At 65.4% G+C, this 111,043-nt stretch carries 102 protein-coding genes, 1 pseudogene and 1 riboswitch (2 of these 104 running past the window's edge); of the genes and pseudogenes, 44 read left to right on the top strand and 59 right to left on the bottom strand.

Annotated elements, in window-relative coordinates:
* The 5 genes from PCA10_RS09105 to PCA10_RS09085 all read left to right on the top strand — a co-directional run.
* On the top strand, positions 1–377 hold the 3' portion of the coding sequence (locus tag PCA10_RS09105; protein WP_016491772.1) for an Lrp/AsnC family transcriptional regulator. It extends 100 nt beyond the left edge of the window; only the last 377 of its 477 coding nucleotides appear in the window; the start codon falls outside the window, past its left edge; its stop codon occupies positions 375–377.
* 202 nt (positions 378–579) lie between these two features.
* Positions 580–1,755, top strand: coding sequence for a cystathionine beta-lyase (gene metC / locus PCA10_RS09100; protein WP_016491771.1), 1,176 nt, complete (start codon positions 580–582; stop codon positions 1,753–1,755).
* Between the two features lie 103 nt (positions 1,756–1,858).
* Complete coding sequence (locus PCA10_RS09095; RefSeq protein ID WP_016491770.1) at positions 1,859–2,713, top strand: sulfurtransferase; 855 nt, start codon at positions 1,859–1,861, stop codon at positions 2,711–2,713.
* A 243-nt stretch (positions 2,714–2,956) separates the two neighbouring features.
* On the top strand, positions 2,957–3,436 hold the full coding sequence (locus PCA10_RS09090) for a hypothetical protein (protein ID WP_016491769.1): 480 nt from the start codon (positions 2,957–2,959) through the stop codon (positions 3,434–3,436).
* Between the two features lie 180 nt (positions 3,437–3,616).
* Positions 3,617–4,885, top strand: coding sequence for an OmpP1/FadL family transporter (locus PCA10_RS09085; RefSeq protein WP_016491768.1), 1,269 nt, complete (start codon positions 3,617–3,619; stop codon positions 4,883–4,885).
* Positions 4,886–4,977: 92 nt separating this feature from the next.
* Here PCA10_RS09085 and PCA10_RS09080 read toward each other — a convergent pair whose 3' ends face one another.
* From PCA10_RS09080 to ttcA, 23 genes are all read right to left on the bottom strand, one after another.
* Complete coding sequence (locus PCA10_RS09080) at positions 4,978–6,180, bottom strand: ISL3 family transposase (protein WP_016491767.1); 1,203 nt, start codon at positions 6,178–6,180, stop codon at positions 4,978–4,980.
* Positions 6,181–6,330: 150 nt separating this feature from the next.
* A complete protein-coding gene (locus tag PCA10_RS09075; RefSeq protein ID WP_016491766.1) occupies positions 6,331–7,629 on the bottom strand; it encodes a Wzz/FepE/Etk N-terminal domain-containing protein in 1,299 nt (432 codons plus the stop codon).
* Positions 7,630–7,973: 344 nt separating this feature from the next.
* Positions 7,974–8,540 carry a glutathione peroxidase gene (locus PCA10_RS09070; RefSeq protein WP_016491765.1) on the bottom strand — a complete coding sequence of 189 codons (567 nt, stop codon included), beginning with the start codon at positions 8,538–8,540 and terminating at the stop codon, positions 7,974–7,976.
* A gap of 62 nt (positions 8,541–8,602) precedes the next feature.
* Positions 8,603–8,725, bottom strand: a complete 123-nt coding sequence (locus tag PCA10_RS31115) for a hypothetical protein (protein ID WP_269451136.1) — start codon at positions 8,723–8,725, stop codon at positions 8,603–8,605.
* The gene (locus tag PCA10_RS09065) at positions 8,722–9,927 is read right to left on the bottom strand and encodes an MFS transporter (protein WP_041770177.1); all 1,206 of its coding nucleotides are present in this window, start codon (positions 9,925–9,927) and stop codon (positions 8,722–8,724) included. Before PCA10_RS09065 ends, PCA10_RS31115 begins: the two co-directional genes overlap by 4 nt.
* A 43-nt stretch (positions 9,928–9,970) precedes the next feature.
* A complete protein-coding gene (locus PCA10_RS09060; RefSeq protein WP_016491763.1) occupies positions 9,971–10,384 on the bottom strand; it encodes a MarR family winged helix-turn-helix transcriptional regulator in 414 nt (137 codons plus the stop codon).
* 70 nt (positions 10,385–10,454) lie between these two features.
* Positions 10,455–11,183, bottom strand: a complete 729-nt coding sequence (locus PCA10_RS09055; RefSeq protein ID WP_016491762.1) for an adenosylcobinamide-GDP ribazoletransferase — start codon at positions 11,181–11,183, stop codon at positions 10,455–10,457.
* The gene (gene cobC / locus PCA10_RS09050) at positions 11,180–11,746 is read right to left on the bottom strand and encodes an alpha-ribazole phosphatase family protein (protein ID WP_016491761.1); all 567 of its coding nucleotides are present in this window, start codon (positions 11,744–11,746) and stop codon (positions 11,180–11,182) included. Before cobC ends, PCA10_RS09055 begins: the two co-directional genes overlap by 4 nt.
* Positions 11,743–12,798, bottom strand: coding sequence for a nicotinate-nucleotide--dimethylbenzimidazole phosphoribosyltransferase (gene cobT, locus PCA10_RS09045; RefSeq protein WP_016491760.1), 1,056 nt, complete (start codon positions 12,796–12,798; stop codon positions 11,743–11,745). The genes cobC and cobT overlap by 4 nt, the downstream gene beginning before the upstream one ends.
* Positions 12,795–13,316 carry a bifunctional adenosylcobinamide kinase/adenosylcobinamide-phosphate guanylyltransferase gene (cobU, locus tag PCA10_RS09040; RefSeq protein ID WP_016491759.1) on the bottom strand — a complete coding sequence of 174 codons (522 nt, stop codon included), beginning with the start codon at positions 13,314–13,316 and terminating at the stop codon, positions 12,795–12,797. The genes cobT and cobU overlap by 4 nt, the downstream gene beginning before the upstream one ends.
* Positions 13,309–14,778, bottom strand: a complete 1,470-nt coding sequence (locus PCA10_RS09035; protein WP_016491758.1) for a cobyric acid synthase — start codon at positions 14,776–14,778, stop codon at positions 13,309–13,311. The genes cobU and PCA10_RS09035 overlap by 8 nt, the downstream gene beginning before the upstream one ends.
* Entirely contained in the window at positions 14,775–15,767 is a 993-nt protein-coding gene (gene cobD / locus PCA10_RS09030) for a threonine-phosphate decarboxylase CobD (protein ID WP_016491757.1), read from the bottom strand. The genes PCA10_RS09035 and cobD overlap by 4 nt, the downstream gene beginning before the upstream one ends.
* Positions 15,760–16,668: an adenosylcobinamide-phosphate synthase CbiB gene (gene cbiB, locus PCA10_RS09025; protein ID WP_016491756.1), complete on the bottom strand. Its 909-nt coding sequence runs from the start codon at positions 16,666–16,668 to the stop codon at positions 15,760–15,762. The genes cobD and cbiB overlap by 8 nt, the downstream gene beginning before the upstream one ends.
* Positions 16,665–17,315: a 5,6-dimethylbenzimidazole synthase gene (gene bluB, locus PCA10_RS09020; protein ID WP_016491755.1), complete on the bottom strand. Its 651-nt coding sequence runs from the start codon at positions 17,313–17,315 to the stop codon at positions 16,665–16,667. The genes cbiB and bluB overlap by 4 nt, the downstream gene beginning before the upstream one ends.
* A complete protein-coding gene (locus PCA10_RS09015; protein WP_041770176.1) occupies positions 17,312–18,604 on the bottom strand; it encodes a cobyrinate a,c-diamide synthase in 1,293 nt (430 codons plus the stop codon). Before PCA10_RS09015 ends, bluB begins: the two co-directional genes overlap by 4 nt.
* Entirely contained in the window at positions 18,601–19,212 is a 612-nt protein-coding gene (gene cobO, locus PCA10_RS09010; RefSeq protein ID WP_016491753.1) for a cob(I)yrinic acid a,c-diamide adenosyltransferase, read from the bottom strand. The genes PCA10_RS09015 and cobO overlap by 4 nt, the downstream gene beginning before the upstream one ends.
* Before the next feature lie 13 nt (positions 19,213–19,225).
* The gene (gene btuB / locus PCA10_RS09005) at positions 19,226–21,094 is read right to left on the bottom strand and encodes a TonB-dependent vitamin B12 receptor (protein ID WP_016491752.1); all 1,869 of its coding nucleotides are present in this window, start codon (positions 21,092–21,094) and stop codon (positions 19,226–19,228) included.
* Between the two features lie 67 nt (positions 21,095–21,161).
* Positions 21,162–21,374, bottom strand: a riboswitch (cobalamin riboswitch).
* Positions 21,375–21,476: 102 nt separating this feature from the next.
* The gene (locus tag PCA10_RS09000) at positions 21,477–22,127 is read right to left on the bottom strand and encodes an O-methyltransferase (RefSeq protein WP_016491751.1); all 651 of its coding nucleotides are present in this window, start codon (positions 22,125–22,127) and stop codon (positions 21,477–21,479) included.
* 7 nt (positions 22,128–22,134) lie between these two features.
* The gene (locus PCA10_RS08995; protein WP_016491750.1) at positions 22,135–22,659 is read right to left on the bottom strand and encodes a C40 family peptidase; all 525 of its coding nucleotides are present in this window, start codon (positions 22,657–22,659) and stop codon (positions 22,135–22,137) included.
* 140 nt (positions 22,660–22,799) lie between these two features.
* Positions 22,800–23,417: a C40 family peptidase gene (locus PCA10_RS08990; protein WP_016491749.1), complete on the bottom strand. Its 618-nt coding sequence runs from the start codon at positions 23,415–23,417 to the stop codon at positions 22,800–22,802.
* 68 nt (positions 23,418–23,485) lie between these two features.
* Positions 23,486–24,250, bottom strand: a complete 765-nt coding sequence (locus PCA10_RS08985) for an NAD-dependent deacylase (protein WP_016491748.1) — start codon at positions 24,248–24,250, stop codon at positions 23,486–23,488.
* A gap of 33 nt (positions 24,251–24,283) precedes the next feature.
* Entirely contained in the window at positions 24,284–24,955 is a 672-nt protein-coding gene (locus PCA10_RS08980; RefSeq protein WP_016491747.1) for a DNA-3-methyladenine glycosylase I, read from the bottom strand.
* 48 nt (positions 24,956–25,003) lie between these two features.
* Positions 25,004–25,828 (bottom strand): tRNA 2-thiocytidine(32) synthetase TtcA, encoded by an 825-nt coding sequence (ttcA, locus tag PCA10_RS08975; RefSeq protein ID WP_016491746.1) that lies wholly within the window; start codon positions 25,826–25,828, stop codon positions 25,004–25,006.
* Positions 25,829–26,068: 240 nt separating this feature from the next.
* On the opposite strand from ttcA, the gene PCA10_RS08970 reads away from it, so the two are divergent.
* The 3 genes from PCA10_RS08970 (at position 26,069) to PCA10_RS08960 (ending at position 28,037) form a co-directional block, all read left to right on the top strand.
* Positions 26,069–26,665 carry a DNA-J related domain-containing protein gene (locus PCA10_RS08970; protein WP_016491745.1) on the top strand — a complete coding sequence of 199 codons (597 nt, stop codon included), beginning with the start codon at positions 26,069–26,071 and terminating at the stop codon, positions 26,663–26,665.
* 155 nt (positions 26,666–26,820) lie between these two features.
* Complete coding sequence (locus PCA10_RS08965) at positions 26,821–27,420, top strand: Yip1 family protein (protein WP_016491744.1); 600 nt, start codon at positions 26,821–26,823, stop codon at positions 27,418–27,420.
* Positions 27,421–27,545: 125 nt separating this feature from the next.
* On the top strand, positions 27,546–28,037 hold the full coding sequence (locus PCA10_RS08960) for a SprT family zinc-dependent metalloprotease (RefSeq protein WP_016491743.1): 492 nt from the start codon (positions 27,546–27,548) through the stop codon (positions 28,035–28,037).
* A 142-nt stretch (positions 28,038–28,179) separates the two neighbouring features.
* Here PCA10_RS08960 and PCA10_RS08955 read toward each other — a convergent pair whose 3' ends face one another.
* The 4 genes from PCA10_RS08955 to PCA10_RS08940 all read right to left on the bottom strand — a co-directional run bounded on the left by PCA10_RS08955 (position 28,180) and on the right by PCA10_RS08940 (position 33,712).
* A complete protein-coding gene (locus PCA10_RS08955) occupies positions 28,180–29,361 on the bottom strand; it encodes a CaiB/BaiF CoA transferase family protein (RefSeq protein WP_016491742.1) in 1,182 nt (393 codons plus the stop codon).
* Between the two features lie 15 nt (positions 29,362–29,376).
* Complete coding sequence (locus tag PCA10_RS08950; RefSeq protein WP_016491741.1) at positions 29,377–31,014, bottom strand: AMP-binding protein; 1,638 nt, start codon at positions 31,012–31,014, stop codon at positions 29,377–29,379.
* Positions 31,015–31,076: 62 nt separating this feature from the next.
* Positions 31,077–32,216 carry an acyl-CoA dehydrogenase family protein gene (locus tag PCA10_RS08945; protein ID WP_016491740.1) on the bottom strand — a complete coding sequence of 380 codons (1,140 nt, stop codon included), beginning with the start codon at positions 32,214–32,216 and terminating at the stop codon, positions 31,077–31,079.
* A 200-nt stretch (positions 32,217–32,416) separates the two neighbouring features.
* Positions 32,417–33,712 (bottom strand): dicarboxylate/amino acid:cation symporter, encoded by a 1,296-nt coding sequence (locus tag PCA10_RS08940; RefSeq protein WP_016491739.1) that lies wholly within the window; start codon positions 33,710–33,712, stop codon positions 32,417–32,419.
* 324 nt (positions 33,713–34,036) lie between these two features.
* Between PCA10_RS08940 and PCA10_RS08935 the strand changes: the two genes are divergently transcribed.
* Positions 34,037–35,035, top strand: a complete 999-nt coding sequence (locus tag PCA10_RS08935) for an AraC family transcriptional regulator (RefSeq protein ID WP_016491738.1) — start codon at positions 34,037–34,039, stop codon at positions 35,033–35,035.
* A gap of 189 nt (positions 35,036–35,224) precedes the next feature.
* On the opposite strand, the gene PCA10_RS08930 is transcribed toward PCA10_RS08935, so the two are convergent.
* The 3 genes from PCA10_RS08930 to PCA10_RS08920 all read right to left on the bottom strand — a co-directional run bounded on the left by PCA10_RS08930 (position 35,225) and on the right by PCA10_RS08920 (position 38,088).
* A complete protein-coding gene (locus tag PCA10_RS08930) occupies positions 35,225–36,604 on the bottom strand; it encodes an ATP-binding protein (protein ID WP_016491737.1) in 1,380 nt (459 codons plus the stop codon).
* A complete protein-coding gene (locus PCA10_RS08925) occupies positions 36,601–37,278 on the bottom strand; it encodes a response regulator (protein WP_016491736.1) in 678 nt (225 codons plus the stop codon). Before PCA10_RS08925 ends, PCA10_RS08930 begins: the two co-directional genes overlap by 4 nt.
* 204 nt (positions 37,279–37,482) lie before the next feature.
* Positions 37,483–38,088, bottom strand: a complete 606-nt coding sequence (locus PCA10_RS08920) for an outer membrane beta-barrel protein (RefSeq protein WP_016491735.1) — start codon at positions 38,086–38,088, stop codon at positions 37,483–37,485.
* Between the two features lie 352 nt (positions 38,089–38,440).
* Between PCA10_RS08920 and PCA10_RS08915 the strand changes: the two genes are divergently transcribed.
* The gene (locus tag PCA10_RS08915; protein WP_016491734.1) at positions 38,441–39,160 is read left to right on the top strand and encodes a 4'-phosphopantetheinyl transferase family protein; all 720 of its coding nucleotides are present in this window, start codon (positions 38,441–38,443) and stop codon (positions 39,158–39,160) included.
* Positions 39,161–39,393: 233 nt separating this feature from the next.
* Here the strand turns inward: PCA10_RS08915 and PCA10_RS08910 are convergent, their stop codons facing one another.
* Together PCA10_RS08910 and PCA10_RS08905 are read right to left on the bottom strand one after the other, a co-directional pair.
* Positions 39,394–41,010 carry an ATP-binding protein gene (locus PCA10_RS08910; RefSeq protein ID WP_016491733.1) on the bottom strand — a complete coding sequence of 539 codons (1,617 nt, stop codon included), beginning with the start codon at positions 41,008–41,010 and terminating at the stop codon, positions 39,394–39,396.
* Positions 41,011–41,048: 38 nt separating this feature from the next.
* A complete protein-coding gene (locus tag PCA10_RS08905; RefSeq protein ID WP_016491732.1) occupies positions 41,049–41,771 on the bottom strand; it encodes a response regulator in 723 nt (240 codons plus the stop codon).
* A 709-nt stretch (positions 41,772–42,480) separates the two neighbouring features.
* On the opposite strand from PCA10_RS08905, the gene PCA10_RS08900 reads away from it, so the two are divergent.
* The 3 genes from PCA10_RS08900 (at position 42,481) to PCA10_RS30255 (ending at position 47,394) form a co-directional block, all read left to right on the top strand.
* Complete coding sequence (locus PCA10_RS08900; protein ID WP_016491731.1) at positions 42,481–45,372, top strand: ribonucleoside-diphosphate reductase subunit alpha; 2,892 nt, start codon at positions 42,481–42,483, stop codon at positions 45,370–45,372.
* 323 nt (positions 45,373–45,695) lie between these two features.
* The gene (locus PCA10_RS08895) at positions 45,696–46,943 is read left to right on the top strand and encodes a ribonucleotide-diphosphate reductase subunit beta (RefSeq protein ID WP_016491730.1); all 1,248 of its coding nucleotides are present in this window, start codon (positions 45,696–45,698) and stop codon (positions 46,941–46,943) included.
* Positions 46,944–47,091: 148 nt separating this feature from the next.
* On the top strand, positions 47,092–47,394 hold the full coding sequence (locus PCA10_RS30255; protein WP_144276957.1) for a hypothetical protein: 303 nt from the start codon (positions 47,092–47,094) through the stop codon (positions 47,392–47,394).
* Here the strand turns inward: PCA10_RS30255 and PCA10_RS08890 are convergent.
* A protein-coding gene (locus PCA10_RS08890) for an IS3 family transposase (RefSeq protein ID WP_144276949.1) occupies positions 47,391–48,541 on the bottom strand; the annotation gives its coding sequence in 2 pieces (ribosomal slippage) (positions 47,391–48,304 and positions 48,304–48,541; 1,152 coding nt in all). The genes PCA10_RS30255 and PCA10_RS08890 overlap by 4 nt on opposite strands.
* Positions 48,542–48,552: 11 nt before the next feature.
* On the opposite strand from PCA10_RS08890, the gene PCA10_RS30250 reads away from it, so the two are divergent.
* Both PCA10_RS30250 and PCA10_RS08880 read left to right on the top strand, forming a co-directional pair.
* Positions 48,553–49,686 carry a hypothetical protein gene (locus tag PCA10_RS30250; RefSeq protein ID WP_016491728.1) on the top strand — a complete coding sequence of 378 codons (1,134 nt, stop codon included), beginning with the start codon at positions 48,553–48,555 and terminating at the stop codon, positions 49,684–49,686.
* A gap of 417 nt (positions 49,687–50,103) precedes the next feature.
* Positions 50,104–50,619, top strand: coding sequence for a BRO-N domain-containing protein (locus PCA10_RS08880; protein ID WP_016491727.1), 516 nt, complete (start codon positions 50,104–50,106; stop codon positions 50,617–50,619).
* An 87-nt stretch (positions 50,620–50,706) separates the two neighbouring features.
* Here the strand turns inward: PCA10_RS08880 and PCA10_RS08875 are convergent, their stop codons facing one another.
* Together PCA10_RS08875 and PCA10_RS08870 are read right to left on the bottom strand one after the other, a co-directional pair.
* The gene (locus PCA10_RS08875) at positions 50,707–51,366 is read right to left on the bottom strand and encodes a dioxygenase family protein (protein ID WP_016491726.1); all 660 of its coding nucleotides are present in this window, start codon (positions 51,364–51,366) and stop codon (positions 50,707–50,709) included.
* A 144-nt stretch (positions 51,367–51,510) separates the two neighbouring features.
* The gene (locus tag PCA10_RS08870) at positions 51,511–51,915 is read right to left on the bottom strand and encodes a hypothetical protein (protein WP_016491725.1); all 405 of its coding nucleotides are present in this window, start codon (positions 51,913–51,915) and stop codon (positions 51,511–51,513) included.
* A 539-nt stretch (positions 51,916–52,454) separates the two neighbouring features.
* Here PCA10_RS08870 and PCA10_RS08865 point away from each other — a divergent pair.
* Positions 52,455–53,036, top strand: a complete 582-nt coding sequence (locus tag PCA10_RS08865; RefSeq protein ID WP_051148029.1) for a hypothetical protein — start codon at positions 52,455–52,457, stop codon at positions 53,034–53,036.
* 162 nt (positions 53,037–53,198) lie between these two features.
* On the opposite strand, the gene tenA is transcribed toward PCA10_RS08865, so the two are convergent.
* Both tenA and PCA10_RS29215 read right to left on the bottom strand, forming a co-directional pair.
* Positions 53,199–53,864, bottom strand: a complete 666-nt coding sequence (gene tenA, locus PCA10_RS08860) for a thiaminase II (RefSeq protein WP_016491723.1) — start codon at positions 53,862–53,864, stop codon at positions 53,199–53,201.
* A 214-nt stretch (positions 53,865–54,078) separates the two neighbouring features.
* The gene (locus PCA10_RS29215; RefSeq protein WP_016491722.1) at positions 54,079–54,954 is read right to left on the bottom strand and encodes a LysR family transcriptional regulator; all 876 of its coding nucleotides are present in this window, start codon (positions 54,952–54,954) and stop codon (positions 54,079–54,081) included.
* A gap of 127 nt (positions 54,955–55,081) precedes the next feature.
* Between PCA10_RS29215 and PCA10_RS08850 the strand changes: the two genes are divergently transcribed.
* The 6 genes and pseudogenes from PCA10_RS08850 (at position 55,082) to PCA10_RS08825 (ending at position 61,561) form a co-directional block, all read left to right on the top strand.
* Positions 55,082–56,428: an NAD(P)/FAD-dependent oxidoreductase gene (locus tag PCA10_RS08850; RefSeq protein ID WP_016491721.1), complete on the top strand. Its 1,347-nt coding sequence runs from the start codon at positions 55,082–55,084 to the stop codon at positions 56,426–56,428.
* Positions 56,429–57,484, top strand: a pseudogene (locus PCA10_RS31240) (FAD-dependent oxidoreductase); the annotation flags it as partial.
* A gap of 523 nt (positions 57,485–58,007) precedes the next feature.
* A complete protein-coding gene (locus tag PCA10_RS08840; RefSeq protein WP_331711922.1) occupies positions 58,008–59,306 on the top strand; it encodes an NAD(P)/FAD-dependent oxidoreductase in 1,299 nt (432 codons plus the stop codon).
* A gap of 67 nt (positions 59,307–59,373) precedes the next feature.
* Positions 59,374–60,162, top strand: coding sequence for a transporter substrate-binding domain-containing protein (locus PCA10_RS08835; RefSeq protein WP_016491718.1), 789 nt, complete (start codon positions 59,374–59,376; stop codon positions 60,160–60,162).
* Between the two features lie 169 nt (positions 60,163–60,331).
* On the top strand, positions 60,332–60,562 hold the full coding sequence (locus PCA10_RS08830) for a hypothetical protein (RefSeq protein WP_016491717.1): 231 nt from the start codon (positions 60,332–60,334) through the stop codon (positions 60,560–60,562).
* A gap of 492 nt (positions 60,563–61,054) precedes the next feature.
* Positions 61,055–61,561 (top strand): YkgB family protein, encoded by a 507-nt coding sequence (locus PCA10_RS08825; RefSeq protein WP_016491716.1) that lies wholly within the window; start codon positions 61,055–61,057, stop codon positions 61,559–61,561.
* A 38-nt stretch (positions 61,562–61,599) separates the two neighbouring features.
* On the opposite strand, the gene PCA10_RS08820 is transcribed toward PCA10_RS08825, so the two are convergent.
* On the bottom strand, positions 61,600–62,451 hold the full coding sequence (locus tag PCA10_RS08820) for an AraC family transcriptional regulator (RefSeq protein ID WP_016491715.1): 852 nt from the start codon (positions 62,449–62,451) through the stop codon (positions 61,600–61,602).
* A 138-nt stretch (positions 62,452–62,589) separates the two neighbouring features.
* On the opposite strand from PCA10_RS08820, the gene PCA10_RS08815 reads away from it, so the two are divergent.
* Together PCA10_RS08815 and PCA10_RS08810 are read left to right on the top strand one after the other, a co-directional pair.
* Positions 62,590–63,474, top strand: coding sequence for a LysR family transcriptional regulator (locus PCA10_RS08815; RefSeq protein WP_016491714.1), 885 nt, complete (start codon positions 62,590–62,592; stop codon positions 63,472–63,474).
* Between the two features lie 193 nt (positions 63,475–63,667).
* Entirely contained in the window at positions 63,668–64,504 is an 837-nt protein-coding gene (locus PCA10_RS08810) for a bifunctional allantoicase/(S)-ureidoglycine aminohydrolase (RefSeq protein WP_016491713.1), read from the top strand.
* A 54-nt stretch (positions 64,505–64,558) separates the two neighbouring features.
* Here PCA10_RS08810 and PCA10_RS08805 read toward each other — a convergent pair whose 3' ends face one another.
* A complete protein-coding gene (locus tag PCA10_RS08805) occupies positions 64,559–65,056 on the bottom strand; it encodes a DUF2938 domain-containing protein (RefSeq protein ID WP_016491712.1) in 498 nt (165 codons plus the stop codon).
* A gap of 74 nt (positions 65,057–65,130) precedes the next feature.
* Between PCA10_RS08805 and PCA10_RS08800 the strand changes: the two genes are divergently transcribed.
* Complete coding sequence (locus tag PCA10_RS08800) at positions 65,131–65,559, top strand: helix-turn-helix domain-containing protein (RefSeq protein ID WP_016491711.1); 429 nt, start codon at positions 65,131–65,133, stop codon at positions 65,557–65,559.
* A gap of 250 nt (positions 65,560–65,809) precedes the next feature.
* Here PCA10_RS08800 and PCA10_RS08795 read toward each other — a convergent pair whose 3' ends face one another.
* Complete coding sequence (locus tag PCA10_RS08795) at positions 65,810–66,295, bottom strand: hypothetical protein (protein ID WP_016491710.1); 486 nt, start codon at positions 66,293–66,295, stop codon at positions 65,810–65,812.
* 207 nt (positions 66,296–66,502) lie between these two features.
* Positions 66,503–67,396: a LysR family transcriptional regulator gene (locus tag PCA10_RS08790; RefSeq protein WP_016491709.1), complete on the bottom strand. Its 894-nt coding sequence runs from the start codon at positions 67,394–67,396 to the stop codon at positions 66,503–66,505.
* 86 nt (positions 67,397–67,482) lie between these two features.
* Here PCA10_RS08790 and PCA10_RS08785 point away from each other — a divergent pair, with 86 nt between their 5' ends.
* The gene (locus PCA10_RS08785; RefSeq protein ID WP_016491708.1) at positions 67,483–68,265 is read left to right on the top strand and encodes an NAD(P)H-dependent oxidoreductase; all 783 of its coding nucleotides are present in this window, start codon (positions 67,483–67,485) and stop codon (positions 68,263–68,265) included.
* Positions 68,266–68,348: 83 nt separating this feature from the next.
* On the opposite strand, the gene PCA10_RS08780 is transcribed toward PCA10_RS08785, so the two are convergent.
* Both PCA10_RS08780 and PCA10_RS08775 read right to left on the bottom strand, forming a co-directional pair.
* Positions 68,349–69,200 (bottom strand): CAP domain-containing protein, encoded by an 852-nt coding sequence (locus tag PCA10_RS08780; protein ID WP_016491707.1) that lies wholly within the window; start codon positions 69,198–69,200, stop codon positions 68,349–68,351.
* 223 nt (positions 69,201–69,423) lie between these two features.
* Positions 69,424–71,184, bottom strand: a complete 1,761-nt coding sequence (locus tag PCA10_RS08775) for a sensor domain-containing diguanylate cyclase (protein WP_016491706.1) — start codon at positions 71,182–71,184, stop codon at positions 69,424–69,426.
* Between the two features lie 198 nt (positions 71,185–71,382).
* Here PCA10_RS08775 and PCA10_RS08770 point away from each other — a divergent pair, with 198 nt between their 5' ends.
* Together PCA10_RS08770 and PCA10_RS08765 are read left to right on the top strand one after the other, a co-directional pair.
* Positions 71,383–72,087, top strand: a complete 705-nt coding sequence (locus PCA10_RS08770; RefSeq protein WP_016491705.1) for a YebC/PmpR family DNA-binding transcriptional regulator — start codon at positions 71,383–71,385, stop codon at positions 72,085–72,087.
* Positions 72,065–72,316 carry a hypothetical protein gene (locus PCA10_RS08765; RefSeq protein ID WP_016491704.1) on the top strand — a complete coding sequence of 84 codons (252 nt, stop codon included), beginning with the start codon at positions 72,065–72,067 and terminating at the stop codon, positions 72,314–72,316. Before PCA10_RS08770 ends, PCA10_RS08765 begins: the two co-directional genes overlap by 23 nt.
* Positions 72,317–72,451: 135 nt before the next feature.
* On the opposite strand, the gene PCA10_RS08760 is transcribed toward PCA10_RS08765, so the two are convergent.
* A complete protein-coding gene (locus PCA10_RS08760) occupies positions 72,452–73,348 on the bottom strand; it encodes a DMT family transporter (RefSeq protein WP_016491703.1) in 897 nt (298 codons plus the stop codon).
* Between the two features lie 131 nt (positions 73,349–73,479).
* Between PCA10_RS08760 and PCA10_RS08755 the strand changes: the two genes are divergently transcribed.
* The 3 genes from PCA10_RS08755 to PCA10_RS08745 all read left to right on the top strand — a co-directional run bounded on the left by PCA10_RS08755 (position 73,480) and on the right by PCA10_RS08745 (position 76,943).
* A complete protein-coding gene (locus PCA10_RS08755) occupies positions 73,480–73,917 on the top strand; it encodes an Lrp/AsnC family transcriptional regulator (RefSeq protein WP_016491702.1) in 438 nt (145 codons plus the stop codon).
* A gap of 188 nt (positions 73,918–74,105) precedes the next feature.
* The gene (locus tag PCA10_RS08750; protein WP_016491701.1) at positions 74,106–75,068 is read left to right on the top strand and encodes an alpha/beta fold hydrolase; all 963 of its coding nucleotides are present in this window, start codon (positions 74,106–74,108) and stop codon (positions 75,066–75,068) included.
* A gap of 36 nt (positions 75,069–75,104) precedes the next feature.
* Positions 75,105–76,943: an ABCB family ABC transporter ATP-binding protein/permease gene (locus tag PCA10_RS08745; RefSeq protein WP_016491700.1), complete on the top strand. Its 1,839-nt coding sequence runs from the start codon at positions 75,105–75,107 to the stop codon at positions 76,941–76,943.
* Between the two features lie 308 nt (positions 76,944–77,251).
* On the opposite strand, the gene PCA10_RS08740 is transcribed toward PCA10_RS08745, so the two are convergent.
* On the bottom strand, positions 77,252–77,575 hold the full coding sequence (locus tag PCA10_RS08740) for a carboxymuconolactone decarboxylase family protein (protein ID WP_016491699.1): 324 nt from the start codon (positions 77,573–77,575) through the stop codon (positions 77,252–77,254).
* A 173-nt stretch (positions 77,576–77,748) separates the two neighbouring features.
* On the opposite strand from PCA10_RS08740, the gene PCA10_RS08735 reads away from it, so the two are divergent.
* Together PCA10_RS08735 and PCA10_RS08730 are read left to right on the top strand one after the other, a co-directional pair.
* Positions 77,749–78,537, top strand: a complete 789-nt coding sequence (locus PCA10_RS08735) for an SDR family NAD(P)-dependent oxidoreductase (protein WP_016491698.1) — start codon at positions 77,749–77,751, stop codon at positions 78,535–78,537.
* A 94-nt stretch (positions 78,538–78,631) separates the two neighbouring features.
* Entirely contained in the window at positions 78,632–79,417 is a 786-nt protein-coding gene (locus PCA10_RS08730) for an alpha/beta hydrolase (protein WP_016491697.1), read from the top strand.
* Positions 79,418–79,458: 41 nt separating this feature from the next.
* Here PCA10_RS08730 and PCA10_RS08725 read toward each other — a convergent pair whose 3' ends face one another.
* Complete coding sequence (locus PCA10_RS08725) at positions 79,459–79,770, bottom strand: putative quinol monooxygenase (protein WP_016491696.1); 312 nt, start codon at positions 79,768–79,770, stop codon at positions 79,459–79,461.
* Between the two features lie 160 nt (positions 79,771–79,930).
* On the opposite strand from PCA10_RS08725, the gene mdaB reads away from it, so the two are divergent.
* Positions 79,931–80,521: an NADPH:quinone oxidoreductase MdaB gene (gene mdaB / locus PCA10_RS08720; RefSeq protein ID WP_016491695.1), complete on the top strand. Its 591-nt coding sequence runs from the start codon at positions 79,931–79,933 to the stop codon at positions 80,519–80,521.
* A gap of 164 nt (positions 80,522–80,685) precedes the next feature.
* On the opposite strand, the gene PCA10_RS08715 is transcribed toward mdaB, so the two are convergent.
* From PCA10_RS08715 to PCA10_RS08705, 3 genes are all read right to left on the bottom strand, one after another.
* On the bottom strand, positions 80,686–81,528 hold the full coding sequence (locus tag PCA10_RS08715; RefSeq protein ID WP_016491694.1) for an FHA domain-containing protein: 843 nt from the start codon (positions 81,526–81,528) through the stop codon (positions 80,686–80,688).
* A gap of 75 nt (positions 81,529–81,603) precedes the next feature.
* On the bottom strand, positions 81,604–83,127 hold the full coding sequence (locus PCA10_RS08710) for a serine/threonine-protein kinase (RefSeq protein WP_016491693.1): 1,524 nt from the start codon (positions 83,125–83,127) through the stop codon (positions 81,604–81,606).
* A 6-nt stretch (positions 83,128–83,133) separates the two neighbouring features.
* Positions 83,134–83,901, bottom strand: coding sequence for a PP2C family protein-serine/threonine phosphatase (locus PCA10_RS08705; protein WP_016491692.1), 768 nt, complete (start codon positions 83,899–83,901; stop codon positions 83,134–83,136).
* A gap of 251 nt (positions 83,902–84,152) precedes the next feature.
* Here PCA10_RS08705 and PCA10_RS31110 point away from each other — a divergent pair, with 251 nt between their 5' ends.
* Together PCA10_RS31110 and PCA10_RS30785 are read left to right on the top strand one after the other, a co-directional pair.
* On the top strand, positions 84,153–84,284 hold the full coding sequence (locus PCA10_RS31110; protein WP_016491691.1) for a hypothetical protein: 132 nt from the start codon (positions 84,153–84,155) through the stop codon (positions 84,282–84,284).
* A gap of 627 nt (positions 84,285–84,911) precedes the next feature.
* Entirely contained in the window at positions 84,912–91,415 is a 6,504-nt protein-coding gene (locus tag PCA10_RS30785; protein ID WP_016491690.1) for a Calx-beta domain-containing protein, read from the top strand.
* Positions 91,416–91,598: 183 nt separating this feature from the next.
* On the opposite strand, the gene PCA10_RS08695 is transcribed toward PCA10_RS30785, so the two are convergent.
* Positions 91,599–92,357, bottom strand: coding sequence for an SDR family NAD(P)-dependent oxidoreductase (locus PCA10_RS08695; RefSeq protein WP_016491689.1), 759 nt, complete (start codon positions 92,355–92,357; stop codon positions 91,599–91,601).
* Positions 92,358–92,486: 129 nt separating this feature from the next.
* Here PCA10_RS08695 and PCA10_RS08690 point away from each other — a divergent pair, with 129 nt between their 5' ends.
* Complete coding sequence (locus tag PCA10_RS08690) at positions 92,487–93,386, top strand: LysR family transcriptional regulator (RefSeq protein WP_016491688.1); 900 nt, start codon at positions 92,487–92,489, stop codon at positions 93,384–93,386.
* Positions 93,387–93,395: 9 nt separating this feature from the next.
* On the opposite strand, the gene PCA10_RS08685 is transcribed toward PCA10_RS08690, so the two are convergent.
* The 5 genes from PCA10_RS08685 to wecB all read right to left on the bottom strand — a co-directional run bounded on the left by PCA10_RS08685 (position 93,396) and on the right by wecB (position 102,001).
* Positions 93,396–94,469, bottom strand: a complete 1,074-nt coding sequence (locus PCA10_RS08685) for a GGDEF domain-containing protein (protein WP_016491687.1) — start codon at positions 94,467–94,469, stop codon at positions 93,396–93,398.
* A gap of 212 nt (positions 94,470–94,681) precedes the next feature.
* Positions 94,682–95,515, bottom strand: a complete 834-nt coding sequence (locus PCA10_RS08680; RefSeq protein WP_041770173.1) for a DUF4434 family protein — start codon at positions 95,513–95,515, stop codon at positions 94,682–94,684.
* Positions 95,515–98,679, bottom strand: a complete 3,165-nt coding sequence (locus tag PCA10_RS08675) for a phage receptor (RefSeq protein WP_016491685.1) — start codon at positions 98,677–98,679, stop codon at positions 95,515–95,517. The genes PCA10_RS08680 and PCA10_RS08675 overlap by 1 nt, the downstream gene beginning before the upstream one ends.
* On the bottom strand, positions 98,676–100,850 hold the full coding sequence (nfrB, locus tag PCA10_RS08670) for a cyclic di-3',5'-guanylate-activated glycosyltransferase NfrB (protein ID WP_016491684.1): 2,175 nt from the start codon (positions 100,848–100,850) through the stop codon (positions 98,676–98,678). Before nfrB ends, PCA10_RS08675 begins: the two co-directional genes overlap by 4 nt.
* Complete coding sequence (wecB, locus tag PCA10_RS08665; RefSeq protein WP_016491683.1) at positions 100,847–102,001, bottom strand: non-hydrolyzing UDP-N-acetylglucosamine 2-epimerase; 1,155 nt, start codon at positions 101,999–102,001, stop codon at positions 100,847–100,849. Before wecB ends, nfrB begins: the two co-directional genes overlap by 4 nt.
* A 209-nt stretch (positions 102,002–102,210) precedes the next feature.
* On the opposite strand from wecB, the gene PCA10_RS08660 reads away from it, so the two are divergent.
* The 4 genes from PCA10_RS08660 (at position 102,211) to PCA10_RS08645 (ending at position 104,194) form a co-directional block, all read left to right on the top strand.
* Positions 102,211–102,717 carry a cytochrome C gene (locus PCA10_RS08660; RefSeq protein WP_144276955.1) on the top strand — a complete coding sequence of 169 codons (507 nt, stop codon included), beginning with the start codon at positions 102,211–102,213 and terminating at the stop codon, positions 102,715–102,717.
* A gap of 253 nt (positions 102,718–102,970) precedes the next feature.
* Positions 102,971–103,180, top strand: a complete 210-nt coding sequence (locus tag PCA10_RS08655) for a cold-shock protein (RefSeq protein WP_016491681.1) — start codon at positions 102,971–102,973, stop codon at positions 103,178–103,180.
* Between the two features lie 91 nt (positions 103,181–103,271).
* Positions 103,272–103,451 (top strand): hypothetical protein, encoded by a 180-nt coding sequence (locus PCA10_RS08650; protein WP_016491680.1) that lies wholly within the window; start codon positions 103,272–103,274, stop codon positions 103,449–103,451.
* Between the two features lie 188 nt (positions 103,452–103,639).
* Positions 103,640–104,194, top strand: coding sequence for a hypothetical protein (locus tag PCA10_RS08645; protein WP_016491679.1), 555 nt, complete (start codon positions 103,640–103,642; stop codon positions 104,192–104,194).
* A gap of 320 nt (positions 104,195–104,514) precedes the next feature.
* Here the strand turns inward: PCA10_RS08645 and PCA10_RS08640 are convergent, their stop codons facing one another.
* Positions 104,515–105,441: a LysR substrate-binding domain-containing protein gene (locus PCA10_RS08640; protein ID WP_016491678.1), complete on the bottom strand. Its 927-nt coding sequence runs from the start codon at positions 105,439–105,441 to the stop codon at positions 104,515–104,517.
* A gap of 124 nt (positions 105,442–105,565) precedes the next feature.
* Between PCA10_RS08640 and PCA10_RS08635 the strand changes: the two genes are divergently transcribed.
* Complete coding sequence (locus tag PCA10_RS08635; RefSeq protein WP_016491677.1) at positions 105,566–106,501, top strand: DMT family transporter; 936 nt, start codon at positions 105,566–105,568, stop codon at positions 106,499–106,501.
* Positions 106,502–106,505: 4 nt separating this feature from the next.
* Here the strand turns inward: PCA10_RS08635 and PCA10_RS08630 are convergent, their stop codons facing one another.
* Entirely contained in the window at positions 106,506–107,417 is a 912-nt protein-coding gene (locus tag PCA10_RS08630) for a c-type cytochrome domain-containing protein (protein WP_016491676.1), read from the bottom strand.
* Positions 107,418–107,702: 285 nt separating this feature from the next.
* Here PCA10_RS08630 and PCA10_RS08625 point away from each other — a divergent pair, with 285 nt between their 5' ends.
* Positions 107,703–108,026 (top strand): hypothetical protein, encoded by a 324-nt coding sequence (locus PCA10_RS08625; protein WP_016491675.1) that lies wholly within the window; start codon positions 107,703–107,705, stop codon positions 108,024–108,026.
* A 46-nt stretch (positions 108,027–108,072) separates the two neighbouring features.
* On the opposite strand, the gene PCA10_RS08620 is transcribed toward PCA10_RS08625, so the two are convergent.
* Both PCA10_RS08620 and PCA10_RS08615 read right to left on the bottom strand, forming a co-directional pair.
* Entirely contained in the window at positions 108,073–108,333 is a 261-nt protein-coding gene (locus PCA10_RS08620; RefSeq protein ID WP_016491674.1) for a DUF3509 domain-containing protein, read from the bottom strand.
* A gap of 466 nt (positions 108,334–108,799) precedes the next feature.
* Positions 108,800–109,636 carry a CvfB family protein gene (locus tag PCA10_RS08615; protein ID WP_016491673.1) on the bottom strand — a complete coding sequence of 279 codons (837 nt, stop codon included), beginning with the start codon at positions 109,634–109,636 and terminating at the stop codon, positions 108,800–108,802.
* Positions 109,637–109,939: 303 nt separating this feature from the next.
* Here PCA10_RS08615 and PCA10_RS08610 point away from each other — a divergent pair, with 303 nt between their 5' ends.
* Positions 109,940–111,043, top strand: the 5' portion of a protein-coding gene (locus PCA10_RS08610; RefSeq protein ID WP_016491672.1) for an LTA synthase family protein. The gene runs 1,224 nt beyond the window's last position; the window shows 1,104 of its 2,328 coding nt (coding positions 1–1,104); its start codon is at positions 109,940–109,942; its stop codon lies beyond the right edge, outside the window.

Raw genomic sequence — 111,043 nt, 5'->3', positions numbered from 1 at the left:
GCTGGCGGCGCCTGCAGAAATTGCGCGAGGACGGCGTGATCACCCGCCAGGTGGCGCTGTGCGACGCCGAGCGGCTGAAGCTCGGGGTCACGGTGTTCGTCACCATCCGCACCAGCCGCCACAGCGACGACTGGACCCGGCAGTTCGTCGAAGGCACCCGGGACATTCCGGAAATCGTCGAGATCTACCGCATGACCGGCGACGTCGACTACCTGCTGAAGATCGTGGTGCCGGACATCAAGGGCTACGACGCGGTGTACAAGCGCCTGATCCGTGTCGCCGACCTGTCCGATGTCAGTTCCGGCTTCGCCATGGAAGTGATCAAGCACACCACGGCGCTGCCGCTGGATCACCTGATACAGGCTGGAGAGTCATGATTTTCGCCTCATGATCACAACCAGGAAATTATTTCCACAAAATCAATTTTCAGTAGATTTAACTTCCAATAAATTCGATATCCCTGCCCATCAAAGCAAAGAAATTCCCCACCTCCGCCGGTAATCTTTTCGCCATTCCAGACGCCCGCCCTTTTGGCAGGCGTCGCCCCCTTTCGCCGTACTGATCCAGAGGAAGCCCCAGGTGGACGACCGCAAGCTGCACCCAGAAACCCTGCTGGCCCATGAAGGCCGTGAACGTGGCCGGATTGGCGGCACCGTGAACACCCCGGTGTACCGTGCCTCCACCCTGCTCTTCCCCAGCGTGGAATCCCTGCAGGCGCAGAACGGCACCCTCAACACCTATGGCCGCCACGGCAATCCCACCACCCGCTCGCTGGAGAGCGCCCTGGCCGAGCTGGAAGGCGCCTACGGCGCCATGCTCACCCCCAGTGGCCTGAGCGCGCTGACCACCGCCCTGCTGGCCACGCTCAAGCCCGGCGACCACCTGCTGATGACCGACTCGGTCTACGACCCGACCCGCGCCTTCTGCGATGAAACCCTGAAGCGTTTCGGCATCGAGACCAGCTATTACGACCCGCTGATCGGCGAAGGCATCGCCGCGCTGATCCGCCCCAACACCCGCGTGGTGTTCCTCGAGTCCCCCGGCTCGCTGACCTTCGAGGTGCAGGACGTGCCCGCCATCGCCGCGGTCGCCCATGCCCACGGCGCGCTGGTAATGCTCGACAACACCTGGGGCACGCCGGTGCACTTCCCCTCCTTCAAGCACGGCGTGGACATCTCCATCCATGCCGCCACCAAGTACATCGTCGGCCACTCCGACGTGCTGATGGGTGTGATCCTCACCACCGAGGCGCTCTTCCCTCAGGTCCGAGGTTTCTACAAGCAGCTCGGCCTGTCGGTCAGCGCCGACGACGCCTACTTGGCGCTGCGCGGCCTGCGCACACTCTCCACACGCCTGGAGCGGCACCAGCGCAACGCGGAGAAGATCGCCCAGTGGCTGGCCGAGCAACCGGAAGTGGAGCGGATCCTCTACCCCGCCCTGCCCGACGCCCCCGGCCACGCCCAGTGGAAACGCGACTTCAGCGGCGCCTGCGGCCTGTTCGGCGTGGTCTTCAAGGCACTGCCCGAGCAGGCCATGCGCGCCATGCTCGACGGCATGCAGCTGTTCGGCATGGGCTTCAGCTGGGGCGGCTTCGAAAGCCTGATCCTGCTGACCAACCCCAGCGCCCACCGCAGCGCCACCACCTGGAAAGCCGAGGGGCCGCTGGTGCGCCTGCACATCGGCCTGGAGCACCCGGACGACCTGATCGCCGACCTCGAGGACGGTTTCCGCCGCCTCCGCGCTGCCTGCCGCTGAACTCCGGACGGCGGGGCGCCGCGCCCCGCCGATAGCGCGCGACAGCCTGTGCGGGCGTCCTTATGATGCTTGCCACAACACAGGTCACGACAAGGACCCCGCCATGTCGCTCGCGCAACTCATCAGCCCTGCCCAACTCAGTGCCCGCCAGGATGAACCGGGCCTGGTCATCCTCGACTGCCGCTTCTCCCTCGACGACCCGGCCTACGGCCAGCGCAGCTATGCCGAGAGCCACATTCCCAAGGCCCGCTTCGCCGACCTGGAGCAGGACCTTTCCGGTCCGGTGACCCGTGGCGTGACCGGCCGCCACCCGCTGCCGGACCCGGCGACGCTGGCCGGACGGCTGCGCGACTGGGGCATCGACGCGGACAGCAGCATCGTCCTCTACGACGACGGTCCCGGCGCCTTCGCCGCCCGCGCCTGGTGGTTGCTGGCCTGGCTGGGCAAGCGTGAGGGGGTGTTCCTGCTCGATGGTGGCCTCAAGGCCTGGCGCGATGCCGGCCTGCCGCTGACCGCCGTGACCCCGGCGGTGCAGCCGGGGCGTTTCGCGGGCCAGCCCGATGACAGCCTGCTGGTGGACGCCGACAGCCTCCAGCAACGCCTGGGCAACGCCGGCCTGACCCTGCTGGACGCCCGTGCCCTGCCGCGCTTCAAGGGCGAAGTGGAGCCCATCGACCCGGTGGCCGGGCATATTCCCGGCGCCCAGTGCGCGGCCTTCACCGACAACCTGGGAAGCGATGGCCGCTTCCTGCCGGCCGACGCCCTGAGGCAGCGCTTCGCCGCCATGCTCGGCGAGCGCCCGCTGGATGAGCTGGTGGCCTACTGCGGTTCGGGCGTCACCGCCTGCCACAATCTCTTCGCCCTGAGCCTCGCTGGATACCCCCTGGCACGGCTCTACGCCGGCTCCTGGAGCGAATGGATCACCAACCCGGCAAGGCCCCTGGCCAAGGGCGAATAAGGCGAAAAGCCAGCAGCAAAATGGGTTTGGCGACCCGCCGCTGCTGGCTGTTTTTTAATCACAGGTGGCTATATGGACAATAGCCAGAAACACGAAACAGTTTAAAAACAGACCTTTACAGCACAAATTTCCCACTAGACTTCAAATCGAGCGGCTAACTCCGCTCCCGGTGGGGCCCTTCCCAAGAACGATGAGAAGCTGCCAAAACGCCCCGGCCCCGCCGGCACCCTTCTCGAGGGCCCCATGGGAATTGCCGCCTGCGATCTACGCCAGCATGTGATTCGCCCGACGCTGCTCTACCTGCAGCGCCCCTCCTCCATCGCCGAAAGCCTGCTGCTCGGCGCCGCCGCGAGCCAATCGGCCCTGGGCAGCGCCCTGGACTGCAGCCAGGGCCGTGGCCTCTACGGTATCAGTGACGAACGCCACCAACAGCTCTGGGACCAGCACCTGGCCCATGACCCGGAACTCGCCAGCCAGGTACGTGGCCTGGCCAGCCAGCACGCCTTCCTCGCCGCTCCGCACCTGGAACTCACCGTCAACCTGCGCTACGCCACCGCCATCGCCTGGATGCTGGTGGAATCGAGCATCCTGGTGATGCCCGCCGCCGACGACCTGCTCGGCATGGCTCAGGTCTGGCGCCAGGTGTTTCGCCCCGAAGGCAGCCCAAGGGATTTCCTCGACGCTTGGCAACGTCATGTTGGTGGGCTCAGCCAAGTCGCCTGAGCAATGACCGACCAGTCAGGAACGAGCGTGCAAGGCAATTTGCACGATCAGCGAAAATCCAGGATTTTGTCGGATTGTTCGACAATATTTCCTAACCTTTTACCGGAAGTATCCACGCTGGCCAGGCCATTGGAATCCTGTTAGCGTGCCGGCCTTTGCACCACCGTTCAGGAGTCAATCGTGATAAGCAGAGTCTTCAAGACCGCCCTCGCCCTCGCCGTCAGCGCCGCTTCCAGCTATAGCCTGGCCTCCGGCTTCGCGCTCAATGAGCAGAGCATCAGCGGCATGGGTACCGCCTTCGCCGGTCGTTCGTCCTCCGCCGACGACGCCACCACCGTATTCGGCAACCCCGCCGGCATGGCGCGCCTCAAGCGCGAGCAGGTCAGCGTCGGCGCTGCAGTGATCTTCGCCAAGACCGACATCGACGATGCCCGCAGCACCTTCGGCGGCACCAACGACGGCGACATGGTCCCCACCGTGGGCGTGCCCATGGGCTACTACGTCAAGCCGATCGATGACAAATGGGCGGTCGGCTTCGGCATGTACGTACCCTTCGGCCTGATGACCGACTACGAAGGCAGCTTCGCCGGCCGCTACTTCGGCAACAAGAGCGAGGTGCAGGTGATCACCCTGCAGCCCACCGTCAGCTACCGCATCAACGATCAGCTGTCGGTCGGCTTCGGCCCCACCATCAACCGCATCGAGGGCGAACTGACCTCCGCCGTGCTCAACCCGCTCTCCCCTGGCAGCAACGACGGCAAGGTCAAGGTCAAGGGCGACGACACCGCCCTGGGCTTCAACGCCGGCGTGCTCTTCGAGCTGGACGCCCGCACCCGCTTCGGCCTGACCTACCACTCCAAGGTGGACTACACCCTGCGCGGCGACACCACGGTGTCCGGCAGCGGCTTCGTGCTGGGCAGCTCTGCGGGCAAGTATGATGCCTCTCTTGACCTGGAAACCCCGGAATCCGTGGACTTCTCGGTCACCCACGACCTGAACGATGCCTGGACCCTCTACGCCGGCAGCACCTGGACCCGCTGGAGCCGCCTGGAAGAGATCCGGGTGGAAAACAAGGGCGTGGGCGGCCTGCTCGGCCCGGCCCTTGGCACCATCGTCGAAGAACAGGACTGGCACGACACCTGGTCCTACGCCGTGGGTGCCGCGTACAAGCTGAACCCGCAATGGACCCTGCGCGCCGGCCTGGCCTACGACCAGACGCCGACACGCAACGAATTCCGCTCGCCGCGCATCCCCAGCGACGACCGCAAGATCTTCAGCCTGGGCGCCGCCTGGAGCCCCAACGACGACATGACCATCGACGTCGCCTACTCCTACCTCAAGGAGGAAGACGCCAAGATCGATCAGGTCAGCGCTAGCAAGGGTGCCTATCAGGCGACCTTCCAGAACAGCGCCCATGGCCTTGGCGCCCAGTTGACCTATCGCTTCTGATCAGGCGGCAGGAAAAAGGAAAGCCCGGACATGTCCGGGCTTTTTGCTTTTCAGGGTCTTTAACCTGACGATGCCTGACCAATAAAAAAGGTTCATCGCGCTTTCCCGGGGAAGGCGGCCTTGATTTTCAGGAAGAAGTAGGCCGAGTCGCGGAAGCCATAGGCCATGCGCTTGATCACCTTGATGCGGTTGTTCACGCCCTCCAGGACACTGGTGTGCAGGGGGAAGCGGGCGCTGGCGAGGATGCCCCGGGCGTACTTGCGCAGGTTGCGGGCAAAGCGTTGCAGCGGCGCGAGGCCGCTGTCCCGGGCGTGCCGCAGCCAGGTACGCCAGCGCCGCCAGCCGTCCTGCACACTGGGGGCGTACCAGATTTCCTTTAATGCATCCTTGAGCACGTAGGCCGTGGCCAGTGGCTGGTTGGCCGCGAGCAATTCCTGCAACTGCACGGCCTGTCCGTCCTTGAGGTTTTCGCGATTGCGCAGCAGCAGCCAGCGGCTCTGCTTGACCACCTTGCGCGCCGGTTTGTCTTCGCGCAGGCGGTTGGCCTGGTCGACCCGGATCCGGTCGATCACGTCCCGGCCGTAGCGCGCCACCATGTGGAACAGGTCGTACACCACCTCGGCCTGCGGGCAATGCCGTTTCACCTCGAGGTCGAAGGCGGTGTTCATGTCCATGGCCACCGCCTCGATCTGCTGGCAGTGCTCCCCGAGCAATTCGAAGAACGGGCGGATCGCCTCACGGCTATTACCGTGGCCGACCCACAACACCCGCGTGCGCTCGGCATCCATGATCACCGTGGCGTAGCGATGGCCCTTGTGCAGGGCGAACTCGTCCATCACCAGCCGCCGCACCTCACCGGGCTCAAAGGTCCCCACGGCCGCCTCGAGGCGGCGCTTGTCGAGCGTCTTGAGGGTGTGCCAGTGCAGGCCGGTGAGGCGGCTGACGTGGCTGATCGGCAGCAGCTGCAGCAAGCCTTCGAGCCAGACCCGCAAGCGCTGGGTCAAGCGGGAGGTCGGCGCCAACCAGTCAATGTGCTCCGTGATGCGCCCGCAGGTGAGGCAGTCGACACGGCGCACGGGCAGCTGGAGCACCACCCGCTGGTCCAGCAAGTCGCGCTCGCGCACCTGACGGATGCGCCGCTCATGGACCAACGGGCAGGGCTGGCGGCAGCGACCACACTCCGGTAGACGCTCGGCTTGGGGCTCCAGGCTGATCAACAGGGTGTGGTGATCGGATTGGCAGCAGGCGACGACGTCGTAGCCTGGCCAGAAAGCGGCAAGATCAATAGGATTCACGGCGGCAGCAGGGAGTGGGGGTTGGTTCGTTTGGCGACTGCCAATCTACCCACTTCCCTGACTGTCAACTCGCTCTTCCCCCTGAATCCGCGAAGAACCATAAAAAAGCCAGTCAGGGAACTGACTGGCTTTTTGTAGCAAGGCCAAACCTCAGGAATAGACCGGCAGCTCGCGCACCGCGTCCACAGGATGCCGGGAACGTCGTACGATGCTACGAACCAGGGCGATGAAACCACCCAGCATCAGGCCCAGCACCAAGGCCACCACCACGATCAGAGACTTGCGCGGTGCAATCGGTCGCAGCGGCGTGGTCGCCACCTGGTCGATGTGCACCAACTGCAAGCGGGAGAAATCGACCTTCAGGTTTTCCAGGCGCGCCTGCTCGCCACGGAGTTTGACCAGGTCCTTGAAGAACAGGTCCTCGTTCTCGCGCTGCTTGAGTACCTCCACCTCACGGTTGTTCGCCAGCAGGCTGAGCTTGGCCTGGATATCCGCGATGCGCGGCTCGGTGAACTCATCGGAACGACGGGACTGCAGCGCGGCGCGCTCGGCCTTGAGGGTATCGGTACCCATGAAGTACAGCGGAATCTGCTGATTGTTGACCTCGGTACGCATCACGCTGCCCTGCCCTTCCCGGGCGCTTTCACCCAGCGCGGAGGGCGTAGTCGGCTTGACGATGCCCAGCTCAGCGGCGATCTGGATCGCCTCGTCCAGCTGCTTGATACGGTTCTGTCGGCGGACCTGCAGCTTCTGCCGCAACACTTTCAGCTCATCCTGAAGCAGGCGTTTCTCCAGGTCGTTGGCTTCCAGCAGATTGGCGATACGCGATTCCTTGCCGGCCACATAACGGGCGCGTTCCGCCGCGATCGCACTTTGCAGTTGAGACAGACGGTTACCCCGCAGGACCTCGAAATCATCCTGGATCCGCTGCTGTTCCTGGGTCATTGCCGCAGCGACCAGGCCATTGACCAAGGCCACGCCATCAACGCCTGCCGGATAGGTAAGACTGACACCTTCGAAGGGAGCGGACGGCTTTTTTGGATCCGGGCGCAGCGCGGTGAAGCCATCGCGGTTCAAGCGATCCAACAGCTGGTCCATGGACTCAGACTCCCCTCGCAACTGGACGACGAGATCCGGATGCTCCTGCAGGAACTGCAACTTCAGGCCATAGGACTCCAATGCCTCCCCCACCCTCTTCAACGCCGCTTTCGGCGTCAATGAGTAGAGACGAGACTCATTCAACTGGTCGAGGTCCTTGAGTGATGCTGGCCGCAGAACGCTCTGCACCTTGTACTGCGGCGTGGCGGTCAGGGCGTAGATCACCCCTAGCACGGCAGCCAGCAAGGCGAACCCCAATATCAGAACCTTCTGACGCCAGAGGTCCTTGACCAATTCCAGGATATCGATCTCGTCGGGGTTGCGCTGAGCGTAGGCAATAGGGGCGTTCATTCATGTCTTCCATGTAGGAAAAAGCGGCGATGCACCGTTCGTCATGCCCAGGGAACTTACTACTAATTGCGTGGTCGCGACGGCAGCTTGCCATCATAAGGACCCAGCCAATTAGAACAAGTCTTGGTTAGAGCAAGCCGCCGAACGGAATCACGCACGTAACCAACGGCCACAGGCGCGCGGTCGCGCTGTGCCTGATACGGATTCAGAAACTAAATAGGGGTAGGGGGGCGGCGCATCAATTCCTTGATAGCCATATGCAAATCCTTGCGAAAAATCGGAAGCGCGCAAACTTTAGCACAGTCAAGTCAACCAGCAAAAAACAGATTATTCCTACAAACCCACTAAGGCTTGCTGTCCAGAGCCTGCTCCACAGCCTTCAGCAGGTCTGGGTCATCCGGCTTGGTCAGGCTGGAGAAATGAGCAATCACCTTGCCCTGGCGATCCACCACGTACTTGTAGAAGTTCCAGCGCGGGGACTGACCGGACTGGGCGATCAGTTCCTTGTAGAGCGGCGTGGCCTTGTCACCGGTGACGTGTTGCGGCTGGGTCATGGCGAAGGTCACGCCGTAATTGACGTAGCAGACCGTGGCGGTTTCCTCGCTGGTGGCGGCTTCCTGCTTGAAGTCGTCGGAGGGCACGCCCAGTACTTCCAACCCCTGGTCCTGATAGCGCTTGTAGAGCGCTTCCAGCCCCTTGAACTGCGGGGTGAAACCGCAATGGCTGGCGGTATTGACGATCACCAGGGGTTTGCCGGCGAAGCGCTGGCAGAGGTCGATGGTTTCCTTGGAGCGCAGCTTGGGCAGCTCGTGCTGCAGCAGCGTCGGGCACTCGGCGGCCAGGACCTGGCCACCGAACAGGACGAGCAGCGACAGTGACAGTGACAGTGACAGGGCGGGCAAGGCGTTCATGAGCGGCTCCGGTGTAGATCGTCTGATCTACCTACGCTACTGCGTGCGCTCCCGCCTATCAATCAGCAGAGGCTCATGCCTAGCTGCATCAATGCCAGCCCGCCCTGCTGCCACCCCCACCAGACGAGGGCCAGCAACAGGGAGAGCAGCACAGCGCCCAAACCCCAGCCCAGGCGCTGGCTCATGCGGCTCCGGTGGCCTGCAGGCGCGCCACCGGCTGTTCGCGCACCGGCCAGTTCAGCACGGCGGCCAGCAGGCTGAGGAAGATGGAGATCTGCCATACCAGTTGATAACTACCCGTGTGGTCGTAGAGGTAGCCACCCAGCCAGCCGCCGAGGAAGGCGCCGAGCTGGTGGAACAGGAAGACGATACCACCGAGCATGGACAAGTTGCGCACACCGAACAGGGTCGCGACGGTGCCGTTGGTCAGCGGCACGGTGGACAGCCACAACAGCCCCATGGCCATGCCAAAGGCGTAGGCACTCCCGATGCTCAGCGGCGAGTAGACGAACGCCACGATCACCACGCCACGCAATAGATAGAGGCCGGTGAGCAGCTTCGGCTTGGCATGGCGCCCGCCCAGCCAGCCGGCGATGTAGGTGCCGAACACGTTGAACAACCCCACCAGCGCCAGCACCGTGGTGCCCACCGAGGCCGGCAGGTGCTGGTCCACCAGGTAGGCCGGCAGGTGCACGCCGATGAACACCACCTGGAAGCCGCAGACGAAGAAACCCAAAGCCAGCAGCCAGAAGCCCGAATGGCCGGTGGCCTCGCGCAGCGCCTCGCCCAGGCTCTGTTCATGGGCCTGGGACGGCGGCGGATTATCCTTGAGCAACCCCACCAGCGGCACGATCAGCGCTACCAGCAGGCCCAGCGCCAGCAAGGCGGCGGACCAGCCGAGCCAACTGATCAGGCCGAGGGTGCCGGGCAGCATGGCGAACTGGCCGAAGGACCCGGCAGCCGCGGCGACACCCATGGCCATGCTGCGCTGATCCACCGGCACGGCGCGACCCACCACGCCCAGGATCACCGAGAAGGACGTACCGGACAGGCCGATGCCGATCAGCAGGCCGGCGCTCAGGGACAGCGACAAGGCCGAATCGGAAAAGCCCATCAGCACCAGGCCCAGGGCATAGAGCACGCCGCCCACCATTACCGTCTTCGCCGCGCCGAAGCGGTCTGCCAGGGCGCCGGTGAAGGGCTGCGCCAGGCCCCAGATCAGGTTCTGCAGGGCGATGGCGAAGGCGAACACCTCCCTCCCCCAGCCGAACTCGCTGCTCATGGGAGCCAGGAACAACCCGAATCCATGGCGGATGCCCAGGGACAAAGCCAGGATCAACGATGCCCCGAGAAGAACCCAGCCGCTTGTACGCCATACCGATGTCATAAAAAAATCCTTTCCGGGTAGATACCCGCTTTCCAGCGAAAGATCAGGCGATATGTTCCAGATCGTCCAGCAGCGCCATCAGCGCCGCCCGATTCTCCGGTCCGATGCGCTGCCCCAAGTCCTGCTGTACCTGCTCCCAGGCCTGCAGCGCCTGCTCGAGCACAAGGCGACCGGCAGGCGTCAGCGACACCAGGCGGTTGCGCTGGTCCTCGCCGCCTTCCAGTTGCACCAGGCCCTTGGCCTCCAACACCTTGAGATTGCGCCCCAGGGTACTGCGGTCCAGCCCCATGGCCTCAGCCAGGCTGGTGATGCTCGGCTGATCGAGGCGCGCCAGGTGCTTGAGCAGCGAATACTGGGCGACGTTCAACCCGACGCCGGCAAGGGCGTCGTCGTAGAGCCGGGTCACGTTTCGCGTGGCGCGGCGCAGCTTGGTGCAGAGGCATTGGGTCGGCAACATGGATGCGTGTATATACCCGCAAAGTCCGGAGCGTCAATCGAAAGATGTGGATGAGAGATGGCCGGGCCACTCAGACCAGCGCCACCGCCACCAGCACCGCCATCTCCACCAGCTCCACCATGGCCCCCGCCGTATCCCCGGTGGTGCCGCCCAAGCGCTGCAGGAAGCGCCCTCGCAGCCAGGCGAACAGCACCATCGCCACGGTCAATGCCACCCAGGCCGGCCAACCGAGCAGCAGCATCGCCGCGCCCTGGATCGCCAGCCACAGGGGTAGCTCCCGGCGCGGCAGGTGGTCGGCCAGGGCCTGGCCCAAGCCGCCGGCACGCACATAGGGGGTGGTGAGGAACAACAGCGGCAGCATGCCCCGCGCCAACCAGGGCGCCAGCAGCAGGGGCAACAGCTGGCCGGCGTCCAGCAACGCCACCAGCGCCGCGAACTTCAGCAGCAGCACCAACACCAGCACCACCACCGCAATGGGGCCGCTGCGCGGGTCCTTCATGATCGCCAGGGTGCGCTCGAGGTCGCCGTAGCCACCGACCCAGGCGTCCGCCGTGTCGGCCAGGCCATCCAGATGCAGGCCACCGGACAACCCTACCCAGAGCACCAGCAGCAGCGCCGCCGACAGCAGCACCGGGTGCCCTTGCAGCAGCCAGGCGGCGCCCAGCAGCAACAGGCCGATCAGCAAGCCGACCATGGGATAGAACAGCAGCGAACGTCCGACCTGCTGGGGCTCGGGCATGCCTGCCAGGCGCACGGGCAGGCGGGTGAGGAACTGCAGGGCTATCAGCAGGGGGGTCATGGGCGTTCCCGCAGGCCGTGCTCGCCCACGTCCAGGCGGAACAGTTCGCCATGGGCGACCTCCACTTGCATCAGCTGGGCCCGCGGCAATTGCCGGGCGCGGGCCACCAGCACACGGATCACGCCGCCATGGGTAACCAGCAACACCCGCTGACCGACGAAGCGCTCCAGCAGACGCTCGCCGGCCGCCAGCACCCTGGCCTCGAAGTCCAGGAGGGTTTCGCCCTCGGGCGGGGTGAAGCTGTAGGGGTCGTTCCAGAACAGGCCCAGGCCTTCGGCCTGATCCTCCATCAGTTCAGCGGCGCTGCGGCCTTCCCACTGGCCGAAATGCAGTTCGCGCAGGTCGGCATCGAAGTGCAACGGCAGGCCGAGACGCTGTTCCAGCTCGCGAGCGAAGGCGGCGCAGCGCTGCAGCGGCGAGCTCACCAGCACATCCCAGGGGCCTGCCCCTTCGATGCCCGCGCGCATCTGTGCCCAGCCCTTTTCGGTCAGGGCGTCGTCCAGGCTGCCGCGAAAGCCGCCGCCCCGTTCGGTTTCGCCGTGGCGCAGGAGGTCGAGTTTCATACCGGCCGGTCCGATACCGCAGCTTCGGCGAAGGTCGCCATGCCATCGTGCAGCTCGCAGGCCAGGCGCAGCAGTGGCAGGGCGATGGCGGCACCGCTGCCCTCGCCCAGGCGCAGGCCCAGGTCCAGCAGCGGCCGCGCCTCCAGCGCCTCGAGCACGGCCACATGGCCAGGCTCGGCGGAACGGTGGGAGAACAGCAGCCACTCGCGGCAGGCCGGGTTGAGGCGCACCGCGCAGAGCGCCGCGACGCTGCAGATGAAGCCGTCCACCAGGGCCGGCAGGCCCAGCTGGGCACAGCCCAGATAGGCGCCGGTGAGGGCCGCCACTTCGAAACCGCCGAGGCGGCGCAGGGTTTCCTGGGGGCTGTCGCAACCGTCGCGGTGCAGCGCCAGGGCGTGCTCGATCACCTGGATCTTGTGGGTCACGCCCTGGTCATCCAACCCGGTTCCGGGGCCGGCCAGCGCGGTTGCCGGCAGGCCCAGCAGGGCACAGGCCAGGGCGCTGGCGGTAGTGGTGTTGCCGATGCCCATCTCACCGCCGACATAGAGATCGGCACCGCTGGCCAGGGCGCGCTCGACGCTGGCGCGGCCGGCTTGCAGGGCGATCAGGCACTGGGCGGCGGTCATCGCCGGCTCACGGGCGAAGTTGGCGGTGCCGGCACCCACATGCAAATGCAGCACGCCCGGCAGCGGCTCCAGGGGCAGCGCGGTGCCCAGGTCCACCAGCTCCAGGGTGGCGCCAAGGGTTTTCGCCAGCACGCTGATGGCGGCGCCGCCACGGACGAAGTTGCGCAGCATCTCGCCGGTCACCGCCTGCGGGTAGGCGGAAACCCCCTCCTCCACCACGCCATGGTCGCCCGCGAACACGGCGAACCAGGGCCGATCGATGCACGGCCGCTCGCGGCCCTGCTGGGAGGCCAGGGTGATGGCCAGTTCTTCCAACTGGCCGAGGGCACCACGGGGCTTGGTCAACTGGTCCTGGCGGGACTGGGCCTTGCCGCGAGCGATCGGGTCCAGGGGCTGGCAGGGGTTGCGCCACCAATCGAGGGTCATAGGGGGTCTCCCTTGAGGGTCATGGGCAGGCCGGCGACGGTGAAGATCACCCGCTCGCTGCGTTCGGCCAGGGCCTGGTGCAGCCAGCCGGCTTCGTCGACATAGCGACGGGTCAGCTCGCCCAGGGGCACGACGCCCAGGCCGGTTTCATTGCTCACCAGCAGCACGCGGCCGGGCAGCGTGGCGATGCAGTCGAGCAGCGCCTCGCGCTCCTCATCCAGGCGCGCCGGGTCGTCCAGCATCAGCAGGTTGGTCAGCCAGAGGGTCAGGCAGTCCACCAGCAGACAGGTGTCGGCAGCGGCATGCTCGCGCAGCACCCGGGCCAGTTCAACCGACTCCTCCACCAGACCCCAGTGGTCCGGCCGGCGGGCGCGGTGATGGGCCACCCGCGCACTCATTTCACCGTCCAGGGGCTGGCTGGTGGCGATGTAGACGACCTTCAATCCGCTTTCAGTGGCGAGCTTCTCCGCCAGCCGGCTCTTGCCGGAACGGGCGCCGCCGAGGATCAGCTCAGGCATGGGCGTTCTCCCGGATGCCACAGAGCTCCGCGAGCAGGCGCGTGTCCAGGTGCTGCTCGACCTGGTCGGCCAGGCGCTCGATATCACGCTCGCGCAGGGCCTGGTAGTCCACCGCCTGCACGTCCGCGAGCCCCGCCCAGCGCAGGATCGCCGAACAGGCCGCATTGGACTCGAACAGGCCGTGCAGGTAGGTGCCCATGACCTGGCCATCGGCGCTGCGGGCGCCATCGGTGCGGCCGTCGTCCAGGGCCACGGCCGGTGTGTCGAGGCCGGCCCCCCCAGTGACGCCGGCATGGATCTCGTACCCGCTCACTGGCGCGTCTTCCAGCAGCAACCGGCCGCGGACGTTGCGCAGCTGCTTCTCCGGCTCCAGCACGGTGTCGATATCCAGCAGGCCGAGACCGGCGCTCTCCCCTGCCGGGCCTTCCAGGCCATGGGGGTCGGCGATGCGCCGGCCGAGCATCTGGTAGCCGCCGCAAATGCCCAGCACCTTGCCGCCGTAGCGCAGGTGGCGCTGCAGGGCCTGGTCCCAGCCATGTTCGCGCAGCCGCGCGAGGTCGGCGCGCACGCTCTTGGAGCCGGGCAGGATGATCAGGTCGGCCGGCGGTATGGGCTGGCCGGGGGCGATGAAGTCGAGCTGCACCTGGGGATGCAGGCGCAGCGGGTCGAAGTCGGTGTGGTTGCTGATACGCGGCAGCACCGGCACCGCCACCCGCAGCGCATCCGCCGCCTTGCCCGCCTGGCGCAGGTCGATGGCGTCCTCGGCCTCCAGGTGGAAGTCGGTGAGGTAGGGCAGCACGCCGAGCACGGGTTTGCCGGTGCGCTGCTCCAACCAGTCCAGGCCCGGCTTCAGCAGGGCGATGTCGCCACGGAAGCGGTTGATGACGAAACCCTTCACCCGCGCCTGCTCGCTCGCCGACAGCAGCTCCAGGGTGCCCACCAGATGGGCGAAGACGCCGCCGCGGTCGATGTCGGCGACCAGTATCACCGGGCAGTCCACCGCTTCGGCGAAGCCCATGTTGGCGATGTCGTTGGCGCGCAGGTTGATCTCCGCCGGCGAGCCGGCGCCTTCCACCAGCACTACGGGGTATTGGGCCCGCAGGCGCTGGTGGGACTCCAGCACCGCCGCCATCGCGACCTTCTTGTAGTCGTGATAGGCGACGGCATTCATGCTGGTGACGGCGCGGCCGTGGATGATCACCTGGGCGCCGATGTCGGTATTGGGCTTGAGCAATACCGGGTTCATGTCGGTATGGGGCGCCAGCCCGCAGGCCTGAGCCTGCACCGCCTGGGCACGGCCAATCTCGCCGCCGTCGGCGGTCACCGCGCTGTTCAGTGCCATGTTCTGCGGCTTGAACGGCGCAACCGCCACGCCCTGGCGCTTGAGCCAGCGGCACAGGGCCGTCACCAGGGTGCTCTTGCCGGCATCGGAGGTGGTGCCCTGCACCATGAGGGTCGTCATGGACGCTCCTTGGAATAGTCGATCAATGCCCGGCCCAGTCGCGCCCAGCCGGCCTCGTCCGGCGGCAGGCCGAAACGCAGGCTGGCGGGTACGGCGAACAGCCGGGTGAGAATGCCGCGCGCGGCGAGGAATTCATGCAGGGCGGCGGCATCGTCGCGGACCAGCCGCTGGAACAACGCAGTGCCGCCGCTGGGCCCCAGGCCGCAGTCCCGCAGCAGGGTCTGCAGGCGCTGGCCGTCCCGCAGCAGTGCCTGGCGCTGGCGGGCCTGGCCTTCAGTGTCTTCCAGCAGGGCCTTGGCCAGGAATCGTGCCGGTCCGCTGACAGTCCAGGGACCGAGCAGCTCTTCCAGCCGTTCGAGTAGTGCCGCTTCGGCCAACACGAAGCCCAGACGGATTCCCGCCAGGCCGAAGAACTTGCCGAACGAGCGCAGCACCACCATCCCCGGCAGGGGGCAGTGTCCGGCCAGGCTGTATTCGGGCGTGCAATCCATGAAGGCTTCGTCCACCAGCAGCCAACCGCCCCGCCCGGCCAGGCGCGCGCGCCAGGCCAGCAAGGTGTCGCGCGGGATGCGCTGGCCGGTAGGGTTGTTCGGGTTGACCACCAGCAGCACGTCGAAGCGCTCCAGTTCGACCTCAGCCCGAACGCTGTCGAGCTCCTCCAGCGCGTGGCCCTCGCGGCGCCAGGCATGGGCATGCTCGGCATAGCAGGGCGAGATCACCCCTACCCTGCCCGGCTTGCGCAGCCGTGGCAGGGCCTGGATCGCCGCCTGGGAACCGGCCACCGGCAGCAGGGAATCGCACCCGTAGTAACGCCGGGCGGCCAGTTCCAGGCCGTCGTCCCGCTCCGGCAGGCGCGACCAGGCGTCCGCCGGCACCTCGGGCAGTTCCCAGCCATAGGGGGCGATGCCGGTGGACAGGTCGAGCCAGTCGGCCTCGGCAATGCCATGACGGCGCGCCGCCGCACGCAGCCGTCCGCCATGTTCAAGCAAGGAGCCAGCCCCCGATGATCAGCACCGCCAGCCAGAGCAGCACGCCCTGGCGCACCAGGTCCATGGCGCGCCCGATATCTTCAGCGCGGGCGGCCGGGCCTTCGCCGAGCACCGGGCGTTCATGCAGTTCGCCGTGGTAGATGGCCGGGCCACCCAGGGCCACGCCCAGGGCGCCAGCGCCGGCGGCCATCACCGGGCCGGCGTTGGGGCTGTCCCACTGCGGGGCCTGGCGGCGCCAGCAGCGCAGCGCCGTGGCGGTCTTGCCCAGCAACGCGTAGGTCAGAGCCACCAGCCGCGCGGGAATGTAGTTGAGGACGTCGTCGATGCGCGCGGCGGCCCAGCCGAAGCGCTCGAAGCGTTCGTTGCGGTAGCCCCACATGGCATCCAGGGTGTTGGACAGGCGATAGAGCACCACGCCCGGCGCCCCGGCCACGGCGAACCAGAACAGCGCGGCGAACACCGCATCGCTGCCGTTCTCCAGCACAGACTCGGTGGCGGCGCGGGCTACGGCGGGTTCGTCCAGTGCGCGGGTGTCGCGGCTGACCATATAACCCACGCGCTGGCGGGCGCGCTCCAGATCGCCCGCGCCCAGGGCCTCGGCCACCGGCTCGGCATGCTCGTTGAGGCTGCGCAGGCCGATGGCGGCATAGAGCGCCAACACACCCACCAGCCAGCCCACATAGGGCAGCTGCGAGAGCAGCCAGGCCGCCAGGGTCAGCGGCAGCACCGCCAGCACCCAGGCGCTCACGCCATGGCTGCGCCAGCCACCGCCGTCGGGGTTGAAGCGGCGCTCCAGCCGGTTGGCCAACTTGCCGAAGGCCACCAGCGGGTGCCAGCCCTTGGGCTCGCCGAACAGGGCATCCAGGGCCACGGCGCCGAGGCTGAGCAATCCGAGGCTCATGGGCGTGCCCCCCACTGGTTCTCGAACACCAGCTCGGCCAGCGGGCGGGGTTCCGCCCAGCCTTCCAGGGCCAGCATGGGCGCCGGGTAGAACTCGGTCACCGGCCCCAGGCAGAGCACCGCCAGGGGCTTGCTGCCCGCGGGCATGCCCAGCAGGTCGGCCAGGGCCTCAGGCTCGAACAGCGATACCCAGCCCATCCCCAGGCCTTCGGCGCGGGCCGCCAGCCAGAGGTTCTGGATGGCGCAGGACAGCGAGGCGAGGTCCATTTCCGGCAGGGTGCGACGGCCGAACACATGGGCCTCGCGGCCGTCCATCAATGCTGCCACCAGCAGTTCCGCGCAGTCGCGGATACCTTCCACCTTGAGCTTCATGAACTCGTCGGAGCGCTCGCCCAGGGCTTCGGCTGTACGGACTCGCTCGGCCTCCACCAGGCCATGGATGCGCTCGCGCAACTCGGGCCGGGTGATGCGGATGAACCGCCAGGGCTGCATCAGGCCGACGCTGGGCGCGTGATGGGCGGCCTCCAGCAGCCGGGCGAGCAGCTCAGGCGCCACCTCGCCGCCGCTGAAGTGGCGCATGTCGCGGCGTTCGGCGATGGCGCGGTAGACCGCTGCGCGCTCGTCCGCGCTGAAGGCGTGCTCGCTCATGGTCGGAACAGCTCCGCGGCCGCCCGTGGGTTGGACGGCAGGTAGAAGTGGATGTAGGAGGCGGTCAGCCGGCCAATGCGGAACACCGCCTCGGCCACCGGCTTGTCGTTGGGGCAGAGCCCGCGCACCAGGGGCTCGACGGGCGAGTCCAGCAGCGAATGGTGGAAGGTGTGGCCGCGCAGGCTGCCTTCCGGCAGCGGCGCCTCTTGCAGTGCCAGGGCCGCCAGGCGTTTCTGCAAGGTGGCGCGACCGGGGATCAGGCCAAGCAGTTCGGCGCTCTCGCCAGCGGCGTCGGTCAGGGCCTCCAGCAGGTAGAGCATGCCGCCGCACTCGGCGAGGATGGGCTTGCCCGCCCTGTGGTGGGCGCGGATCGCCTCGGCCATGGCGCGATTGGCGGCAAGCGCTTGCAGGTGCAGCTCAGGGTAGCCGCCCGGAAGATAGAGGCTGCCCACCTCGGGCAACGCGGCGTCGATCAGGGGCGAGAAGAACACCAGCTCGGCACCCAGGCGTTGCAGCAGGTCGAGGTTGGCCTGGTAAAGGAAGGCGAACGAGGTGTCCCGCGCCACGCCGATGCGCACCCCGGCCAGCCAGGGTTCGATGCCCTCTTCGTCCGGCGCGGCGAAGCTCACCGCCGGTGGCAGCTCCACGGAAGCCGAGGCGGCCAGGGCATCGGCGGCGGCGTCCAGGCGTGCATCCAGGTCGGCCAGTTCCTCGGCCTGCACCAGGCCCAGGTGGCGGCTGGGCAGCTCCACCTCCGCGCTGCGCGGCAGGGAGCCGTACCAGCGGATCCAGTCCGGCAGGCTGGCGCGGATCAGGTCGCTGTGGCGCTGGCTGCCGACGCGGTTGCCGAGAACCCCGGCAAAGGGCAGGCCCGGTTGGTAGGTGGCCAGGCCCACGGCCAGGGCGCCAAAGGTCTGGGCCATGGCCGCGCCGTTGATCACGGCGAGTACCGGTACACCGAAATGACGCGCCAGGTCGGCGGCCGAGGGCGAGCCGTCGAACAGGCCCATCACACCCTCGATCAGGATCAGGTCGGCCTCCCCCGCCGCTTCCCAGAGCAGGCGGCGGCTTCGGGCCTCGCCCACCATCCACAGGTCGAGCTGGTAGACCGGGGCGCCGGACGCACGGGCGAGGATCATCGGGTCGAGGAAGTCCGGCCCGCACTTGAACACCCGCACCCGCTTGCCCTGGCGGGCATGCAGGCGCGCGAGCGCGGCGGTGACCGTGGTCTTGCCCTGGCCGGAGGCGGGAGCGGCGATCAGAAGCGCGGGGCAGGAACGGGCCATCAGAACTCCACGCCCTGCTGGGCCTTCACCCCGGCCTTGAAGGCATGCTTGACCAGGGTCATCTCGGTAACGGTGTCGGCGGCGTCGATCAACCCCTGGGGCGCGCCACGGCCGGTGGCGACCACATGCTGGTGTTCCGGGCGGGATTCGATGTCGCGCAGCACCTCGTCCAGCGCCAGGTAGCCGTGCTTGAGGGCGATGTTCAGCTCGTCCAGCACCACCAGGCCGATCTCCGGGTCGTCCAGCAGGTCTCGGGCCACCGCCCAGGCGACGCGGGCCTTGTCGATGTCACGCTGGCGGTCCTGGGTATCCCAGGTGTAGCCCTCGCCCATCACGTGGTAGCTGACTTCCTCGGGGAAGCGGCGGAAGAAGTTTTCCTCGCCGGTGGACATGCCGCCCTTGATGAACTGCACCACGCCCACCTTGAGGCCGTGGCCCAAGGCCCGGGCCACCATGCCGAAGGCCGAGCTGCTCTTGCCCTTGCCGTTGCCGGTGTGCACCAGCAGCAGCCCGTACTCGTCCCGGGCCTGGGCGATCTTCTCGTCGATCACGGCCTTCTTGCGCTGCATGCGCGCCTTGTGGCGGGCGTCGCGTTCGGCGGATTCGCTCATCGGTGATCCCTCGTTACAGAGCCTGGTAGCGAACAGTGAAGTACACCGCCTGGCCAGGTTGGTTGAAGTCCTGTGCGGTTTCGTAGTCGGCATCGAGCAGGTTGGTCACCTTGGCTTGCAGGCGCCACTCCTCGTTCAGCCAGTACTCGCCGCGCAGGTCCACCGTGGCGTAACCGGCCAGGCGATCGTTGTTTTCCACATCGTCGAAGCGCCGCCCCTCGGCATGCAGGGTAGCGCCCAGGCCGAGCTTGCCGAAGCGTCGATCCAGGTCGAGGTTGAACACCTGCTGGGCCCGGCGTGGCAGTTGGTTGCCACGGTTCTGGTCGTGGGAGCGGTTCTCGCTGTCCAGCAGGGTGGCGTTGGCATTCCAATCCCAGCCCAGCCACTGGCTGCCCAGCACCAGTTCGACGCCGTCGATGCGGGCCCGGCCAATGTTGTTGGGGCTGCCGAAGGGCCCGAGGCCGGAGTTGGCGTCGTGGACGATCAGGTCGTCCACCTCGTTGCGGAAGGCGTTGACCGACCAGTGGCCCCAGCCGTGCTTGCCCTCGATCCCGGCCTCGAAGTTCTCGGAGGTCTCGGCGTCCAGGTTGGGGTTGCCGTAGTCGGGGAAGTACAGTTCGTTGAAGGTGGGCGCCTTGAAGGCGGTGCCGTAGCTCAGGCTGAAGCGCAGCGCGTCGGTCAGGGCGTAGCCCCAGGCGGCGCTGCCGGTGTCGTGGGTGCCGAACTGCTGGTTGTCGTCGCGACGCAGGGACAGCTGCCAATCCTGGCGGCCGTACTCACCCAGATACTGGGCGAACCAGCCCCGGTTCAGCCGCGAATCGCGGTCGAAGGCGGTGGAGCTGCTGACTTCGTCCCGCTGCCAGTCGTAGCCCAGGGTCAGCACGTGGCCTTCGGCCAGGGTCAGGTCATTCAGCCAGGAAGCGGAGTCGCGCTGGGAATCGAAACGCGAATAGAACAGCCCACCGGTCTCGGTGCGGGCGAGGTCTTCGCTGCGCCCGGCCTGCAGGGTCACATCCCAGCGCTCCAGGGGGCTGAAGCGCGCACGACCGCCGGCCAGGCGTTGTTCGTTGTCGGCGTTGGCGTTGTGGCCACCGCCGGGGTTGTAGGGGCTGACCAGGTCGAGGTCGGTATGGCCCTTGGCGCGCATCAGGGTGCCGTCCAGTTCCAGGCCATTGTCGAAGCGGTAACCGGCGCGCAGGTTACCGGACAGGTTGCGGTAACCGTCGTCGTCCGGCTCGTGGTAGCTGTTGCGCGCGTTGAGCGCGTCGATACCGTCGGTGTCCTGGCTGCTCACGCCGAGGCTGTACCAGGCGCGGCCATCGCCACCTGCCACACCGGCGGCGCCCTGGTAGCTGTCGTGGGTACCGTAGCCGGCGGAGAACCAGGGCTTGGCGCCCTCCTTCGTGCCCTTGCGGGTGAAGATCTGGATCACCCCGCCGATGGCCTCGGAGCCATAGAGGCTGGAGCGCGGGCCACGGACCACTTCGATGCGCTCGATCAGTTCCACGGGAAGGTCCTGGAAGGCGGCGAGGCCATTGCTCACCGAGCCCACCTTGACCCCGTCGATCAGCACCAGCACATGGTCCGACTCGGTCCCGCGGATGGACACCGTGGTCTGCTTGCCCGGCCCGCCGTTGTTGCTGAGGGTGATGCCTGGAACACTGCGCAGCAGCTCGGGCACCGAGCGCGCCTGGGTGCGCTCGATCTCGGCGCGGTCGATCACGGTGGTGGCGGCGAGGCTCGCGCGCACCGGCCGCTCGCTACGGGTGGCGGTGACCACCTGCTCGTCGAGGGTCAGGGGCGCAGCGGCCAGGAAGGGGGAAATGCTGGTACTGCCGAGCAGCGCAAAGGCCGCCGGCCCGATGAAAGGCTTGCGAATCATGGTCTGGATCTCCGTCGTGCCACCCGCGCGACATCTATAGGGGGTACTGCATGCGGAAGGCTCCGCGATGCCCTGCTTGCACCAGGCCGGTCTCCGGGCTTGCGAGTGGAGCCTGAGCTCCCGTGCCGCGCCTTCCCGTGCAGTGCACAGTGGCCGATTGCGGCGTTCTACTCGCCTACCGTTGCGGGGGCAGCGCCGGATTCTTCGAAGGAATGGACCGGCTTCCCTGTTTCACTCCCTGGGTCGAAACCAAGGGGGCACCTGAGGCAGCGGCGAAGGTTAGAGGGTTGGGGGAACAGCGTCAAACCCGATGGATCAGCCAGGGAATCGATGGGTATCGCTTCGCTCAACCCGCCCTACCCGCGCCCCCCCTGACTGCCTGTCAGCGTTTGCGGCAGAGGGTCAGGCCATCGCCCAGCGGCAGCAGGGAAAGGTCGACGCGCGGGTCGTGCTTCAGAGCGAGGTTCAGGGCCTGGATGGCGCGGGTGTCGGGATCGTCCGGCGCGGTTTCCAGCACGCGACCGCTCCACAGCACGTTATCGAACAGAACCAGGCCGCCCTGGCGCACCAGGCGCAGGGCCTGCTCCAGATAGGCGGGGTAATTGGCCTTGTCGGCATCGATGAAGATCAGGTCGAAGCTGCCATCCGCCAGGCCGGACAAGGTGCCCAGCGCCGGCGCCAGGAGCAGTTCGATGCGCTCGGCGAGGCCCGCCTCCCGCCAATAGCGACGGGCGATGGCGTTGTAGTCGCCGGGCAGGTCGCAGCAGACCATTCGGCCGTCGTCCGGCAACTCCGCGGCCATGCACAGGGCGCTGTAGCCGGTGAAGGTACCCACCTCGAGGATGCGCCGGGCGCCCGTCAGCTTGACCAGCAGGGCCATGAACTGGCCCTGCTCCGGCGCGATCTGCCAGCGGGCCGTGGGCATGGCCGCGGTTTCCGCACGCAGGCGTTGCAGCAGCGGGGTCTCCCGCAGCGAAACATCGAGCAGATAGCCATAGAGGGCGTCGTCGAGATTCAGCGTGCGGTTGGTCATGGGCGCCTCAGTGAGTCTGGGCCACGCGCGGGGCGAAGAGCACCCGCTTGGCGCTCAGGTAGCTACGTTGCCAGTAGCTGTTGGACAGACTGTCCAGGCGCACCGTTCCGCCGGTGCGCGGCGCATGGACGAAACGACCTTCACCCACATAGATGCCGGCGTGGCTGACCTGCCCGCCGCCATTGGTGGCGAAGAACACCAGGTCGCCGCTCTGCAACGCATTGGCGCCGATGCTGGGGGCGCGCATGGCGATCAGCTCGCCGGTGGTGCGCGGCAGGCTGATGCCGGCGACATCACGGTAGACGTAGCCGATCAGGCCGCTGCAGTCGAAGCCGCTGTCCGGGGTATTGCCACCCCAGCGGTAGGGCGTGCCCACCAGGCCCAGGGCGCGGAACAGCACATCTTCGGCGACGGGCGAGAACTGCTGGGAGGGGGCGTAGACGACGGGAGCGGGAGGCGGCGGCGCCTTGCTCGCGCAAGCGGTGAGCAGCGCAGCCAGGGTGAGGATGGCAAAGCGTTCCGGTGCGAGCATGGCAAGTCAGTCCTGACTTGAGGTATGCACGCTAATTTGCTGATCTCACAGTGATATTGCAAGTGAAAGCTGCACGATCAGGCAGAAAAAAACCGAGGGGGCCGTCGAGGCCGCCTCGGTTTCTCGTCCCGCCCGCCCGATCAGCGATGCAGCGGGTGGCGTGGGGTGTTCATGGCCAGGACGCGCTTGGCTTCCATGTAGCTGGCCTTCCAGTAGCGGTCGTCGAGGCTGTCGACGCGCACACCGCCGCTGCGGTGGCTGCTGGAATGGATGAACTGGTCGTCGCCGATATAGATGCCGGCGTGGCTGACGCGGCCACGACCACGGTTGTTGAAGAACACGATATCGCCGGGTTGCAGCTCGCTGCGGGCGATCACCGGGGCCTTCAGGTTGATCATCTCGCGGGTGGAGCGCGGCAGCTGGATGCCGGCCTCTTCCTTGAACAGGAAGCCCACGAAGCCGCTGCAATCGAAGCCGGTCTTCAGGGAGCGGCCACCGAAGCGGTAAGGCGTGCCCACCAGCTCGAAGCCACGCTCCAACAGGCCATCGGCCAGGGAGGGCATCTGGTAGGGCTCATCATCGGTGAGATTGGCCAGGTCCAGAGCGGTGAGCTCGTGGCGGGCCAGCAACGAATCAGGAGCGCCGTCGGCTACCGGAGCCGCCGACTGGTATTCGGGCTGCTGCTGCACATTACTTGCGCAAGCGGCGAGGAACAGCGCCAACGTGATGGGCACGAGGGGTGCGAAGCGCTTCAGCATGGGCACGACCGTGTCAGACAATTTTTAATGACGGCCGACTATGCCCTCTATCGCTCTCATATGCAAATTTAATCGCCCGAAATGTGACTTAGCAGTCCTTGCAGGACTTCTAAGGCTTTTCCTCTGAGGTGGACGTCGACCACAGGACTGAGGTCGGTGAGCGCCGGGTTGATCTCCACGGTGAAACCGCCTGCTTGGCGGGTGCGGAGGACGGGCTCGATGATGTAGGGAAAGCTCGCCGTGGTTCCCACCGAGATCACCGCATCGAATCCCTTGCGTAGCTCGGCGTAGAGGCTGTCGATGGCCTGCTCTGGGAGCATTTCTTCGAACAGCACCACGGGTGGCCGGAGAATACCACCACATTCATGGCATTTGGGAGGCATTTCCCCTGCCAGATGTCGGGCAAGGTCGGGACTTTCCGCCCCGCAGGATTGGCAGAACAGCGGCGACAGCTCGCCATGGATCTCGATCAACCTGTCCACGGGGGAACCCGCCTGGCGGTGGTAGCCATCGATATTCTGGGTCAGCACCCAGCACTCGGGCTTGAACCGCTGCAGCTCGGCGATGGCCTCGTGACCGGCGTTCGGCCGGGCGCCCAGGCAGGCGCGTCCGAGCTGGGCGAGGTACTTCCAGCAGAGCGCCGGGTTGCGCCGCAGCATGGGCCCGGAGAGCGCCTCCTCGATGGGTAGCCCCTCCTCCGTCACACCGTTGTACAGGCCACCCAGGCCCCGATAGGTGGGCAGGCCCGAATCGGCCGACAGCCCGGCCCCTGTGATTACCAGAATCCGCTCGGCCGCCTGGATGGCCGCCGCCACACGCTGGATATCCGACATCTTCCCTCCCCGCCCGCCGGTGTCCGGCGAGCTTCAGTGATTGACGGTATGGGCCAGCATCATGGACAGCTGGCAGAGCGGGCGGCCGCTTTCGGCGTGCCACTGGTTGAAGGCGGCCTGCACCAGGGCCAGGTCCTTCAGGCTGGTGGGCGCCTTGTCGATGATGTCCTGGGCTTTCAGCGCGACCACCATGTCATCGGTGGGGATGAAGGAGTCCTTGCCCACCATGCGCAAGAAGCGCGGCGCCGAGAGCCCGCCCAACTGGCTGCCGTGCTTGGCCAGGTACTTCCAGAGCCCGACTATGTCGCTCACCGGCCAGTCGGCGACCAGGGCGCCGAAGCTGCCCTTCTCCCGCGCCACGTCGAGCACGAACTGGGCGTTGCGCGGCACGCTCTTGAGCTTGCCCAGGTGGCGGATCACGCGGGCGTCCTGCATCAGCCGCTCCAGGTGCTCGGCGCTCATCAGCACCACCTTGTGCGGATCGAAGCCGAAGAACACCTCTTCGAAGGCCGGCCACTTGGCGTCCACCAGGCTGTGCTTGAGGCCCGCACGGAACACCCGCAGCGCCAGCAGCGACAGGTAGCGGTCGTCGGTGAGCGCCCGCAGCTCGGCGTCGCTGCGCGGCTGCGGCAGGCGCGCTTCAAGGGCCTCGGCCGAGCCGAAGCGGTTCAGGCAATACTCGTGGAGCCAGCGGTAGTCGCGCATGGGGAATCCTTTCTGGCCGGGGGAGGAATGCCCCCGGCGCATGCCGAATCAGATATTGACCACGTCCAGGGTACGCGGCGCCGCAGTCTCGTCGATGCGCAGGCTGGCGAAGTCGAACAGGTTGCGGTCGGCCAGTTGCGAGGGCACCACGTTCTGCAGGGCGCGGAACATGATCTCGGTGCGGCCCGGCGACTTGCGCTCCCAATCGTTGAGCATCTCCTTGACCACCTGGCGCTGCAGGTTTTCCTGGGAGCCACAGAGGTTGCACGGGATGATCGGGAACTCCTTGAGAACGGAGTAGGCCTCGATATCGGCCTCGTTGCAGTAGGCCAGCGGACGGATCACCACGTTGCGGCCGTCGTCGGCCAGCAGCTTGGGCGGCATGGCCTTGAGGGTGCCGCCGTAGAACATGTTGAGGAAGAAGGTTTCCAGGATGTCGTCGCGGTGGTGCCCCAGGGCCATCTTGGTCGCGCCGATCTCGTCGGCGAAGGTATAGAGAGTGCCACGGCGCAGGCGCGAGCAGAGCGAGCAGGTGGTCTTGCCTTCCGGGATCTTCTCCTTCACCACCGAGTAGGTGTCCTTCTCGATGATGTGGTACGCCACGCCGATGGACTCCAGATACGCCGGCAGCACGTGCTCGGGGAAGCCGGGCTGCTTCTGGTCCATGTTCACTGCGACGATCTCGAACTTGATCGGGGCGACCTTCTGCAGGTACAGCAGCACGTCCAGCATGGTGTAGCTGTCCTTGCCGCCGGACAGGCAGACCATGACCTTGTCGCCATCCTCGATCATGTTGAAGTCGGTGATGGCCTCGCCGGCCAGGCGGCGGATACGTTTCTGCAGTTTGTTCTGGTTGACCGAAAGGGTGCCCATGGTGCTCTGAAGTCCGGGGGGAATGCGAAAAGCTGGCTATTTTACGCACAAAGCGCGCGCGGCCCCAGCCCCATCGTCAGCCTGTGCTAGGTTCTGTACGAAAAGTCGTCGAGCGAAGGTCAGGCTAGGCAAAAATCGGTGAGGAAGCGGAGTTAACGAGCTGTTAATGAGCATTGCGAACCGATTTTTAACAACGCATCACCGAGCGCAGACAGTTTTCGTACGAACCTAGGCCCGCCGATGAGCCATGACCTCGACCCCGCGCTAGACCTCGCCGACCAGCTCCACGAACTGCTGCGTGAAGCTCCCGAGGGCCTGAGCGAGTACCAGCTGATCCAGGCCCTGAAGGCCCGCCACTCCACCCATATCCCCCATCTGGAACTCACCGACAGGTTGGTGCTGTTCCGCACCCATTTCCTGGTGTTCAACGCCCTCTACCGCCTGCGCGACCAGCTCAATGCCGAGGCCAGCGGCCAACTGGCGATCAGCCCCCTGTGCGTCCAGCTGCTGCCCTACACGGCCGGCAGCGCCGCCCTCTGCGAGCTGGACCCGCTGCGCGACTACTACCTGGACCTGGACAACCTGCGGGACACCACCGAACAGGACGTGGAGCGGCTGCTGGCCAGCTTCTGGACGCGCATGCAGGGCAGCGAGGAGAAGCTCGCCGCACTGGAACTGTTCGGCCTGCACGGCGGCAACCAGCCGCTCAGCCTGGCCCTGATCAAGCAGCGCTACCGTCAACTGGTGAGCCAGCACCACCCTGATCGCGGCGGCAGCACCTCGCGCCTGCAATCGATCAACAAGGCCATGGAAATACTGCAGCGCTATTACAGCTGAGCCTGAATCTTCGATTCGCTCTATGGCGCCTCCGGGCAGCCTGCCTATACTGCGACATAAGGTCGCATAGGTCGGCCGGGTACCGGGTGGCGCTGGCTACGCGCCCCCGGCGCTTCGCTGGGGGGCGACCTCATAATAATGAGGAGGTGTTCAGCATGATCCACCACGTTTGGGGGCTCTTCACCCATCCCGATCAAGAGTGGCAAGAGATCCGTGGCGAAGAAGAAAGCGTCAGCCACATGTACCTCACCCACGTCTTGCTCCTTGCTGCAATTCCCGTAATTTCTGCCTATATCGGCACCACCCAGGTCGGCTGGGTACTGGGCAAGGGCGATCCAGTGATGCTCACCCAGGCCAGCGCCCTGCAGATGTCCATCATGTCCTACCTGGCGATGCTGGCCGGCGTGGCGGTGATGGGCGCCTTCATCCACTGGATGGCACGCACCTACGATGCCAATCCGAGTATCACCGAGTGCATCGTCTTCGCCGCGTACTGCGCCACCCCGCTATTCATCGGCGGCCTGGCGGCGCTCTATCCGCACCTCTGGTTCGGCGCGACGGTGGGTACCCTGGCAATCTGCTACACGGTCTACCTGCTCTATGTGGGCATACCGACCTTCATGAACATTCCGAAGGACGAAGGCTTCCTGTTCTCCAGCTCGGTGCTGGCGGTCGGCCTGGTCGTGCTGGTGGCGATGATGGCCTCCGCCGTGATCCTCTGGGGCTTCGGCCTCGGGCCGGTATACACCAGCTAAGCGAATCCACTGATTTCCAGGCCGCCTGCGGGCGGCCTTTTTCATGCCTGGCCGAACCACTCGGCGGGACGGAGATTCGAGCCGGGGCCGCTTTGCGGCATAATTCCGCGCCAACGGAGTGCCCTATGCCCGAGCAGCTGCTTGCCCGCGTCGAAACCTGCTACCAGCAGGCGGAAGACTTCTTCAAATGTCAGTTCCCTCGCCCCGAAGTGAGCTTCAAGCTACGTGGGCAGAAAGCCGGTGTCGCCCACCTGGACGAGAACAAGCTGCGCTTCAATCCGCAGCTCTACCGCGAAAACCAGGAAGACTTCCTGCGCCAGACCGTGGCCCACGAAGTCGCGCACCTGGTCGCCCACCAATTGTTCGGCCACCGTATCCAGCCCCACGGCGAGGAATGGCAGCTGATCATGCGCGGCGTCTACGAGCTGCCGCCCAACCGCTGCCACAACTATGAAGTGAAGCGGCGCAAGGTGACCCGCTACCTCTATCGTTGCGCCTGCGCCGACGACCACCCCTTCTCCGCCCAGCGTCACGCCCTGGTGGCGCGCGGCCGCCGCTACTATTGCCGGCGTTGCCGGGTGACCCTGGTGTTCAGCGGCGAGCAGAGCCAGGCTTAACACCCGATCGAGATTGCTCTTGCACATGCAGGGGCGAATTCATTCGCCAAGCAGTCCGGAGGACTGCCCACCGCCGCTTCGGGGGCAGCTACGCCGCCCTTGGCGAATGAATTCGCCCCCACAAGGTGCTCCCACCCCAGCCCTACCCCACCACTTTCGCAGCTTTCAATGCCGCGATCCGCTCAGGAGTTAGCCCCAGCTCGGCCAGCACCTCGGCCGTATGGGAGCCCAGCGCCCCGCCGGCATGGCGCGGCGCCGGCAGGCCGGCGGAGAACTTGATCGGACAGGCGATCTGCCGCTGCGCCGGCAGACCCTCGCGGGGCACCTCCACCACCAGGTCGCGGGCCAGGATGTGCGGGTGCTCCACCGCCTCGGACAGCGGCAGCATGGGTTCCACGCAGGCATCCAGGGCGGCGAACACCTCCAGCCACTCGGCGAAGTCGCGCTTCTCGAACTCGATGCCGATGGCCCGTTTCAGCTCCTGCTGGTCTTCCGGCTTGGGCGACAGGCCCCTGGCCGCCAGCTCGGGGCGGCCAATGGCGGCGCAGAACTGCTGCATGAACTGTGGCTCCAGGCTGCCCACCGAGAACCAGCGACCATCACGGGTGCGATAGTAGTCGTAGAAGCTGCCGCCATTCAGCGCCTGGTTTTCCATGTCCGGCTCGACCCCGGCGCCGAGGTAGCCGGCGCCGGCCATGCCGTGCAGGGCGAAGGCGCAGTCGGTCATGCTCACGTCCACATGCTGCCCCTCCCCCGTGGCCTGGCGATGAATCACCGCCGCCAGCAGGCCCATCACCCCGTGCAGCGAACCGCCGCCGATATCCGCCAGTTGCACGCCCAGCGGCAAGGGGCCGCTGTCCTGGCGCCCGGTGTAGCTGGCGATGCCGGCCAGGGCCAGGTAATTGATGTCGTGCCCGGCGCGGTCGCGGTAGGGGCCGGTCTGGCCGTAGCCGGTGATGGAGACGTAGATCAGCTTCGGATTGATCGCCTTCAACGCCTCATAGCCCAGCCCCAGCCGCTCCATCACCCCGGGGCGGAACTGCTCCAGGACGATGTCGTAGTCGGCCACCAGCTGCCGCACCAGCTCCACCGCCTCCGGCCGCTTCAGGTCCAGGGCGATGCTGCGCTTGTTGCGATTGAGGTAGGCGTGGCTGGTGGACTGGCCGCCGTCGTGGGGCGGCAGCACCCGCACCAGGTCCGTGCGCGTCGGGGACTCCACCCGCAACACGTCGGCGCCCATGTCGGCCAAGAGCAGCGAGGCGAACGGCCCCGGCAGCAGGGTGGAGAAATCGAGGATCTTCAGTGAGGAAAGCGGGCCTTTCATGGCAACTCCTGATGGCTATTCCCAGTGCAACGCCTGGCGCGCATCGAGGCGATCGACCGCCTCGGCGTAACGGGCTTCCAACACGTTGCGGCGAATCTTCATGGTGGGGGTCATGCAGCCGTTATCCACCGTCCAGGGCTCACGCACCAGCAACAGGTGGCTGACGCGTTCATGGGGCAACAGCGTGCCGTTGATCTGTTCGAGGGTGGCCAGGAGGTCCGCCTCCACCTGCGCGCGGGCTTGCGCGCGGGCGGCCGGGCTGAGCTCCACCAGCGCCAGGGGTTGGTCCAGGCCGCTGCCCATCAGGCACACCTGCTCCACCCAGAGACTCTTGGCGATTTCGCCTTCGATGGGCGCGGGCGCCACGTACTTGCCCTTGCTGGTCTTGAAGATGTCCTTCACCCGGCCGGTGATTCGCAGGTAACCGTCGGCGTCGATCTGCCCCTTGTCGCCGGTGTGCAGCCAGCCATCGCGCAGGGTTTCCGCGCTCTTGTCCGGCTCCAGGTAGTAGCCGGTCATCAAGGACGGGCTGCGGTAGAGGATTTCGCCATCGTCGGCGATGCGCAGCTGGTTATCCGGCATCACCCGCCCCACGGTGCCGAAGCGAACCTGCCCTGGCCGATTGAAGTTGCCGTAGGCGAAGTTCTCGGTCATGCCGTAGCCCTCGCAGATGGTCAGGCCGATGCGCCGGTACCACTCCAGCAGCGCCACCGGAATCGGCGCGGCGCCGCTCACCAGTACCCGCGCACGATCCAGCCCCAGGCCACGGCGGATCTTCCAGGCCACCAGCGCGCCCAGCAGCGGCAGCGCCAGCAGGCGATCCAACCTCGATTGCGGCAGCCGCTCCAGCACGCCCTGCTGGAAACGCGTCCACAGGCGCGGCACCGAGAAGAACTGGGTGGGCCGCACCGCGCGCAGGTCCTCCGCGAAGGTCTCCAGGGATTCGACGAAGGCGATCCCGGCGCCGCAGTACAAGCTGTTGGTCGCCACCAGGAAACGCTCGGCGGCATGGGACAACGGCAGGTAAGAGAAGAACTGGTCGTCCGGCCCCAGCCCGGTTTCGGCCACCGAGCGACTGGAGGCGAAGGCGAAGGCCCCGGCCGTCTGCATCACGCCCTTGGGCTGGCCGGTGGTGCCGGAGGTATAGAGGATGCTGAGCAGGTCGTCCGCCCGTTGCTCATGGGCTTCGCGCAGTGGCTCGTGAAGCGCCAGCAGCTCGCCCCAGCCATGGTCGGCGCGCAGGGTCGGATAGGGCATGGCGATGCGCCGTATCTCGGCCGGAATGCCCGGCTCCAGCCGCTCGGCGTCGTCCAGCTTGCCGAGGATGATCACCTTGCACGCCGAATGGCGCAGCACATAGTCGATGCTTGCCGCCGACTGCAACGGATAGAGCGGCACGCTGACCAGGCCGGCGAGCATGATCGCCAGGTCGCTCAGCAGCCACTCGGCGCAGTTCTTGGCGAGGATCGCCACCCGGTCCCCCGGCTCGCAGCCCATGGCGCGCAACGCGCTGGCCATGCGCCTGGCGCGGTCGTCGGCCTCGCGCCAGGTGATGGGGTGCCAGGTCCGCGCCACCGGCTGGCGCAACCAGACGCGGTCCGGCGCACGCTCCACCCAGTGGGCGAATCGTTGCAACGGCAGTTGTTCGCTCATCCTGCAGCCCTCTTGTTGTTGTTCTTGGCAGCCCGACACTCTAGAACATGGGCGTCATGGCGTCAGAGCTTCATGCCGCGACTGATGATCTCCTTCATGATTTCCGAGGTGCCGGCGAAGATGCGCTGGATGCGTGCGTTGGCGTACATCCGGCAGATGGGGTATTCCCACATGTAGCCCCAGCCGCCGTGCAACTGCACGCCCTCGTCCACCACCTTGCCCAGCAGTTCGGTGGTGAACAGCTTGGCCTCGGCGGCCACTTCCGGGGTGAGTTGCTTCTGGTTGTGGTCCATCACGCAGCGGTCGGTGAAGACCTGGGCGACGTCGATCTGGGTACGCATCTCGGCCAGCTTGAAGCGGGTGTTCTGGAAGTGCGAAATCGGACGGTCGAAGGCCTTGCGCTCCTTCACGTAGTCGATGGTGGCCTGCAACGCCGCCTCGGCGCCGGCCACCGCACCGCAGGCGTTGGTCAGGCGCTCCTGGGCGAGCATGTTCATCAGGTAGAAGAAGCCGCCCTTGGCATCGCCCAGCAGGTTTTCCTTGGGCACCTTGAGGTTGTTGAAGAACAGCTCGGCGGTGTCCTGGCTCTTCATGCCCAGCTTCTTCAGGTTGCGACCGCGCTCGAACCCTTCCATGCCCCGCTCCACCAGGAACAGGCCCATGGCGTGCTTGTTCGCGGGGTCGGTCTTGGCGGCGACTATCACCACATCCGCCAGCAGGCCGTTGGAGATGAACACCTTGGAGCCGTTGAGCAGCCAATGGTCACCCTTGTCCACGGCGGTGGTGCGCATGCCGGCGAGGTCGGAGCCGGCGGAGGGCTCGGTCATGGCCACCGCGAGAATGGTCTCGCCACGGATGATCCCCGGCAGCAAGCGCGCCTTCTGCTCGGCATTGCCGTATTCGGCGATGTAGGGGCCGCAGAGCGCCGAATGCAACGGGATCATGAAGCCGGGCTCGTTAATGTAGGCCAGCTCTTCGGCCATGATCTGCTCGTAGCGGAAGTCCTTGAGCCCGGCGCCGCCGTACTCCTCGTCCGCCCAGGGCAACAGGAAGCCCATCTCCCCCGCCTTCTTCCAGACGCTGCGGTCGACCACACCGGCGGCCTCCCATTCCTCCTGGTGCGGCACCACCTCCTTCTGCAGGAAGGCGCGGAAGGCGTCGCGAAACAGGTTGTGCTCGGTCTCGAAATGAATGCGCTGCATGGCGTTGGCTCCCTGGGCCGATGTCGTGCCGCAGGTTAGGCGCCAGGCGCTCGCCCCCTCAATGACCCAAGCGCTCAGCGCGGGTTGACCCAATCGTTCAAGCCCCCGCCTCGAAAAATCACGGACAAAAAAAGGCCCGGCTACGGGGGCCGGGCCTGGAAAATTCTCCTCACGGAGGAGAACGCTGTAGCTCTGGTCGATCAGGCAGTGGTCTGCGGAGCGACGCCGGCGTCTGCGGTACCGCCACTGGCCAGCTCGCGCTGCAGGGTGTCTTCGTCCAGCTCCTTGCACCACTTGGCGACCACGATGGTGGCCACGCCGTTGCCGATCAGGTTGGTCAGGGCACGGGCTTCGGACATGAAGCGGTCGATGCCGAGGATCAGCGCCAGGCCGGCGACCGGCAGGTGGCCGACGGCGGACAGGGTGGCGGCCAGCACGATGAAGCCGGAGCCAGTGACGCCGGCGGCGCCCTTGGAGGCGACCAGCAGCACGGCCAGCAGGGTCAGCTGGTGGGTGATGTCCATCGGGGTGTCAGTGGCCTGGGCGATGAACACCGCGGCCATGGTCAGGTAGATGGAGGTGCCGTCGAGGTTGAAGGAGTAGCCGGTGGGGATCACCAGGCCGACCACGGATTTCTTCGCGCCCAGCTTTTCCATCTTGTTCAGCATGCGCGGCAGGGCCGACTCGGAGGACGAGGTGCCGAGCACGATCAGCAGCTCTTCGCGGATGTAGCGGATGAAGCGCAGGATGCTGAAGCCGTGGGCGCGGGCGATGCCGCCCAGGACCACCAGGATGAAGAACACGCAGGTGATGTAGAAGCACAGCATCAGCTGGCCGAGCTGCACCAGCGAGCCCACGCCGTACTGGCCGATGGTGAAGGCCATGGCGCCGAATGCACCGATGGGGGCGACCTTCATGATCATGTTGATGATGCCGAACATCACCTGGGCGATGCGGTCGATGAACTCCAGCACCGGCCGGCCGTAGTCACCCATGCGCTGCAGGGCGAAGGCGAAGATCACGGAGAAGAACAGCACCTGCAGGATATCGCCGCTGGCGAAGGCGCCGACGATGGTGCTCGGGATCACGTTGAGCAGGAAGGCCACGGTGCTCTGCTGCTCGCCGGCGGCGGCGTAGGCGGCGATGCCCTTGATGTCCAGGCTGGCCGGATCGACGTGCATGCCGACGCCCGGCTGGACGATGTTGACCACCACCAGGCCGATGATCAGGGCGATGGTGGAAACGATTTCGAAGTACAGCAGCGCGTAGCCGCCGGTCTTGCCCACTGCCTTCATGTCCTGCATGCCGGCGATGCCGCTGACCACGGTGCAGAAGATGATCGGCGCGATGGCCATCTTGATCAGTTTGACGAAGCCGTCACCCAGGGGTTTGAGCGCGACACCGGTCTCCGGATAGAAGTGGCCGAGCAGAATGCCGATGACGATGGCGGCGATGACCTGGACGTACAGGCTTTTGTAGAACGGTTGGCGGGACATGGCAGTGTTCCTTTCAAGTGATCCCGACCGCTTCCATTTGGGCCTGGCGTCACCGTGATCGACGTATCCCCCTGTCTGGGAGACTTTTGTTGTTGTGCGATCCAGTCGAATGGATGGCACTCTCCCTATTGCAGCCCCTGTGCCAACCTCAATAAAAAATTAAAATCCTTATTTTTCAATTAGTTATACATAAACGGCCGTTACTCCCCAGCGACCATCGGGCGGATTTCCGCCAGACCCCAGGGGGGATTTCCGCCACCTGCGCACTTGTGGCCGCCTCCGGCCACGCCCTACCATCGGCCTCCCCGACCACGGATCAGCACCATGCGTGAGCGCACCATCGCCAGCCATTTCGTTCGGGCCGCCCTGCGCGGCGCCATGGTTCGCGGCGTGGATTGCCTGCCGATCCTGCGCAATGCCGGCATCCAGCCGGCCCTGCTGGACGAACCCCGCGCACGGGTCGCCCCCGAACAGTTCTCGCGGCTGATGCAGCTGCTCTGGGAGGCGCTGGACGACGAGTACATGGGCTTCGGCCAGCAGCGCAGCAAGCGCGGCACCTTCGCCATGATGTGCCACGCGATCATCCACTGCCGCACCCTGGAGAAGGCCCTGGGCCGTGGCACGCTGTTCTACGGACTGTTCCCCGATGGGCCGCGCATCACCCTCGAGCGGGACGGCGACTTCGCCGTGCTGGCAGTGGACGACAGCCTGCTCCAGGACCCGGACCATTTCCTGGTGGAGAGCCTGCTGGTGATCTGGCACCGCCTGGGCAGCTGGCTGATCGGCCAGCGCATCCGCCTGGAACAGGCCACCTTCAGCTACGCCGAACCGGCCCACGCCAGCGAATACGAACTGCTCTTCCCCACCAGCCGGCGGTTCGACGCGCCGACCATCAGCCTGCGCTTCCCTGTGCGCTACCTGGCCATGCCGCTGCTGCAGGACGAGCGCACCCTGAAGCACTTCCTCGAACACTCGCCGGCCGACCTGCTGGCCCGTCCGGATGGCGGCGACAGCCTGACCAGCCAGATCCGCCGTCTGCTCGGCCGCGACTGCCGCGACTGGCCCGACCTGGAAGCCGTGGCCCAGCACCTGCACATCAGCCCACAGACCCTGCGCCGGCACTTGAGGGAAGAAGGTTCGAGCTTCCAGGAACTGAAGGACCACCTGCGCCGCGACCTGGCCATCTACCACCTGGGTCGGGACGAGCTGTCGATCCAGGACATCGCCGAGCAGCTCGGCTTTTCCGAGCCCTCGGCCTTCCATCGCGCCTTCAAGAAATGGACGGGGCTGACCCCTGGGGCCTACAGGGCGCAGGAAGCCTGAGGCGCCAGGGGGGCGATTGTTCTGTGGGGGCGAATTCATTCGCCAAGCAGGACGAAGTCCTGCCGTAGGTTGGCGCTGAGCTCGCGAAGCCCAACATGGGAATCCTCGCCACTGGCGTTGGGCTTCGCGCCGCTCTGCCACAACCTACAGGATTCCTGCCTCACTCCCGCCCCTCTCCAAGAGGGAGGTTCAGAGCGCCGGGAAGCGGATCCTGAAGTCCGCACCGCCCAAAGCCGACTCGTCGACGAACAGTTCGCCGTCGTAGCTTTCGATGATGTCCTTGACCACCGCCGTGCCTATGCCGTGGCCTGGGTGCTGCGCGTCCAGGCGCTCGCCGCGCTTGAGGATACGTTCGCGCTGGCCCATGGGCACGCCGGGGCCGTCGTCTTCCACCCGCAGTTCGCAATAGCCGTCGCACACCCGGGCGCTCACGCGGATGTGCCCAAGGCTGAGGCGGTAGGCGTTCTCCAACAGGTTGCCGAGGATCTCCAGCAAGGCGCCCTGCTCCATCGGCACCAGCAGGCCCTCGTCGAAGTCCCGCTCCACCCGTACCTGCTTCTCCCGGTAGACCTTGTCCAGGGCGTCGCAGAGGGTGTCCAGCAAGGGCGACAACTGCACCTTGTGGCGCACCAGGCCGCTCTTGCGCAGGGAGGCGCGCTGCAGCTGGTAGCCGATCTGCTGGCTCATGCGCTCGATCTGGCTACGCAGCACGCGGGCCTGGTCCAGGTTATGCGGCTGCGCGGCGATGGTTTCGCTGACCCCCTGCAACACCGCCAGCGGGGTCTTCAGGCTATGGGCCAGGTCATCCAGGGAATTGCGGTAGCGCTCACGCTGGCGGCGCTCGTTGTCCAGCAGGCGGTTGAGCGACTTGGTCAGGCGCAACAGCTCCCGTGGATGCTCATCGCTCAGGCTGTCGCGACTGCCGGACTCCACCTCGTCCAGCTCGGCCCTGATCCCGCGCAGGCTGCGAAAGCCCCAGGTCAGGCCGAACCAGAGCAGCCCCAGCAACACCAGCAAGGCGCCGCCAAGCCAGAGGTACAGCTGCTCGAGGAAGCCGTCGTACATGGGCTGGTAATCGCTGACCGGCTGCATGGTGACGACGCTGTAGGCGGCCCGCTGTCCGCGCAACAGGTCCACCTCCACGTCATAGACGAAGAACTCGCGCCCCTGGGCATCGGTGACCCGCAGGAACTCAAAACTCTGGCCGTCGTAACGCGGCCGGTAGACCAGTTGCTCGTCCCGCGAAGACTGGGACTGCCAGACCAGCACACCCTCGCTGTCATAGATGAAGCCCAGCTGGTTGGCTTCCAGGTTGTCGAATTCCTCGTTGGGCAGCTTGTCGGGCATTTCCAGCTGGCCGTTCTCCACCCTGGCCGCCGCGATCAGCGAACCGGCGTCGGCGGCCAGGCGCTGTTGGATCGACTGCTCGAAAGCCATGACAAAAGCGCCGCGCAGCGCAGGCAGCAGCGCCAGCATGAACAGAGAGGCCATCGCGGTTGCACCAAGCATCAGGCGCAGGCGCAACGACCACTTCAAGGGGCGGAACAGACCGCGCCAGCCCGGGGTCATCGGCAGCGCTCGGTGAACAGGTAGCCCTGGCCACGCACGGTATCGATCGGCTTGAAGCCGCTGTCGCCCTCCAGCTTGCGCCGCAGCCGCCCCACCAGCACCTCGATCACGTTGGGATCGCGCTCTTCGTCGCCGGGATAGAGCTGCTCCATCAGGCGCTCCTTGGCCACCACCTGCTGGTGATGGCGCATGAGGTACTCGAGGATGCGGTATTCGTAGGCGGTGAGCGGCAGGACCTCGCCGTCCAGTTGCGCCTGCTTGCGGTTGAGGTCCAGCAGCAGCGGACCGGCCTCGATGGTCGACTGGACGAAGCCCGAGGAGCGCCGCAACAAGGCATTGAGCCGGGCCTCCAGCTCTTCGAACTGGAAGGGCTTGACCACATAGTCGTCGGCGCCGGCGGCCAGGCCTTCGACCTTGTCCTGCCAGTTGCCACGAGCGGTGAGGATGAGGACGGGGAAGATCTTGCCCTGGCTGCGCAGCTGGCGGATCAGGTCCAGCCCGCTCATGCCCGGCAGGCCGAGGTCGACCACCGCCAAGTCATGGTTGTATTCCTCGGCGCGGTAGAGCGCCTCCTCGGCGTTGGGCACGGCGTCCACCACGTGGCCCTGCTCGCCCAGGCGGGTGTACAGGTGGTGGCGCAGTAGCGCCTCGTCTTCCACCACCAGCAACTTCATGGGCTGTCTCCCTAGGTCTTGTACGAAAAGTCGTCGAGCGAAGGTCAGGCAAGGCGAAATCGGCCGAAGAAGCGCAGTTTACGTGTTGTAAATGAGCATTCTGAGGCCGATTTCAACGCAGCATCACCGAGCGCAGGCACTTTTCGTACAGAACGTAATCAATGACGCGGCCGGGCGAGTGCCCGGCCGCAGTGCAACGTCGAATCAGAACTTGTAGTTGGCACCCAGGTAGGCCTGGCCGCTGCTGTACAGGTCCAGGGAGCCCAGGCGCGGACCGCCGTGCTCGCCCATATCGGTGCTGACGTTGGTACGCAGGTAACGATAGCCGGCCTCGATCGACGCGTTCTTGTTGATGTCCTGCAGGATACCGGCCTGCAGGCCGGCCGCGTAGTTGATGTTGCTGTCGCGGCTCATGCCGCGGCTTTCCTGCTCGAGCTTGACCAGGCCGAGGGTGGCGCCGCCGAACAGCTTGGTGTTGTAGTCGCCCACCGGAACGAACAGGTCGTAGCTGCCGAGCAGGTTCTGCTGGCGCAGCTTGTTGCCACGGTCGGTGTCGGAGAAGTTCTCGTAGGTCATGTAGTAGCGGCCGTTATCCTGCTGCTGGCCGGCGCGTACACCCCAGGTGTCGGTGCCGTGGATGACCTTGTCGAGTTTGGGGTTGTTCAGGTTCGCGTTGAGCGAGTCGGATTTCTGGATGTTGTTGCTGGTCTGCCCCCAGGTCAGGCCGACGAAGTTGTCTGCGGCCTGGGCGCCGACTGCGGCGAAGGCCAGGGCGGAAGCGAGGGCGATGCGGCTCAGGGTGCGGTTCATGAGAGGTTCCCTTTGGTGGTTGGCTGAACTCGCAACCAGATTGCGCGCCGGCCACTGAACCCCGCCTGAACCCTCCTTGAACCAACGCTGAACGAGTGCGCGACCGCCCTGAAAAAACGCGCGCAAAAAAAACGGGAGCCCATCCGGGCTCCCGCACTCAATTCAGAGAAAATGTCCGAAACCGGCAATGCCAGGGCTCCAGACTACAACCTCACCTGCGTTCCAGAAGAAACGCAGGGCCAGTCTGGCAAAAGCGGGACGCGGGTTCCGTTTCGCTTTGTTTGTCATTTGCAAACATATGTAAACGGCGACGCCGCTGGCCGATTGCGGCGACGCCGGGCAGAATGCCGCGATGATTTCCAGCCATCCCGCCTGCTGCACCCCGTTCGACACCACCTGGCCTTTCCCCTGGGAACTGCCAGGCGCGGTGCTGCGCTCCTGTCGCTTCGACCCCGCGCTGCTCGCCGCCGACGACTTCCCCCGCAGCGCCATCCTGGCGCCGGCCAATATCCAGCGCTCGGTGGCCAAGCGGCAGGCGGAATTCCTTGCCGGCCGCCTCTGCGCCCGCGCCGCGCTCCAGGTACTCACGGGCCGCTTCGAAGCACCCACCCTGGGCGAGGACCGCGCGCCGGTCTGGCCTGTTGGGGTCAGCGGCTCCATCAGCCACAGCCACGGGCTGGCGATCGCCCTGGTGGCCGACAGCAGCCAGTGGCGAGGCCTCGGCCTGGACCTGGAAGAACCGCTGGCCTGCGACCGCGCCCTGCGCCTGGCGGAAGAAATCCTCACCCCCGCCGAAGTCGAGCGACTGCAAGGCCTCACTCCGGAACAGCAGGCCCAGCGCATCACCCTGACCTTCTCTATAAAGGAGAGCCTGTTCAAGGCGCTCTACCCGCTGGTGGGCAAGCGCTTCTACTTCCACGACGCCGAACTGCTGGCGTGCGACGCCGCCGGCCGGGCGCAACTGCGCCTGCTGATCGACCTGTCGGAAGAATGGAAAGCGGGCAGCGAACTGGAAGGCTGGCACTGCCAGTTCCAGGGCCGACTGCTGAGCCTGGTGGCGGTGGCGGCCTGAACGAAGCAGCCTTGTAGGATGGGTCGGGCGGCGCTCCGCTGAGCTTGCGAAACCCATCAACCTGGGTCCGCATGGGTTTCGTACCTCAACCCATCCTACGATCTGTCGTGGTGCGGGCGGCGCACCCAACCGCGATACGCCACGCAGGATGGGTTGAGCGGAGCGATACCCATCGCTCAGCGCCGTAGGATGGGTAGAGCCCGCGAAATCCATCTCGCACCCTCAGGAAAGCGCTAGAGGGTTTCCGCCTCGCTCTGCCGGCGCGGCCACACCAGGCTGAACCTAGCCCCGCCCAGCGCTTCGCTGCGGCCGATCTGCGCGCGGCCGGCATGCCAATAGATGATGCGCCGCACGATGGACAGCCCCAGGCCGTGGCCGCCGGAAGCGCGGGTGCGGCTGTCGTCCAGGCGCATGAAGGGTTTGAAGATCTTTTCCCACTGGTTTTCCGGCACGCCGGGGCCGTCGTCCTCGACGTCGATGCGGCAGCGCTTGTGGCCGATCTGGTAGTTCAACTGCACCCGCGACTCGGCATGGCGCATGGCATTGCTCACCAGGTTCTGCAGGGCGCGATGCAGGTAGCGCGGCTCGGCCTCGACCCAGGCGCCGTCGCTGCCGACGTTCAGGCACAGGCCCCGCTCGATGCGCACATTGGCGCGCAGGTGGGACAGCTCGGCAATCACCTGGTCGAACAGCGCATCCAGGTCCACGCGCTGGAAATGCAGCGCCGGCGAGCCCTGCTCCAGGCGCGCGTAGGTCAGCATCTCGTCCACGAGCTTGTCCAGTTCCTGGATATCGCTGTCCATGCCGTCCATGTACTTGCGCCGGGCGGTCTCGGTTTCGGCGTCGGCGATCATCTCCAGGCCGAAGCGCAGCCGCGCCACCGGCGTGCGCAGCTCGTGGGACACCGCACGGATCAATTCGCGCTGCAGGCTCAACAGGCGCTGCAACTGCTCGGCCATGCCGTTGAAGGCCGCGGCCAGACGCCCCACCGAGTCGGCGCCCCGGGCCGGCACCCGTGCATCCAGCTTGCCCTGGGCGATATCGGTGGCGGCGCTTTCCAGCCCCATCAGGCGATGCTCCAGATGGCGCACGAGGAAATACACGGTCAGGCCGATCAGGGTCAGGCCGAGGAAGCCGATCAGCACCAGCATCTGCGGCGGATAGGGGTTCATCTGGTGCAGGGGGCCCATTTCCAGCACCCAGGGCGTGTCCACCATGCCGGAGAACACGCGGATGGAATCGCCATCCTTGCCCAGGGCCATCACCGTATCGCCCTCGTCCACCCGGCGGCGCTGGTCCACGTCCAGGTTGGCGTCCTTCAGCGGGATCAGCCGCATGTCGAAGCCGAACTGCTTGTTCTCCTTGAGGGACGCCAGCCGCTGGGGCTGTTCGTTCACCGGGAAGCGCACCAGCTCATCCATCAACAGGTAGACGGTGGCCCGCGCCAGCTGCTCGCTGATCTGCTCCACCTCGCCGGTCAGCAGCAAGCGCTGGCCCAGGCTCACCAGGCTGTACACCCGCGCCGCATGAGGGCCGGTCTGCTCCACCAGCACCTGCCCGCGCAGCAGGCGATTGCGCGCGCTGCTGTCCAGGCCGGAACCGTCCATGGGCTGCAACTCCAGGGGAATGCCCAGCAGGCGCCCCCAGAGCACCACCGCGCGGCGGCGCTCCACCTCATTCATCGGCTGCAGGTTGTCCGCCATCAGGCGGAAGGTGCCGCGGGCCAGGCTTTCACGGTACTGGTCGGAACGCACCTCGTTGACCTGGTGAATGGTGAACACGCCAAGCAGCGCCACCACAACCAGGGTCACCAGCATGCCGCCGTAGATACGCAGGAAGATCGAGTTCATGGACTCTCGCCCGGAAACTGCGAACCGTCACCGGTCCGTCAGAGGCCTTCGGCGGCCTCTCTGACAAATAGATAGCCCTTGCTGCGCACCGTCTTGATCAGCCGCGGGTGCATGGGGTCGTCACCGATCTTCGGGCGGATGCGCGAAATGCGTACGTCGATGGAACGGTCCTGGCCGTCGTACTCGATGCCGCGCAGGGAATTGAAGATCTCCTCGCGGGACAGGATGCGCCCGGCGTTCACCGCCAGCAGCCAGAGCAGGTCGAACTCGGCGCTGGTCAGCTCGATGCTGCGCTCGTTGAGCCAGGCCTCGCGCATGGCGTTGTCGACCACCAGCGGACCGAACTCCAGGCGCCGCTGGTTTTCCGCCACCGGCACCTCGGCCACCACCTCGCTGCGCCGCAGCAGTGCACGGATGCGCGCCAGCAGCACACGGGGGCGCACCGGCTTGCACACATAGTCGTCGGCGCCCAGCTCCAGGCCGAGTACCTGATCCATGTCGTCGGTACGCGCGGTGAGCATCAGGATGGGGCCTTCATATTGGCCACGCAGCTTGCGGCAGATGGACAGGCCGTCCTCGCCCGGCAGCATCAGGTCGAGCACCACCAGGTCCGGGCGCTCCCTGAGAATGCGCGCCACGGCCTGGCCGCCATCGGATTCGATGGCCACCTGCAGACCGTTAGCTTCCAGGTATTCGCGCGTCAGATCGGCCAAACGCTGATCGTCTTCGACTATGAGGATTCGCCAGGCTTCTTGCTCCACCACGCACTCCAAAGACAGCGTCAGGACCAGTGAAAAGGGTTCGCATTGTAGCAACGCCGAACCGATAGCACAGCGCATGCCAGCTGGACACCAAAACACAAGATATTGTGTTAGCTTGCGACGCCGTCAACAGCTCGATTCGGCCTCTCGAACTGACCGTTTGCCGGCGACGAACGGCAGAGCCTAGAGCCAGTGGGCCTCCGCCCTCGTTACTCCACAGTCACCCACAAATCACCCACAACTTATCCACAGGCTAGATGTTGTGGGTCGCCTTGCAATACCCCAAACAGCGCATTATCTTGTACCCCCATCAGGCCCAACCCCTACATATTGGGGTGAGGGCGTACCACCGGACACAATTAGAATCAAGCGCTAAAGGCTTCTTCAGAAGCCGACCACCGGTGTGTCAAAGCGGTATTTCACCCACCAGGCGCCCCAGGCGAATGGTGCCGGCCCAGGACACGAAAGAACGTGACTGGCGGCTGGAAGCGGGTGTGGCGCGAAGCGCGCTCACCACTAGGTATTGTGTTGTCACGGCGGTTTAACACCGTGACGTTTGACTTGTAGGGCCAGGAAGGCGCTTGAGTCCTGTCCTTCTGCCTCGTAGCACCTCGTTTTGCGCCCGGCGCCTCGCCGTGCGTATGACGTTGTGAAAAGGGAATGAAGGCGGCTCGTGCGCCCTTAGATAAATCAGAACATGGAGAACCCCATGCAGACCGACACCACTCGCGAGAACCCGCAGGCCGCAGCGCCCCAGGCAGCAGATTCCATCCAGGATCTGGCCGCCACCGCGCCCGGCCAGCTGCGCGTGATCAAACGCAACGGCACCGTCGTCCCGTACACCGACGACAAGATCACCGTTGCCATCACCAAAGCGTTCCTCGCCGTGGAAGGCGGTACTGCCGCTGCTTCTTCGCGTATCCATGAAACCGTCGCGCGCCTGACCGAGCAGGTCACCGCGACCTTCAAGCGTCGCATGCCGTCGGGCGGCACCATCCATATCGAAGAGATCCAGGACCAGGTCGAACTGTCCCTGATGCGCGCCGGCGAGCAGAAAGTCGCCCGCGACTACGTGATCTACCGCGAATCCCGTGCCCAGGAGCGCTCCAAGCGCAGCGCCGACAGCGAAGTCGCCCAGCCGCACCCGAGCATCCGCATCACCCGCGCCGACGGCAGCCTCGTGCCGCTGGACATGGGCCGCCTGAACACCATCATCAGCGAAGCCTGCGAGGCCCTGGCCGAAGTCGACGGCGGCCTGATCGAGCGCGAAACCCTGAAGAACCTCTACGACGGCGTGGCCGAGAAGGACGTCAACACCGCCCTGGTGATGACCGCCCGCACCCTGGTAGAGCGCGAGCCGAACTACTCCTACGTCACCGCCCGCCTGCTGATGGACACCTTGCGCGCCGAAGCCCTGGGCTTTCTCGGCGTTGCCGAAAGCGCCACCCACCACGAAATGGCCGACCTCTACGCCAAGGCCCTGCCGGCCTACGTGGAAAAGGGCGTGGAGTTCGAGCTGCTCGACCCGCAGCTGAAGACCTTCGACCTGGAAAAACTGGGCAAGGCCATCAACCACGAGCGTGACCAGCAGTTCACCTACCTCGGCCTGCAGACCCTGTACGACCGTTACTTCATCCACAAGGACGGCATCCGCTTCGAACTGCCGCAGGTCTTCTTCATGCGCGTGGCCATGGGCCTGGCCATCGAAGAGAAGCAGAAAGAAGAACGCGCCATCGAGTTCTACAACCTGCTGTCGTCCTTCGACTACATGAGCTCCACCCCGACCCTGTTCAACGCCGGTACCCTGCGTCCGCAGCTGTCGTCCTGCTACCTGACCACCGTGCCGGACGACCTGTCGGGCATCTACAGCGCCATCCACGACAACGCCATGCTGTCGAAATTCGCCGGTGGCCTGGGCAACGACTGGACGCCGGTCCGTGCGCTGGGCTCCTACATCAAGGGCACCAACGGCAAATCCCAGGGCGTGGTCCCCTTCCTGAAAGTGGTGAACGACACCGCCGTCGCCGTGAACCAGGGTGGCAAGCGCAAGGGCGCCGTCTGCGCGTACCTCGAAACCTGGCACATGGACATCGAAGAGTTCATCGAGCTGCGCAAGAACACCGGTGACGACCGTCGCCGTACCCACGACATGAACACCGCGAACTGGATTCCCGACCTGTTCATGAAGCGCGTGTTCGACGATGGCCAGTGGACCCTGTTCTCGCCCTCCGAAGTACCGGACCTGCACGACCTGACCGGCAAGGCCTTCGAAGAGCGCTACGAGTACTACGAAGCCCTGACCCAGTACGGCAAGATCAAGCTGTTCAAGACCATCCAGGCCAAAGACCTGTGGCGCAAGATGCTCTCGATGCTCTTCGAGACCGGCCACCCGTGGCTGACCTTCAAGGACCCGTGCAACCTGCGCAGCCCGCAGCAGCACGTGGGCGTGGTCCACAGCTCCAACCTGTGCACCGAGATCACCCTGAACACCAACAAGGACGAGATCGCGGTCTGCAACCTGGGCTCGGTCAACCTGGTCAACCACATCGTCAATGGCAAGCTGGACACCGCCAAGCTCGAGAAGACCGTCAAGACCGCAGTGCGCATGCTCGATAACGTCATCGACATCAACTACTACTCGGTCCCGCAGGCGCGCAACTCGAACCTCAAGCACCGTCCGGTGGGCCTCGGCATCATGGGCTTCCAGGACGCCCTGTACCTGCAGCACATCGCCTACGGTTCCGACGCCGCCATCGAGTTCGCCGACAAGTCCATGGAAGCGGTGAGCTACTTCGCCATCCAGGCTTCCTGCGACCTGGCCGACGAGCGTGGCGCCTACGAGACCTTCGAGGGTTCCCTGTGGTCCAAAGGCATCCTGCCGCTGGACTCCCAGCAGATCCTGATCGAAGCCCGTGGCCAGAAGTACATCGACGTCGACCTGACCGAGTCCCTGGACTGGGCCCCGGTACGTGCTCGCGTACAGAAAGGTATTCGTAACTCGAACATCATGGCCATCGCGCCGACCGCGACCATCGCCAACATCACCGGCGTATCGCAGTCCATCGAGCCGACCTACCAGAACCTCTACGTGAAATCGAACCTCTCCGGCGAGTTCACCGTGATCAACCCCTACCTGGTACACGACCTCAAGGCCCGTGGCCTGTGGGACCCGGTCATGGTCAACGACCTGAAGTACTACGACGGCTCCGTGCAGCAGATCGAGCGCATCCCGCAAGACCTGAAAGACCTGTACGCCACCGCCTTCGAAGTCGAGACCAAGTGGATCGTCGACGCCGCCAGCCGCCGCCAGAAGTGGATCGATCAGGCCCAGTCCCTGAACCTCTACATCGCCGGCGCCTCGGGCAAGAAGCTCGACGTGACCTACCGCATGGCTTGGTACCGTGGCCTGAAAACCACCTACTACCTCCGTGCCCTGGCCGCCACCAGCACCGAGAAATCCACCATCAACACCGGCAAGCTCAACGCCGTGTCGGCTGGTGGCAGCGAGACCCTGCAGGCCGCTCCGGCTGCAGCGCCGGCGCCGGCTCCGGTGCCCAGTGCGTGCTCCATCGACAACCCCGACTGCGAAGCGTGCCAATAAGCGCGCGTCGCTGAGCGGCGCCCGCGTTGTTGCCCGGCTGGCTGGCCCCCATCACGTACAGACGTACGCTCAGGGGCTCCAGCCAACCGGGCGCCTAGCGGTCACTCGCACAGCACCACGCTCGACCGGGAAAACCCCTCCCCTCTCCCTCCGGGAGAGGGGCCGGGGCGGACCGCGATCGGGAGAGGGAAACCTCAGGCAGCACCGATATCCGAATAATCACACCCGCAAACCGGGTGTGCACAAGCCAGGGCAATTCACCGCCCGGCCATGAACCACCGCTTTAGCGTGCGCCACCATCCACGCCAACCAGGAGAGGAACAATGCTCAGCTGGGACGAATTCGACAAAGAAGACCCCACCGAAGCCAAGGCAGCCCCCGCCGTTGCCCAGGCCGCCGCCAAGGCCATCGACAAGCTCGACAACGAAGCCGCCGGCTCCGTTGAAGAAGCCCGCGCCGTCTCGGCCGACGACTCCGACGCCGTCGCCCGCGCCAAGAAGGCCCTGGACGCCCTCGACATCCAGGAAGGCCTGGACGACCTCGAAGGCTCCGCCGCGCGCGTGCAGGTTGGCGACAAGCAGATGATCAACGCCCGCGCCGACCTCAACCAGCTCGTACCCTTCAAGTACGACTGGGCCTGGCAGAAGTATCTGGATGGTTGCGCCAACCACTGGATGCCGCAGGAAGTGAACATGAACGCCGACATTGCCCTGTGGAAGAGCAAGGACGGCCTCAGCGAAGACGAGCGCCGCATCGTGATGCGCAACCTCGGCTTCTTCTCCACCGCCGACTCCCTGGTTGCCAACAACCTGGTGCTGGCCGTGTACCGCCTGATCACCAACCCCGAATGCCGCCAGTACATCCTGCGCCAGGCCTTCGAAGAGGCGATCCACACCCACGCCTACCAGTACTGCATCGAGTCCCTGGGCATGGATGAAGGCGAGATCTTCAACATGTACCACGAGATCCCGAGCGTCGCGAAGAAAGCGTCCTGGGGCCTCAAGTACACCCGCTCGATCTCCGACCCCGAGTTCAAGACCGGCACCCCGGAGACCGACCGCCAGTTCCTGCGCAACCTGATCGCCTACTACTGCGTACTGGAAGGCATCTTCTTCTACTGCGGCTTCACCCAGATCCTCTCCATGGGCCGCCGCAACAAGATGACCGGCACCGCCGAGCAGTTCCAGTACATCCTGCGCGACGAATCCATGCACCTGAACTTCGGCATCGACGTGATCAACCAGATCAAGATCGAAAACCCGCACCTGTGGGATGCCCAGATGAAGGACGAAGCCACCCAGATGATCCTCCAGGGCACCCAACTGGAAATCGAATACGCACGCGACACCATGCCGCGCGGCGTACTGGGCATGAACGCGGCCATGATGGAGGACTACCTCAAGTTCATCGCCAACCGCCGCCTGACCCAGATCGGCCTGAAAGAGGAATACCCGGGCACCAGCAACCCGTTCCCGTGGATGTCCGAAATCATGGACCTGAAGAAAGAGAAGAACTTCTTCGAAACTCGCGTCATCGAGTACCAGACCGGCGGTGCGCTGAGCTGGGATTGAGTCCGGGTCAAGACATTAGGAAAATATAAACGCTTTACCTGAAATGGAAATTTGGGGCAGCAAAAGAAAGGTTATAGCCCCGCCAAGTGCGGGGCTTTTTTATTCTAAGACGACTATGTCCAAACAAAAAGTCAAACTACGAGATATTGTGAAAGACCAAGATCTCGTACGCAAAATAACAAAATCATTTTCTGACCTTCGCGCCGACTTTGATTTGAGCCTTGATGCTTCTGCAGAAAAAATAAATGAACTTTCCGAAACCCATGTAGACGTCAAGGACAACTTAAGCAAACTGATTTCCCACACAGGATCTTCCAGTGGGGTATTGCAAGGTCTCCGCGGGACTGGAAAAACTCACTTATTCCTTCTAGCACGCCACAAAGTCAACCAAAACATATTCGACCACGGCAATCTCACCATATATCTAAATGAATCGCCCCGGCTTTCCTAGACACTCTCCAAGCTCTGGAAATAACGCTTTTCAAACTCCACTGGCGATAGCTGCATAGCGCTGCTGTGCCGGCGTTTGGGGTTATAAAACATCTCGATGTAATCGAACACATCACTCCGGGCTTCTTCGCGGGTGCCGTAGGTTTTTCGTCGGATGCGTTCCCGCTTCAGCAACTGGAAAAAGCTTTCCGCCACCGCGTTGTCGTGGCAGTTACCGCGTCGACTCATGCTGCTGATCAGGTTGTTGGCCTTGAGGAAGCTCTGCCAGTCCGAGCTGCTGAACTGGCTGCCCTGGTCGGAGTGGATCATCACTTCCTGCTTGGGCTTGCGCCGCCACACCGCCATCAACAGGGCATCGATAGCCAGGTCGCTGCACATCCGTGGCTTCATCGACCAGCCGATCACCTGGCGTGAAAACAGATCCAGCACCACCGCCAAATACAGCCAGCCTTCATAGGTGCGGATGTAGGTGATGTCGGTGACCCAGACCTTGTTCGGTTCACTAACGTTGAATTGCCGCTCCAGGCGATTGGGCGAAGCCACCGTTGGCCGGCCGCCGTAATAGCCGGGGCGCCGCCGATAGCCGGTCTGTGAGCGCAGCCCTTCTCCTCGCATCAGGCGAGCCACGCGGTGCCGGCCACAGGACTCCCCCAGCTCACGCAGGTCGTCGTGAATCTTGCGATAGCCGTAGACCCCACCGCTTTCCAGCCAGGCATGTTTGATCAACCCGAGTAGGCGCTGATCTTCCTTGGCGCGTACGGATTTCGGCTCGGTCAGCCAGGCGTAGTAACCGCTGGGATGCACTTTCAGGGTCTGGCAGAGACGTCGAACCGGGTACTCCACCGACAGCTTGCTGATGAAGGCGTACTTCAGCCGGACTCCTTGGCAAAGTACGCGGCGGCCTTTTTTAGGATGTCTCGCTCTTCGGTCACTCGCTTGAGTTCGGCGCGCAGACGACGCAGTTCGGCCTGCTGATCGTCGTCTTGCTGCCGCTGCGCCTGGGGCTTGCCGTAGCGCTTGATCCAGGCATACAGGCTATGCACCGACATGCCTAACCGCGCTGCCACCTCGGCTACGGGGAGGCCGCGCTCGGTCACTTGTTTGACCGCTTCGATTTTGAATTCTTCGGGGTAACGCTGGTTGCTCATGGCACCTCCTAATGGGCCTCATTATGAGGCTTGGAGGTGTCTACGAAACTAGGGGCGATTCATCCTCCAAATATATAAGCTACCTAGACATAGAACACATCTCCACCACATTAAATAAAATAATTAAAACACTAAAAATAAAAACAATAACATTCTATATCGATGAATGGGAAAAACTTTACTACGAAAATGATGCACAAAAATTTCTTGCCAACTATATAAATAAAATAATTGATAATCCTATTTACTTCTGGATTGCATACGTACCCTATCGTGGAACACTACACCCCCTCTCTATCGGAAATGATCTTCAGCACCGAATAGACTTGGACGAATCGCTCATATATGAAAGCGACCAACAATCATGCATAAAGTATTTCCAAGACTTTATTGACAAACGCCTCCAGCACCACCTGCATAGGCCAGACATATCTAACTCAGTCCTTATCAACAACAAGAAGAACTTCGAGTTACTGATTATGGGGTCAATGGGGAACCCTCGAGATTTCGGTACAATTCTTGTCCACGCATGGAGTGAATTCGTAGCATACAGAAGTATGCCTCTTAAGCGTGGCGGGGCATTCCAATACGTCTCGGCCTCCATGATCAAAGATGCCATAAAGTCCGATGGAGAAAAGAAGCTACTCAATTTCAATTCGACCCCGCACGCAATGGCTGCCTGGAGAGATCTAGAAGACTTCGCAATAAGAAACAAAACGAGTCATGTCGCGGTGGAGGAAACACCTGAAAATCATTCAGCGCTGGCAGAAATAGATTTCTCCGAGCTAATTTATCAGCGACTACTTCACAAACGAATGGATCGAGTAAGCGCAAAAGAAAGCTCTATCAAAAACAAATTATCCATATATGCTCTGAGTTACTCTTGTACCTACGACCACCATCAAAGAGACAAGAAATTTCAGTTCATTACAAGGTACGAAGACATTCACAACAGAGTCAGAAGATACATTTATGACCCTTGCAAAATAATCAAACAACGCAAGCTTACGGAGGGTGAAATGTTCCCCTGCCGGACATGCGGATTCGAGATCACGCCCAAGATGAAGCATGCGTGGGAGAGAAACACTTGCCCGGGGTGTGGAAACGCAATCACACAACGAGAGGCAGAAGAGAGCGCAAGCTAATTACGCTTAGAACAGGATCAGGGTGAATGAATTTTCATTCACCCGCCTGAAAACAAAATCAAAAAAACACTCATCACCAGACATCACTCCCCCTCAGTGCGGTGATCAAAGTAGATGATTTCCCGCCTACCAATCAGCCAAATCCCACACTCCAACTGCCTTCCCTCTCCCCCGCTCCACCCATAACCTCTGTCCTCGGCGCCTAAGAAACGCTTACTCAAGCAGCGGACCAACCGCTCCCGAAAGCTCAGCGGCTTTTTTGTGCCTGCGGCATACTCGCGCCCGCACAAAACTCTGCTCTGTCGGGAGCGGGCTAATACAAGACCCGAAAGGGGAATACGTCCGGCCCTCTGCTTGGGGTTTCTTAGCTCCCGACTCCAACAGCCCTAAGAAAGCTGTTCAATCAAGCAGAGGTAAATGGATATGCCCGAGTTCCCCCAGTTCCACCCCGCCCCTCCCCCGGACGCCGAAGTCCTGATGCCCGCCCAGTTCATCCGCCACAAGCGCCAGCTGCGCGCCGTGCTGCTGGACGATGAAGCCTGGTTTGTCGCCAGCGACCTGGCGCGGCTGATCAACCACCCGCTTCAGCCCGAGCGAGTGCAGCGCAATCTGGACGAAGACCAGCTGCAACGCGCCTGGCTGCGCAACAGCCATGGGGACTATGAGGAAGACCTGCTGATCAGCGAGTCCGGCGTGTACGCCGTGCTGATTCTCTACTACCACCCGGAAAACCGCTGCATCCGCCAATGGCTCACCCAGCAGGTGGTGCCGCGCCTGCGCCACGAAGCGCGCATCGGCGGCCAGTTGCCCTACCGCGCCCTGATGCAGTGGCTGGACCGGGAGCTGGAGGTGCTGCATTGGCGCGGAAATACCTGGCTGCAGTTACGCGATTGCCCGCGACTGCTGCACACGCCGCCCCAGGTGATCGGCTGACCCACGTCGGTTGAGCCTGCGGGACCCATCGCAGAGATGTCGACGGGTTTCGCAGGCCAGCTCGCGCAATTTCGCGGCTTGCCCCACTCAACCAAAGCCCCGCGCCAGCACGATATCGAACAGCCCACGGCGCAGCTCGCCGTCCTGTTCCAGCTCGATGATGTTGGTGGTCCGCTCGTGGGCCCAGGGGTCACCGGCGATGAAGGGGTCGCCCTTGAAGTAGAGCTGCAGGGTAACGGGCACATGGAGCGACTCCATGACCCGGAAATGGATATGCGCGGGGCGCATCAACCCGCCGTACTTCTCCAGCCCCGGCAGGTTCGGCGGCACGGGGTAGCGGCCGGGCATGACGGTCTCGATGCGGTACTTGCCCTGCGCATCGGTGTAGAGCATGCCCCGCAGGTGGAAGTTGCCCTTGTCGGTGTAGTTGCCGGGGGTTTCGGTGTCATAGAGGCCGGCACCGTTGGCCTGCCAGATTTCCACCAGCGCATTGGGGATGGGCGTGCGGCAGTCCGAACTGAACACGGTGCCGCTCACCAGCAGGCGCTCCCCCGGCTCCTCCGGCCCGGCCAGGCGTGACTGGAAAGGTGCACCGAAACGGTAGTAAGGGCCGAGGATGTCGCCCTGGGTCACGGCGCAGCCTGGCTGCGCGAAGGTGGGCCCGGCGAGCAGCCCACCGCCCAGCAGGACCATGCCGCTCCCCAGGAAATGACGCCGCGAGATGCCTGCCCTTGGCTGCTTGTCCACGCCCGCCTCCTCCCGGAACCAGCCCGGTAGTCATTGACGATGACACGCCAGACTTCCCGCCGCGAGGGAACACGGCGAGGCGTGTTCCGCTGAAGTCTAGCCAGTGGCCAGTACCCCGCCAGGGCGTACGGACGAGCGCGAAACCTATAGCGTGATGCTGCTGGCCGGGTAGAACAGCACGTTGAGCACGAAGAGGATCATCCAGAAGCCGATTTCCAGGGTTTCGGTAATCGGCTGGATGCGCTTGATGGCGCCGTAGACATGCACGACGAACATCAGGGCGAACACCAGGAACAGCAGATCGAAGGCGTAGCTGAAGCCAGTGCCGGTGACTACCGAGCGCAACATGGCAATTTCGATAACGAGAATGAAAGCACCCAGGCAGCGGCCGAAGTAGATGGCCAGGTGGTCATGCTCCGGGATGGTCCAGCGCATGAGCCGTGCCCAGCTGAGCGGAGCGATGAAGATGGGCAGGGCAAAGAATAGAGTGGTCAGTACCATCAGGGTGGCGATGTATTCCCGGCTGTATTGCGCGTAGTAACCCAGCATCACTGAACTCCTTTTCCATTGACGCAGCGAAATACGCCGAGTCGTTATTGTTGTTTTTGGTTTTTTCTGGCGGTAAAGATTCGCGAGTTAGCTGCAAGTTCGTCAAGAAAACAAATAGAACCCGCTACCAAAGAAGGCAGTTAACACCATCGCACTAGCACTAAGGTATTAGCACTCAATACCCTCTAAACGAACACGACAGCACTCAACAACGGCAAATTCGCCCCTAACCACACCATGCACGCAAAAACCACTACCGCCCAAGCTCGCCACCAAAAAACATATATCAAAAAAACATAACAACCAAAAACAACTACTCCAGTAAAAACTAACAACCCATCCACCTATAGCGAAAAATCCCAGAAATCACCGAGAAAATTCCTATTCCAGAACAGAGACAAACCAGCACATTGAGCATCAGAACTCCACTACGTACTTTCACTAATCACGAAAGAACCACGCAGGTCTTCCATTTTGTAATGAGATGGGACTGGCCGTAGCCAAGCAGATAGCCAAATCGCTGGCAGGGGAAAATGACAATGAATAAGGAAATACTGGGCGTTATTTCGCTACTGGTTACGCTTGTGCAGTACACCCCCTACTGTCGGTCGATCTACCGCAAGCAGCTCCGACCACACGTTTTTTCATACCTCATCTGGGGTGTAAGCGCCGGTATCGTCGCAGTTGCACAATGGTCGGCCGATGCCGGCCCGGGAGCCTGGGCAATGGCGCTAGTCGCGTTGCTTTGCTTTCTCGTTGTCGGACTTTCCTATCGAACCGGGACCCGCTACATCTCCAAGGGCGATTGGATTGCGTTCATCGCGGCGATGCTCGCTATTCCAATATGGGTGCTGACCGACAGCCCGCTGGCTGCCGTAGTCGTGGTCACGCTGATCGACATCGCTGCGTTCTACATGACGCTGAGAAAAGCGATAGTTGCACCTAACGAGGAAAGCATCAGGTTCTATGTGTTGGCCACGCTTCAGTACGTGTTGTCCATACTGGCCATCGAGTCATACAACCCGACGACGTTGCTCAATCCTCTGGTGCTCACCCTGACATCCTCGCTGTTGATCGGCATCATGGCCTGGCTCCGACTCCGCTCTGCCCCTTGCCATTGAGCAAGTGCCTGGATTGGGGAAGGAAAGCGACCGCCCTCCCCCAATCCAATGAGCCCTCCAACTTTTCACAGTCCGCCATCAGTGCTCAATCCAAACGCCTGTTCGTTGGGTTCCGTACCTCTGCGAGACGCGGCCCGACCTACTGATGCTTCACTGCCAGGGTCAGGCCTGTGCGCTGTCCAGGCCCATCTGCCAGAACTCCGCTTCCAGGCGCGAGGCCTTGGCGAACACGGCCACCAGCTCGTCGAAACGCTGCTCGGTCATGCTGCGCGCCGCCAATTCATCGAGGTGCTTGCGCGCCGCTGCAGCCACGCCTTGGTACACCTCACCTGCGTACTCGCCAATCCACTCGCGGTAGGGATGATCGGCCAGCGCCGCAATGCCATTGGGCGTCAGGTTATTGCCGATCTCGGCATAGCCGATCACGCAGGGCGCCAGGGCCACATGAAGTTCCAGTAGGTCGCCGGCGGCGCCGCAGTCCAGCACGTAGCGGGTATAGGCCACGGTGGCCTGGTGCTCCGGCGCCGATTCGATGTCTTCCTGCGAGAGGCCCCAGCGAGCGCACAAGCGCACATGCAGGTCGGTCTCGTCGAGAATCGCCGCCAGCCCCGCCTGGGCCGCGCGGATGTCCGCCGGGGTGCGGCTCTTGTAGGCGGCCAGCGCCCAGGCCCGGGCGAACTGGATCAGGAACAGGTAGTCCTGCACCAGATAGGTCTGGAACGCAGACTGCGGCAATGTCCCTGCGCCCATCTGGCGAACGAAGGCATGGTCCACATAGCTGTTCCAGTCGTCTGTCGCAGCGGCTTTCAATCGGTCGAAGATATCCATGGTTCAACGCTCCATTGCATAAACGGCGTCAAGGTACCCGAGTTCGAGTGCGAGGGGTGCAATTGGGGGGCTGGCGAGCCACCACACCGACCGCATGGGTTTCGCTGCGCTCTACCCATCCTACGAATAGTCCGTTGGCTGCCTCGTAGGATGGGTCGGGCGGCGCTCCGCAGAGCCTGCGAAACCCATCAAGTCCGAGCGTGGAATACGAGCGTCAGCCAGCCACTTCCTGCTCCAGCCACTCGAGGAACTCCGCAAAGCCGCGGGAGCGCTTCACGCGTTTGGGGTAGACCAGGGTGTAGCGCGCGCCGGTGGTGATGTTGCCGGGGTGGACGCGGGTCAGTTGCTGGCGGTGCAGTTCATCGCGGGTGATGACGGGGTCGACCAGGGCGATGCCCTGGCCGCAGGTGGTGGCGACGATGGCCGATTCCAGGGTATCGAAGGTCAGGTGGCCGTTATTGGACCCTGTCGAGCCCGGGTACAGCTCGTCCCAGCGGCGCCAGTCCAGGCGATCCATGCTGCCGTCGACCAAGCGCCCGGTCTTGAGCACTTCTTCCGTGGTGGTGCCAGCGAGCAAGGCCGGCGCGCACACCGGGATCAGCTCCTCCTCCCACAGCTCCAGCGCTTCGAAGTCGGGCCAGGTGGCGGTGCCGTAGGTGATCATCGCGTCGATCGATTCGAAGGCGAAGTCGGGAAAGCTCTGATAGGCCGTGTCGACGCTGACGGTGACGTCCGGATTCAGGCGATAGAAGTCGCTCAGCCGTGGAATCAGCCAGCGCGTCGCCATGGTCGGGTGCGCCCGCAGGCTCACGCTTCGCCCCGCCGTGGCGAGCATGTGCGAGGCATCCGAGAGCAGGCCGATGACCTGCTCGGCAACCGGCACCAGCGACGTGCCGGCGGCGGTCAGCACGATCTTGCGTGTGTGCCGCTCGAACAGGCGGCTGTCCAGGCTTCTCTCCAGCTGCGCCACCTGGCGGCTAACGGCGCTCTGGCTGAGGTGGAGCTGCTCGCCGGCCTTGCCGAAGTTGCCGGTCTTGGCCACGGTCAGGAACGCCTGCAGAAGCTCGATGGATGGCAGCTGGCGACTCATCGTTCTATGCGTTCCTCACATGGGATAAATGCCGATACGTCACTTATCTTTCGGCCGTCCGGGGCACATTCTTGGGCCAGACGCCGGCGCGCGACGACGCGCCGCCCACAATCTACCGGTGCCCCTCATGAACAGTCCAGAAGCGGCATTTGCCGCCCTCTCGATCCCTCGCGACGACCGCCTGCCCGATGAAGTGGATGTCGCCATCATCGGCGGTGGGCTGATGGGCTGTGCCTGTGCCTACTACCTCGGCAAGGCGGGCGCCAAGGTGCTGCTCCTCGAGAAAAGCCTGTTGGCGGGCCAGCAGTCGTCACGGGCCTGGGGCTTCGTGCGCCAGCAATCGCGCGACGAAGCCGAAGTGCCCCTGATGCAAGCCAGCATCGGCATCTGGCGCGAGCTGGAACGCGAACTCCAGGCAGACCTCGGCTGGCGCAACGACGGCTGCCTGTTCGTTGCCGGCAACGAGGCCGAGCGGGCGGGCTACGAGTCCTGGCTGTCGGTTGCCCGGAGCTTTTCAGTCGATACGGTGATGCTTTCGCCGCGCGAGGTGGAGCGCAAGCTGCCGGGCTATGCAGTCCCGCAACTGGGCGGCCTGTTCACCGCCAGCGACGGACAGGCCGAGCCCACACAGGTGGCGCGCGCCTTCGCGATGCGCGCCCGGGAACTCGGCGTGCGCATCGTCGAGCACTGCGGCGCCAGGGGCATCGACGTCGCCGCCGGGCAGGTGGTGGGCGTTGAAACCGAACGGGGCTACGTGAAGGCGAAAGCCGTGGTCTGCGCTGCCGGCATCACCACCTTCCGCCTGCTGCGCCTGCTCGGTATCTCCCTGCCGCAACAACTGGTCAGGGGCACCGTGGCCAGGACCACGCCGGGCCCCGCCCTGAGCGGCATCTCCACCATCGCCAACGGCGTGGGCTTCCGCCAGCGCGTCGACGGCAGCTTCAACATTGCCGACGACGCCCATGTGGACGTGGACATGACGCTCGGCCACCTGCGCGCCCTGCACTGGTACGCGCCCTCGCTCTGGGCGCACCGCAAGTCGTTCCGCTTCAACCTGAACGGCGCCTGCCTGACGGATCTGCGGCAGCGCATGCCGTGGTCGGAAGCTTCAAAGCTCGGCCCCGGTATCCACCAGCGCGAGCCCTTTACCCCACCCAATGGCAAAGGCCTGCGAACGGCGCTGCGCGCGCTCAAGGACGCCTTCCCCTACCAGGCGAACACGCAGATCGTCGAGCAATGGGCGGGCGGTATCGATGTCTTGCCGGACGGCATTCCGGTCATCGACGCGCAGACGTCGCCGCGCGGCCTGGCCGTGGCAACCGGCTTCTGCGGCCACGGCTTCGCCATGGGCCCGATCGTGGGCAAGACACTGGCCGACTGGATCCACACCGGCGATCCGGGGCTGGACATGCGCCAACTACGCCTGTCGCGCTTTGCCGAGGGCGACGTCAAGCCGCCCTCCTCGCTGTTCTAGGTGATACCCACGCCTCATTTCGCACACCCACGGCATCAGGGAGGGAATACGGTGACACGACATCCCGAGCAAGCGCTCTACTACGACCCCGCATCGGTAGCTGGCAAGGCGCCGCCGATCAGGGACGAGACCGATATCCTCATCGTCGGCGCGGGCCCGGCGGGGCTCGCCGCCGCCCTGACCGCCGCCGGACATGGCCTGAACGTCACCCTGGTGGACGAGAACCCGGTCCCCCTGGAAACCATGGGGGAAGAGGTCCCGCTGCATTTCGGTGGACGGATGGGCGCGGCGGTGAGCAACCGTAACAGCGTGCTCAACACCCTGCTCGAGGCCCGCCCGGAGATCGCCGAGGCGCTGGAAGCCGGTGTCGACGTCAGGCTCGGGACCGCCGTCTGGGGGCTGTTCCCGCAACAACCCACACGGGCCTGGATAGCGGGCGCCGTCGCAGGCCTGGCCGATGACGAAAACGCCTATCTGCTGCGCTTTCGCCAGGTGATTGTCGCCGCCGGACGACGGGACATGGGCCTGGCCTTCGACGGCTGGCAGCGTCCCGGCGTCATGGGCATCAGCGCCGCCCACCGGCTGGCCACGGTCTATGGCGCGCTGGAGTCGCGCATCGCCGTGGTGCTGGGCAGCGACACCCACGCCCTGGCAACCGCCCATGCCCTCAGCGGCAAGGGTGTACGGATCGCCGCGATCGTCGAGCAGGCCGCCGAGGTGAGCGGCGATGCAGCCTTGCTCGGCCTGCTGGTGGAACAGGGCGCCCAGGTGCTGACCGGGCATGTGATTGCCGAGGCCGGCGGCGATGCCTTGGGCGTCAAGCGGGTCAGCGTGGTGGCGGTCGATTCGGCGGGCCACCGCGTCGACGGCGCCCAACGCGAAATCGAGTGCGACAGCGTGCTGCTCGGCGTGGCCGCCATACCCGCCATCGAGCTGGTGGAGTCGGCGGGGTGCAGCACCTCGTTCAAGGCCGAGCGCGGTGGCCACGTCGCCGACACGGACGCCGCGCTGCGCACCTCGTTGCCGTACGTCCTGGTGGCCGGCGACTGCGCCGGTGCCTGGTCGTCGAAAAGCCTCGACGAGGACATCGCCCGGCGCGAAGGCCGGATCGCCGCGCAGACCGCCCTGGCCGCACTGGGTGTCGAGATCGAGCAGGATGAAGAAGCAGTGCTGCCCGACCTGCCGGCCGGCGATATCGCCGCCCGCCGCGCGGACTGGGTGCGGGCCTCGGCGCTGCATGCGCAGAACGAACCGTACATCTGCCTCTGCGAAGAGGTGACCGCCCGCGAAATCATCGGTCAGCAACCGCCCCGCTACCTCGGGTGGCCCCCTGCCGTCGCGATTCCGGGCAGCTACAAGGACTCGCCCAATCCGGACGTGACCAAGCGCCTCACCCGCGCCTGCATGGGGCCCTGCCAAGGACGCCGTTGCCGTGAACAGGTGGCCGGGCTGCTCAGCCTCGACTCGGGGGTGAGCGTCGCCGAGATCGCCCTGGCGTCGTTCCGCCCGCCCGTCCGCCCACTGTCGCTGCGCCAGGCCGGGCAGATCGAGGAGGTGCCGCAGATGCAAGACCGATGGGATGCGTGGTTCGACATGCCGTCGCAGTGGACGCCGTTCTGGCTCTGCGCCGGGCAGCAGACCACGGCCAGGCGCCCACAGGAAACGCCCGGGCAACCCCACTCACTGCATGACAACGAGGGCTGAGACGATGCACAGACTTGCGAATTCGCCCAAGGGTGCGTCCGTCGTAATCGTGGGTGGAGGCGTGACCGGGCTGAGCGCCGCCTGGTGGCTGGCACGGGACGGGGTCGATGTGCTCGTCCTCGAGGCGGGCCTGATCGGCTGGGGTGCCTCCGGGCGCAACGGCGGCGGTTGCTCGCACCATCACAGCCCGCTGTTCCTCGAGGAACAACGGCTCTGGCCGATGCTGGACGAACTGCTGGAGTATCCGACCGAGTATCGCCCGGACCGGATCAGCATCGCCCTCAACGAGCACCAGCTTTCCCTGGACCTGAAGGTCGTCGACGAAATCGCCTTCCACGGGATGCGCGCCGACCGCCTGGACCCGCAACAGGTCCGCGATCTCGTCCCCTTTGCCGGCGATAACGTGCTGGCCGGCTACTACTACCACCTCGGCGGCCACGCCAACCCACACCGCACGCTACAGGCCTATGCCTGGGCGCTGCAGAATCTCGGCGGCCGCGTTGTCGAGCACTGCCCGGTCACCGGTTTCGCTCGCCAAGGCGGCCGCGTGACCGGCGTGCACACTTCCCATGGCCTGATCGCCTGCGACCAGTTGGTGATCGCCGCCGGCCCGCACACCGGCGAGCTGGCGGCCCAGCTCGGGGTGGAGATTCCCCTGGTCACCGCACGCGCCGAAATGATCGTCACCGAGCCTCTGCCGTTGATCGAGGTGGGCGGTGTGGATGGCAATGGCCTGTATGGCCGGCAAACCCTGCGGGGCAACCTGGCCTATGGCGGCGGCCCCCACGAATGGGTCGAGCTGGCCGACCTGCACGGCACCCGACCGCAGTCGACGCCTCTGCAATGCAACATCGCCAAACGGCTCGCCGAGCTCTTCCCGAAAATCGCGCACAAACGCATGATTCGCAGCTGGGCGGGGTTCATCGAAAACACCCCGGACGGCCGCCCGGTCATCGACCGTCCCGCCGCACTGGAGAACCTCACCGTGGCCACAATGTCCGGCGTCGGCTTCGGCCTCTCGCCGGCCAGCGGCCACGCCATTCGCGATCTCGTCGTCGATGGGCAGTGCAGTTTCGCCGACCTTTCCACCCTTTCCCTCTCGCGTTTCGCCGCCCTCGAGTCGGACTGGCAGAGGATCCAGGGCTGGCTGTCGTTGCCCGTCCCCGCAGCCTGAAACAACCTCGTTGAACAGTTGCACATAACCGAAGCCTGTCGCCTTCCTCCCGAAAGAGGTACTCGCCATGAAACGAATGCTCCGTACTCTGACCTTGTTCGCCGCTATCGGTATGACCTTGAGTTCTGTTTCGGCTTCAGCGGAGGAAACGCTGAGCTTCGGTGTGGCCGCGGAGCCTTATCCGCCCTTTCTGCTGAAGACTCCCTCCGGGCAGTTCGCCGGGTTCGAACCCGACCTGATCCGCGCGCTCTGCGAACAGATGAAGGCCAAGTGCGAAATCAAGGAAGTGGCCTGGGACGGCATCATTCCCGCCCTGCTGGCGAAGAAGTTCGACGTGATCTTCAACTCGATGGGGATCAGCCCGGAACGCCAGAAAGTCATCGCCTACTCCCGTCCGTACTACGAAACCACCGGGGTGTTCGTGGCCCCGAAGGACACGCAACTGACGCTGACCCCCGAGGGGCTGGCGGGCAAGGCCATCGGCGTGCAGGTGTCGACCACCAACGCCGAGTTCATCCAGGCCACCTACGGCAAGACCTCGGACATCCGCCTCTACAACACCCAGGATGACTGCACCGCCGACCTGGTATCCGGCCGTATCGACGCCATGTTCCTCGACAACCTCGGCAACATCGACTTTCTGAAATCCGACCTCGGCGCGATGTTCGAGGAGAAAGGCACCGGCAGCGTCAGGATGGACCCGCTGAAGTACGGCCTGGGGGTTGCGGCGGGCCTGCGCAAGGACGACACCGCGCTCAAGGCGCGCATCGACCTGGCCCTTACGCAGCTGTACGAATCGGGCAAGTACACGCAACTGTCGAAGCAGTACTTCGATACCGATATCTGGCCTAAGTGAGGGCGGCATAGAAACCCGCCAAAGCCGGGCAAGGGAGGCGTGAGCGATTCGCTCGCGCCCCTGCGGCAGCCCGTCCGCCGCCCGATTCGCCCGCTCATGCCATCCCCCGGGTTTGGGGAAAATCTCCCATCTACCCTCAGTTCATTGCCCAGCCCCGTGGAGCGATGCGATGAACACCGACGACAAGCCGAACCTCGAACTCAGCCTGGAACCCTTGCAGCCCTCCACCGGCTCGCCTACTTCCCGGGGCAAGGCAGTATTCAAGATCGACACCCGTAGCGGTGGCGACCGGCGCAAGAACGACGATCGCCGTCAGACCATCCGCTTCGAGCAGGACCGCCGGCAGAGCGCCAGGCGCGGCAAGAGCAGCGACCCGTGGGACCAGAGCATCGATTTCTGACCACGCGCACGTGAAGCGGCGCACAGGAGCCGGCGTTCGCTGATATCGATTGAGACCCGCGGCGGTCCAACACGCGGCTCTACCCTGGACCTGGAAGGTTGCCGGAGGGCCCGCGTGCCCTCCCCCTGCCCATCGGGCAGTTCCTCCCGACCTTGGTGCAATGCACCAATAGGCATCACTCCCCCGCCACACCTACCTCCCTCGGACGCTCCGGGGACGGCGCTTCATTGGCCGGCCTGAACGATCTGCATCGAACTCCGTACGTTCGGCACCCACGCGGAGGGGGCGGATGGCGAGACTCTCTCCATGCAGACGCACAACGCGTCGGCCCAACGGGAGACGACTCATCGACAGCACGAACTGGATGGACTGACGGCCCCTGGCGTGAGGGGCGCGCAGCGACGACCCGGTCGTCATCACGCAGATCGCATACAGCCTGACCACCGTCCCATCGCCGGGACGCCCCTTTGCCAGAACACGGGAAGCACAACGATGAACACCACGACTCTTACCCAGCAACACCGCACCGCCGCCGCCAATCCGTCCCTCGGGACCCTGACCACCGCCGTGGGCATCTACGGCGCCTACTTCGCCCTCGCCGCCATCTACTTCTGGTTTGGCGGCATGAAGTTCACCCAGTACGAAGCCGAAGGGCTGGTGCCACTGGTGAGCAACAGCCCGCTGTTGGGCTGGGTCTACGAGCTGTTCAGCGTGCGGACCTTCTCCAGCATGCTGGGCGTCCTGGAGGTCTCCATCGGCCTGCTGATCGCCGGGAGACTGCTGTCGCCGAAGCTGTCGCTGGTGGGGGGTGCGCTGTCCGCCGGGCTGTTCGTCACCACGCTGAGCTTCATGTTCTCCACCCCCGGGGTGATCGAGCCCAGCCTCGGTTTCCCGGCCATCAGCGTGGCGCCCGGCCAGTTCCTGCTGAAAGACCTGGGCCTGCTCGCCCTCTCCATCTTCGTTGCCGGCCATTCCCTGACCCGCCTGGAAACCCGCTGAACCGCCGCGCCGAACAGGGCCTGGACGCGCCGCCGCGTTCAGGCTCTTTGCGCTATCCGTCCCTCGGCATCCTCACGGGCTTTCAACCACTCCCGGGGGCTGCTGCCGGTCTTGCGGCGGAACGCCCGGGCCAGCGCCGACGGGCTTTCGTAGCCCACCTCATCGGCGATCAGCGCAATCGGCCGCCCCTCACGCAAACGCTTCTGCGCCAGGCTGATGCGCCAGCTCAGCAGGTACTCCGCCGGCGTCTGGCCGACGACAGCGCGGAAATGCTCGGCATAGGCGGTGCGCGACATGTTCGACTCAGCCGCCAACTCCGCCACCGACCAGGCCCGCTGGGGCATCTCGTGCATGCGCACCAGCGAGCGCGCCAGGCGCGGGTCGGCCAGCCCGGCCATAATTCCGGTGCTCAGCTTCCGCTCATCGAGCAGATACCGCAGCAGCAGGATGACCAGCACCTCGAACAACCGATCGAGCAGCGCCTCCCGGCCGCAGTGCCCGTCCGCCGCCTCGCTGAACATCAATCTCAGGGTATCGGCCAGCAGCGGCAGCTCGTCGAGGGGCAGTACCAGCAGGTCGGGCAGCGAGGCGGACACCGGGTTGTCGGCGCCACCATCGAAGGCCATGGAGGCACACAGCAGCCGGGCGCCTTCGGGCTCCACGGGAATGAGCTGGTGCCAGGTCGGTCGGGACAGGAAGATCAGGCTGGGCCGGGTGAGCAACTGGTTGGCGCCGCGGAGACCTCGCAGGCCGAGGCTGCCCGACTGCAGCAAATGGATATGGCCGCGCTGGTCGGTGCCATCGTAGGTGGCCGTGCCGCACAGCTTGCCGCTGTGGAACAGCCTGGAGCGGACGCCGAATTGCGACAGCAGGGTAGACAGGCGGTCCATAGGGCACCCCCATAGCCGGCCAGGGAGAAGCGGAATGATAGCACCGGCCCCCTCCCAGCCCGGCCGCCGCTGCGGACGTTGCCGGGGCTGGAGTGAACTGCTAAAACCGGGATGGACATTTGAAAAGCCGATACCACCATGAGTGAAAGTGATAAATCGAATAGCCGCCTGTTCGACCTCGACCTGCTGCGGGCCATCGTCACGGTGGCCGACTGCGGCAGCTTCACCACCGCCGCCACGCGCCTGCATTCCACCCAGTCCACCATCAGCCAGAAGATCCGCCGCCTGGAGGAACTGGCCGGGCACCGCCTGCTGGAACGCGGCAACCGCGACGTGCTGCCCACCGACGCCGGCAATACCCTGCTGGGCTACGCGCGTCGCCTGTTGGCCCTGAACGATGAACTGGTGGAGGCGCTGTCCGGCGCCACCGTGGCCCTGACCGTGCGCATCGGCGTGCCGGATGACTTCGCCAGCGGCCGCACCACCCAGCAACTGGCGGCGTTCAACCGGCGTTACCCGCAGGTGAAGCTGGAGGTCACCAGTGGCCTCAGCCGCGACCTGTCCGCCAGCTACGACCGTGGCGAACTCGACCTGGTGCTGCTCAAGCAACGCCAGAACAGCCGCGAGGCAGTGGCCTGCTGGCCGGAGAAGACCCGCTGGGTGGACAGCGCCAGCAACCCCTGCATCGACCTCGACCCGCTGCCCATCGTGACCTTCCCGCCGCGCGGGGTGTACCGCGACGAACTGATCGCCGCCCTGGAATCCATGGGCCGGCGCTGGCACATCAGCTTCACCAGTTCGAGCCTCAGCGGCATTCAGTCGGCCATCGCCGATGGCATGGGGATAGGCCTGCTGCCGATGCGGGCGGTGACGGCGGGCCACGCCGTGGTGCCAAAATCCGTCGGGCTGCCCTCGGTGGATATGTTCGAGGTGGCGCTGCTGCACCGCCCGGCGGCGGACCCGATGATCAAGGACCTGGCCCAGGTGTTGTCGAAGGTGCTGGCCCAGGATACCCGTGGCTGAGAGGCCTGCTTTTTTCATTCACAAATCAAATGTGGCGGATTCCAACATTTAATTTGTGCATGCACCAGACGCTGGATATCGTGGCCTTCAGCGACCGGTTCGCGCCCTACCCCTGGCGCACCGCTCCGCCCGCTTTGTACGCCCCCGCGCCACTGGCGCGCGGGGCGGCAAGACAACAATGAGGAAAGACCCCATGTCCAAATCCAGCTACTACGCGCCGCACGGCGGGCACCCGGCACAGACCGAGCTGCTCACCGACCGCGCCATGTTCACCGAAGCCTATGCCGTGATCCCCAAGGGCGTGATGCGTGACATCGTCACCAGCCACCTGCCCTTCTGGGACAACATGCGCATGTGGGTCATCGCCCGCCCGCTGTCCGGCTTCGCCGAGACCTTCTCCCAGTACATCGTCGAGCTCGCCCCCAACGGCGGCAGCGACAAGCCGGAACAGGACGTCAACGCCGAGGCGGTGTTGTTCGTGGTGGAAGGCGAGCTGACCCTGACCCTGCAAGGCCAGGTCCACAACATGCAACCGGGCGGCTATGCCTTCATCCCGCCGGGCGCCGACTACAAGGTGCGCAACACCTCCGGCCAGCACACCCGCTTCCACTGGATTCGCAAGCACTACCAGCGCGTCGACGGCGTACCGCTGCCCGAAGCCTTCGTCACCAACGAGCAGGACATCGAGCCCCGCGTGATGCCGGACACCGAAGGCCGCTGGAGCACCACCCGCTTCGTCGACATGGCCGACATGCGTCATGACATGCACGTCAACATCGTCAACTTCGAGCCGGGCGGCGTGATCCCCTTCGCCGAAACCCACGTGATGGAGCACGGCCTGTACGTGCTGGAAGGCAAGGCCGTCTACCGCCTGAACCAGGACTGGGTAGAGGTTGAAGCCGGCGACTTCATGTGGCTGCGCGCCTTCTGCCCGCAGGCCTGCTACTCCGGTGGCCCCGGTCGCTTCCGCTACCTGCTGTACAAGGATGTGAACCGCCACATGCGCCTGACCCTGAACCAGCCGCATTGATTCACCCAGACGGGAGCCCAAGGGCTCCCGTCGTCGTTTCCGCTTCCGCGCCGTTCAGGCGCAGCCCAGCCCCGTAGCCGCCCAGGCCGCAACGAACAACCCCGCACCGAACACCAGGTGGGTCACCAGGCTCCTGAGCCGCGCCTTGCCCGGCTGCGGCGTGCGCGAAGCCGCCAGGCCCATGCCGAACGCCGGCTGCATCAGCAGCAGGGGCGCCGCCACCGTGGCCGCACCGAACAGCATGGCCGGCAACAGGCTCGGCCGGCACAACCAGCCCTGCCCCGCCAGCGCCACCAGCAACGCCGCGAACACCACGCCGGTGGCGTAGTGGAAGGCCCAGCCGAGGACGCGTTCGCCCGCGATGGGCGCCGCCCTACCTATGGCCTCATGGCTGAAGCGCCCACGGCCCATATGCCCGAGCCAGCGCCCCACCAGGGCGTAGTCCAGTGACGGGACGCCGAACAAGCGCCGGCGCAACCAGGCCCAGATATCGGTGGCCAGGGTGGCGCCGACGCCGACCAGGATCACGCGGAAGATCATCTCGCCAAGCATGCTTTGCTCCTCGTACAGTGTGTTGAATGCCGCTGTACATGAGGCTGCCAGTTCAAGTCGACTTGAGGTCAAGCATGAAAGAGATGGATATCGGCCAGGTGGCGCGCTGGTCCGGGTTGCCGGCTTCGACCCTGCGCTATTACGAGGAGAAGGGGCTGATCCGCTCCATCGGCCGCAATGGCCTGAAGCGGGTGTTCAACGCCTCGGTGGTCGAACGCCTGTCGCTGATCGCCCTGGGCCGCACGGCGGGCTTTTCCCTGGATGCCATCGCCGAGATGCTCAATGCCGGCGCCGAACCCAGCATCGACCGCGACCGCCTGCGGGACCAGGCCGACCAACTGGACCGCACCATCAGGCGGCTCTCGGCCATCCGCGACGGGCTGCGCCACGCCGCCGAGTGCGGCGCGCCCAATCACCTGCAATGCCCGTCGTTCCAGCGCCTGATGAAGATCGCCGCGCGCAGTGTGGCCAAGGCGCACCAAGCCCCTCCGGGACGGAGCTAGGTTCTGTACCACAAGTGCCTGCGCTCGGTGATGCTGCGTTGAAATCGGCCTCGTGCGCGAGTCCGATCAGAATGCTCATTTACAACACGTAAACTGCGCTTCTTCGGCCGATTGATTCGCTGGCGCTCTCCCTTCGGGCCAGCCTTCGGCTGTTACTCCCGATGGTCGTTGCGCCTTGCCTGACCTTCGCTCGACGACTTTTCGTACAAGACCTAGGACTGGAATCGGCCAGGGGCGTGCTGCAAACGGCCTACCCATCCAGAAAGGGCCACAACCGCTCCACCACGTGCCGATCCAGGCAGACCACCACCTTGGCATTGCGCGCAAGGCACAGCCTTTCATCGGTTGTCGTCAGTACGAAGGCGTCCCTGCCATCCACCAGAAACCAGCCCGCCCTGATGCCGAACATGGCCACGCCATTGATCCGCAGGCCCGGCACCGGGCTCTGGCGCTCCTCGACAACCCGCAGCCCGGCGCTGGGCCAGGAGGCGCTGTAGAAGCCCGAGCGAACCTGCAGCACGCCTCTATCGAGAGAGACCCGGCCACTCACGCCCTGGAACACGACAAATGCCTGGAGAACCCCATAAATCGCCGCACTGAGCAGCAACATTTGCGGGCTCAGGGTCTTGCTGGACAACCATTCGCTCATGACCAGCACGACGCCTGGCAGCACCGCCACCAGCAAGCTGCTGATCAGCAGCGAGCGGACACTCATCACCACTGATATCGGCTCCATACATCCACCCCCTTCCTGAAGTCCGAACTGGACCCTAGCAGCCGTGGGTTCAGCACAAAGGCACGCGGACTGGATGGCGCTTGTACGAAACGTCGATTAGCAATTGGCGCAATGATCTGGTGCGGTGTCTTTCTGTCCGAAGGAGCCTTCGGAACGCCATCGGCAAGGCCAGGACTCTCCCAGCACTAGCCGTTGCGCCAGCGTTGACTAGACCGCCTGGACGATCCGCTCGCGCAGCCATTGGTGCGCCGGATCGCGGTGGGAGCGCTCGTGCCAGAGCATGGCCATCTCATAGCCCGGTAGCGCCACTGGCGACTCGACCACCCGCAGGCCGGCGCAGCCCCGTACCAGCCGCTCGGGCAACATGGCCACCAGGTCGCTGCTCTCCAGCACCGAGCGCAGGAAGAGGAAGTGCGGCACCGACAGCACCACTCGCCGTTCCAGCCCCCGCTCTCCGAGGATCTCGTCGGTGATCCCGTGGAAGCCGCCACCATCGGGCGACACGATCACGTGCTCCAGCGCGCAGAACCGCTTCAGGGTCGGACGTCGCTGCAAGGCCGGATGGCCCACGCGGCCGGCCAGCACATAGCGCTCGGCGAACAGGGTGCGACGCCGCAGGTTGGGCGGCGAGCCCTCGACGGTATGGAAGGCCAGGTCGATCTCCCCCTGTTCCGCCTGCCGGGCGATCCGCGCCGGCACCATCTCCACCACGGCCAGGCGGGTGCCGGGCGCCTGGGCGCGCAGCCCGGCCATGGCCGGCAGCAGGATGGACGTCTCGCCATAGTCGGTGGCCGCTATGCGCCAGGTCTGCCGCGCCTCGGCGGGGTCGAAGGGGCTGGCCGGGGCCACCGCCCGCTCCAGCACCGCCAGGGCTTCGCGCAGGGGCTCGCGCAAGGCCTCGGCGCGCGCGGTGGGGCGCATGCCGCGCGGTCCCGGCAGCAGCAGCGGGTCGTCGAATATCTCCCGCAGCTTGGCCAGGTGCACGCTCACCGCAGGCTGGGAAAAATGCAGCCGCTCCGCCGCGCGGGTCACATTGTGCTCGGCCAGCAGCACGTCCAGGGTCACCAGCAGGTTGAGGTCCAGCTGCCTTAGATTATTCATTCGTATACCTGGAATATTGGGTATTCATTTCAAATATACCGTGAGGAACAGCATCCTGCGCCCATCACGCACCGGAGGTTTTCCCCATGAATATCCTGCTCGTCTATGCCCACCCCGAACCCCGCTCGCTCAACGGCGCCCTCAGGGACTTTGCCGTGCAGCGCCTGGAGGCCGCCGGCCACCAGGTCCGGGTCAGCGACCTCTACGCCATGGGCTGGAAGGCCACGCTGGACGCGGATGACCACCTCGACTATCGACCGGACAACCCCTTCTCCCCGTCCGGCGACTCCCGGCAGGCCTTCGCCAACGGCCGGCAAAGTGCCGATATCGCCGGCGAGCAGGACAAGCTGCGCTGGGCCGATGGGCTGATCCTGCAGTTTCCGCTGTGGTGGTTCAGCATGCCGGCGATCCTCAAGGGCTGGGTCGACCGGGTGTACGCCTATGGCTTCGCCTACGGCGTGGGCGAGCATTCGGACAAGCGCTGGGGCAGCCGCTACGGCGAGGGCAACCTGGCCGGCAAGCGCGCCATGCTGATGGTCACCACCGGTGGCTGGGACTCCCACTACAGCGCCCGCGGGATCAACGGCCCCATGGACGACCTGCTGTTTCCGATCCAGCACGGCATCCTCCACTACCCCGGCTTCGAGGTGTTGCCGCCCTTCCTGGTCTACCGCACCAGCCGCATGGACGACAGCCGCTTCGCCGCCCTCGGCGAAGAGCTGGGCCAGCGCCTGGACAACTTCTGGCAGACGCCGCCCATTGCCTACCGCCGGCAGAACGCCGGCGACTACGAGATTCCCGCCCTCACCCTGCGCCCGGACCTCGCGCCGCAGCAGCATGGCTTCGCCGCCCATATAGAGCGGGATTGAACATGGGGCTAGGGAAGGTTGCCGTCAACGACGGCGCCTGGCAGCCCTCGGCCGCAGGGCGCTGCGGCCGGGGTGATGAGGACTCACTGCGTCCCGAACATCACCGTCCAGTAGATGCCGGCGTCGCTCTTCGGGTCCACCGCGTAGGCGGCGCCCAGTTCGCGGAACTGCGGGTTCATCAGGTTGGCGCAGTGGCCGGGGCTGGCCAGCCAGCCTTCGACCACCTTGCTGGCGGTATCCAGGCCGGCGGCGATGTTCTCGCCGACCAGCTGGGCGGAGTAGCCGGCCAGTTCGGCGCGGTCGCCGGGGGTGCGGCCGTCGCGGTCCTTGTGGTCGAAGAAGTTCTGGTTGGCCATGGCGCGGGTGTGTTCCTGCGCGGCGCCGGCCAGGGTGGCGTTCCAGGCCAGGGGCGCGGCGGCGGCGAAGGATTGCGAGCCGCACTGGCGCGCCGTGCCACGGGCGACGTTGATCTGCTCCAGCACCTTCTGCCCTTCCGCCTGCCAGTCGCCCAGGCCGCCGGCCATCAGCGGCCGCGCCAGCACGATGCGCCATTCGCGGTCCTGGCGACTCACGCCGACGTCGAAGAACTGCGGGTCGAGCACCACCTGGCAGAAGCTTTCCTGCAACGCCTTCATGGCCGCCTGCGCGTCACGCGGGCCGGAGAGGTTGATCGCCTGGACGTTGACCAGCGGATAAGCCGTGCGCGTCAGCGCCTGCTGCAGGTCGCCGATGCTGCCGGCCGGGAGGACCAGGCGCGGGTCGGCCTTGAGTGGCGGCAGCTCCATGGAAACCTGGCCCGCGCAGGGCTGGACCTGGCCACGGTAGGCGTTGATCGACTCGACCAGCTGCGTTTCCTCGCTCGCCGCTACGCTGCCGGCGAACGCCAGGCCCAGTGACAGCAACGCCAGGCGCAGAACGGATGTTTTGTCCCCCATGGAAACCTCTCTCGAACAGACTGCGCCCAATGATGCGCGATTCCTTCCCATCCTGTGCACCCTCCGTGGCAAATGACAGTGCGCGGCCGACTATCCGCCGAGCGGATTCCCGGCCTGAAACGTCCTGGATAAGGCTTTGTTACCCGATTGCGCCGCGCAGTTCCCTGTTTTCACTCAGCCGAGGCTGAAGATCAAGGGCGTCGCGGCGTCTCGCCCGGCCTTTTCAATGACATTCGATGCGGTTGCGGCCGGCACGCTTGGCGCTGTAGAGCGCCATGTCGCTGCGCGACAGGCCGGCCTCGGCGCTGGCGTCGGTGGGGTGGAGAGAGGCGATTCCGACACTGACCGCCAAGGCCAGGTGTTCGTCACCGTGGGCCAATGGGGCGCTGGCCAGCTCACTCTGCACGCGCTGGGCGAAGATCATGGCTTCGTCGACGGAGGCATTGCTCAACACCACGGCGAACTCTTCGCCGCCCATGCGACCGGCGGCATCGGTCCGGCGCAACTGCGTGCAGAGGATCGCCGAGAAGTGCCGCAACGCGAGATCGCCCACCGAATGGCCCCAGCGATCGTTGATGGCCTTGAAGTGGTCCAGGTCGAACATCAGGATCACCGCGCGGTAGTCGACCGAGCGCTGCACCCGCGCCAGCTCGCTTTCGAGCTGCTGCATGAAATGGCGGCGGTTGGAGAGTTGGGTCAGGGAATCGGTGGTGGCGAACACCTGCAGCTCGGCTTCGATCAGCTTGCGCTCGGTGATATCGGTGATGAAGCCGTGCCAGAGCACACTACCGTCGGCCAGCGGCCTGGGCCGCGCATCGCCCTGTCGCCAGGTGGCGCCGCCCCCCGGCAGCAATACCCGGTATTCCTGGTGCCAGGGCTTGAGGTCCCGCGCGGACGCCTCCAGGGAGCCGAGATACGCCGCCAGGTCGTCCGGGTGGATGATCAGGTGCAGCACGTCGGCATCCTGCACCAGTTGCTCCGGCGTCAACCCGTAGATGTCGCGGACCCCGATGCTGACGTAGGAGAAGCTGGATTGCCCATCCACCTGCCGCCGGTACTGGAAGACCATGCCCGGAATTTCGTTGGTCAGGTCGGTCATCAGCGCGGCGGTCTGCTGCATTTTTTCCGACAGGGCGCGCATGGCGGTGACGTCGGAGGTGGTGCCGACCATGCGCACGGGCTTGCCGGCGGCGTCACGCTCCACCACCTTGCCGCGACTGCAGACCCACTTGTAGCTGCCATCCCGGCAGCGCAGCCGGTGCTCCACTTCGTAAGCCTCGGTGCGCCCGTCGAAGTGCGCCTGGATGCTGGCCTGCACGTACGCCAGGTCGCCGGGATGGACGCGGGTGTAGCTCTCCTCGATGCGATTGCCGACCTCGTCGCTGGTGTAGCCCAGCAGGGCCTTCCAACCACTGGAATAGTGGATTTCGCCGGTGAGCGCGTTGCGGTCCCAGATACCGGTGCCGCTGCCGGCGATGGCCAGCGCCATGCGCCGCTCGCTCTCGCGCAAGCATTCCAGCTCGCGTCGATCCGCCTCCTCCCGCACCAGCAACGCAGCCACCAGTTCGGCGAACTCGCGCAACCCTTGCTGCTGCTCGGCATCCAGCTCGCGGGGTTGGTCGTGCAACAGGTACAGCAGGCCGAGCGGCCCACCATCCGGCGCCCGCAGCGAGCAGGCGGCGAGAAAGCGCAGCTCGGGCAATGCCTTCGTCAGCGGGTGATTGCGCAGGTGCTCGTCACGGCTGGTATCGGCCACCAGCAGCAGCGCATCAGCCTGGATGCCGGCGGGCGGCGGACAGTGGAGGTCTTGCAGGGCGTCGCCCGCGATCGGCCCGGCGCTGGCGCGGAACCGCTGGCGGTCCTGGTCGCCGCTGGTCAGCAGGACGGCCAGGACGCCGAACTGCCTCCTGGCCATACGGATCAGGCCGTCGAATCGCTCATCTCGGGGGCCTTCCGGCGACTTGGAACTGCTGGGCAACTGCATTCGGACTCCGCATCACCGGGGCTGTTACGCCGCCTGGCGCTCATCGGCCTGGGATTGCGCAATCTAACCATAATGGCCATCTGGTGCCAGATTCTCGCGACAGGTCGGGGGCCGCCCTGACGAGCTGGCTGGCAGCCGCCCCCGTCGCCCCAGTAGAATCGCCACCCGTTTCCCATCCGAACCAGTGAGAGAGCCATCATGGGCGCCCAGTGGAAAGCCAAACCGAAAGAAGCAGCCGCCAACGCCCGAGGAAAGATCTTCGGCAAGCTGGTGAAAGAGATCATGATCGCCGCGCGTAACGGCGCCGATCCGGACATGAACCCCAAGCTGCGCCTCGCCGTGCACCAGGCCAAGAAGGCTTCCATGCCCAAGGACACCCTGGAGCGCGCCATCAAGAAGGGCGCGGGCCTTTCCGGTGAGGTGGTCAACTACGAGCGCACCCTCTATGAAGGCTTCGCGCCGCACCGCGTACCGGTCATCGTCGAGTGCCTGACCGACAACCTGAACCGTACCGTCGCCGAAGTGCGCGTGCTGTTCCGCAAGGGCCAGCTGGGCACTTCCGGCTCGGTGTCCTGGGACTTCGACCACCTGGGCATGATCGAGGCTGAGCCGGCCAGCGCCGATGCCGACGCCGAACTCGCCGCCATCGAGGCCGGCGCCCAGGACTTCGAAGCCGATGACGAAGGCGCCACCCTGTTCTACACCGACCCCACCGACCTGGACGCCGTGTGCAAGGCGCTGCCGGAGTTCGGCTTCACCGTGCAGTCGGCCAACCTGGGCTACAAGGCGAAGAACCCGGTCGGCCTGTCCGGCGCCGAGCTGGAGGAAGTGGAAGCCTTCCTCGAGGCCCTGGACAACCACGACGACGTACAGAACGTCTATGTCGGCCTGCAAGCCAACTGAGCCCCAGGACCGCCGGCGGTTCCACCAGGAACACACCGAGCAGGCTCTGTCCGAAGCGTTGCGCCTGCTGGCGCAGCGCGAGGCCATGGGTCCGCGCTGGCTGGCCTGGGTCGCCACCGAGCTCTACCACCTCAAGCCCTCGGCCTTCGCCAACATGGTGCGCCGCGAGCTAGAGCGCCTGAATACCGCCGACCGCCAGTTCGGCCAGGCCTCGAAAGAGCTGCACTGACGCGCGATCTCGCCTCATCGATCCACCATCTAATTACGGCCGGGCGCCTTCCGTAGGTTGCGGCAGAGCGCAGCGAAGCCCAACGCTCGCACTCCTCTCGGGCACGACGTTGGGCTTAGCGTTGCTCTGCCCAACCTACATTTGTGTCTGCTCCGTGCGGCGCAGGCTGAAGCCCCAGCCCTGCTGCATCCCCAGCGCCGCCACCAGGATGGCCGCCACGCCAGCCCACTGCAGCAGGTCGAGGTGATGGCCGAAGGCGAACCAGTCGACGAAGATCGCCGCGATCGGGTAGATGAACGACAGTGCGCCGGTCAAGGCGGTCGGCAGCTTCTGGATCGCGCCGTAGAGCAGCACGTACATCACACCGGTGTGGACCACGCCCAGGGTCAGCAGGATCGACCAGGTGCCGCCTTGCGGCAGGCTCGACAGGTTGACCCAGGGCGCCAGCAACAGCACGCCGGTGCTGACCTGGATCAGCGCGATCAGGTGCGGCGGCACCCCGCCCAGCCACTTGATGATCAGCGCGGCGATCGCGTAGAGCAGCGCCGCCCCCAGGGCCAGGGCGATGCCCAGCAGGTAGTCGCCACCACTCTCCCCCTGCCCACCGTGGGCGCTGACGATGGCCAGCATCCCGACGAAGGACACCAGCAGCCAGCCGAGCTTGCGCGCGGTGAGCTGCTCGCCGAGGAACAACGCCGCCAGCCCCACCAGGATGAACGGCTGGACGTTGTAGATCGCCGTGCCGATGGAGATCGACGCCCGCGAGTAGGAGGCGAACAGCAGCACCCAGTTGCCGACTATGGCCACGCCGCTGAGCACCGCGAGCAGGAAGGTGGTGCGGGTCAGGATGCCGGGCCGCAGGAAGCCCATCAGCGCGCAGATGACCAGCAGGGTCGCCGCGCCGATCAGGCAGCGCCAGAACACCACATCCAGCACCGGCAGACCGGACAGCATCACCAGCCAACCGATGGTGCCGGAGATGAGCATGGCTGCGACCATTTCCAACGAACCGCGATGTATCGAGTTGTTCATGATTGGGCTCCTCTGCATGGGGCACAGTATGACGAGCCGGATCGGGGTGATTCCATGCACAAGCAAAGGCAGTCCTGGTCATCTACCTTTACTATCAAGGCAATTTTTCGAAATGACTTAACGAGGCCGCCATGACCGACGACATCGACCAACTGCTGATCTCCGCGCTGATGGAAGACTCCCGCCGCTCCCTCAAGGCCCTGGCGCAGATCAGCGGCCTCTCCGCTCCCAGCGTCGCCGAGCGGCTGCGCAAGCTGGAGGAGCGCGGCGTGCTCAAGGGCTACACCGTGGTAGTGGACCCGAAGGCCTTCGGCTACCAACTCCAGGCCATCGTGCGCATCCGTCCCCTGCCCGGCCAGCTGCAGGAAGTGGAGCGGCAGATCCAGGCCATTCCGGAGTTCACCGAGTGCGACAAGGTGACCGGCGACGACTGCTTCATCGCCAGGATGTGCGTGCGCTCCATGGAACAGCTCGACACCCTGCTGGACCGCATCAATGTCTGCGCCGAAACCAGCACCGCCATCGTCAAGAAGACCCCGGTGAAACGCCGGTTGCCGCCGATGGCGTGAGGCCCAGCGGAAAAACGCCCGCCCCGTAGGAGCGAGCTCTGCTCGCGAAGGGCCGCGAGCGCAAACTTACGATCTGCTTCTCGTCCGCCCACAGGCCGATCGCCATTGCCCGCCATAGGGCCGGCGAATGATGCTGGGTGCCACCCGCGCGCCCTGTTAGGGTCGCTGCAAACCCTTGGGAGCGCGCCATGGAACAGCATCTGCTAGCGGTCAACGGCATCCATCTCAGCGTCCATGTGGCGGGCCCCGAAACGGGTCGGCCGGTGTGGCTGCTGCATGGTTTCCCCGAGTGCTGGCACTCCTGGCGCCAGCAGATTCCGGCACTCGTGGCCGCCGGCTACCGGGTGTTCGTGCCCGAGATGCGCGGCTACGGCGCCAGCGATGCGCCCGAGGCGGTGGAGGCCTATTCCCTGCTGACCCTCTGCGCCGATATCCAGGCCGCCATGGATGCCTTCGGCCAGGAAGACGTCTGCATGGTCGGCCACGACTGGGGCGCCATGGTGGCCTGGCACCTGGCCCTGCTGGAGCCGCACCGGATCAGCGCCCTGGCGACCCTCTCCGTGCCCTTCGCCGGCCGTCCCCGGCGTCCGGCCATCGAGATCCTGCGCAAGGTCCACGCCGAGCACTTCAACTACATCCTCTACTTCCAGGAACCAGGCGTGGCCGAAGCCGAGCTGGACGCCGACATCGACCGCACCCTGCGCGCCTTCATGCACGGTGGCAGCGCCGGCGAGCTGTTCCTCACCCCGCGCCCGGCCGATGCGCGCCTGCTCGACGGCCTGCCGCTGTCGCTGGATTTGCCCGACTGGTGCCCGCCCGAGGACTTCGCCCACTACCACCAGGCGTTTGCCGGCCGGGGTTTTCGCGGCGCGCTGAACTGGTACCGCAACTTCGAGCGCAACTGGCACGACACCGAGCCCCTGGCCGGGCGCAAGGTGGAGCAGCCCACCCTGTTCCTGATCGGCACCCGCGATCCGGTAGCGACGCTGGAGGCCTACACCTTCGAACGCATGCCCGAGCACGTGCCGAACCTGCAGGCCCATGTGCTGGATTGCGGCCACTGGATACAGGGTGAGAACGCCGGGGAAGTGAACCGCCTGCTGCTCCAGTTTCTCGCCCGGACCTTCGCACCCACCCCGCCTCTGGAGTAAGGTCGCCACATCTCGATAACAGAAGGCAGGTGGGCGATGGCAGCCCTGGATGACAACCCGGCCCCGCAAGGCGCGGCCGGCGACAAGAATGACGGCAGTGCGCCGATCGCGCGCAAGGCCGGTTCCCGTGGCGACGCCGCCGTAATCGCTACCCTGCTGCCCTACCTGCGGCCCTACACGGGGCGCATCGCCCTGGCCCTGGGGCTGATAGTGGCAGCCAAGCTGGCCAACCTCTACGTTCCCATCGCCCTCAAGCAGATAGTCGACCAGCTCAACGTCGAGCCGGGCCTGGCGGTACTGCCGGTGGCCCTGCTGCTGGCCTACGGCACCTCGCGCATCGGCGTCACCCTGTTCACCGAACTGCGCCAGGTGGTGTTCGCCCGAGTGATGGCGCGTGCCTCACGGCAGATCACCCTGAAGGTGTTCCAGCACCTGCACGGGCTGAGCCTGAAGTTCCACCTGGCCCGGCGCACCGGTGGCGTGGCGCGGGACGTGGAACGTGGCGGCAGCGCCATCTCCGACCTGCTGGACTGGACCCTCTACACCATTGTCCCGACCCTGCTCGAGGTGCTGCTGGTCACCATCGTGCTGGTCTGGGCCTACGACTGGGGCTTCGCCTTCATTACCCTCGGCACCCTGGTGGCCTACGGACTCTGGACCTTCGCCGTGACCGAGTGGCGCACCCGCTACTACCGCGCCTCGGTGGAGGCGGACACCCGCGCCAACGAGCGCGCGGTGGATTCGCTGCTCAACTACGAGACGGTGAAGTACTTCAACAACGAAGCCCACGAGTCGGCCCGCTACGACGAGAACCTGCGCTTCCTGGAAAACGCCCGGGTCAAGGCCACCAAGTCCCTGGCCCTGCTCAACCTGGGCCAGACCGCCATCGTCGCCATGGGCGTGACCGCCATGATGTGGCGCGCCGCCGCCGGTGTGGTGGCGGGCGAACTGACCATCGGCGACCTGGTGCTGGTCAATACCTACCTGCTGCAGCTCTCGGCGCCGCTGTTCATGCTGGGCATGATGTACCGCGAGGTGAAGCAGGCACTGACCAACATGGAGCGCCTGTTCGGCCTGCTGGACCAGCGCCAGGACGTGCAGGACGCGCCGGGGGCCATCGCCCTGGACGCCCAGCGCCCACGGGTGCGTTTCGAGAACGTGCACTTCGGCTACGACCCGCGCCGGGAGATCCTCCACGGCGTGGACTTCGAGATCCCGCCCGGCGGCACGGTGGCGGTGGTCGGCCATTCCGGCTCGGGCAAGTCCACCCTCGCCCGCCTGCTCTATCGCTTCTACGACATCGACTCGGGCCACATCCGCATCGACGGCACGGACCTGCGCGAACTGACCCAGGGTTCGGTGCGCAGCGCCATCGGCATCGTTCCCCAGGACACCGTGCTGTTCAACGACACCATCTACTACAACATCAGCTACGGCCGCCCCGGAGCCAGCCGCGAAGAGGTGGAAGCCGCCGCCCGCGCCGCGCATATCCATGACTTCATCCTGCGCCTGCCCGACGGCTACGAAACCCCGGTCGGCGAGCGCGGTCTCAAGCTCTCCGGCGGCGAGAAGCAGCGCGTGGCCATCGCCCGCGCGCTGCTGAAGAACCCGGCGATCCTGATTTTCGACGAGGCCACCTCGGCACTCGACTCCAAGTCGGAAAAAGCCATCCAGACCGCCCTGGACCGCATCCAGGTCGGCCGCACCACACTGGTCATCGCCCACCGCCTGTCCACGGTGATGGATGCCGACCAGATCCTGGTGATGGACGCCGGCCGGGTGATCGAGAAAGGCACCCACCGCGAGCTCCTGGAAGCCGGCGGCAGCTATGCGCAGATGTGGCTGCTGCAGCAGCAGGAGCCGGAGGCCGTCTGAGCCTTCGCCCAAAGGTGAGTTTCAGGAACGTAGGTTGTGGCTGAGCTACGCGAAGCCCAACATCCAGCTCACGTTGGGCCGCGCTGCGCTTGGCCCAACCTACGACATGGAAGCTCCCAGCCCGGCATAACACCGCAGGTGGATGGAAAAGCGCCATCCACCCTTGGGCTAGCCCTCGTCGGAAGCCCGGATGAAATCCGGGGAAAGTCCGATCGACTGTGGGGCGAATTCATTCGCCGGGAGTGGCCCCGCCGCTCCCTTTCCGGCACGGAGAGATGTCGGTGGGCACGGCGCACCCTACCGGCGGATTACGACTCGGGCTCCAGCACATCCTCCGCCCAGCTCAGGGCGGCAATCACCGTGGGAAAACCAATGGTGCTGGTCAGCGCCAGCAGCGCATGGTGGATGTGCGCGGGGCTGGCGCCAGCCTCCAGGGCCCGGCGGGTGTGGCTGTGGACCGCGCCTTCGGAGTGGCTGGCCGCGGCGGCGGCGAGCTGGATCAGTTGCAGGCTGAGTTCGTCCAGCGGGCCGGCCTGGCGCACCACGGCGCCGAGGGTTTCCACGGCCTGGAAGTAGGCCGGGTGCTGTTTCTTGAAGCGCTTGTAGGTGTCGAGAGCGTGTTTGCGTTCCATGGGGGCTACCTCGCGGGGGCGTGCTCTTTCAGCTTAGGAGAGCCAATGCCGCTTCGGCACGCAGGCCATCCGCCGCGCTACCGGCTGCCCGATTCTTCGGCGCTCGACTTGCCGGGGCGGGTGTGCACTACAACACTTGGCTGCACCTGCCCACTTCCGCGGAGACTCATGCAATGGACTTCGGCCTCACAGACAAGCTCGCCCTGGTATCCGGCTCCAGCAAAGGCATCGGCTTCGCCATCGCCCAGGGCCTGGCCCGGGAAGGCGCGCGGGTGATCCTCAACGGTCGCTCCCAGGCCTCGGTGGACGATGCCCTTGCCCGCCTCCACGCGGCACAGCCGGGCGCCAGGGCCGAAGGCTTCGCCGGCGACCTGGCCGACCCGCGCCAGATCGAGGCACTGACCGCGCGCTACCCGGCGGTGGACGTGTTGGTGAACAACCTGGGCATCTTCGATCCCAAGCCGTTCGAGGAGATCCCGGACGAAGACTGGCTGCGCTTTCTCGACATCAACCTGATGTCCGGGGTGCGCCTGTCCCGCGCCTACCTGCCGCAGATGAAAGCGAAGAACTGGGGTCGGGTGGTGTTCATCAGCAGCGAGAGCGGCATCCAGATCCCGGTGGAGATGATCCACTACGGCGTGACCAAGACCGCCCAGCTCGGCCTGTCCCGTGGGCTGGCGGAAACCTGCGCGGGCACCGGGGTGACGGTCAACGCCGTGCTGCCCGGCCCGACCAGTTCCGAAGGGGTGGAGGAATTCGTCGGCAAGCTCTCCGGCGGCCAGTCGTTCGAGGCATTCGAGAAGGAGTTCTTCGAAACCGCGCGCCCCAGCTCCCTGCTCAAGCGCTTCACCCGGCCCGAGGAGGTGGCCAACCTGGTGGTCTACGTCTGCTCCGAAGCCTCCTCCGCCACCAACGGCGCGGCCCTGCGGGTGGATGGCGGCGTGGTCCGCTCGGCGTTCTGAACCTGTCCGAGAGGAAAGCGACCATGCTCAAGGCCTGCCAGGGCACACGACAACTGGCACAACCCGCACACCGAGCTCCGCCACCGCTGATGCCATGGTTCGCAGCCTGATCGGCCTCGTCCTGCTGGCCATCGTGCTCTACCTGGGGCTCGGTGCGGCGCTGATGGTGTTCCAGCGCTCGTTGCTGTACTTCCCGCAGCCCCGCGCCATCGGGGGGCCGGAGCGGCAACTGATGCTGCCAGCCACCGATGAGCAGGTCGCCGTCACCGTGCGCCCGCTGGCCAGCCCCAAGGCGCTGATCTACTTCGGCGGCAATGCCGAGGACGTTTCCCGCAGCCTGCCGGCATTCGCCGAAGCCTTCCCCGAGCACGCGCTCTACCTGCTGCACTACAGGGGCTTCGGCGACAGCACCGGCAAGCCTACGGAAGCGGCCATCACTGAAGACGCCCTGGCCCTGTTCGACAAGGTCGCCGCCCTGCACAGCGACGTCACCCTGGTGGGCCGCAGCCTGGGCAGCGGCGTGGCCATCCGCCTGGCGAGCCAGCGCCCGGCGACGCGCCTGGTGCTGGTCACGCCCTACAACAGCATCCTCGAACTGGCCCGGCGGCAGTTCCCGATCTTTCCGGTGCGCTGGATGCTCCAGGACAGGTTCGAGTCCTGGCGCTACGCCCCGGCCATCGATGTGCCGACGCTGCTGATAGTCGCCGAACGGGACGAGGTGATTCCGCGCTGGAGCAGCGAAAAGCTCTACGCCCGGTTCCGCCCCGGCGTGGCCCGCTGGGCGGAGATACCCGGCGTGGGGCACAACGATATCGGCGCCCATCCGGATTACCTGCGGTTGCTCCGCGAAGGGCTGGAGGCTCCGGTCATCGCCAGGTAGCACCGGCGCTGGTGCGAGAGCCGCTGGGGCCTCTGCAGCTATCAGCCCGCCGACGACGGACTGAGCATTTCGATCTCGCGGATCTCGAAGTCCCGCTGCAGGTAGTCCATGCGGTTCTCGTGGAAGCGGCGCATATGCGGCAGGGCGCTGTGGATCTCCAGATCGGCGCGGCTGCGCCAGACCTCGAAGAAGATGAACAGGCTCGGGTCCTGGGCATCGCGCAGCATGTGGTACTCGATGCAGCCTTCTTCGCTCCGGCTGGGTTCGACATAGGCGCGGAACAGCGCTTCGAACTCATCGGCCTTCTCGGCTTTGGAGTGTGCATGAAGGATGAAGCCGTAGGCTTGGGTCATGGTGATGGCCTTGCAGGTGACAGGTGATTTATCAACCCTACCGCAAAGCAAAAACCTCCATTGATGACTTTCAAGCAAGTATCAATTGCGCCCGACACGGTGTTTCCGCGAGGGCGCGGCCGGTAGGCTGCCGCCACATCGAATGACCGAGGCACCTGCCATGAAAAAGATCCTGTTGCTCAACGGCGGCAAGAAATTCGCCCACTCCGACGGCCGCTACAACGCCACCCTTCACGAAGCCGCCCTGGCCTTCCTCGACCGCGCCGGCTGCGACGTGAAGGAAACTTTCATCGACGGCGGCTACGACATCGATGAAGAGGTGCAGAAATTCCTCTGGGCCGACGTGGTGATCTATCAGATGCCCGGCTGGTGGATGGGCGCCCCCTGGACCGTCAAGCGCTACCTGGACGAAGTGTTCACCGCCGGCCACGGCAGCCTCTACGCCAACGACGGCCGCACCCGCTCCGATGCCTCGCAGAAGTACGGCAGCGGCGGCCTGATCCAGGGCAAGCAGTACATGCTGTCGCTGACCTGGAACGCTCCGCAACAGGCCTTCGACGATCCCACCGACTTCTTCGAGGCCAAGGGCGTGGACGCGGTGTACTTCCCCTTCCACAAAGCCAACCAGTTCCTCGGCATGAGCGCCCTGCCCACCTTCCTCTGCGTGGACGTGATGAAGCGGCCGAACATCGAGGCGGACGTGAAGCGCTACGAAGAGCATCTGGCGCAGGTGTTCGGCGTCCAGGCCTGATCGGCCGCTGGATGGCGCGCTCGCGTAGGTTGTGGCTGAGCTACGCGAAGCCCAACGCCCAACCTGACAGGGATCCGTTGGGCTTCGCTTCGCTCAGCACCAACCTACGGGGCCGCTATGCAGCCCTTGGCGAATGAATTCGCCCCCACAGAAAGCATCTGCGGTCAGAGCAGCGTCTTGCCGGCGAAGGCCCCCGCCACGGCGATCACCAGCACCAGCAGACCGAGCAACAACCGGTTCGGTGCCTGGCGTGGTGCTTCGGCCGGTGCGGCTTCCTGCTGCGCGGCCGCCCGCAAGGGGTTGGCCACGGGTGGGCGGCTGGCCGGGCGCGGCGTCGTGGCCTTGGGCAGTTGCACCACCGGCATGAACAGCGTGGCGTCTTCGTCCACCGCCTGGGGCGCGGCCACCTTGGGGCCGATCACCAGCAGGGTCACCGAGCCCATGCGCACCTGATCGCCGGGCTGCAGCACGGCGGTACTCACTTTCTGCTGGTTGACGAACACGCCGTTGGCGGAGGCCAGGTCCTTGACCTCCAGCACGTCGTCCTTGAGGAAGAACTCGCAGTGCCGGCGCGACAGTTCCAGGTCGCTGAAGCACAGCTCGCACTTCACCGAGCGGCCGAACGTCATGGAGCCGTTGACGTGGTGCTTCTGCCCTTCGTGCTCGCCCTTGATCACCTGCAGGTACCAGCGCGCAACGCTGTCCGCCTTGGGCCTGACCTTTGCCGGGTCCACCAGGAACAGCTCCAGGTCGCCGATGCGCAGGCGATCGTCCGCGCGCAACTGGAAGCGCGCGCCAATGCGTTCGCCATTGACGAAGGTGCCGCCGGGCGTCCCGCAATCGCTCAGGTAGTACTGGCCGTGGTCCTGGCGGATCTCGGCATGGAACAGGCTGATCGCCGGCTCCGCCAGCACCAGGCTGTTGCGGCTGTCCTGGCCGATGGTGAAGCGTTCGTCCACCAGCCAGATGGGCGCCTGGCGGTTATCCGCGAAATGAATCCTGAGCATGGGAGGTCCTTGGAGGCAGGGCACAGGGCAATGATAGCCATGTGCCTGCAATCCTGACCTTGCTGTAGTTGGCAGTTAGTTGAAGAGACGGTTCCAGAACTTCTTGATCGGGTTTTGCTCCTGTTGCTGCTGCCGGGGCTGTGTCTTGGCCGGACGGCTCGCCACCCGCGCGGCATTGGCCTTGCGCACCCTCTGCTCATGGGTGGCCTGGAGCTCCAACAGGGTCGGGTTCTGCGGCGCCACCTGCAGGCCGGCCTCGATGTATTCCAGCGCCAGGGCGAACTCACGACGGCGATAGGCCTCGTCGCTGAGGGCGATGAAGCGCTGCGCCACCTGCTCCAGGCCAGCCAGGGCCTGCGCGTTGTCCGGCGCCCAGCCCAGCACCTGCTGGTAATAGAACACGGCGCTGTCCTGCTCCGGCTGCACCAGATGGTCTTCGGCAAGGCGCTGCCCGGCCAGCACCAGGGCGTTGGCGATGCGCGCGGCCAGCAGCCGCTGCAGGCCGTCGCCGGCCTGTGCGTTGTCGTCATCCAGGCGCAGGACTTCATGGAAGTAGAAGTCGGCGTTGTCCCCCACCGGTTCCATCAGCTTGCCTTCGGCCAGGCGCTGTTCGCCCAGTTCCAGCAGGTCGGCGATCTTCATCCGCAGCACCACGTAGTAGCCGCCGCCACTGGAGACCACCAGCAGCATCAGCCCGGCCAGCCCCCAGAGCAGCCCGCGATAACGACGGCGCGGCGCCGGCTGCTCCGCCTGCCGGGACAGGGGGATGGCGGGGGCGATGCGGGTGAAGTCGAGGTCGAGGTCGCTGAGCTCGGCCAGGCTCTCCAGCAGCACGCGGCAGTCGGAGAAGCGCTCGTCCGGGTCCTTGGCCAGCATGCGGTCGATCAGGTGCTGGTAATCGTCCAGGGCCCGCCGCAGCAAGGGCGGGTCCATCTGCACATGATTGAGCACGGTTTCGGCATAGCTGGCGCCACGGTAGGGGTTCTCGCCGGTCAGCAGCTCCAGGAGGATCACCCCCAGGCTGTAGATGTCGCTGCGGGCGTCCAGCGGCTGGCACTGCGCCTGTTCGGGACTGCTGTAGGCGGGGCTGCCCACGGCGACATTGAACTGGGTCAGGTCGCTGTCCAGTTCCAGGTCCTTGGCGATGCCGAAGTCGGTGAGCACGGCCGTGCCGTCGTCGCGGAACAGGATGTTGCCCGGCTTGATGTCACGGTGTACCAGGCCCTTGTCGTGGACCACGGCCAGGGCGCCGGCGATCTGCCGGACAATCCGCAAGGCCTCGCCGGGCTCCAGCACCTGGCCCTTGTAGCGGCCCAGATCGCCGCCGGGCAGGAACTCCATGGCCAGGTAATGGCGCCCGTCGGCCAGGCGGTCGATGGCGTGGATGGTGACGATGGAGGGGTGATGCAGGGAGGCGACCATGCGCGCCTCCTTGATGAAGCGCGTGGTGAAGGCCTCGTCATCCAGCTTGTCCAGCACCTTCACCGCCACCTTGCGGTTGAGGGATTCCTGGGTCGCGAGGTAGACCTCGGCCATGCCGCCCTTGCCCAGCCTGCCATGCACGCTGTAGCCGGGTATGTGGAGGAGACTGTCGTTCATAGGGGTTCAGGGTCTCAGGGGTTTGAACAACCTGCTCAGGAATGAACTCGGACGGCTTGCGGCCACCGAAGGTTCCGGTGGGGCCAGGCCGAGCACGATGCAGGAGATGTTGTCCCGACCGCCGGCATCGCAGGCCTGCTGCAACAGCCCGGCCACCAGCTCGTCCAGGGTTTCCGCGCTGGCGCACTGGGCGAGGATGCGCCCGTCGTCCAGCTCGCCGGTCAGGCCGTCGCTGCACAGCAGCATCAGTTCACCGGGCGCCAGTGTGCCCTGCAGGTAGCCAATTTCAAGCGCCTGGTGAAGTTGCCCCAGGCACTGGGTCACCACGTTGCGCCGGGGATGCCGGCGGGCCTCCTCCGGACTGAGCTCGCCGGCATCCACCAGGGCCTGGACCAGGCTGTGGTCGTGGCTGAGACGTTCGATGCCGCTGGCGCTCACCCGGTAGGCACGGCTGTCGCCGGCCCAGGCCAGGTCGAAGCTGGAGCCGTGGAACCGCACCGCTACCAGGGTGGTGCCCATGCCGGAACCCGATGCCGCCGCAACCACCGCCTGGTGCGCGGCCTGCAGCGCCGCGCCGAGGCCCTGGCCAGAGGCCACGGCATCCCGCAGGGCGGCGACGGCCACGGCGCTGGCCACTTCGCCGCGCTGATGGCCGCCCATACCGTCGGCCACGGCCCAGAGCCCCAGCTCGGGCACGCAGAGCAACGCGTCTTCATTGTGTTCACGCACGCAGCCGGTAATGGACTGCGCGGCGTATCCAAGGAACTCGGGCATGGGGCTCCCTACGGCCATCCAGCGTTGACCCGCCATGATGCGGCGGCGGCCGGACGCTGTCACCGCCCAGCTTACGAACTGTTAATCAGTCGAGGATTTGCCCGACCATGCAGCGGCGCGCCAGGGGGCTATGCTGTCTCCATTGGTCCGATCATTCACCGGCTCGAGCAGCCCAGGAGGTGGTAATGGCAATTGAGCGCTTCAAGGCAGGGATGCGCTGACCCACCCACTCTCTTGCGGAGGTTACCGCCATGAGCAAAGGTCTTGATGCAAAACGCACCGCGAAGAAAAAGCCGCAGAAAACCCTTCTGGAAAAACGCGAAGCCAAGCGCGCCAGGAAATCCGGCGCCGGCCTGCTGGGCAGCCACGCGCCCAATCCGTGAGGCATGAGCCACCACGACAACGCCCCCTCGATGGCCCGTCCCCCATCGAGGGAGGGACCTGAAAACTTGGCGAACAGTTTTTGGGGCATATAGGAATCGCGATGCTTCACAACACCCAAGCGCCGGCGGCAACGTCGGCGCTTTCTTATCCAGGATTCGTAATACAGCGCAGCCATAAACCATGCGCTCGCCGCAACCTATCCGTCGCCCGACATTTCTCCGTTTACCGGAGGTAAAGGTCCGTGGGATCCGCCTGGAGTCAGCCGGTGTAAAGCCCAGGAAACAGGCCGACCCTAGCAACGACGCGGCCTCGCAACCACTCGGTTGGTGAAACTTGCTGTTCGTCAGTCGCCTGGTTTGGTCGCGGTCTGATCGGAGGGCCTGATGGCTACGCGACCAGCCGGCATCGGAAGCCCGCGCACTTCACGGCAGCTGCGAGCAAGACGCGATCTGCGCGGTCTGGCGTCGATTAGCTGCGATGCACCCCACATTCTCACTTGTCCGCAAAGGCTCTGGCGCAAGCGTTTTTCGCCCTCCGGGTGCCCTGGCGCCCCGCTAGCAATGGGCCATGTGGCACCTATCCTTACCACTCTCTGAGGCGGCGAGACTCTATGCAGGTGGTGCACCATGGCTATTCCTGTCATTCAAGTGCGGCGCGCGGCCGTCGGTGAACTGAATTCGGAACCGACGCAGTTCGTCGTCTGGCTCAGCGAGCCGAGTGCCACCCCTATTACGGTCAACTGGTCACTGCTTGCGCACACCGCGACAGCCGGTTCCGACTTCACCGCAGCCAGCGGCACGCTGACGTTCGACGCCGGGATCACCGAGCTGACAGTGCCCTTCGTGGTCAATAACGACGCGACCCCGGAGGGAGTGGAAACCCTCAAGCTGCAGCTATCCGCGCCGAGCGTGAACGCGCTGATCGGCGACACGGAGACGACCGCGACAATCATCGACAACGACAACCCCACCGCCACGCCACGGGTGTCGATCAGCGATTTCGTGGTGGATGAAGAAAGCCGCGAGGCCTGGTTCGTCGTCAGCCTCGACCGCGCCGGGACCAATGTGGTGACGATGAATTACACCACGCAGAACGGCACCGCCCTGGCGGGGTCGGACTACGTGGCGCAGGCCGGCAGCCTCGCCTTCGCCGTCGGCGAGACCGTCAAGACTATCAAGGTCGCTCTGATCAACGACTCGGTGGCCGAACTGTCCGAAGGCTTCAACCTGGTGCTTTCTGGCCTCACCGGCGGCGCCACCACACTGGATGCCGTAGGCACCGCCACCCTCCATGAAAACGACGCTACGCCAGTGGCCACTTCCACCATCACGGTGGATGACCTGGTGGTCGGCGAGAGCGAGGCCTACGTCGACTTTCAAGTGAGGCTCAATGCGCCGAACCTGGAAGCGGTGAGCGTGCGTTACCAGACGCTCAACGAGACCGCGCGCAATATCGACGGGGACTTCGTAGGTGACGCCGGCACGCTGACTTTCGCCGCAGGAGAAACGTTCAAGACCGTGCGCATCACCCTTGGTTCGACCGCAGCGGAAACCGCCGTCGATCGTATCGAGAACTTCAAGCTGCAGCTGTTCAGTCCTAGCGCCAACGCGACCATTGCCCGGGACGTGGCGATAGCTACCGTCATCGACAACGACAACCCCACGGCCACGCCACAGGTATCGATCAGTGACTTCGTGGTGGATGAAGAAAGCCGCGAGGCCTGGTTCGTCGTCAGCCTCGACCGCGCCGGGACCAATGTGGTGACGATGAACTACACCACACAGAACGGCACCGCCCTGGCGGGGTCGGACTATGTGGCGCAAACCGGCAGCCTCGCCTTCGCCATCGGCGAGACCGCCAAGACCGTACGGGTCAGCCTGATCAACGACAGCCTCTCCGAGCTGTCGGAGCGTTTCAACCTGGTGCTCTCTGGCCTCACCGGCGGCGCCACCACACTGGATGCCGTGGGCACCGCCACCCTCCACGAGAACGACGCCATACCAGTGGCCACTTCCACCATCACGGTGGATGACCTTGTAGTGGGTGAGAGCGAGACCTACGCCGAGTTCCAGGTGCGACTCGACGCACCGAACCTCAACGCCGTGAGCGTGCGCTATCAGACGTTGAACGAGACCGCGCGCAATATTGACGGCGACTTCTTCGGTGACGCCGGCACGCTGAACTTCGCTGCCGGCGAGATGGTCAAGACGGTGCGCATCACCCTTGGCACCCTGGGCCTGGAGTCTGCCGTCGACCGTATCGAAAACTTCAAGCTGCAGCTGTTCAGCCCTAGCGCCAACGCGACCATCGCCCGGGACGTGGCGATAGCCACCGTCATCGACAATGACAGCCCTACCACCACACCACAGGTGTCGATCAGCGATTTCGTGGTGGACGAGGCGAGCCGCGAGGCCTGGTTCGTCGTCAGCCTGGATCGCGCCGGGACCAATGTGGTGACGATGAACTACACCACACAGAACGGCACCGCCCTGGCGGGGTCGGACTATGTGGCGCAAACCGGCAGCCTCGCCTTTGCCATCGGCGAGACCGCCAAGACCGTACGGGTCAGCCTGATCAACGACAGCCTCGCCGAGCTCTCGGAACGCTTCAACCTGGTGCTCTCGGGTCTCACCGGCGGCGCCACCACACTGGATGCCGTGGGCACGGCCACTCTCCACGAGAACGACGCCACACCGGTGGCCACTTCCACCATCACGGTGGATGACCTGACGGTCGGCGAGAGCGAGACCTACGCCGAGTTCCAGGTGCGGCTCAACGCACCGAACCTCAACGCCGTGAGCGTGCGCTACCAGACGTTGAACGAGACCGCGCGCAATATCGACGGCGACTTCTTTGGCGACGCCGGCACGCTGAATTTCGCTGCCGGCGAGATGGTCAAGACGGTTCGCATCACCCTTGGCACCCTGGGCCTGGAATCTGCCGTCGACCGTATCGAAAACTTCAAGCTGCAGCTGTTCAGCCCTAGCGCCAATGCGACCATCGCCCGGGACGTGGCGATAGCTACCGTCATCGACAATGACAGCCCTACCACCACGCCACGGGTGTCGATCAGTGATTTCGTGGTGGACGAGGCGAGCCGCGAGGCCTGGTTCGTCGTCAGCCTGGATCGCGCAGGAACCAGTGTGGTGTCGCTGAACTACGCCACACAGAACGGTTCCGCCCTCGCGGGCTCCGATTACGCGGCCCTGACCGGCAGCCTCGCCTTCGCCATCGGCGAGACCGCCAAGACCGTGCGGGTCAGCCTGATCAACGACGCCCTCGCAGAGTCCTCTGAAAGTTTCAACCTGGTGGTTTCGGGCCTCACTGGCGGAGCCACCGCACCGGATGCTGTGGGCACGGCCATCATCCACGAGAACGACACCGCTGCGCTGGCCACTTCCACCATCACGGTAGATGATCTGGTGGTGGGTGAAAGCGAGACCTACGCCGAGTTCCAGGTGCGGCTCAACGCACCGAACCTAAGCGCCGTGAGTGTGCGCTACCAGACACTGAACGAGACCGCGCGCAATATCGACGGCGACTTCTTCGGTGATGCCGGCACGCTGAATTTCGCTGCTGGCGAGACGGTCAAGACGGTGCGCATCAGCCTCGGCACCCTGGGCCCGGAGGCCGGTGTCGATCCCGTCGAGAACTTCAAGCTGCAACTGTTCAGCCCCAGCGCCAACGCGACCATTGCGAGACCCCTGGGCACCGCCACCATAATCGACAACGACTTGCCCGTAGCCACGCCGGCCCTGTCGGTTGGCGACCTGGTCGTCGACGAAGCGAACTCCCTCGCCCAGGTCACGATCAGACTCGACAGGCCGGGCGTCGCGCCCGTGACGGTGAATTATGGAATCCAGGGCACCACAGCGGCCAGCGGCGTGGATTACCGCCAGCTCTCCAGTGGAGTGATTTCCTTCTCCCCCGGCGAAACCGTCAAGACCATCTGGTTCACACCACTGAACGACGCCCTGACCGAAGGCCCCGAACTGCTCGACGTAACCTTGTCGAACCCCGTTGGTGCCACGCTGGCCGATGCCAATGCCCATGTGGTCGTATCTGACAGCAACGGGCCAGCATCAGGTAGTCCCACCATCACGGCGTCCAATGCGGTCGCTCTGGAAGGCAGCGGCTACCTCGACTTCCTGGTGGCCTTGAGCAACCCCGCCACCTCTGTGGTTTCGGTCAACTACAGCACTGCCAATGGCACTGCGCTGAGTGGGCTCGCTGCCGACTATATCGGCACTTCCGGCACCCTCAGGTTCGCTCCGGGGGACATGGTCAAGACCGTACGCGTGACCCTCAACGATGACCTGGCGGCCGAAGCGCTCGAAACCTTCAGCCTGCGACTGGCCTCTGCGGTCAGTGCCGTGATCGGCACGGCGACAGCCACAGGCTCCATCCTCGACAGTGAAAGCCCCCTGCCCGCCGTATTCGCCCTGGCCGGCACCGCCGGGCCAGATGTGCTCAGCGGTACGCCAGTAGTCGACACTATTACTGGTGGAGCCGGTGATGATGTCTTGATCGGCGCCGCGGGTGTCGATGTCATGGACGGCGGTGTCGGCAATGACACCTACGTCATCGATAACGTGGCCGACAGCGTGACGGAGGCGGCTGCAGCCGGCGTGGACCGCGTCCTTTCGGCGATCACCTACACCCTTGGTGCCAACTTCGAGAACCTGTTCCTCACCGGTACCGCCGCCATCAACGGCACTGGCAACGCCCTGGCCAACCAGATCACCGGTAACGCCGCGAACAATGTGCTGAACGGTGGAATAGGTGCCGACCGCCTGGTAGGCGGCCTGGGAAACGATACCTACGTGGTGGACAACGTCGGTGACGTCGTGGTGGAAGCGGCCACCGCCGGCACCGATACCGTTCTGTCCGCCGCGAGCTTCACCCTCGGCGCCGAAGTGGAGAACCTGACCCTGACCGGCGCAGCCGCTGTCAACGGCACCGGTAACGCCCTGGCGAACGCGATCACCGGCAACGCAGCGAACAACATACTCAACGGCGGCGCCGGGATCGACCGCCTGGTGGGCGGCCTGGGCAATGACACCTATATCGTGGATAACACCGCCGACATAGTGGTAGAAGCGGCAGCCGCTGGCGTCGATACCGTGCAGTCGTCCTTCAGCTATGCCCTCGGCGCCGAATTGGAGAACCTGACCCTGACCGGCACGGCCGCGATCAACGGCACCGGCAATGCGCTGGCCAACCTGATCACCGGCAATGCCGTGAACAACTTGCTCGATGGTGGCGCGGGCGCAGATCAACTGGTGGGGGGGCTGGGCGCCGACCGCATGGTGGGCGGCCTGGGCAACGACACCTTTGAGGTAGACAACGCTGGCGATGTGGTCGTCGAAGCGGCGGGCGGCGGCACAGACACCGTGCAGTCAAGCATCACCTATATCCTCGGCGCGGAACTGGAGAACCTGACACTTACTGGCAGCGCCATCATCAACGGCACCGGCAATGGCCTGGCCAACCAGATCACCGGTAACGCCGCGAACAACCTGCTCAACGGTGGCGCTGGCGCCGACCGCCTGGCAGGCGGCCTGGGAAGCGATACCTACGTGGTGGACAACGTCGGTGACGTCGTGGTGGAAGCGGCGTCCGCCGGCACCGATACCGTGCAGTCCGCCATCAGCCAGGTACTGGCGGCCAACGTGGAAAACCTGACTTTGATCGGTGCCGCGGCCATCAATGGCACCGGCAATGCCCTGGCCAACGCAATCACCGGAAACGCCGCGAACAATATCCTCAATGGAGCCGCCGGTGCCGACCGTATGGGGGGTGGTCTGGGCAACGACACCTATGTTGTGGACAACGTCGGTGACGTAGTAGTGGAAGCGGCGGCCGCCGGTACGGATACCGTGCAGTCCGCCATCAGCCATGTACTGACGGCCAACGTGGAGAACCTGACTCTGATCGGGGCCGCAGCCATCAACGGCACCGGCAATGGCCTGGCCAACCAGATCACTGGTAACGCCGCGAACAACCTGCTCAACGGTGGCGCTGGCGCCGACCGCCTGGCAGGCGGCCTGGGCAACGACACCTACGTGGTGGACAACGTCGGCGACGTCGTGGTGGAAGTGGCCGCCGCCGGTACCGATACCGTGCAGTCCGCCATCAGCCATGTACTGATGGCCAACGTGGAGAACCTGACTCTGATCGGTGCCGCGGCCATCAATGGCACCGGCAACACCCTGGCCAACCAGATCACCGGTAACGCCGCGAACAACCTGCTCAACGGTGGCGCGGGTGCCGACCGCCTGGCAGGCGGCATGGGCAACGACACCTACGTGGTGGACAACGTTGGTGACGTCGTGGTGGAAGCAGCGGCCGCCGGTACGGATACCGTACAGTCCGCTATCAGCCAGGTACTGGCGGCCAACGTGGAGAACCTGGCTCTGAGCGGGGCCGCAGCCATCAATGGCACCGGCAATACCCTGGCCAACCTGATTACCGGCAACGCCGCGAACAACCTGCTCAACGGTGGCGCGGGCGCCGACCGCATGGTGGGTGGATTGGGCAACGACACCTACGTGGTGGATAACGCCAGCGACGTGCTCGTCGAGGCGGCCGGCGGTGGTGTGGATATGGTTCAGTCCTCCATCGGCTTCACCCTCGGCGCCGAACTCGACAACCTGACGCTGACCGGAAGCGCCGCAATCAACGGTACGGGCAATGCCCTCGCCAACCTGCTCACCGGCAATACTGGCGCCAACGTACTGACCGGTGCGGCCGGCAATGATGTGCTCAACGGCGGCGCCGGCAACGACAGCCTGAACGGCGGTGCGGGCCAGGATACTTTCAGGTTCTCGTCGGCGCTGAACCAGACGACCAACGTGGACACCCTGGTCGATTTCACCACCGGCGTAGACGACATCTCGCTGAGCCGCACCGTCTTCAGCGCGATCAGCGACGCCAGCCTGGCATCTGGGGGCTTCTTCCGGGCCGGCGCCGCCGCCCTGGATGCGGATGATCGGATCCTCTATGACCGGACCACAGGTTCCCTGGCCTACGACTCCGATGGCACGGGAGCGGGCGCCGCAGTCCGGATCGCCATCGTGGGTTCTGCCGTGCATCCGGCAGTCGCGGCAGCCGACTTCGTGCTGGCCTGACGGAACGGACTCTCCGCCTTATCACGACGCCGGGTTGTGGCATGCCCCGGCGCCTATGCCCTCCATTTCCATGTAGGGACGTCGCCAGGTCAGGCCATCTGAAGTGCTCCCGCCAATCGTTGCGGATAGCAAAAACTGTTGAAAGTCCCGTAGCGCGGCATTTCGCTTCGGCTCACGTCGCCGCTACAGGAACATCCCGCCGGAGGCCTCCACCCGCTGGCCGTTGATCCAGCGGCCGGCATCGGACAGCAGCATGGCCACCGCGGCGCCTATGTCCTCCGGCAGGCCGACGCGTCCCAAGGCGGTGTTGCTGGCGATGAAGGCATTGACCTGGGAATTGTCACGGACCACGCCACCACCGAAATCGGTCTCGATGGCGCCAGGTGCCAGCACGTTCACCGAAATCCCCCGAGCTCCCAGTTCCTTGGCCTGGTAGCGGGTGAGCACTTCGATGCCGCCCTTCATTGCCGCGTAGGCGGCATAGCCCGGCAGGGCGAAGCGCGCCAGCCCCGTGGAGATGTTGAGGATGCGGCCGCCGTCGGCGATCAGCGGCAGCAGCTTCTGGGTAAGGAAGAACGGGCCCTTGAGCTGGACGTTCACCAGTTGGTCGAACTGTTCCTCGGTGGTTTCGGCAAAGCTGGCGTGGATGCCGATGCCGGCGTTGTTCACCAGGAAGTCGAAATTGTCGCGGCCGAACTCGTTCTTCAGCAGGCGGCCCAGGCTGGCGACGAAGGTGTCGAAGCTGGCGCTCTTGCTCACGTCCAGTTGCAGCATGGCAGCGTGGCCGCCGAGGTCGAGGAGTTCCCGGCTCAGCGCCTCGGCGTCGTCCAGCTTGCTGTGGTAGGTGCCGATGATGTCGATGCCCTGGGCAGCCAGGTGCTGCGCCATGCTCTTGCCAAGGCCGCGGCTGGCGCCGGTGATGAGTGCGATCTTGCGGATCATTGCAGTGCTCCTGGTTGCAGGTGGTGGAAGTGGTGAGGAGCTTATTGTCCGGACATGGCGCGATAAATATGCTGATCTCGGAAGCACTGATCGGCACTATCGAACAATCCGCAGAGAGGCCCCGCACGGATGAACAAACTGGAGCTACTGAGAACCTTCGTACGGGTCAGCGAACTGTCAAGTTTCACCCAGGCCGCCAACAGCCTCGGCCTGCCCCGCTCCACCGTCTCCGACCAGGTCCAGGCGCTGGAGGAGATGCTCGGCACGCGCCTGCTGCAGCGCACCACGCGCAAGGTGCAGGCCACCCAGGATGGCCTGCTGTTCTACGAACGCAGCCGTGAACTGCTGGCGCAGATGGACGAATTGCAGGGACTGTTTCGCGAGGATGCCAGCGCGCTTGCCGGGCGCATCCGCGTGGACATGCCCACGGTGCTGGCGCGCAAGCTGGTGATGCCGCGCCTGGCGGAGTTCACCGCCGCGCACCCCGGGGTGGAGCTGGAAGTCAGCAGCACCGACCGTCGGGTGGACCTGGTGCGCGAGGGTTTCGACCTGGTGCTGCGGGTGGGTCCGCTGCTGGATGCATCCCTGGTGGCCCGCAGCCTGGGCGCCTTCCCCGTGGTCAATGTGGCCAGCCCCGCCTACCTCGCCGCCCACGGCACGCCACGGACCCTGGACGAGCTCGCCGGCCACCGGCTGGTACACTACGTCACGGTGCTGGGGGGACGGCCGCCGGGCTTCGAATACCTCGACGGCGACCTGCTTCGCCAGCTGCCCATGGCCGGCAGTCTCACGGTGAACAACGCCGAAGCCTACAGCGCCGCCTGCCTGGGCGGGTTGGGGCTGATCCAGGCACCGCTGCACGGGGTGCGCGAGCAGCTCGAGCGCGGCGAGTTGGTGGCGGTCCTGCCCGATTACCAGGCGCCCTCCCTGGAGGTCAGCCTGCTCTACGCCCACCGTCGCCTGCCCCAACGGGTACGCGCCTTCATGGACTGGCTGGAAGCGCTGGTGCGCGAGCACACCTTGCCCTAGGGGGCGCGCCTAGGGGGCGTAGGTGCTGCGATCACGGCCGTTGTGCTTGGACTGGTAGAGCGCCTGGTCGGCCTTGATCAGCGCCTGGTTGAGGGTGTCGCCATCGGCCAGTCGGGCGAGGCCGATGCTGATGGTGGCCGGATGGCTCGTGGGGGCCTCGCGCACGGCACGCAGCAGGTTTTCCATGAGTTGCCCGGCCTCTTCGGGGGACAGGTCCCAGAGGTAGATCCCGAACTCCTCTCCCCCCAACCGGGCGAACTCGAAGCCCTCCAGCCCGTCGCGCAGGTTGCCGGCAACCCGTTGCAACACCTCGTCGCCGATATCGTGGCCGTAGCTGTCGTTGATCTTCTTGAAGAAGTCGATATCCACCATGGCCAGGTAGCGCCGCTGGCCGGGCTCGGACTTTTCCAGACGCTCGGTAGTCTGGCTGATGAAGGCGCGGCGGTTGGGGATGCGGGTCAGCGCATCCAGGTAGGCCTGCTCCATCAGCAGCCTGGCCATCAGGAAGTTGTTCAGCTTGCCCTGGGTCAAGCGCAGGTAGGTGTAGACGGTCATCCCCAGGAAGAACAGCACGTAGAAGAAGATCAGGCTGTCTTCCAGTTCGAGCCCCGCCACGCCGTCGGAGAAAGGATTGAGCACCAGCCAGGTGACGGCCTGGATGCCGAAGTAGCTGTAGTGGTTCTGCGGCATCACCGACGCGAGGAACACCACACTGGAGGCGGTGAGCGTCAGCCAGAGCGGCTGCACGACCTCGGGCATGCCCTCGATCACCAGTCGCGAAGAAAAGCAGTAGACGCCCACGTACAACAGGTTGAGCAGGTAGAAGCTGCGTGCCCGACGGATGAAGGGCACGCAGCAGGTTAGGCCTCCAAGCAGGGCAAGGAAGAGGATCGACTTGGGCGTGAACCCCTGCCCGCCCTCGAAGCTCACCAACACGTCGATGAAGAACCAGAGACCAATGCTGACGCAGAACACCAGCAGGCAGAAGGTGCGCAGGCGCTCGAAATCATGTTGCCGGAACTCTGCCCGCAGTTCCGGGGTGACGACCTGGTGCGACAGCTGGGCTTCGACGGTGTGGAACATGGGGCCCTCCGTTGGCGATTCCAGCAGCCTAGCTCAAGGGCAGTGACGGTGTCTGGCGCATCCTGCGGGCCAGCTGCTGCGCGCCATGCTGCGTACCCTAGGATGCGGCGGGCGGCGTTCCGCTTGAGCGAAGCGATACCCATACGGACCGAGCTGATGGGTATCGCAAGCTCAACCCATCCTACAAAGGCAGGCCGTACCGGTGGGGTGGCTCATTGCAGAAGCGCCTTGCCCCAGGGCCGGTAGCGCAGGGAGAACACCGCATCGGGGTGGCAACCGGAGGCCTTGGCCGGTTCGGCGGGTACCGCGCGGAAGGGTTGGCCGGGTTTGCTGACCTGGCGGAAGGCCTCGCGTACCACGCCGAGGCTGCAGGGCAGCGCAGCGGCATAGGCGCGACGCACCCTGGCCGGGAGGGCGGCGGTGCCCTCGCCGTCCTGCCACCAGACCTGGATGCCCAGGTCGTGCAAATCCGCCAGCCATTCGGCATAGGCCGACGGTGCCAGCTTGCCGGCGCTGAAGGCGCTGAGGTGCAGGGGGGCGTCCAGGCGGCTGCGCATATCCCGCAACTGGCGGGCCAGGGCTTCGCGGCGCTCCGGGGCCTGGAACTGCTGGTCATCCAGTTCCAGGGGCAAATACCAACCCGCCGCCGGCAATTTCCACGCGTCGCGCAGTACACGTTGCTGGGCCAGCGAGCGGCCCAGCTGGTGCTGCCAGTAAGCGGCCAGGCCCGGGTTGTCCAGCTCCTGCTGGCGCTGGTAGTAGGCCGGGTCCATGTACAGGCCCAGCACCAGCTGCAGCCCTTGCTCGTGGGCGGCGCGCAGGGCCTGGGCGAGCCAGCCGTCGGCGCCGCCGAAGTCGGAATCACCGTAGGCGGTCCACTGCACGATCAGGGTCTTCACGCCATGGCGCGCGCTGGCCCGCCAGATCTCCCGCCAGGTGTCCTGGGCGATGCGCTGGTCGGCATTGAGCGGTTGGAAGAACAGCCGCTCCTCGGCGTGGAGCTGGGCTCCGAGCAGCAGGCAGAGTGCGAAGAGCAAGCCACGCATCAGAAGTTCACCTCCACGCCCACCAGCACGCCTTCGGCCTGTTCGTAGAGGTTGCCGCCCAGGCCCCACTGGTACTCGGTGCGCACCGTGACGTGGGCGCGGTAGGCGTTGTAGCGGTCGTCGCCGTACCAGTACTGCCAGCGCAGGCCGACGCCGGTGCGCCAGTCCTGGCGCCAGTCGTTGCTCGGGTCCTGCGCGGAGAATTCGAGGAAGCCGTAGGGCATCAGGGTCTGCGGGCTGTCCACCGGCAGCTTGTAGGCCCTGCCCTGCTGGTAGCGGGACAACCAGGCATGGTCGCCGGCGCGGGTCCACCAGGCGGCATCCAGGTAGAGGAAGCGCTCGTTCCACTCGGATTCGTCCACCCGCCAGTCGTTGCGGTACTGGTCCTGGTCGAAGAAGGACGCCGTGGCGCGCAGCAGCAGGTCGGTGGTGGTCCGGCCATCACGCACATGGTCATCGAGGGCGTCCCAGACTTCGCCCGGGTTCAGCCACTGGCCAAGGCTGAAGCCGCTGAAGTCGTCGTCGCGCAGCTGGCTCTGGGTGTAGATCTCGCTGTAGAGGTTGAGGTTCTGGGTACCGATGGGCTTCAAGCGCAGGCCCAGGCCGGCACCGAGGGAACGCCCGTAGCGGTTGCGGCCGTCGCCACCCAGCAGGGCCCGGCCATAGACCGACAGGCTCTTGCCGGCGCGGGTCGGCTCGTCGCCCAAGGCATGGTCCCACATGGCCAGCTGCACGTTCTGCGACTGGGCGCGACGTCGCTCGTCGACTCTGCCGTCCTGGCGGAAGCTGTCGTTGGTGGCGGTGCCGGCCGGCGACCAGGTACTGGCCAGGGTGAGGTTGTCGCGCCGGGACAGCACATCGTGGGCGCGGCGCTGGCGGTAACGACGGGCCTCAAGGCTGCCGTATTCGTCGTCGCCGTCCACCAGGTCCTGTTCGACGTCGATGACCCGGCGCAACTCGCGGCGTGCGCTGGCGCTGTCCTCGACCTCGTCGTAGCGCCAGGCCAGGGTTTCGCCGATGCGGTAGTCCTCCGGGTAGCCGCGGGTAGCCCGTTCCAGGTAGGGAATGGACTGGCGCCGCACGTCGGGGGTGTCGGACCCCGCCAGGCGCATGCCGTAGTCGGCGGAGAAGCGCGGGTTGTCCGGCGCCAGACGTGCGGCTTCGGCCAGCCAGGCGGTGCTCTGCGCACTGTCGCCGGCGGCCTGGGCGGTACCCGCGGCGGCGTAGTAGTGCTCGGCGCGGGGATCATGGGCCAGGGCCTGGCGCTGGCGCTCCAGGGCCAACGGCGGGTGGCCTGCGGCCAGGGCGATGGAGGCACCCAGGGCGAAATCGTCCGCCCGGGTGGACTCGGCCGCTTGCCAGTAACACTCGGCTGCCTCGGTATCGCCGGCGGCCAGGGCACTGCGGGCGGCGGTGAGGCGTGCCGTGTTGTCCAGATGCGCCAACGATATGCCCTGCCAGATGCGCCAGGCGCCGGCCGGATCGCCGGCGGCCTCCAGGGCATAGGCCAGGGGCAGGCGGCTGGCTTCATCGCCCTTGGCCAGGGCGGCCTGGTAGTAGACCACCGCCTCGCCGGGCCGCGCGGGCATGGCGCAGCGGCCGAGGGCGCGCAGGGAGATGGCGTCCTCGGCCTCCCCTACCAGGCGCTCGACCGCCTGGCACTGGCCGGCTTCAGCCAGGCGGCCGAGCAGTTGCCCACGGCTGGCCGCATCGACCCGTGCCGCCAGCGCTTCGATGCGCGCAAGGTCCAGGGGAGCGTCGGATTTGGCGTAGAGCCCCGCCAGGCGCTGCAGTAAAGGCGCCGGCAAACGGCCGCCATGGCGGTCGTAGGCCTGGTCGAGCAGGCGCCGGGTCTCGGCTTCGCGACCGGCCTTGAGGCTGAGGTAGCTGGCCTGGTCGAGGGCCTTGAGGTCGCCGGTGCGGCGGTAGTAGTCCAGCCACAGGCGCTCGGCTTCGCCGTCCCGGCCACTGGCCTGGATCAGCCCGGCGCGCTGGCGCAGCACCTCCGGCGTCTGCGGCTGGCGGGCGAGCCAGGCCAGGGCGAGGTCGGTGCGGCCTTGTTCCTGCCAGAGGCTAACGAGGGCATTGCGCCGAGCGCCGTCCCAGGGTTCGGGCAGGCGCTGGCGCTCCATCAGGTCGCTGGCGCCCAGGCGCTGTGCCAACACCAGCCAGGTCTGCGGATCATCCTCGGCGCGGCAGCCGGCCAGTTGTTCACGGGCCGCAGCCGGATCGTGGCGGGACAACCATTCGGCGGTTTCCAGGCAGGGCCGCGCCAGCTGGTTGCCCAGCTCGCGCACCAGCGGGCTATCGCCTTCCTGGCGCGCCAGTTCCCAGAGGCGCGCACGCTGGGCCGGATCCTGGCGGTCCTGCTCGGGCAAGGACGCCAGCCAGCGTCGGGCCATGTCCAGGCGACCCAGGTCGACGGCGCGGTCGAGCATGGCCAGGCGCACTTCGCGCGCCTCGGCCGCCGACGGCGGACGTTGCAGCAGACGTTCCAGGCCGGTCTCGCCCAGCAACTGCACCTGGGCATTGGCCAGGCGCCGCCAGTCTTCATCCCGCAGTTGGCCGCTGTCGGCCAGGGGTTGCAGCTGTTCCACAGTGGTGGACCAGTCACGTAGCTGCTCGGCCCAGTTGGCCCGCGCCATGCGCAGAACCACGCCATCGTCGCGCAAGGGGAGCTGGTTGAGCCAGTCCAGCGCCCGCTTGGCCCCGCCGTATTTGGCCAGGCTGAGGCTGTAGGCCTGCCACAGGCGCACCCGCTGATCACCCTCTATCTGCTCCAGCCAACGCTCCACCTGGGTGGAAGTAGGCGGGTCCTGCTCGATCCAGGTCAGGCGCAGCTCTTCCAGGCTGTCCTGGCCCGCCTGGGTGGTGCCCAGGGGCGCGGCGATCTGTTCCGCCTCGGCGTAGCGCCGCTGCTTGGCCAAGGCTTCCACCAGCAGCTTGCGCGCCTCGGCGTTGTTCGGGACCCGCTCCAGCAGGTGGCGCATCAGGCGTTCCACTTCGTCCCAGTTCTGCCGGCCGGCCTCACGGTAGGCGCGGTCGATGAAGGGGTAGCTGCGAAAGCGCTGGAACTCGCTCAGGGTATCGGCGGCCTGGGCTTGGCAAGCCAGGCCGCTACCGAGCAGAAGGACGGCCAGTCCGGCGACCAGGAGCGGCTTCATGCAGCCTCCTCGACGAGCCGGTAGGCCTCGCGCTGTTCCTCGGCCTGTTCGGCCAGGGCAAGGTCAAGCACCTCCTGGGTGATGATGCCGCGCGCCATCAGGTGTTCACCGAGGGATTCGCGCTCGGGGTCGAAGTCGATCAGTGCCTGGCTGAACAACGATGGCGGCACCATGCCGCGTACCTGCAACAGGGTGCCGAACAACACCTGGTGACAGCAGACACGCTCCAGCAGGTTGGCGTCATCGGCGTGTCGCGCGAGCTTCTCCATCATCCTCAGCGCTTCCGGATTGTGCTGCCTGCCGCCGTAGCAGTGGCGCAGGCCGAGGGTAACGCGGCCCTGGGGCGCCAGACGGCAGCGCACGGGTCGGCCTATATGACGGCTGATGGCACCCAGGGACACTTGGCTGACTGCGCGTTCGCTGGCCAGCACCAGAGTGTCGCCCTCCTCTGCCACCGGCAACACGGCGTAGCGCAGCGCCAGACGCTTGGGAAACGCCTCGATCAGCTGCGGATCGAGCCGGAAGGGGTTGAGCGGCGCCCAGTCCATGTCCAGCTGCTCGGCCAGCACGGTGACCAGCTGGGTGCTATCCACCAGTTCGCGCAACAGCAGCTCACGACCGAGCTGGCGGCGTATCGGGCTGGTAAGGGCCGCCTGCAGGTCGGGTTCGGTCAGCAGGCCCTTGTCCAGCAGGCGCTGGCCCAGGGTCTTGCCCTGCGCCTGGCCAAGGGAGGGAAACTCATGGGTGGTCTTGTCCCAGGCCACGCGGCGCGAATCGCCCATTTCCAGCACCTGGCGCAAGGCGCGCAGGTTGGCGAAGAAGTTGACGAAGTTGCTCCACATCATCCTCGGAGCCGACAGCAGCCCCTGGAACACACCGTAGAAACGCGTGACGAACCAGGCGCGCTGGAACAGGCGGTTGAGCAGCATCAGGCCGTTGAGCCAGAGCAGCACGCTGAGCAGCGTGCTGCCGGCCAGCAGCGAGGGGAAGTGCCAGGCCTCGGGGTTGAGCGTGGTGATCAGCCACATGGTCAGCAGCACCAGGAACAGCAGGTTGACCAGAAAGCTCAGCAGGTAGGCGAACAGGCCCCGGCGGTCGCGCCAGAGGAAGTAGTTCATCACCGCGCGCGGGCTCCAGCCGAGATTGGTGGTGCCCTGGAAGACGATGCCGGTGATCCACCGCGACTTCTGCCGGACGGCGTGCTGCCAGGTGCGCGGGAAGTGCTCGCGCACGCAGATGACCTGGGTGAACGGCCGGCTCATGCCGAAGACCCAGTCCTTGGCCAGGGCCAGTTTCGGGTCGCTCACCGGGTAGCGGGCGAAGATGCACTTCATGCCCTTCTGCTTGAGGCGGAAGCCGATGTCATAGTCCTCGGTGAGGCTCTGCACGTCGAAGGCGATGCCGTCGCCGTCTTCCAGCAGCGCGGCGATGGCGCGACGACTGAAGCAGGTGCCGACGCCGGCGCTGGGCACCTGGCCGCTGAGGGCCTCGCGCACCACCACGTCCTTGCCGTGGTTCTCGGAGAACTCGTCCACGTAGTGGCCGGCGGTGAAGCCCCACCACTCCGGTGCATAGGGGTAGACGGGAATCTGGATCAGGTCCTTGTTCGGCAGCAGGTAGTTGAACAGGCGTAGCTCCAGGGGCGAGATGACGTCCTCGGCGTCGTGCAGGATGAAGCCGGCGAACTCCACCTTGGCGTCCGCCTCGAAACGCAGGATGGCGTCGATCACGTTGTTCAGGCAGTCAGCCTTGCTGGTGGGGCCGGGACGCGCGCAGACCACCTTGTGCACGTTGGGGAAGTGCCGGCACACGGCGTCGACGTCGGTCTGGGTATCCGGGTCGTTGGGGTAGGTGCCGACGAAGATCTGGTAGTTCTCGTAGTCCAGGGTCGAGGCGGCCAGGCGCGCCATTTCCCCCACCACGCCCACCTCCTGCCAGGCCGGCACCATGATCGCCAGCGGTTTTTCCGCCACCGAGTAGAGCAGCTTCTCGTCGGCGCGCTCAAAGGTGCCGTAGACGCGAAAACGCCGGATCAGCTTGCGGAACCAGTAGGCCAGGTCGATGAACAGGTCATCCAGGCCGAGCAGGAACATCAGCGCGGCGAGGACGATTGCCAGGTACTTGAGGCCGAACAGGACGTAAGCGAGGAAATCGATCAGCTCCAGACTCATTCAGCGGCGCCACCCTGCCGGTGCTCGACCAGCCAGAGGCTCAGGCGCTCGGCGATGCGCTCGCTGGCGTGGCCGTCGCCGAACGGGCTGTGGACCCGGCTCATGTCCGCGTAGTGCTCGGGGTCGTCCAGCAGCCGTCGGGTTTCCTCGACTATCCGGTGCTGCAGCGTCCCCACCAGCAGCACGGTGCCGCCTTCCAGCACCGACGGCCGTTCGGTGACCTTGCGCAGCACCAGCAAGGGTTTGCCAAGGGCCGGGGCCTCCTCCTGGATGCCGCCGGAGTCGGTGAGGATCAGGTAGGCGCGGTCCATCAGCCAGACGAAGTGCTGATAGTCCTGGGGGGCGATGAGGTGGATGTTGGGCCGCCCGGCGAGCAGGCCGTAGACGGCGTTCTGCACCTGCGGATTGAGGTGCACCGGGTAGACGAACTGCACGTCGGGATAAGCCTCGGCCAGCTCCGCCAAGGCCAGGCAGATGCGCTCGAAGCCCTTGCCGAAGTTTTCCCGCCGGTGGCCGGTGATCAGCACCATGCGCTTGTCGGAGTCGAGTACCGCCAGGGGCGAGTCGGCCGCGGGGTGCCAGTCGGTGTCGTGCAGGTGCTGGCGCATCCACAACAGGGCGTCGATCACCGTGTTGCCGGTGACCTCGATCTTGTCGATGGAGATGTTCTCGTGCAGCAGGTTGTCGCGGGATTTCTTCGTCGGCGGGAAATGCAGGTCGGCGATCACCGCCGTCAGGCTGCGGTTGGCCTCTTCCGGCCAGGGCGCCTTGAGGTCGCCGGTGCGCAGCCCGGCCTCGACGTGGGCGATGGGAATCTGCAGGTGGAAGGCGGTCAGTGCGGCGATGAAGCTGGTGGTGGTGTCGCCGTGGACCAGGACGATGTCCGGCCGCCGGCGCGCGTAGCTGGCATCGAGCTTGTTCATCAACTGTTCGGACAGGCCGTTGAGGGTCTGGCCCTGGGTCATGACGTCGAGGTCTTCGTCCACCTCCAGCTCGAAGGAATCCAGCACTTGCTGGAGCATTTCCCGATGTTGTCCGGTGGAGCAGATGTGCAGGTCGATGTCGTCCCGCTGTCGGAGCACCCTCGCCAGGGGTGCCATCTTGATGGCTTCGGGACGGGTACCGAAAACCATGGTGACTTTGAATGACATAGCGCTCTCCTTGACCCGGTCGTCCATTTACCGGGTAGTGCGGTCCAGGGATCGTCGCCCTTCAAGGAAAGCCCCTCGAGACGGGACTGTCCAGCCGCCCCTGCATTCCATTGACCCAGCTCAATCGACTGACAACTGGCCATCCAGGCCGCGCAGGCGGAACCGGGCTGCTATGTTTTTCTGGTCATCCCCCTTCTGCGGGTCCCACCATGTCCCCGACCGTCGCTGCCCCACGGGCACTCCCAGGCGCATTGGACGCGCGCCGCCGTACCCTGCTCTCCGTCCTGCTGCTGTGCCTGGTGGCACCAGCCCAGGCCGAAACCGACCCGGTGGCGCGCGGGCGCTACCTGATCCAGGTTTCCGGCTGCAACGACTGCCACACCGCGGGCTGGATGGAGTCGGCCGGCCAGGTAGCCGAAGGCCAGTGGCTGACCGGCAGCCCGCTGGGCTGGCGCGGCCCCTGGGGCACCACCTATGCCTCGAACCTGCGCCTGGTGGCGCAGAACCTCGGCGAGCGGCAATGGCTGGAGCACGCGCGACGGGAATGGCGGCCACCGATGCCCTGGTTCAACCTGCGGCGGATGGACGATGGCGACCTGCTGGCGATCTACCGCTACATCCGCCACCTGGGCCCGGCCGGCAGCATGGTTCCAGCCTTCGTGCCGCCCGGACAGGCACCGGAAAAGCCCTACGCGCAGTTTCCCGGCGCAAACTGACCGACCGCCGGTCGATGCCCCCGAGAACCCGCCGTAGAGAGCGGCGGCGGTGTGGCGAAGTGGCGCTGGTGAATTAAAAGATTAGGCATTCCTCGAAAGCGAAGGTATTGTGTCGAGCGCTGTGATGCGTGTGTCACCGGGAAACGGTCTGTACTTTAGCGGTCCCTTTTTCATCGGTTGCCGACTCTCTGCACTCAGTGACAGGCTGGAAGGTTCCAGCCCAGCGATAATTCAGTTTCTAGGAGACATTCCAATGTCCGAGCGCCAAACCGGCACCGTCAAGTGGTTCAACGATGAAAAGGGCTTCGGCTTCATTACCACCGATAACGGCCCGGATCTGTTCGTTCACTACCGTTCCATCCAAAGCGCCGGCTTCAAAAGCCTGAAGGAAGGCCAGAAAGTCTCCTTCATCGCCGTGCAGGGCCAGAAAGGCCTGCAAGCCGACGAAGTGCAAGTGATCTAATCACGAGCCGAAAGAAAACCGGCCTACGGGCCGGTTTTTTTTTCAGTGCGACAGATAGCTCCAGATAGTGTCAGCGAGTAGAGAAAGCGAAATGCGTATCAAGACTTCCCACAGCAGCACCCCCAAGGCCCCCGCCGCCACCACCAACAGCGAAGCCCTGGACGCCCAGATCGCTGCATTCCTCAAGCAGGGTGGCGAGATCCAGGAAATCGCCAAAGGCGTCAGCGCTCAGGTTGCTCCGAGCCGCCACATTCGCATCGGCAACAAGTAAGACCCTCCTGGCGCCCACGGGTGGGCGGGGACCAGCCCCGTCGCCCGGCGCCATCGCCGCCCCGCCAATGGGCGGATGCCGCTTGTACACCGACTCACCGCGCTACACTTCCATCCAGGCCCAAAGCGGCCGGAACTGGGGGATTCAGCCGGATGGGGGCCCGGTGTCAGCCAGATGGGAGGTGTCCCATGCAGCGGCACTATTACATCAGCGACAACCTCAAGGACCTGGAAAAGGTCGAAGACGAGCTCGAGTCCCAGGGTATCGATCATGAGCAGATTCACGTGCTCAGCGAACGCGATGCCGACATCGAGCACTACCACCTCCACGACGTCTCCTCCGTGATGAAGCGCGACATGCTGCATTCCGGCCTGATCGGCGTCGGCATCGGCCTGGCCTTGGCGGCCCTGGTGATGCTGGTGGCCTGGTTCAGCGGCTGGACCGGCACGGCGGCTGGCTGGATCCCGTTCATCTTCCTCGCCATCGCCCTGTTCGGCTTCAGCGTCTGGGAAGGCAGCCTGTTCGGGATACAGACCCCCAACGCGGTGGTGAAACGCTTTCAGCCCACCCTGGACGAAGGCAAGCATGTGTTCTTCGTCGACGTGAAACCCGCCCAGGAAGCCATCCTCTCCCGCGTCGTCAGCCACCATCCGCTGCTCAGGATCGCCGGCACTGGCCAAGCCACGCCGGACTGGGCCGAAGGCTTGCAGCACCGACTCCACCAAATTCGCAGAATGATCTAGGTTCACGACGAGAACTGCCTGCGCTCGGTGATGCGTCGTTAAAAATCGGTTCGGAAGCCGCTTGCGACTAACGCGCTTTAGCGCGGCCCGGAGGGCGAGCGGAGCGAGTAATGCTCATTTACAACTCGTAAACTCGCGTGCGAGCCCAGTCCGCTTCCTCACCGATTTGACTCGCTAGCGCTCGCCCTTCGGGCCAGCCTTCGGCTGTTACTCCCGTTGGTCGTTGTGCCTAGCCTGACCTTCGCTCGACGATTTTTCGTCCGGAACCTTCCCCGCTCGCGGCGGCGAATGCAACGCCTGGCGTCATCCGCCGCTTCAACTCAGCTGTCCAGCTCCGGCACGGCACTGGCGCGGGCTTCGGCCAGCAACCAGTCGATCAGGCGGCGCACCTTCTCAGTCGGCGGCGACCTGCGGCTCCAGGCCAGGCGGTAGGCCCAGGGGGTCGCCAGGCGACAGTGCTCGCCAAAGGGCAGCAGCAATCGGCCATTGGCGATGTCGTCGCAGGCCAGGGCGGTGGAGCCCAGGGCGAACCCCTGGCCACTCACCGCGCCCTGTATGGCGTGGCCGATCAGGCCGAAACGCATCCCGCCCTTCACCGGTCCCGGCTCGCCCACATAAGTGGCGAACCAGTCCTCCCAGCTCGGCAGCTGCAGGTTGGCGTTGTTCTTCCAGTGGGTATGGATCAGCCGCGCGCCAAGCATGTCGCGCGGCTCGCGCACAGCACCGAACTGTTCCAGGTAGGCCGCGCTGCACACCGGGAAGAACTCCTCCTGGAACAGCAGCTCGCTGGCCGGCATGGGCGCATCGGTGGTGGTGAAGCGGATCGCCAGGGTCGCCTCGCCACGCTCCAGATCCACCAGTTGCTCGGTCGCCTCCAGGCTGAGGGTGATATCCGGGTTGCCAGCGGCGAACTGGTTGAGCCGGCGCATCAGCCAATGGCTGGCGATGGAGGGCGCGCAGGTGATGTGAATCGGCCCTTCGTCCTGGTTGCGCAGCTCGTCGGCGCCACGGGTCAGCAGCTCGAAGGCCTGGGTGACGGTAGCCGCCAGGCGACGGCCATTGTCGTTGAGGCTGACGGTGTTGCGGGTGCGGTCGAACAGGCTCACGCCCAGCTCGTTCTCCAGCAGGCGGATCTGCCGGCTCACGGCACCCGGGGTCACCGACAGCTCCTCGGCGGCCTCGGTGAAGTTGCGGCTGCGCGCGGCCACCTCGAAGGTGCGCAGGGCGATGAGTGAAGGGAGACGCATAGGAGTTCGCTTTGAGTTTCAGTCAAAGCATGATGACAAATCATCGTTTGAATGCAAGGCGCCCGAGGACCGATCCTGCCTACCATTGGCGGCGCCTGCCGCTCTCTGTCTTGCGAGTCGTACGATGAAACCCTCCCGCCTCCCCCTGGACTGGTTCGCCTGCGGACTGATGTTCGTCCTCTGTATCTGCTGGGGCTTCCAGCAGGTGGCGATCAAGCTGACCCTGGACGACGTGCCGTCCATCCTGCAGCTGGCCGTCCGCTCAGGCGGCGCCGCCCTGGTGCTGGGCGCCCTGGTGCTGTGGAAGGAAGGCCGCGCAGCCTTCAGCGACGGCACCCTGCTGCCGGGTATCACCGTGGGGGCGCTGTTCGGCCTGGAGTTCCTGTTCATCGGCGAAGCGTTGAACCACACCAGCGCCTCCCACGTGTCGGTGTTCCTCTACACCGCGCCCATGTTCGCCGCCCTCGGCCTGCACCTGATGCTGCCCGAGGAACGCCTCTCGCCCGTGCAATGGCTGGGGGTTCTGGTGGCCTTCGGCGGCATCGCCTCGGCGTTCCTCGGCAAGCCGGCGAACGCTCCCGGCAACATGCTGCTGGGTGACACCTACGCCCTGCTCGGCGCCCTCGCCTGGGGCGCAACCACCCTGGTGATCCGTGGCTCGAGCCTGTCCGAGGCCAACCCGGTGAAGACCTTGTTCTACCAATTGTTCGGTGCCGCCCTGCTGCTGGGCGTGGTCGCCTTCAGTACCGGCACGACCGAAATGCATCTGACCGAAAAAGCCATCGTCAGCCTGGTGTTCCAGGTGGTGGTGATCGCCCTGGTGAGCTACCTGGCCTGGTTCTGGTTGCTGCGCCGCTACCTGGCCACACGCCTGTCGGTGCTGTCGTTCATGACACCGCTGTTCGGGGTCAGCTTCGGCGTGCTGGTGCTGGGGGAGACCATCGACCTGTCTTTCGCCATAGGCGCCACCCTGGTACTGGGCGGCATCGTGCTGGTCAGCGGCGCCGAACTGCTGCGTGGCCGCCAGCGACGCAAGGCGCTGGCCACTTCCGAGGGGTGATCCTTCAACGCCGGCGGATGCGCTCCACCAGCACCCGTCCGTCCTGGCCCCAGCGTCCACGCACTTCCACGTAGTCGCCAACCCCCGGCGACTTGTCGATGCGCGTCTCCGGCCCCACCACCAGTTGCAGCGAATCCAGGGTCCAGCCCTCGCCCAACACCCCCTGCAGGCGCACCCGCGAGCCCACCGGGCTGGGCGCCGGCTGGCCGTCGGCGTCGCGGGCGCCCTGGTCGATCCAGTCGACGATCAGCTGGATCTCCTCGTCGCTGAGAAACGGCGGACCGTCGTAGGGCATCTGCGGCTGCGACTGGCCCCGGATGCGCCGCACCAGCTCGCTGGCGCCGGAGACACCGGGCACCACACGCACGCGCTCGTCGCGATCGAGGATGGCGGCATAGGAGTTCAGCAGCAGGCCCTCGGGCGCCGAGCCCATCAGGCCGTAGGGGGAATGGCATTTGACACAGCGGCTGGCGAAGATCGGCGCCACATGGCTGTAGGTGACCGGCTGGCCCGGCGGCGGACGCTGCAACGGTGCCGGTTCCACACTGGCGTTCGCCGGACGGCTACCCGGTTGCAGACCACCCTCGACCCAGCCCTCGAACAGGGCGATCTCGGCGTCGCTGAGAAACGGCGGCCCGGTCATGGGCATGCGCGGCTGGGTCTGGCCCTTGAGCCGGCGGATCAGCTCGCTGCCCGCCGCATCGCCACCCTTTACCACCGGACGACGGCTGCCCTTGAGCAACTCGTCGAGGCTGGTCAGGCGCAGGCCCAGGGGCGCGGCTTCACCGGCGTGGCACATCACGCAGCGGGCCTGGAGGATTGGCTGGATATCGTCGAATGTCGGCGGTTGCGCCAAGGCCATTGCCGGCCCCAGCAGTAACCAGCCCAGCGTGCCGCGCACTTTTCCCTTGCCCATATCGACCCGCCTCGCGCACCGGTTGGCCTGGCTAAGGGTAGTTAAACAAGACGTATTGAACAGGCCTGTGGAACCCCGCCACTATCCGCCGGTCAGTCTATTCGAGGTCGGCGGAAGTCGGCCCCAGGCCCTGGGCTCCAATCAGTCGCCGCTGTGGAGCCCAGGGCTTTCTTCTACACATCCCATCAGAAACGTCCGCACACAGAATCGTCGACCAGGCTGGTTTCCTCAGACGCTGCCGTAGGCAATGATGGCCGCCGCGTGTCGAAACTGGAGAATCACTGCATGAAATCTGCCCCCCGCCTCACCGCCCTGCTGCTCGGCGCCGGCCTTCTGGCCAGCCTCGCCGGCTGCGACCTGGCCGAAGAGTCGGCCAACAAACTGGCGGAGAAAGCCGAGGCGGCCGCCCAGGAAATCGCCCGGGAAGCCATCGGCGAAGCGGTCAAAGAGCTGAACAAGCAAGTCGACGACGTCCAGGCGTCGGCCAAGGAACTCCTGGGTGAACAACCCAAGGAAGAAGCTCGCGAAGAGTCGCCGCGCGCGCCGTCGAACAAGGATGAAGCAAGGGATGGGGACGACATGCTGCCCCCTTCCGGCGTCGAGACCTGAGCCCTTCAGGACGCAGCCGCGACACGCCTGTCGCGGCCACCCGCCCTCAGGCGCGCAAGTAGCGCGGCAGGGGCCTGCGGTGGAGCACCTTGAGGGACTCCACCGGGGGAACCTCCCCATGTTCCAGCGCCAGATCGCGCTGGAGCGTGCTGATCAGCCAATCCAGCTGCACCGTCGCCGCCACCACGCGCTGGAAGAATTTCCCCTCGCGTTCCAGCGTCAGGACAAAGCCGCCATCGGGCCGGGGCTTGGTGCTCAGCTCGTATTCCGGAAAGGCGCCGATCAGTTTGTCGAAATCCAGATCCATGTCTTCTCTCCCAGAAAGTTAGTTGCTCCTGCACCCCATAGGCTATGTGCGACAAGTGCCTGCGCTCGGTGATACTTCGTTAAAAATCGGTTCGGAAGCCGCTTGCGGCTAACGCGCTTTAGCGCGGCCCGGAGGGCGAGCTGAGCGAGTAATGCTCATTAACAGGCGTTAACTCGCGTGCGAGCCCAGTCCGCTTCCTCACCGCTTTTTGCCTCGTCCGACCGTCGCTCGGCGACTTTTCGCACATAGCCTGAATCGTGCATGCCTGCGCTATGACAACGGAAATCCCAAATAAATCAGTCCTTTGCGAAATTTTTAAACAATTTTTGCCATGCATTGCGCACGATTCACGGCCCCACCGACGTGCACTTTGCAACCCCCATACAAGGCAAAACCCCCGATCAGGCCTGACGCCGGATCGGGGGTTTTGTATTCAACGCCGCGGCTGACGCGGCCTGCGGGGCGATCAGAGCAGTTCGATACGATCGTCGTCGATACGGATCAGACCCTGCTTGTAGAGGCCGCCGATGGCCTTCTTGAAGTTGCCCTTGCTGACACCGAAGCGCTGGCTGATCAGCTCCGGCGGGCTCTTGTCGGAGAGGTTCAGCACCCCGCCCTCGGCGCGCAGCGCGGCGATGATCTGTTCGCCCAGGCCGCTGACCGCCTCGGTGCCCACCGGTTGCAGGCTCAGGCTGATCTTGCCGTCGGGGCGGAGCTCCTTGATGTAGCCCTGCTCGCGCATGCCGCTGCGGAGGAACTTGAACACCTCGTTCTTGTGGATCAGGCCCCAGTGCTGGCCGTCGATGATGGCCTTGTAGCCGAGGTCGGTCTTGTCCACCACCAGCAGGTCGACGGCCTGGCCGGGCTGGTAGCGCGGCGGTGTGTTGTCCAGGTAGCGGTCCAGGCGGGCGGTGGCGGTGATGCGCCGCGTGCGCTTGTCGAGGTAGACGTGGACCACGCAGTAGTCACCCACCTGCAGCGGGCGCTTCTCTTCCGAGTGCGGCAGCAGCAGGTCCTTGGGCAGGCCCCAGTCGAGGAACAGGCCGACGCGGTTGATCTCCACCACCTTGAGGCTGGCGAAGCCGCCCACCTGCACCTTGGGTTTCTGGGTGGTGGCCAGCGGGCGGTCCTCGCTGTCCAGGTAGAGGAAGACGTTCAGCCAGTCACCTTCTTCGGTGGGCTCGTCCTTGGGTATGTAGCGATTGGGCAGGAGTATCTCGCCGTCCGGGCCGCCATCCAGGTACAGGCCGAAGTCGGTGTGCTTGACCACCTGGAGAGAATTGAAACGCCCGATTAGTGCCATCTTCGCTACCTCTTTGAGTCGAGGCCGCATTCTACTCGCTGGCCCGGCTCCTGGGTGAATCACGATGCCCGGCAGTGGAAAAAGCCGCGCGGTCGGCAACAGGTTGCAAAGACCTCTGTCCGCCCCGCCGTTGAGGCCATTCGTCGTCGGACGGGCCGCAAAAAGCATCCTGAATTTTCATTCTGCAAAACTGTCTACTGGTCGCTAGCACGATGATGTTTCAGAATCGTGTCGTCGCTACAACGACCCCACGTTTTCCGGCATCGAACGACGGATTCTCACTGCCCCATCTCAGGAGTTCCTGTGCGCCCATTCAGCCGTTGGCTGTCGCAGTCCCTTTCGCTCGCAACACTAGGCGTACTGTTCCTGGTGATTCCCCTTGCCGGTCGCTACTGGCTGGGCTGGTCCAACCCGTTTGGCTACCTGTCCGACCTCGCCTTCGGCAGCTTCCTGATCGTCCTGCTCTACGGCCGCCCACTCCTGCTGGCGCTGCCGCTGATGCTGTTCTGGTACCTGATGATCCTCGGCAACGCCGAGCTGGTGGGCGCCGTTGGCCGTATGCCGGAGCCGGGCGACCTCAAGTACCTGCTCGACCCGCAATTCGTCAGCCATTCCACCCAGGGCGGCGGCATCACCCACCCCTACCTCGCCGTGGCGCTGGGCGCCAGCGTGCTGGCCTGCCTGCTGTGCTGGCGACGCCGGCACCGTCCGCTGAACTGGAAGTGGTTCGCCGCGCCGGCCGCGTTGCTGGCGGGGCACATGACCCTGCAACAGGTGCAGCCCAGCGATGCGGACCAGTGGCAGCAGTTCAACCTGCCGCACAAGCTGATGGCCAGTGCGGTGAACAGCGGCCAGCTCGCGGTGGAAGACTGGCTCGACGGCGACCAGCCCGACACGCCGCCGGATATCGCCGGCCTGGCACGCCTGGACCTCGACGGCACACCCCTGCTCCCCGGCCCCGGCCGCGCGCGCAACGTGCTGGTGATCACCCTGGAAGGTATTCCCGGCGCCTACATCGCCGCCAACCGCGCCGCGATCAACAGCGGTTACCAGGACTCGCTGATGCCCAAGCTCAGCGCCTGGGCCGAGCGCGCCATGACCACCCCGGACTACGTCCTGCACAGCCACCAGACCATTCGCGGCCTCTACGCCATGCTCTGCGGCGACTACAGCAAGCTGGACTCGGGCACGCCCAAGGGTCTGGAGCTGCTGAACAACCCTGCTCGCGCCAAGGCCTGCCTGCCCGCGCAGATGCACCAGCACGGCTTCAGCACCCATTTCCTGCAAGGGGCGGGGCTGCGCTTCATGGCCAAGGACAAGATCATGCCGCAGATGGGCTTCGACAAGACCCTGGGGCGCGACTGGTTCCGCAACAAGGCTTACCTGGAATTCCCCTGGGGCATGGAC

The organism is Pseudomonas resinovorans NBRC 106553, from assembly GCF_000412695.1.
Lineage (GTDB): Bacteria > Pseudomonadota > Gammaproteobacteria > Pseudomonadales > Pseudomonadaceae > Metapseudomonas > Metapseudomonas resinovorans_A.
Note: the sequence above shows the minus strand (reverse complement) of the source record. Positions and strands in the feature narration are given on the sequence as shown.

What these genes read in the sequence shown, in the direction of transcription:
- PCA10_RS09095 (WP_016491770.1), top strand. Translation starts at nt 1,859, where the DNA reads ATGTCGCTCGCGCAACTCATCAGCCCTGCCCAACTCAGTGCCCGCCAG.
- PCA10_RS09090 (WP_016491769.1), top strand. Translation starts at nt 2,957, where the DNA reads ATGGGAATTGCCGCCTGCGATCTACGCCAGCATGTGATTCGCCCGACG.
- PCA10_RS09075 (WP_016491766.1), bottom strand. Translation starts at nt 7,629, where the DNA reads ATGAACGCCCCTATTGCCTACGCTCAGCGCAACCCCGACGAGATCGAT.
- PCA10_RS09070 (WP_016491765.1), bottom strand. Translation starts at nt 8,540, where the DNA reads ATGAACGCCTTGCCCGCCCTGTCACTGTCACTGTCACTGTCGCTGCTC.
- PCA10_RS31115 (WP_269451136.1), bottom strand. Translation starts at nt 8,725, where the DNA reads ATGAGCCAGCGCCTGGGCTGGGGTTTGGGCGCTGTGCTGCTCTCCCTG.
- PCA10_RS09065 (WP_041770177.1), bottom strand. Translation starts at nt 9,927, where the DNA reads ATGACATCGGTATGGCGTACAAGCGGCTGGGTTCTTCTCGGGGCATCG.
- PCA10_RS09060 (WP_016491763.1), bottom strand. Translation starts at nt 10,384, where the DNA reads ATGTTGCCGACCCAATGCCTCTGCACCAAGCTGCGCCGCGCCACGCGA.
- PCA10_RS09055 (WP_016491762.1), bottom strand. Translation starts at nt 11,183, where the DNA reads ATGACCCCCCTGCTGATAGCCCTGCAGTTCCTCACCCGCCTGCCCGTG.
- cobC (WP_016491761.1), bottom strand. Translation starts at nt 11,746, where the DNA reads ATGAAACTCGACCTCCTGCGCCACGGCGAAACCGAACGGGGCGGCGGC.
- cobT (WP_016491760.1), bottom strand. Translation starts at nt 12,798, where the DNA reads ATGACCCTCGATTGGTGGCGCAACCCCTGCCAGCCCCTGGACCCGATC.
- cobU (WP_016491759.1), bottom strand. Translation starts at nt 13,316, where the DNA reads ATGCCTGAGCTGATCCTCGGCGGCGCCCGTTCCGGCAAGAGCCGGCTG.
- PCA10_RS09035 (WP_016491758.1), bottom strand. Translation starts at nt 14,778, where the DNA reads ATGACGACCCTCATGGTGCAGGGCACCACCTCCGATGCCGGCAAGAGC.
- cbiB (WP_016491756.1), bottom strand. Translation starts at nt 16,668, where the DNA reads ATGAGCCTCGGATTGCTCAGCCTCGGCGCCGTGGCCCTGGATGCCCTG.
- bluB (WP_016491755.1), bottom strand. Translation starts at nt 17,315, where the DNA reads ATGAGCGAGCACGCCTTCAGCGCGGACGAGCGCGCAGCGGTCTACCGC.
- cobO (WP_016491753.1), bottom strand. Translation starts at nt 19,212, where the DNA reads ATGAGCGAATCCGCCGAACGCGACGCCCGCCACAAGGCGCGCATGCAG.
- btuB (WP_016491752.1), bottom strand. Translation starts at nt 21,094, where the DNA reads ATGATTCGCAAGCCTTTCATCGGGCCGGCGGCCTTTGCGCTGCTCGGC.
- PCA10_RS09000 (WP_016491751.1), bottom strand. Translation starts at nt 22,127, where the DNA reads ATGACCAACCGCACGCTGAATCTCGACGACGCCCTCTATGGCTATCTG.
- PCA10_RS08995 (WP_016491750.1), bottom strand. Translation starts at nt 22,659, where the DNA reads ATGCTCGCACCGGAACGCTTTGCCATCCTCACCCTGGCTGCGCTGCTC.
- PCA10_RS08990 (WP_016491749.1), bottom strand. Translation starts at nt 23,417, where the DNA reads ATGCTGAAGCGCTTCGCACCCCTCGTGCCCATCACGTTGGCGCTGTTC.
- PCA10_RS08985 (WP_016491748.1), bottom strand. Translation starts at nt 24,250, where the DNA reads ATGTCGGATATCCAGCGTGTGGCGGCGGCCATCCAGGCGGCCGAGCGG.
- PCA10_RS08980 (WP_016491747.1), bottom strand. Translation starts at nt 24,955, where the DNA reads ATGCGCGACTACCGCTGGCTCCACGAGTATTGCCTGAACCGCTTCGGC.
- ttcA (WP_016491746.1), bottom strand. Translation starts at nt 25,828, where the DNA reads ATGGGCACCCTTTCGGTCAACCAGAACAAACTGCAGAAACGTATCCGC.
- PCA10_RS08970 (WP_016491745.1), top strand. Translation starts at nt 26,069, where the DNA reads ATGAGCCATGACCTCGACCCCGCGCTAGACCTCGCCGACCAGCTCCAC.
- PCA10_RS08965 (WP_016491744.1), top strand. Translation starts at nt 26,821, where the DNA reads ATGATCCACCACGTTTGGGGGCTCTTCACCCATCCCGATCAAGAGTGG.
- PCA10_RS08960 (WP_016491743.1), top strand. Translation starts at nt 27,546, where the DNA reads ATGCCCGAGCAGCTGCTTGCCCGCGTCGAAACCTGCTACCAGCAGGCG.
- PCA10_RS08955 (WP_016491742.1), bottom strand. Translation starts at nt 29,361, where the DNA reads ATGAAAGGCCCGCTTTCCTCACTGAAGATCCTCGATTTCTCCACCCTG.
- PCA10_RS08950 (WP_016491741.1), bottom strand. Translation starts at nt 31,014, where the DNA reads ATGAGCGAACAACTGCCGTTGCAACGATTCGCCCACTGGGTGGAGCGT.
- PCA10_RS08945 (WP_016491740.1), bottom strand. Translation starts at nt 32,216, where the DNA reads ATGCAGCGCATTCATTTCGAGACCGAGCACAACCTGTTTCGCGACGCC.
- PCA10_RS08940 (WP_016491739.1), bottom strand. Translation starts at nt 33,712, where the DNA reads ATGTCCCGCCAACCGTTCTACAAAAGCCTGTACGTCCAGGTCATCGCC.
- PCA10_RS08935 (WP_016491738.1), top strand. Translation starts at nt 34,037, where the DNA reads ATGCGTGAGCGCACCATCGCCAGCCATTTCGTTCGGGCCGCCCTGCGC.
- PCA10_RS08930 (WP_016491737.1), bottom strand. Translation starts at nt 36,604, where the DNA reads ATGACCCCGGGCTGGCGCGGTCTGTTCCGCCCCTTGAAGTGGTCGTTG.
- PCA10_RS08925 (WP_016491736.1), bottom strand. Translation starts at nt 37,278, where the DNA reads ATGAAGTTGCTGGTGGTGGAAGACGAGGCGCTACTGCGCCACCACCTG.
- PCA10_RS08920 (WP_016491735.1), bottom strand. Translation starts at nt 38,088, where the DNA reads ATGAACCGCACCCTGAGCCGCATCGCCCTCGCTTCCGCCCTGGCCTTC.
- PCA10_RS08915 (WP_016491734.1), top strand. Translation starts at nt 38,441, where the DNA reads ATGATTTCCAGCCATCCCGCCTGCTGCACCCCGTTCGACACCACCTGG.
- PCA10_RS08910 (WP_016491733.1), bottom strand. Translation starts at nt 41,010, where the DNA reads ATGAACTCGATCTTCCTGCGTATCTACGGCGGCATGCTGGTGACCCTG.
- PCA10_RS08900 (WP_016491731.1), top strand. Translation starts at nt 42,481, where the DNA reads ATGCAGACCGACACCACTCGCGAGAACCCGCAGGCCGCAGCGCCCCAG.
- PCA10_RS08895 (WP_016491730.1), top strand. Translation starts at nt 45,696, where the DNA reads ATGCTCAGCTGGGACGAATTCGACAAAGAAGACCCCACCGAAGCCAAG.
- PCA10_RS30250 (WP_016491728.1), top strand. Translation starts at nt 48,553, where the DNA reads ATGGGCCTCATTATGAGGCTTGGAGGTGTCTACGAAACTAGGGGCGAT.
- PCA10_RS08880 (WP_016491727.1), top strand. Translation starts at nt 50,104, where the DNA reads ATGGATATGCCCGAGTTCCCCCAGTTCCACCCCGCCCCTCCCCCGGAC.
- PCA10_RS08870 (WP_016491725.1), bottom strand. Translation starts at nt 51,915, where the DNA reads ATGCTGGGTTACTACGCGCAATACAGCCGGGAATACATCGCCACCCTG.
- PCA10_RS08865 (WP_051148029.1), top strand. Translation starts at nt 52,455, where the DNA reads ATGAATAAGGAAATACTGGGCGTTATTTCGCTACTGGTTACGCTTGTG.
- tenA (WP_016491723.1), bottom strand. Translation starts at nt 53,864, where the DNA reads ATGGATATCTTCGACCGATTGAAAGCCGCTGCGACAGACGACTGGAAC.
- PCA10_RS29215 (WP_016491722.1), bottom strand. Translation starts at nt 54,954, where the DNA reads ATGAGTCGCCAGCTGCCATCCATCGAGCTTCTGCAGGCGTTCCTGACC.
- PCA10_RS08850 (WP_016491721.1), top strand. Translation starts at nt 55,082, where the DNA reads ATGAACAGTCCAGAAGCGGCATTTGCCGCCCTCTCGATCCCTCGCGAC.
- PCA10_RS08840 (WP_331711922.1), top strand. Translation starts at nt 58,008, where the DNA reads ATGCGTGGTTCGACATGCCGTCGCAGTGGACGCCGTTCTGGCTCTGCG.
- PCA10_RS08835 (WP_016491718.1), top strand. Translation starts at nt 59,374, where the DNA reads ATGAAACGAATGCTCCGTACTCTGACCTTGTTCGCCGCTATCGGTATG.
- PCA10_RS08830 (WP_016491717.1), top strand. Translation starts at nt 60,332, where the DNA reads ATGAACACCGACGACAAGCCGAACCTCGAACTCAGCCTGGAACCCTTG.
- PCA10_RS08825 (WP_016491716.1), top strand. Translation starts at nt 61,055, where the DNA reads ATGAACACCACGACTCTTACCCAGCAACACCGCACCGCCGCCGCCAAT.
- PCA10_RS08820 (WP_016491715.1), bottom strand. Translation starts at nt 62,451, where the DNA reads ATGGACCGCCTGTCTACCCTGCTGTCGCAATTCGGCGTCCGCTCCAGG.
- PCA10_RS08815 (WP_016491714.1), top strand. Translation starts at nt 62,590, where the DNA reads ATGAGTGAAAGTGATAAATCGAATAGCCGCCTGTTCGACCTCGACCTG.
- PCA10_RS08810 (WP_016491713.1), top strand. Translation starts at nt 63,668, where the DNA reads ATGTCCAAATCCAGCTACTACGCGCCGCACGGCGGGCACCCGGCACAG.
- PCA10_RS08805 (WP_016491712.1), bottom strand. Translation starts at nt 65,056, where the DNA reads ATGCTTGGCGAGATGATCTTCCGCGTGATCCTGGTCGGCGTCGGCGCC.
- PCA10_RS08800 (WP_016491711.1), top strand. Translation starts at nt 65,131, where the DNA reads ATGAAAGAGATGGATATCGGCCAGGTGGCGCGCTGGTCCGGGTTGCCG.
- PCA10_RS08795 (WP_016491710.1), bottom strand. Translation starts at nt 66,295, where the DNA reads ATGGAGCCGATATCAGTGGTGATGAGTGTCCGCTCGCTGCTGATCAGC.
- PCA10_RS08790 (WP_016491709.1), bottom strand. Translation starts at nt 67,396, where the DNA reads ATGAATAATCTAAGGCAGCTGGACCTCAACCTGCTGGTGACCCTGGAC.
- PCA10_RS08785 (WP_016491708.1), top strand. Translation starts at nt 67,483, where the DNA reads ATGAATATCCTGCTCGTCTATGCCCACCCCGAACCCCGCTCGCTCAAC.
- PCA10_RS08780 (WP_016491707.1), bottom strand. Translation starts at nt 69,200, where the DNA reads ATGGGGGACAAAACATCCGTTCTGCGCCTGGCGTTGCTGTCACTGGGC.
- PCA10_RS08775 (WP_016491706.1), bottom strand. Translation starts at nt 71,184, where the DNA reads ATGCAGTTGCCCAGCAGTTCCAAGTCGCCGGAAGGCCCCCGAGATGAG.
- PCA10_RS08770 (WP_016491705.1), top strand. Translation starts at nt 71,383, where the DNA reads ATGGGCGCCCAGTGGAAAGCCAAACCGAAAGAAGCAGCCGCCAACGCC.
- PCA10_RS08765 (WP_016491704.1), top strand. Translation starts at nt 72,065, where the DNA reads ATGTCGGCCTGCAAGCCAACTGAGCCCCAGGACCGCCGGCGGTTCCAC.
- PCA10_RS08760 (WP_016491703.1), bottom strand. Translation starts at nt 73,348, where the DNA reads ATGAACAACTCGATACATCGCGGTTCGTTGGAAATGGTCGCAGCCATG.
- PCA10_RS08755 (WP_016491702.1), top strand. Translation starts at nt 73,480, where the DNA reads ATGACCGACGACATCGACCAACTGCTGATCTCCGCGCTGATGGAAGAC.
- PCA10_RS08750 (WP_016491701.1), top strand. Translation starts at nt 74,106, where the DNA reads ATGGAACAGCATCTGCTAGCGGTCAACGGCATCCATCTCAGCGTCCAT.
- PCA10_RS08745 (WP_016491700.1), top strand. Translation starts at nt 75,105, where the DNA reads ATGGCAGCCCTGGATGACAACCCGGCCCCGCAAGGCGCGGCCGGCGAC.
- PCA10_RS08740 (WP_016491699.1), bottom strand. Translation starts at nt 77,575, where the DNA reads ATGGAACGCAAACACGCTCTCGACACCTACAAGCGCTTCAAGAAACAG.
- PCA10_RS08735 (WP_016491698.1), top strand. Translation starts at nt 77,749, where the DNA reads ATGGACTTCGGCCTCACAGACAAGCTCGCCCTGGTATCCGGCTCCAGC.
- PCA10_RS08730 (WP_016491697.1), top strand. Translation starts at nt 78,632, where the DNA reads ATGGTTCGCAGCCTGATCGGCCTCGTCCTGCTGGCCATCGTGCTCTAC.
- PCA10_RS08725 (WP_016491696.1), bottom strand. Translation starts at nt 79,770, where the DNA reads ATGACCCAAGCCTACGGCTTCATCCTTCATGCACACTCCAAAGCCGAG.
- mdaB (WP_016491695.1), top strand. Translation starts at nt 79,931, where the DNA reads ATGAAAAAGATCCTGTTGCTCAACGGCGGCAAGAAATTCGCCCACTCC.
- PCA10_RS08715 (WP_016491694.1), bottom strand. Translation starts at nt 81,528, where the DNA reads ATGCTCAGGATTCATTTCGCGGATAACCGCCAGGCGCCCATCTGGCTG.
- PCA10_RS08710 (WP_016491693.1), bottom strand. Translation starts at nt 83,127, where the DNA reads ATGAACGACAGTCTCCTCCACATACCCGGCTACAGCGTGCATGGCAGG.
- PCA10_RS08705 (WP_016491692.1), bottom strand. Translation starts at nt 83,901, where the DNA reads ATGCCCGAGTTCCTTGGATACGCCGCGCAGTCCATTACCGGCTGCGTG.
- PCA10_RS31110 (WP_016491691.1), top strand. Translation starts at nt 84,153, where the DNA reads ATGAGCAAAGGTCTTGATGCAAAACGCACCGCGAAGAAAAAGCCGCAG.
- PCA10_RS30785 (WP_016491690.1), top strand. Translation starts at nt 84,912, where the DNA reads ATGGCTATTCCTGTCATTCAAGTGCGGCGCGCGGCCGTCGGTGAACTG.
- PCA10_RS08695 (WP_016491689.1), bottom strand. Translation starts at nt 92,357, where the DNA reads ATGATCCGCAAGATCGCACTCATCACCGGCGCCAGCCGCGGCCTTGGC.
- PCA10_RS08690 (WP_016491688.1), top strand. Translation starts at nt 92,487, where the DNA reads ATGAACAAACTGGAGCTACTGAGAACCTTCGTACGGGTCAGCGAACTG.
- PCA10_RS08685 (WP_016491687.1), bottom strand. Translation starts at nt 94,469, where the DNA reads ATGTTCCACACCGTCGAAGCCCAGCTGTCGCACCAGGTCGTCACCCCG.
- PCA10_RS08680 (WP_041770173.1), bottom strand. Translation starts at nt 95,515, where the DNA reads ATGCGTGGCTTGCTCTTCGCACTCTGCCTGCTGCTCGGAGCCCAGCTC.
- PCA10_RS08675 (WP_016491685.1), bottom strand. Translation starts at nt 98,679, where the DNA reads ATGAAGCCGCTCCTGGTCGCCGGACTGGCCGTCCTTCTGCTCGGTAGC.
- nfrB (WP_016491684.1), bottom strand. Translation starts at nt 100,850, where the DNA reads ATGAGTCTGGAGCTGATCGATTTCCTCGCTTACGTCCTGTTCGGCCTC.
- wecB (WP_016491683.1), bottom strand. Translation starts at nt 102,001, where the DNA reads ATGTCATTCAAAGTCACCATGGTTTTCGGTACCCGTCCCGAAGCCATC.
- PCA10_RS08660 (WP_144276955.1), top strand. Translation starts at nt 102,211, where the DNA reads ATGTCCCCGACCGTCGCTGCCCCACGGGCACTCCCAGGCGCATTGGAC.
- PCA10_RS08655 (WP_016491681.1), top strand. Translation starts at nt 102,971, where the DNA reads ATGTCCGAGCGCCAAACCGGCACCGTCAAGTGGTTCAACGATGAAAAG.
- PCA10_RS08650 (WP_016491680.1), top strand. Translation starts at nt 103,272, where the DNA reads ATGCGTATCAAGACTTCCCACAGCAGCACCCCCAAGGCCCCCGCCGCC.
- PCA10_RS08645 (WP_016491679.1), top strand. Translation starts at nt 103,640, where the DNA reads ATGCAGCGGCACTATTACATCAGCGACAACCTCAAGGACCTGGAAAAG.
- PCA10_RS08640 (WP_016491678.1), bottom strand. Translation starts at nt 105,441, where the DNA reads ATGCGTCTCCCTTCACTCATCGCCCTGCGCACCTTCGAGGTGGCCGCG.
- PCA10_RS08635 (WP_016491677.1), top strand. Translation starts at nt 105,566, where the DNA reads ATGAAACCCTCCCGCCTCCCCCTGGACTGGTTCGCCTGCGGACTGATG.
- PCA10_RS08630 (WP_016491676.1), bottom strand. Translation starts at nt 107,417, where the DNA reads ATGGGCAAGGGAAAAGTGCGCGGCACGCTGGGCTGGTTACTGCTGGGG.
- PCA10_RS08625 (WP_016491675.1), top strand. Translation starts at nt 107,703, where the DNA reads ATGAAATCTGCCCCCCGCCTCACCGCCCTGCTGCTCGGCGCCGGCCTT.
- PCA10_RS08620 (WP_016491674.1), bottom strand. Translation starts at nt 108,333, where the DNA reads ATGGATCTGGATTTCGACAAACTGATCGGCGCCTTTCCGGAATACGAG.
- PCA10_RS08615 (WP_016491673.1), bottom strand. Translation starts at nt 109,636, where the DNA reads ATGGCACTAATCGGGCGTTTCAATTCTCTCCAGGTGGTCAAGCACACC.